This is a genomic window from Maribacter litoralis (assembly GCF_003075045.1).
Lineage (GTDB): Bacteria > Bacteroidota > Bacteroidia > Flavobacteriales > Flavobacteriaceae > Maribacter > Maribacter litoralis.
This window is the reverse complement of sequence record NZ_QCZD01000005.1, coordinates 1-115,343: the sequence shown is the minus strand read 5'-3', so window position 1 is coordinate 115,343 and position 115,343 is coordinate 1. Positions and strand designations below refer to the sequence as shown.

Sequence of the window (115,343 nt, the reverse complement as noted above, 5' to 3'; positions counted from 1 at the left end):
AGTAGGATTACTTTCAGGTATTTCGAGAACAGATTGGAGCTGGTCGCCCTTATTTTTCGACGCTGATAATGATGGATATAAAGACTTATTTATCACCAACGGATTTCCTAGAGATATTACCGATTTAGATTTTGGCGAATATAATTTTAACGTTCGTAGGTTTTTAAGTCCAAGTCAAATTCTTGATTCTATACCTGTAGTAAAAATTCCAAACTATTCTTTTGAAAATACTGCGAACGGTACATTTAAAAACTCAAGTAATAAATGGGGGTTAGATATTCCATCCTTTTCAAATGGGGCCGCCTATTGCGATTTTGATAATGATGGCGACCTAGACTACGTAGTAAACAATATTAATGACGAAGCATTTCTGTTTCAAAATAACACGAACAGTAATGAAAAAATAAAATCAAACTTTCTAAAGGTAAAATTAGAAGGTCCGGATAAAAATAGAAATGCAATCGGCTCTAAAATTGTTTTGAGAGACGCTGAAGGCAACTTTCAATTACATGAACAATATTTAACTAGAGGTTATATGTCTAGTGTAGATGATGTAATCCATTTTGGAATAAACAATAAAAATCAGATTAAATCCATTGAAGTTGTATGGCCCGATGGGAAATATCAAAAACTGGATAGCCCAAAAACCAATACCACTGTAAGCATTGATTATAAAAATGCAACCGAGATAGATAAGAACTCATTAGCTTTTCCAATAACAGAAAAGAAAAATTTGCCAATTTTAAAAGAAATTTCTAGTTCTATTGGTGTCAATTATATGCATGATGAGCTGGATATGGTCGATTTTAATGTTCAAAGAATTTTACCTAAAAAATTAACTCAAAACGGTCCTTGTACAATTACAGGCGACGTAAATGGTGATGGAATAGAAGATTTCATTATAGGCAGTTCTTCTGGAAAAGCTCCAGAGATTTTCATACAAAACAAGAATGGTGATTTCTCTAACAAACCATTATATACAGATGTTTACAATAAGACATTTGAAGAGGAAAGCATGGCGCTCTTCGACCTTGACAATGATGGTGATTTAGATTTATACTTAGTTTCTGGAAGTAATGAGTTTATGAAAGGACCAGAATTCTACACCGACCGTCTTTTCATAAATGATGGTAAAGGCAATTTTAAGATTAGTGAAAACAAAATGCCAAACATTCAAGCTAGTGGTTCGGTAGTTACCGTAGGAGATTTTAACAATGATGGTTATGATGATCTTTTTATTGGAGGTAGAACTCCGTTTGCTAAATTTCCAATTGCGGATAAAAGTTTTTTATTATTAAATGAAAATGGGATTTTAAAGGATGTTACAGATACCCTCGCACCTGATCTAAGAAATATAGGAATGCTTACCGATGCATTATGGCAAGATTTTGATAATGACGGTAGATTAGATTTAATAGTTGTTGGTGAATATATGCCCATTACCTTTCTTAAAAATAAAGAATCTGGATTTGAAATTTTAGACAAAACCGGAATAGATAGTTTATTTGGTTGGTGGCAGACTATAAAAGCAACCGATTTTGATAACGATGGTGATATAGATTATGTAGTAGGTAATTTAGGAGGTAACAATATTTATCAGCCAACAACAGAAAGACCGGTAAATATATTATATAAAGACTTTGACAATAACGGAACGGTTGACCCCGTGGCATTCGCCTATTTGAAAAAAAATTATAGCGATACTACTTATATCTCAGCTCCGGTAAACTTTGGAGGAGATTTATTCGGGCAAAGTCCATTATTTCGATCAAAATTTAATTTATATAAAGAATACGCAGCCACCACTCAAAGTACTTTGTTTACTCCTAAAGAACTTGAAGGAGCTAAAAAATTAACTGCAAATTTTGATAGAACCATTTATATTGAAAATACAGGTGAAGGAAAATTCAAGGTTCATCAATTACCCATAGAGGTACAATATTCCACAATTAACGATATTGAAATCATTGATTATAATGATGATGGTTATAGCGATATATTGTTAGTTGGCAATGATTTTGGAAATGAAGTTTTTGTAGGTAGATATGATGCTTTTAATGGCCTTCTTCTTAAAAATGACGGAAAAGGCAATTTTAAAACCATCCCTACTACAGAAAGTGGCTTTTTTATTCCAGGCGATGCAAAAAATATTACCGCTATTAAAAATAGTAATGGCGGGCAACCGTATTATGTAGTTACTCAAAATAGGGACTCAATCAGAGTTTTTCAGAAAAAATGAGAATATTAAATTAGTAACACCTTAAGATAAACCTGAAAATTAATTTTTTTCAAGAGTTTACAATTACCAATAATTAAGTTAAAACATTTAATTTCAATGGGGTTGATCAGTCCGTAATATTAATGGACTGATCAACCCCTCTTTTTATTCCGATTTATAACAATTCGCATTAAACATCTTACAAAAATCGAAGACGAATAACGATCTACAATCGACGAACGACACCTATCAAACTACAAATACATTCATGATAAATTTTTAGTAATTATATTGGTTATTTGATAAAATATTAACTAATATTATGATAATATTATATATATCTTAACTCAAATTAAGATTAGATAATAAATCAACAATTAATCAAACAACAACTAATTATGAATCAAAAACTAGATTTTAAATCAGTAAAATCCAAAAAAAGACACGCAGTCTTAAGAACCGGATTCTTATTGGTCTTAGTCTCTTTATGCTTTAATGGTATAAGAGCTAATGAAAAACCAATTGAATCAATGAGCAATGAACCAACATTGGTTCAAACTACTGTTACCGGAACAGTATTAGATGATCTCGGCACCCCGTTACCAGGAGCCAGTATTATTGAAAAGGGCACTACAAATGGAACCCAAACCGATTTCGATGGAAATTTCACAATTAATGTAGCTTCATCAGCAACCTTGGTCATTAGTTATGTAGGTTTTAAAACCGTAGAAATGGCAGCGAGCTCCTCGCCTATTTCTGTAACTTTAACTGAAGATGCAGCTGCTTTAGACGAGGTTGTAGTAACAGGTTATGGCTCACAATCAAAACGAGATGTTACAGGCTCAGTATCGACAGTAGATGTTGAAGAACTAAATGCCGTTCCTGCAACAACTTTTGCCCAGCAACTTCAAGGTAGAGCTGCTGGTATAGGTATTGTGAACGATGCTACGCCAGGTGGTGAGGCTACCGTAAGAATTAGAGGGTTTGGTACCATTGGTAACAATGACCCTTTATACGTTATTGATGGGGTACCATCTCGATCACAGGCAAATCTTAACCCCAACGACATTGAATCCCTACAGGTTCTTAAAGATGCATCTGCCGCTTCAATTTACGGTTCAAGAGCTGCAAATGGGGTTATCATTATCACCACCAAAAAAGGTAAAATGGGCAAACCGGTAATTACCTATGACACCTATTATGGTCTACAATCCGGTCTAGGAGAGGTAGAAGCTTTAAATGCGGCAGAATTAGGTGAATACCTTTATTTAGCCGATTTATATGCAGGAAAAGATCCAAGTCACGGTCAATATTCTTTTGGTCCAAATGGAGAAATAGGAATACCTGACTATGTATTTCCTAGTGGTGCCATGGAAGGTGACCCAGGAACCGATCCAGATTTGTATGCACTAGAAGAAGGAAATATAAATGCCATTGTACGTTCTGCAGATACAAACTGGTGGAAAGAAGTTACGAGGACCGCTCCAATTTTAAATCACCAAATTTCAGCATCCGGGGCAACTGAGAATGCAAGATATGCCTTTACACTAGGGTACTTTGCTCAAGATGCCATCACAAAGTTTGTGGGTTATAACAGAACATCTATCCGTGCAAACACTGAATTTAAGGCATTGAATAAAAAATTGACCATTGGAGAAAATCTTTCGGTAAATTTTGATAACAGAAAAGGTGGTTTTGGAAACGATGAAGAACAAAACGCCGTATCAGGTTCATACAAGCACCACCCTTTATTACCCATATATGATATCGCCGGAAATTTTGCCGGTAGTAGAGGTGCTAATTTAGGCAACAACTTTAATCCGTATGCAACTTTATATAGAGAACAAGATAACAGAACTTATCGTTTACGTGTATTTGGTAATGTATTTGCTTCCTATGACATTACCGAAGACCTTCAAGTAAAGTCTAGTTTTGGTGTAGACGCAACAGGAGAAAGAGGTAGATACTTAAGGAGACAAAATCCGGAATATGTAGAAGGTAATTTTATTAGTGGGTCTACTTCTACCAACAGTTATGAATACCAATGGCAATGGAATACGGTATTGACCTATGCCAAAACCTGGAACGAAGTTCACAATTTTGATGCATATATTGGGGTTGAAGGTATTGAGGCTTATGGTGAAGAGTTTGGCGCCAGCAGAAACGGTTATGCTTTTGAAACACTTGATATTCAGCGTTATTTGGATTTGGGGGATGCTACCACTGCTAGTAATTACGGCTTTGCATTTAGGGATTACACTTTATTCTCTGAATTTGGAAAACTAAATTATAACTATGACGGTAAATATTTAGCACAGTTTATTCTAAGAAACGATGCTTCATCTAGATTTCAATCCGCATCTAGAAGTGCTATTTTTCCAGCATTCAGTTTAGGTTGGAGAGTTTCTGACGAGGCGTTTATGGAGAATCTCGAAAATGTAGATGAATTAAAACTTAGATATGGTTGGGGTAAAACAGGTAACCAAGAAATTGGTGATTACAACTCATATACTACATACCGATCAAATATTTTTAACGCAGGTTACCCTATTGACGGGGCTACCGGTGCACCCACGCTTGGTTTTGATGTTCAGAGTTATGGTAACCCCGATGCTAAATGGGAAACAACCACATCAAACAACATAGGTATAGATTTATCAATGTTCGACCGTAGATTTAATGTAGGTTTAGATTTGTGGGACAGAATAACGACCGATATGTTGTTCAGAAGACAGATAACCTATACAGCAGGTGATGCACAAGCACCTTTCTTCAATGTTGGAGAAATGACCAACAAGGGTGTAGATCTTCAAATATCTTGGGATGATAAAAAAGGCGATTGGGGATATGGTGTAAGCTTTAACTTATCTGCCTACAAAAATGAAGTTGACAAATTAAGTGAAACCGATGACGGAACAGTATTGTTCGGAGATGCTTCTAGAGTACCTTCTTTGACCATAACCCAAGTAGGAGAACCCATATCTTCTTTCTATGGTTTTAAGACCGAAGGAATATTTCAATCTCAAGCAGAGGCAGATGCATGGCCAACCTATGGCAGCTACAATGCACCTGGTAAATTAAAAGTGACCGATGTAAACAATGACGGACAAATTGATGATGATGACAGAACAATCATTGGTAGTCCGCACCCAGATTTCACGTATGGGGTAAATATAGATGTTAGTTACAAAAACCTAGCCTTGAACATTTTCGGTAATGGCTCAGAAGGAAATGACATTTACAATTACGTAAGGTATTTTGCAGATTTCAACACCTTTCAAGGCAACAGATCAAAAAGAGCACTTTATGATGCTTGGCAACCTGCGAATCCTTCCGCACCTGTTAGTGAGTGGGTAGCGGCAAACCCTAATGCCACAGTTCCTATCATGGATGCAAACGATCAAATCAGTAGTAGACCTTCATCTTATTTCATTGAAGATGGTAGTTATTTTAGACTTAAGAATGTCCAGTTGACCTATTCATTCCCTTCTGATTTAATGGAAAAAATAGGAATATCAAGAGGACAAATATATGTACAAGGTCAAAATTTGGCTACTTGGACAAAGTATACAGGTCTAAATCCAGAGATTCAAGCGGGTAACAGAGATGATGCTACTTTAGGTTTTGATGGTGGTTATATGCCAGTTTCTCGCACCTATACCTTGGGTCTAAGGTTAACACTTAACTAAAAAATAAAATTGCTTATACAAGCTATCATTTAATGAAACATTTAAAATTTTAATGATGAAAAGAAAAAACATAATATTAATCGCATTTATCTGTATGGCCATCTTTACGGTTGGTTGTAGCGATGAATTTTTAACACGAACTCCAGAAGGTCAGTTTAGCACCAACAGCCTTGAAACCGAAGATGGTCTAGATGGTATATTATTAGGTGCATATGCCATGATAGATGGCGCTGGTCTTGATGGTACCAACGATTGGAATGTTACGGTAGAAAACTGGGCGTTTAACATTGCATCTGATGATGCATTAAAAGGTACCGATGCTGGTGATCAACCTGAACAATCATTTATAGAAGCATATGATTTTCAATCTTTCAATGGACATATCACAAACAGATGGCGATCATTGTTTAAAGGGGTTGCAAGAGCAAATAATGCTATTAATACAGCCAATAGTATTGAAGATATTTCAGATGAAAAGAGAACACAGGTAATTGCAGAAGCTCGATTTTTAAGAGGTATATTTCATATGGAAGCCCGTAAAATGTGGAGAATGCCTCCCTACATTAGCGAAGAAGATTACATTTTAGATGATGTAGAAAGTACAAAAGTGCCTAATGATCGTGAAATATGGCCTTTTATAGAAGCTGATTTTGAAGCTGCAGCTGCAAGTTTACCAACCACACAATCTCAAGTAGGTAGACCTACTAGTTGGGCTGCAAAAGCTTTCTTGGCAAAATCTAAGATGTATCAAGGATGGGATGAAAACGGAACCGCAAATACCGCAAAACTTGGTGAAGCCAAAACATTGCTAGATGAAATAGTGAACTCTGGCGTTTTTAGCCTAGCCGCTAAATTTGAAGATAACTTTTTGGTTGCCACTAGAAATAATCCTGAGTCAATCTTTGAAATTCAATATGCAGTAAGCAGTGCGGCAGACCAAGCTTCTAGTAGAGGAATGGGCCTTGCTCATCCATACACAGATCCATGGGGCTGTTGCGGATTTTATCAGGTATCTCAAAACTTGGTAAATGCATATAGAACTGAAAATGGTTTGCCATTAATTGAAAATTTCGATGCAGAAGATATCACAATAGATACCAATGATGATGGTACAAGTGCAGAAACGGCCACTTTAGACCCTAGAATAGACCATACTTTAGGTAGACCAGGTATACTATACAAAGGTTTTAAAATATATCAAACAGATTTTGTACGGGATCTATCATATGCCGGTCCTTTCTTTTCTAAAAAGCATGTAGCAGAGCCAGAAGGTTTTGGTGTTGGCGGCTGGGGCAATCTATCTGCCAACAACTACAGATATATGCGCTATGCCATGATCTTATTATGGTTGGCAGAAGCGGAAGTTGAAGTTGGTTCTTTAGAAAGAGCACGAGAGCTCGTAAATGAAATTAGAACAAGAGCCGCTAACCCAGACGGGTTCGTACCCCTTGCCACCCAAGGAACCGACAGAAATGACTTTAGCATTGTTGAAGGTGAAGCTGCAGCAAATTATGATATTGCAACTTACGACACACCTTGGACAGATAAGGCTGCCGCAAGAGATGCCGTTCGCTTTGAAACAAGACTAGAATTTGCGATGGAAGGTCACCGATATTGGGATTTGGTTCGTTGGGGTATTGCTGCCGAAACTTTAAACAATTACATAGCCAGCGAATCTCAACATAGAACATACTTGGTAGGAAAATCTTTTACGGAAGGAAAAAATGAGTACTTCCCTATACCAAGTCAGGCTATTGACAGATCAGCCGTAGATGGTCAACCAACACTGACTCAAGATCCAGCATATTAATTAAAATTATTGTTAATTGTTAGTTGCATAAAGAGTGGTCAAAAATCTATTTGACCACTCTTTATTATTTTGTAAATACAAGATTATTTATAAACTCCAATAAGGTGAGTTCTAATATAAACAGGTATTGCATCAGATTCGTCGTCAAGCTTCAACTGCATAACTTCAGACGGTACCAATGGCATATGACAAGAAATACAGTTTTGAGAATTGGCGTGTTTGTTTATTTCAGCAGTTGTATTTATATCTTCAATATTATGACATGACAAGCACTTTGCGTTAAAATTGTTGTGCTTACCCCGTTCATTTTCATGAGGGTTATGGCAAGTAATACAATCCATTTTAGAAGAATTTACAAAACACTCACTTTCACTTAAAAGACCCATTTGATTACCATGAACATCTAATTTTAAATTTCTATTATAATTCTGATAGTTCTTAGAGTATTCAGATAATGTATCTCCTGCTAAAAATGAAAAAGGATTTCCCTTTACCTGTTGTGCCTGTAAACCAGAATGACAAACCGCACAGGCATCTAATCGCTGTTGCCTTGTGAAATTACTATAACGATCTACGTAAGCACCCTTCAATTCGTTTGGATTTTCCCTATGATGCACAACATGTTTTTCTAACGGACCATGACATCTTTGACAATCTATGCCTAGCAACAACTTATTCCTATTATATGCATTGCTATTTGCAGCTTCATTTTTATTTTCGGCAAAGGTGACATGACATTTTAAACAATTATCATCTACAGGTCTACTGAAAGCATAATCAGGAAAGTTGGGACTGTTGACCCATGCATTTGTAGGTTCAAAGTATGACACTTGTATTTGACTAAGTCCGTTATTTTCCCAACTAAGGTAACTCTGTCCTTTAACCCCAGAACCAATTACGATATCCAATTTTGACTTCACTACTGCGGTATCTCCAAATTTGGATTTTGATAGTTGATAAAAATTATGATTATCTTCTATCATTTTTAAGCGAACTCCCTTCAGATTCAGCTCATTTGAGCCCTCTTCAAAAACACCTTTCACATGAACCTCATCGGCAATTGCCGAAGTATTAAAATGAGCGGTTTCTATGTGATTCTTGAATATGTCTGCATGACACTCTACACATGTATCTGCGGCAATATAGTTTTCACCATTGTAATGCGTTGCCACCACTTTAGGTTCTAAATATTCTGAAATTTCAATCGTATTCTTTAAATACCAAACACCCCAAACAGTTAACACCATAAAAATTAGCCCTATGACGTATTTGGTATATTTGTTATTCATCGCAGTGAATATATCTATTTTAATTCTTGATTCATAAACCAATCATAAAGGGCTTCGGTTTCATAGGCTTTTATCCACGCGCTATGACCTACGTTGGGGTATCTGGTAAATATAACCTCATATCCCATTTCCTTTAATTTTGCCACCATATTTTCAGATTCTGAGAATGGAACAGATTTATCTTTTTCTCCATGAAAGACCCATATGGGCATTTTTCTATTGATCCAAGATGCGTAGGGCAAGGGTGCCATACCACAAACTACTGCCATTGCGGCAAAGGTATTTGGATATTGAACGGCCATTTCCCATGCAGCTCCTCCTCCCCTGCTCAATCCTGTTATATAGATTCTTTTTTTATCTATTCTATTAGTATCCACAATAGAATCTAACAACTGCTTAACAGCCCTTGTGTTCCACCATTTTTTAGCGTTTGGGTTTTGAGGCGCCAATATTAAAAAAGGAAACTTCTTACCCTGAACAATTAATTTTGGAGGTCCATTTCTTTTCACTGTCACCAAACTATCGCCAGATTCGCCTCCGCCATGTAAGAACAGTAAAATTGGAAAATCCTTTTCCGGCTCGTCTTGGTAATCTTCAGGATAATATAAATAGTAAGAGAGGTTCTCTTTTACATTCGTTTCCATTTCTGAATCAATCAAAATAGGTTTAGATTGAGAAGCACAACTTTGAAAAATAACCAGTAAAATAATATATATAACAGACCTCATCATCAAAATCAATATTTTCTATCAAATGTACCCTAAAAACAAGTTGCTTTAAAGTTAAAATCTCAATAGGTCATTTTAGATTTAAAATATTAGACGAGAATACAGCCGAAGATTATTGGATTTAATAAAAAAAAGGAGACACAAAATTGTATCTCCTTTTCGGCAAATGTATATTTTCAAATACTACTTATCTATACAAGGTGAAATGACCAACATATTTAATATCATCACTATTGGCGTTAACAACATACCAGTAATCACCGGTAGGTACTTCTTTGCCTTCATAGGTTCCGTCCCAACCACTTACCTCATCTAGCTCTGCTACTACTCTACCATAGCGATCATAAATTTTAACCACTACACCATCAAAAAGCTCTCTGTTGTTCGGAGACCAAATGTCGTTAAGGTTATCACCATCGGGTGTAAAGAAGTTTGGAAATTCAAGCATTCCGGTGAATTCAAAAGGCACATTAAGTTCTAACTCACAACCTCTGGCATCTCTTACACGCACATTAACTATTCCGCTTTCATTGGTGGTAAATACGGTCTCTTCTCCAAAAGACTGCCCATTGAAGAAAAACTCATATTCACCATAGCCACCAGCAGCCGCAGCTTGCACTTCATTAGGTCCGGTTTTATCTACCACCAAACTTAAAGGCTCATAACCATCAATACTGAACTCCACACTATTGGTACAGCCATTTTCATGATAAATATATACGATGTGATCTCCAGCAGGTAAATCTCCCCAAACATACTGATCGGTAGCATTGGCCGTAATAGCATCTGTAGGATCTATAGGATCCAATGCAAACATTAATTGTGGCAATAAATTATCATTAGCCAACTGAACTGTAGCTGTACTTGTTGGGAATATACCATCACAACCATATTGAACCTGAGGTTCTGCCGTTAAATCTACCCCAATATCAATGGTAAACAATTCTGAAGCCGTACATAAGTTTACATCTTGTATATAGATTACATAAGATGCACCACCTTGTAGGTCTTCTATAATTTCACCATTGTAAAGAGCAAATGTTCCAGTACCACTCTCATCGACAGGATCGACCATTTCTATCTTATACTCAAAATAAGGAGTAGGATTTACCAGAACATCATCAAAAGGAGTACCGCCGATTATATCGAATACCACTGTACCATTATTGGCTCCAATACAAAGTTCGGGAGTGGTTTCAATATTTATGACCTCTATTTGATCAGGCTCTTCAACCGTTATAAAATCTTTCTCAAAACATCCATTATCATCTTTGATCAAAATTTCATAGGTACCTGCCGCCAATTCATCAAAAGTATAGGTACCTGGGTTCTCGAAATCGCTAAAGAATTCATTAAAGTTTGGCGCAATTGCAAACTGGATCAATCCTTCTCCACCAGCGCTAACAGATACGGTTATTGTACCATCTTCTTCACCATTACAAGTAACATTGGTAGGCACGGCATCGAATATAATCGGATCAGGTCTAATAATTTCGAACGGACCGGCAATATCCATACAAGTAGCTCCACTTGTTACGGCAATATAATATTCGGATCCTTCAGCAAGTCCTTCAAATGTTCCGTTATCTTGAGGACCTCTAACCATGGTCGCAGTAACGGCCGGGTTAAAAGCATCAACCGGATCACCTTCATATAAATAGAACAAATCTTCACCTACACCACCATTCACAAATGATTCTATTCTACCATCCAATTCAGAAGCACATGAAATGTCATCTGGCAAGTTCGGTAATAATGTTATCCCAGTAGCATCGGTCATTGTTATACCGTTTGATCTAATTGCCGGGCAAGCACCTGCAGCGTTCACCTTTCTTACATCAAATTGATAGGTAATTCCTTGAACACCCGTAATGGTTACAGAATTGCCGGTCATAGGTTGATACGTACCAATAGTTACGCCATTTTCAACCCTTAAATATTCATATGTAAACAACGGATCAGGATTCTCAACGGTCATTCTCATTTCACCACCCCCTCCACAGCCAGGTACTCTAGTCTGTACCAAAACCGGTTGTATAGGTGGTGGCGGATCTACGTAGTAAGCTTCGGTAACAAAAGAACACCCAAAACTAGATGAAACTTCTATGGCATACCAACCAGCACTAATATATCCTCCACTATCTCCAATAAAGGTTGGAGTATTCTGTAATCCACTTTCAGAAACGACAGCCGTATTATCATCACCACTTAAATACAATAATGTATAGTTATAACCAGCACCGGGGAAGCCTCCACTTGCCCCAGCGGTTGCGGTAAGCGCATCGCCAGATGTAACATCATAAGCCTCAAGAACAGCATTATTACCATTAGGACAATCTAAACTTTGTGGCTCTCTAATACCGGCAATAATTTGCGGTACTTCTTCCAATTCTATCTCAACTGTATCTGTACATCCTTCTACATCCCTAATTTCTATCTCATAGAAACCGAATGATAAGCCGGTAAATTCATTATTGTTTGAGAAAGCGGCAATTTCAGTGGTATAAGTAGCACCATTATCCGTACTCATCAACAATCTATACTCATAAGGTGTGGTATCCCAACCACCGGTTCCGGTAGCAACAATTTCTCCAGTATCATTGGTACAACTAACGTTTCCTATAGATTCTGCCGTTACTTGTAGCGGACCGTTAGGTGTTCTAATATTGGCAACATTACTGATACCTGCACAATACGGATTACCCACAGAAACTACATCAACTATTAAATTACCACCAGGTAAATTATCAATACGGGCTTCATCCCCATTAACATCAGGGAAATTATTGGTATCAAAAGTACCAGAAGCCAGTGGCGTTGTTCTCGCATCATCGGTAGCCTCATAAACAATGTAATCATAAACACCGCTATAATCACCAACCATAATGAACAATGCTCCATCATTGCCGGGTACCGCACAACTAACGGGTTTAGCTTCGCTAATTAAAACCGTTGGCGCAATAGGTGTATTTACGGTATGAACTGGCATTGGGTAAGTACAACCTACTGTATTGTCCACAATTTCGAATAAATAATCACCAACATCTGGTAAGTAAACATCAACATAATTATTACCAGCTGAATTTGTTACTGCAGGAACCGCTGTTACCGAAACTGTATTTACAGTAAAGTCTGTTGTACCCGTAACTTCTATACGTACACGTTCATCATCTCTACAATTTAAAATATCAATATCAATGATTGTGGGTATAACATCTGTAGGCGGATTGATAGTTGGCACATCAAAGGTAGCTTGGCAACCATTACCATCTATTGCATAAACCGTAATATTCTGAGCAGAACCATTATCTATAATTTCAAACGTATTACCAGTTTGATAGTTCTCGAACCCTGTAATACTATATTGATAACCTGAACCTATGGTACCTGCATCAACTACATTCACCGTAATAATAGTAGAACTATATCTATTAGCACCTGGCTCACAAGAAAAATCGGCTGCACTTGCCGTTATGCTAAAATCATCGGGGTTATCAATAGTTTGAACTGTAGACAACACTTCGCAACCACGTGCAGTTACCACTTGTACTTGGTAATCTCCAGCAGGCAATCCTGAAAAGGCTCCCGTATTATTTCTTGTAATCTCCGTTGTACCAGATGTAACATCATTTAGGATATAGGTTAATGGGGTATCTTGCGAAGTAAAAGGAACCATTGCATTTGCAGGACCAACTATTACTTCTATAAACCCATCGTTCTCATCTCTACAACTAATATCTATAGCCTCTTCTGAAATGATAACAGGTTGAGCCGCTTGATTGAGAATAATGTTAGACACTGTAGTTTCACAGAAACCAGTTCCATCATTAACAACTCGATCAGTTATAACAACTTGATAATTACCAGGTTCTAAACCTGTAAACACCGGATCGTTTGTCTGTAATACCGGACCAACGGCAGATGAATTATAATCTACACCTGTTAGTTCATAATCGAAATCTCCACTTCCTCCATTGGTAGTTATTGTAATTTCACCATCAGCATCATTACAAGTACTATCGGTAGTAAAGTCACCTGTTGCAGACAAGAAATCATATACCGTGGCAGTACCTTGACTTGTACATCCATTGGCATCAACTACATCTACTACATAATCACCTGGACTGCTTACCGTGTAAGTGTAAGTCCAATTTGTACCATCATCCGTAGGTAATTGTTCATCACCACCCAGAGTAAATCTCGGTGTATTCAAAGAATTTGGTACGGTAACGGTAATATCAAATGCCGTTGAGGTAGGATCACATTGATTAACAACGGTAAAAGTAGGAGCCGGTAAATCTGGATCTAAAGAAATAATGGTAGCAATATCAAAAGATGTACATCCGCTAGCATCTCTAACATATACGTCATAATCACCATCAGGAGCTGTAAACGTGGTATCTGTTGTCCAATCAGTACCAGTAGGCACATCACCATTGTTCATAAACGCGAATTCATATGGTCCGCCAGAACCACCTCTTCCTTGAACGGTAACTTGACCAAAGGCATTACAATTTGCAGGAACTTCCTGTAAAATATCAATATCCGGTAAATTCTGATCAATAGTCACGGATGCAGCATCTGTACAAGTATCAGTTAAATTTTCAACCAAAATTTGATAATCCCCAGGCAATTCCGCGTAGGTACCGTTATAAGGTAAACCTGTAGTTGTCAAAGCAGCTTCTAACTCTGTTTCCGATCCATCTTCGTTATTGATCAATACTATTCTTAACTGATCACCAATAGTATAACCAGTAATTTCATAGGCTATTTCACCATTTCTGTTGATATCACAGGCACCAGGTGTGGAGGAGGCCGTAACATCTAAAGAAGACGGACCCTCAACTGGTGGAATTTCTTGCTCATAGGTACAACCAGTACCCACATCCAATACTACAACAGTATATGCTACACCATATTGAATACCGTCCGTTGCATTGCTAAAAGTATGGTCATTGACCCCTGGTGTATTATTAAGATTATAAAATGATGGTTGATCCAACAATCTAATTTGATAAGGCCCTGAACCTCCACTAACATTAACAGCATAGGTGAAAGCAGTATCATCACAATCAACAGGTGCCGGTGGCGGAATTGGTGTAATTACCACTTCATTTGATGTAATCGTAACCGTATCTATATCTGTACAACCATTGGCATCAATCGTGATGATAGTATAATCTCCAGTTACCAATGAAGGATCTAAAATTTGAATCGGAAAAGTACTTTGATTTTCAACACGAGTAACTTCTACACCTGTATTATCTTCTACTATAAAATCAAAATTAGGCGTACCATCGGCAACTGCATCAATACTTATACCTCCACTAACTGGACCACTACCAGAACATACTGCCTGAACTTCTGAAACCGTAGTTGCTGGTGGCGCCGTGTTATCTAAAATAATATCAAAAGTATCGGCAACGGTTTCACAACCTCTAGCATCTCTTACCAAATAAGAATACGTTCCAACGGTCAAATTTGAAAATACGGTTTCCGACCCCCAACCATTTCCGTTAAAATTAACTTCATATGGTGGCACCCCACTTGTTGCATCGGGTGTTATGGTTACCGCCCCGTTATTGGTAGAGCTACAGCTCACTGGTCTAGTTGTTACGTATGCTGCGGCTATATTTTGAGGTGGATTCAATGTAATAGAAACTGACTCTGCTACACAGCCACTGCTTGTTGTATTATTATCGGTAATTCTAAAAACATAATCTCCAGGTACATTTGTGTTATAATCAAAAGTATCAGAAGTTAGTGGAATTGCAGTACCAAAAGTAGCACCACCATCAGAACTAACCTCATACTGTTTAGCACCTACACCAGCAGTATAACCGCCATTGACACTTACTCTAATAGTACCGTCTGCTCCACCACATGGTATTTCGGCCGTAATGCTGGTATTTACCCTTAATTGGGGCTCAATGGTTATAGGTAAGCTATCTGAGCAATCATTACCATCTACCACCTCTATGGTATAGTTACCAGGAGATAGGCCAGAGAAAGAAGCGCTCGCCTGTAAAGTACCACCATTAATTCTATATTGATGTGTACCGACTGCTGCAGTACCTGCAGTGGAGGTTACGGCAACCGTAGCTCCTACTCCGGCTACAAAACAAAAATCTGAAGACGGACCATCTAATGCAATAGTTGGCGCATCAATTGGGTTTAAGTCAAAGGTGAACGTATCTGTACAACCTTCAGCATCTTCTACAGATAATGTGTATGTTCCCGCTGCAGAAAGATTACTAAAGGTTCTTCCAGATTTGGGACCTATTTGTGGCCCTACAGGTGGAGTTAGGGTGTATCTATATGTTCCCCAACCACCGGTTGCATTTGCTCTTACACTTCCTAAATTACCATTGGCACAGCTCATAGCCGTAACCATACTTGTAGAAAGATCTAATACTGGAGCTTCTTCAATTTCAAAGGATGTAACATCTGTACAACCGGTATCAGCATCGGTAACTGTAATTGTATATGTTCCAGCACCCGATAATGGAAGTGCTACTTCGTTATTACTTTGTGGTCCTCCAGAGAATAATCCGCCATTAATATCATAGGTATAATTATTTGCAAAACCATCTACGATAAAAGATCCCGTACCGTCGGTAGCACCGTTACAAACTCTTAGGTCACCACCAGATTTTACTCGTACTCGAATAGAACTTATTTCAACCGGTCTAAAACCTTCGGTATACGAACATCCGTTAACATCGGTTATTTGAAAGATATACGCTTGTGAGGTCATTAAACCCGTAAACGTATCATTAGTACCATTGTCAACATACGCCGGACTAATTATTTCATATCTATTTATTGCAGCATTACTAGTAGGTGTTAACTGAACATCTGTAGTACCTGCGGCACAACTTGTATTACTTTGTGCAAAATCTAAATCTGTAGGTGGATCAACATCCAAAATATCAATAGCTGTCAATTCTAAACGACATCCGCCGGCATCACGAATAATTGGTGTGTATGTTCCCGCAGCCAAATCTGAGTACGATGATACAGTAGAAAAGTTTACCCCATCGATACTAAATTCATAACCACTACCCGAGCCTCCTGAAAATGGACCAACAAAATCAATTTGTCCGCCATCATTGCCAGAACTTGTACAAGTTACATCGGCAACCTTAGTAGCCGACCCCGTCAACGATCCTACAGTATCTACAGTTACCGACGGAAGATCTAAAGTACATTCAAACGCTCCTTGTTGGTATCTTACCTCTATATCATTATACGTTCCTGCTGCTACTGAAATCTGTGGAGTACTTACCCAAGAATCGGAAGCACTTTCCCTATATGATATATTATAACCTCTACCGTTATTAATGGTAAATTCTAGTTTTGCCCCACCATTGCTACATGTACCATCTATACCGGCAACTGTTACATCTGGAGGCAATAAATCTTCAACATCTGAAGATGCATTTATGATACAGCCATTACTATCTGTTATAACAAAATCATAAGTTCCAGCTGACGTTACGGTAAAGGTAGTAGTACCAGAATCAGTAGAAGCATCTCCAAAAGAAGGCTGTACCGGACCACCATTAACAGTAAATGTGTAAGGCGCAGAACCACCTGACGTATTTAAGGTAATATCTACACTAGAAATATCTGAACACCCAAAACTACTATTCACCTCGGTTGAAGCATCTAAAGCAGAAGCACCCGCACCAATGGTTAAAGGGTCTCCATTGACATCTACATTTTGTCTAGGCGGGTCAATTCCGTTTAACGGGTCACCCGTACATTGCTGTGTTTCTACCTGTACGGTATATGTTCCAAAACCTACAGCAGAAAAAGTGTAGGGATTGGTAGAAACAAATGCCGTAAACTCTTGGGCAACGCCACTAGAATTCAATAATGTATATTTATACGGACCGGGAACATTGGAAGCGGTAACGGTAATAGTACCGGTATCTCCACTACAGAGCGCATCTGTAAAAGTTGCCGAGATTTCAATTTCCTTTTCTTCAATAACAATTGGCTCGTACGGATATTCACACGTATTGGCTGTATTTCTTAATCTAGCCTTTACATTATATGTACCAGGTGCCAAATTAGAAAAAATTGCACCTTGCCAAGCCCCAAATCCGCTACCGCTATCAATAGCAAACTCATATGCACTTGAAAGATTTGTTATTTGTATTCTACCATCTACACCACATATATAATCTTGTTTTACATACGTTTGGGTAATGGTACTTTTCTTTACCTTAAAGTAATAAGGTTGTCCGTCTATTTCAACTCTATATTCAGCGCCTGAAGTAGCCGATACAGAACTGGCATCAAGATTAAAAGTTTGTCCGGTTCCAATTTCCGTATAACAAGTATCTGTAGTATTAGGACATTCAACATTTACATCTGCAGAACAAGAACCATCTAATACCTGCCATGAAACTGAGCTATAAGGACCACCGGTTAGACTTATAATACGATCGTCAAAATCACCACATAAATTATACCGAGCAATTGTAAATCCGTTATCATTACAAGTTACCGTATTGTCCGCACCTACTATTGGTGTAGAAAACATTGCAGGAGCTGCTAAGCTAGACTTACGTATAACTTTTTCCTTCTTTTCTAAAGTGGGTTGAATTTTGGTAGAAACCGAAACGGCTTTTTCGATTACATGAGCCACCTCTGCGTACAAAGTACTTACTTTGGAGTTGGCCAGAGCCGTAGTACCAATTACTGAAATAACAATCAGAAATAGTACATACAGCGTATACCGCTGTTGTTTTGGGAGCATAGGTTAAGTATCTTTTTTAAGAACAATTTCGATTTGGGATCTTTATAGTTCTTTGGTGTAATTTTTTACTTATATTTTATCTTTAGTTTATTCACGTGTTCATTAATATATTTCTAACGCCTTAATATGAAAAATAGTATTATTATCCCACTTTTATTCGTTGTAACGCTTAATTTTTCTTGCGCACAAAACCCTGAAAACAAAGTAACTACCCCAAAAGAAGTCTTTTTCACCACTGAGCTGTTCGTCGATGAGCTACAGATACCATGGGGCTTTACATTCCTTCCCGACAAAAGTTTATTAATCACCGAAAAAGAGGGAAAATTGATACATTTTGCAAATGGTAAAAAATCGATAATCGGTAATGTCCCTGAAGTTTATAATAGAGGCCAAGGCGGTCTGCTAGATATTGCCTTACACCCAAAGTATCAAGAAAACGGGTGGATATACCTTACCTACGCTTCTACAGAAGGAAAAGAAAAGGGAGGGCACACTGCAATTATGAGAGCAAAATTAAAGAACAACGCATTGACCGAAAATCAGGTTTTGTACAAAGCCTCGCCCAATACTACTAAGGGACAGCATTTTGGATCAAGAATTGCCTTTGACAAAAATGGTTATCTCTACTTTTCCATAGGTGAACGCGGTGATAGGGAAACAAACCCGCAAGACATTAAAAGGGATGGAGGCAAAATATATAGATTACACGATGACGGTCGCATACCTTCAGACAATCCGTTTGTTGACCAAAAAGGTGCAAAGACTGCCATTTACAGTTACGGACACAGAAATCCGCAAGGTTTAATCATGCACCCCGTAACTGGAGAGATTTGGGACAATGAACATGGTCCAAGAGGAGGGGATGAAATCAATATCATTAAAAAAGGTGCTAATTATGGATGGCCGTTGGTAACATACGGAATAAATTATGGCGGAACACCAATTACCGACAAAACAGAAATGGCAGGCATGGAGCAGCCAATTCATTATTGGGTACCCTCTATTGCTCCTAGCGGTATGGCATACGTATCTACAGATAAATATAAAAATTGGGAAGGTAGCCTTTTGGTAGGCTCCTTGGCTTTTCAGTACTTAGAGCGATTGGTCATGAACGGAAATAAAGTAACTGCACGTGAAAAATTAATGGACGGTCTGGGAAGAGTTAGAGCAGTACATGAAGGACCAGACGGATTAATATACGTAGCTGTTGAAGGCAAGGGAATTTATAAATTAGTTCCTAAAAATTAAAGCATAAAAAAGCCTGAATACAAATTATAGTATTCAGGCTTTCTATTATTATAACTACCAAACCTATTGCTTGCCGGCTTCTATTGCCAGCTTAACAGACCCATGTATTTTCAATAACTCGGCAGCCTCGGTATAGCCAATATCAAGACCTTCCATAATATATCGTGTACCACGATCTACAAGTTTATCATTGCTTAATTGCATATTCACCATCTTGTTCCCTTTCACCCTACCTATTTTAATCATAAGGGCAGTAGAAATCATATTCAATACTAATTTTTGAGAAGTACCACTTTTCATTCTGGTACTACCGGTCAAAAATTCCGGTCCTACATTAATTTCAATAGGAATATCGGCTATTCTAGCAATAGGAGCACCAGGATTATTGGTTATGGCCGCAGTTAAAATTCCGTTTTTCTTAGCATCTTCCAACCCACCGATTACATAAGGTGTACTTCCCGATGCAGCAATACCAACAACAACATCGGTACTGTTGATATCATGTTCTTTTAAATCTAACCATGCTTGTTGTGTAGCGTCTTCTGCATTTTCCACCGCTTTTCTAATAGCTGTATCTCCACCTGCAATTAAACCCACTACACGTTCGTGAGGCATGCCAAAGGTTGGCGGTATTTCAGAGGCGTCAAGAATACCCAAACGTCCACTGGTACCTGCCCCTATATAGAATAATCTACCACCGTTCTTAAAACGCTCTGCCAATGCATCTACAAGTTTTGTAACCTGCGGAATAGTTTGCTCTACAGCATATGCCACCTTCTTATCTTCCTCATTCATTTTTTGAAGAATAGTCTCGGTATTCATTAACTCAAGATCATTGTGGTTCGAAGGGGTTTCGGTTATTTTTTTATAATCCATTTAATTATATAATTTTTACATCGTGGTTTTTAAAAGCTTTGAGCAATAAATCGTTTGGGTTCAATTCGGTTATCATTGTATTAATAGAACTGATGTCACAGGTTTTATAACGGTGTTGAGAATTCAGTTTTTCAGAAATCGATAATAATACCGTTTTCTTTGAAGCCTTTATTATTGCCTTTTTAATTTGAACAATATCCCAATCAAACTCCGTCAGTCCAAAGGTCGCATCAACATAACCGGTTCCAATAAAACTATAATCGAACCGTATTTCTGAAATATGATGAATTGCATTTGCCCCTATCGCAATTTGTGCCTCTTTTGAAATTTGCCCTCCAATAGAAATCACATTAATATTGGCTTTATGGGAAAGTTCCATGGCAACGGGCAAACTTATGGTGAAACATGTAAGGTTCATGTTTTCGGGTATAATACGTGCCAGTTCCATACACGTTGTTCCTCCATCCAAAAAAATAACCGCACCATCTCGCAGCATTGAAATGGCCTTTGTCGCTATGGCAACTTTATCATCTAATTTATAGATATTGGTATTTCTTGCACTATTGGTCATGTAACCCATAGAAATAGCACCACCGTGCACCTTTCTAAGCTTATTTTCGGCATCAAGCTCTTTTACATCTCTTCTTATGGTATCTATTGACACATCTAATGCCTCGGCAATATCGGTAATGAGAATTCTATTATGCAGATCTACTTCGTTTAGAATGGTCTGCTGACGTTCCTCTTTTAACATGTAATGGCAATTTTTCTAATAAATATGGCAAAGATAGCGATTTTTATCACATGCCGTTTTGTGACGTTAATATAATGTAAACACATATTAAAGATTAATTAACAGCAAAAAACGGCATAATTTATTGCAAAAAACCGCAAGTAATCAAAATAACGCATATATTTGCATGATTTAAAAATCCAAAAACCTATCATAATCATATGAAAAACGCCGTAAAAGATTCCAAAATCGATATCAGTTACAAACCAATTGGTCAGTTTGAAGAAACCAGGTTCGAAAAAATACATAACGTAATCTTCCAAGATTCTAATGAGGCCTCTATTCAAGTTGCGCATGAAATAGCTGCACTGATCAAAAAGAGACAAGGGCAAAAAAGAAATTGTGTTTTGGGCTTAGCTACAGGTTCTTCGCCAATAAGGGTATATGAAGAGTTGGTACGTTTGCACAAAGAAGAAGGTCTAAGCTTTAAAAATGTGGTCACTTTTAACTTAGACGAATATCTCCCTATGGAGCCAAATAATATTCAAAGTTATTTCTACTTCATGCACGAGCATCTTTTTAATCATGTAGATATCCCAGAAAAGAATATACATATTCCAGATGGTACGGTAAGTAATGAGGAAACAACGGTCTACTGCTTAAGTTATGAGCAAAAAATAAAAGAACATGGCGGACTGGATTTTCAACTTTTAGGTATTGGTAGAACGGGTCATATCGGTTTTAATGAACCTGGATCTCACTTTAATTCTGGCACACGAGTAATTACCCTTGATCACATTACCCGTGTAGATGCGGCCCCATCTTTTTTAGGCATAGACAATGTACCTAGAAAAGCCATTACCATGGGAATTTCTACGGTAAGAAAAGCAAAACGAATAGTATTATTAGGATGGGGACAGAACAAAGCCAACATCATCAAAAAAACTATTGAAGGTGAAATTTCCTCTCATGTACCTGCAACCTATCTGCAGCAACATGACAATTGCACCTTTGTATTAGATACCGGTGCCGGAAGCGAGTTGACCAGAAACAAAACTCCTTGGTTGGTAGATGCCTGTGAATGGACAGAAGAATTGAAAGCAAAAGCAATTGTTTGGCTTTGTGAGACTACAGGAAAAACAATTTTAAGTTTGACCGACAAAGATTACAACGACAACGGCATGGCTGATCTTTTAGCGCTGAACGATGCTTATAACCTGAACATTGAAATGTTCAACAAACTACAGCATACCATTACCGGATGGCCTGGTGGTAAACCAAATGCCGATGACACTTATCGACCAGAACGTGCCAACCCGGCTAAAAAGAGAGTAATTATATTTAGCCCTCACCCAGATGATGACGTAATTTCTATGGGCGGAACTTTTGATAGACTGGTAGAACAAGGTCATGAAGTGCACATTGTTTATCAAACCTCTGGAAACATAGCGGTTTCAGATACCGATGCAAGAAAATATGCTGAAATAGCATTACATATAAATCCTTCTGACGAAGCCAATAAAATTATCAAATCGCTTTCTGAAAAGAACGAAACCCATATCGACTCGCCTGAAGTGCGAAATTTAAAGGGCAAAATAAGAAGAGGTGAATCTTATGCAGCAACCAGATACATGGGGTTACAAGATGAAAACGTTCACTTTTTAGATTTACCGTTCTACGAAACAGGTACTATAAAAAAGAAAAATTTATCTGATGAAGACATTACCATTGTTGCCAATATCATAAGTGAAATAAAACCTCATCAAATCTATGCAGCAGGCGATTTAGCAGACCCGCATGGCACACACAAAGTGTGTTTAGATGCTGTATTTGCAGCATGCGAAAAGCTAAAATCTAAAGATTTCATGAATGATTGTTGGTTATGGTTATATAGAGGCGCTTGGCATGAGTGGGACATCAATGAAATTGAAATGGCAGTACCCATGAGTCCGGGTCAAGTTTTGAAAAAGCGAAATGCCATTTTCTGTCATCAATCTCAAAAAGATGGTGTAATGTTTCAAGGCGATGATTCTAGAGAATTCTGGATGCGCGCCGAAGAAAGAAATCGTGATACCGCTAATAAATATAAAGCAATGGGCCTATCTTCATACGCAGCAATGGAAGCCTTTGTAAGACATAAATTCAACTAACAACTAAATTGAATTAAAAGACCTATTTTTAGTTTAAAATGGGTCTTTTTTAAATTTATGGTAAAACAACTATCACTACTTGCCTTACTACTTCTTTTAAGTTCTTGCGGAATTTTTAAATCTTATGAAAAATACCCCAAACGAGAGTTTAGAGGTGTTTGGATCGCTACGGTGGTCAATATAGATTGGCCAAAGAATGGAGCCGATTCTGCACAAAAACAAAAAGCAGACTACCTAAAGATTTTAGATTTCTACGAAAAGGAACATTACAATGCCGTTATATTACAAGTACGTGCAGCTGGTGATGCCTTTTACGAATCTGAATATGCTCCTTGGTCAAGATTTCTAACAGGTGAAGAAGGTACTCCACCTCAATGGAATACAGATGTTCTGAAATGGATGATTGCCGAAGCTCATGATCGTGGCTTGGAGTTTCATGCATGGCTAAACCCATATAGAGCAACTTTTGATGAGAATTTTGAGGTTTTATCAGAAACACATGATTATTGTACACACCCAGAGTGGATAGTGCATTATGGTAAGAAAAATTATTACAATCCCGGTCTGCCCGAAGTTCGCAACCACTTTCAAAATATAATAGAAGAGCTGGTCTCTAATTATGATGTAGACGCCATACATTTTGATGATTACTTTTACCCTTACAAGGTTACCGGTGAAGTCTTTAATGACTCGGTCGCCTACAAAAACTACGCACAGAGCAATCAATCAATAGATGACTGGAGACGAAGTAATATTGACTCGTTGGTAAAGCAATCTCACGAAACCATAAAATCGTTAAAACCATGGGTTCAATTTGGTATTAGTCCGTTCGGAGTTTGGAAAAACAATTCTACAGACCCAAAAGGTTCTGATACTAAAGCGGGGCAAACTACATATGAAGATTTATATGCCGACCCATTGTTATGGATGAAAAAAGGATGGATAGATTATTTAGCCCCACAAGTATATTGGAGTATGGATCTACCCGTTGCATCACATAGAAAAATTGTTGATTGGTGGTCAAAAAATAATTACAACACCAACCTATATGTTGGTAACGGTCCTTATAAAATTAGAAACAACAGCGATAAAGCGTGGGACGATTATAAAGAATTACCAACACAAATAGAGTTAGCACGTAACACGCCACAAATTCAAGGAAATGCTATGTTCAGTGCCAAATCTTTAATGACGGAAAATGATGATGTGGTAGATTATATTTATAAAAAATATTATAAAAAACCAGCATTAAACCCTGTTTCAACCTTAGCTAACAATCATATTGCAAAATCACCGAGATTAGTAAACTCATGTAAAACAGACTCTGAAGTCATTCTTGAATTCAATGATTTAAGTGCTATAAGATATGCCTTATGCTACTCATCTGGTATTAGGGTAAAAGAAGCGTATGACATTAAGAAATTACTGTCCAAAATATATGTAGACAACACCTCTAAAACAGTGCGCATTCCCCTTGACCAACTGAGAAAAAAATATAATGCAATTAGTTTTATAGATGTTTACGGTAAAGAGACCGCTCCAATAATTTTTAATTTAAAACAAATGAGCAAGTAATATGGTACAAAAAGACAAAGGAGCTTGGGCATGGGTACCTGTGCTTTATTTCACGCAAGGATTACCCTATGTATTGGTTGTTACGGTTTCTGTAATCATGTATAAAAAATTAGGGGTAAGTAATGAAGACATTGGCTTATACACCAGTATTTTGTATTTACCATGGGTTCTTAAACCATTATGGAGTCCGTTCGTTGATTTAAAAAGCACCAAACGCAAATGGTTTTTAAGCATGCAACTTTTAATAGCCATTGCACTTTTAGGGGTTGGTTTATCATTACCTACCAATATGTTCTTCGTGACTTCATTGGCATGTTTCTGGATGGCCGCATTTGCTTCCGCCACTAATGACATTGCATCCGATGGGTATTATATGATTGGCTTAACGGAAAAAAAACAATCGTTCTTTGTGGGTATGAGAAGTACCTTTTATCGCCTTGCTATGGTTACCGGCGAAGGCTTAATAGTCGTACTAGCAGGCTTCTTGGAAAATAAATATGGCGACAATACTAAAGCTTGGAGCATAACCATGTCGGCCGCTGCATTTTTAATGTTGGTCATGACCGTGGCAAACTTTTTTGTAACACCTAAATATGAATCGGAACATATAGAGGAGAAAGAAAAGCCCGCAGGGTTTTTAGAAGTATTTTCTTCTTTCTTTAAGAAACCGGGCATAGGTATTGCCTTAGCATTTATTTTAAGCTACCGTTTGGGCGAATCACAATTGGTCAAAATGGCATCACCTTTCTTATTGGATTCACCGGACAAAGGTGGATTAGGGTATTCAACCGAACAACTAGGTACCATATTCGGTACTGCAGGAGTTATCTTTCTTTCCATTGGAGGAATTTTAGGAGGCATTCTTATTTCACGTGACGGATTAAAAAAATGGATGTTACCGATGGTCCTTTCATTGAACCTTCCAAATATTCTTTATGCCGTATTGGCCATGACCAATACCACAAGTGTTTATGCGGTAACGGCTACGGTAATATTCGAAAAATTTGGTTACGGCTTCGGTTTTGCCGCCTTTTTAATGTACCTCATCTACATTGCCGAAGGTAAATCTAAAACATCGCATTATGCCATTGCTACAGGTTTTATGGCACTAGGCATGATGCTACCTGGTATGATTAGCGGTTACATGCAACAATGGTTGGGTTACGACGGATTTTTCGTTTGGGTAGTCATTGCTGCCCTACCGGCACTCTTACTTTTAAAATTTATTAAATACCCTGCAGATTTTGGAAAAAAAACAACAGTTCCCAATGAATAAAATAATACCTACAAACCAAGCAATACAGCAACTAACTTTAAAACAGAAAGTGGGGCAGTTATTTATGCCCGCTGCTTTTATAAACGATACCGAAGAAGAAATACAACAACTTGAAAAACTGATTGCCGAACACCATATTGGCGGTATCTGTTTTTTTCATTCTAGAGCCAGTGCAGCAACAAATTTTGAGGGCAAAAAGAAAATAGTAGTTAATGAAGATAGTTTTGGCACTTTAAAAAATCTCATCAACAGATATCAAAAAGCAGCAACCTACCCCCTATTAATTTCTATTGACGCAGAATGGGGATTGGCCATGCGCATTGAAAATACCCCGCAATACCCATATGCAATTACGTTAGGTGCCAATAAAAATAATACCGACCTAGTATTTGAAGTAGGTCAAAACATTGCCAAAGATTGTAAGGCCGCAGGAATACATTGGAATCTCTCTCCCGTTGTAGATGTCAACGTAAACCCTAACAACCCAGTAATTGGGTATAGATCGTTTGGTGATGACAAAGAACAAGTAATCTCATTGGCAAAAGCATTTGTAAAAGGAACCCAATCCGAAGGTGTACTTACAAGTATTAAACACTTTCCTGGGCATGGAGACACGGCTACAGATTCACATTTGGGTTTACCGATTATTGATAAGACCAAAGAAGATTTAATAGCCAATGAGCTCTACCCTTTTCAAAAATTAATAGACGAAGGTGTAGATTCGGTTATGGTAGGTCACTTATCCGTACCGGCATTGACCACTAATGCAGAATTACCGTCAAGCATAAATAAAGATATAATCACTGGCGTTTTAAGACACGAAATGGGGTTTGATGGAGTAGTAATTTCAGATGCATTAAACATGCATGCAGTATCTAAACATTATCCAACAAAGGGCGAATTGGAGTGGCTTGCTTTTAACGCAGGCAATGATGTATTATGCTTTGCCGAACATATTGAAGAAGGCATTGAGCATATTCTTAAAAATGCATCCGAAGCACAAATAAATAAAAGCATAGAACGTATTTGGAAGCTAAAAGAAAAAGCGATTATTCCCAAAAATATTCCCCAAGAACTAACCGACCCGAGTCCTTTAAATAAAAAAATAGCAAAACAGTCACTCACTTTGCATCACGGTTCTATTGAGAAAATTGAACAGTTTAGAGCAACCAATTTCTGTACCTTGACGATAAAAAGATTTGGTGCCGACCAAACGAACCAAGAAATTGTAGAAAATATTGCCGACATGCGCAAAGAGATAAAAAATGAAACCGAAATTCTATTACTGCTTACTCCCCCACAAATAAAACCGACGAACAACTTTGGATTCCTTCAAGAAGAAATTGATTTTGTTAATGAATTGATTGCCTCCAAAAAAGTGGTATTGTATCATTTTGGAAACCCATATGCTTTACAATTTTTTAAAACGGATAAAACAGTGGCTACAGTAATTGCATATCAAAATTTTAAAGAGTTTCAAGACATTGCCACAGCACATTTTATGGGTACATTAGAGGCAAAAGGAAAATTACCTGTAAAACTAAATTAGAGTCTTATGAACCATAGTGGATGGGCTAGAGTAATTGCATTAATATTTCCATACGTTATAATAGTTGGTCTATTTCAAGTTGGCGGTGCTTTCGTTGCCGGTATTCCATTTGGAGATAACGATTTTCAAGCAACCTCGCTTCAGGAATTAATAATGACATTTTTTTCGTTTCTAGGAACGCTTCTTTTAGTCTGGATTTTTATGAAATATATGGACAAGCAAAATTTTATGGACGTTGGGCTTCAGATAAAAAACAGAAAAAACGATATTATAATAGGCACTCTACTTGGGTTGGTCATAATGGGATTAGCCTTTATTAGTTTAAGGGCAGCCGAAGAAATTATCTATACTGATTTTAACTTTGATGTATTAGAATTAATCTATACCACACTATTGTTCGTATTTGTAGCCATTTTAGAAGAAGTTCTTTTTAGAGGGTACATTCTAAAGAATCTTATGCTATCTTTTAACAAGTATATAGCACTAATAATTTCTTCTGCTTTGTTCGCAATAGCTCATGGTGCAAATCCAAATATTAGCCTATTCAGTTTAACAGGCCTTTTTTTAGCAGGAATAGCACTTGGCGCCTCATATATCTACACAAAGAATTTATGGTACCCTATAGCCTTCCATTTTAGCTGGAATCTATTTCAATCGTTATTTGGCTTCAACGTAAGCGGTCAAGATATCTATAGCATCATAGAATTCACAGTGCCAGAAAACAATATGGTTAACGGAGGGCAATTTGGCTTTGAAGGCTCTATTTTTTCGCTAATTATAGAAATGATACTGGTAGCATTGATTATATATTATTATCAAGTAAAAAAACCTCAACCTATTAGAAATGAAAATATATAAAATCATTGGTCTCATGTCGGGTACTTCATTAGATGGGCTTGACTTAGCTTATTGCCATATTTGGCAAAAAAAAGAGGCATGGCAATTTGCAATCAAAGAAACAAAAAGCATCAAATATTCATCTGATATGATGAATACATTGAAAAACGCCATTGATTTATCTGCGGAAAAACTTCTTGAACTTCATAATACCTACGGCACTTGGCTTGGCGAACAAGTACTAAATTTTGTCAATGAAAATTCATTACAAGTCGATTATATTGCCAGTCACGGTCATACCACTCACCATAGACCAGAAATGGGACTTACCTTTCAAGTGGGTTCTGGTCAACATTTGGCAAATGCTTGCGGTATAAAGGTAATATGCGATTTTAGAACAAACGATCTGGCATTAGGGGGTCAAGGCGCCCCTTTAGTGCCTATTGGAGATCGAATATTTTTTAGCCAGTATGAATTTTGCTTGAATTTAGGCGGAATCAGTAATGTCTCTTTCGAAGTAAAAGATAAAAGAATAGCCTATGATATTGGTTTGGCAAATATGATTCTCAACTATATTACCAGAAAGGTAGATTTGGAGTATGACGAAGATGGAAATTTGGCACGAAAAGGGCACCTAAACCACACCATGCTAGAAAAATTAAATAGCTTAAAGTACTATTTACTACCACACCCAAAATCTATTGGTTATGAATGGTTTTTAGAAGAGGTTGTGCCCATAGTTGAAGAAACGGAAGACACCTTAGAAAACTTGCTTCACACAAGTGTACACCATATTTGTGATAAAGTGGCACAACAGATAGAGCTGAATTTCAAAAGCAAAAATCAACAATTGATGGTAACAGGCGGTGGCGCACTTAATTCTTTTTTGATTGAAACACTACAAGAGAAACTAGGTGAAACAACAAAGGTGGTGGTTCCCGAAAAAATTATAATAGAATTCAAAGAAGCATTGGTATTTGCTTTAATGGGGGTTTTAAGAATAGAGCAATTAACAAATGTACTTTCATCGGTAACCGGAGCAAAAAAAGATTCTTCGAGTGGAGTATTGTTCATACCGAATTAAACTTTTATGCCTAATTTACTCGATAATCGAGATTTAAATGACCAGAGGTACTCCTCTGTTATTATATAAGTTTTATACGAATAGGCCTTAATACGACGTAAGCCTATTCATTCATTAAAATAGAATAAAACATGTCTGAAAAACAAAAGAAAGCAACCGCTTACTGGAAAGAAAATGTACGTTACCTATTCATTTTATTGGCGATTTGGTTTATTGTTTCATTTGGAGCGGGCATTCTATTCAAAGAAGCATTGGATACTATTAAAATAGGCGGCTTCAAATTAGGATTCTGGTTTGCACAACAAGGGTCGATATACGTTTTCGTTATCCTGATCTTTGTATATGTAAGACTCATGAATAAGCTAGATAAGAAATACGGATACAACGATTAAACCAACCAACAAAAACCAACGAAATGAACGTACAAACCTGGACATATATTTTAGTAGGGCTCACATTTGCCCTGTATATCGGTATTGCAATATGGTCTAGAGCGGGATCTACAAAAGATTTCTACGTTGCCGGTGGCGGAGTTTCTCCTTTAGCAAACGGTATGGCGACCGCAGCGGACTGGATGTCGGCAGCTTCTTTTATTTCCATGGCCGGTATCATCTCTTTTGCTGGTTATGATGGTTCCGTTTATTTAATGGGATGGACAGGCGGGTATGTTCTATTGGCGTTATTACTGGCTCCATACCTACGAAAATTCGGAAAATTCACCGTACCGGATTTTATTGGCGACCGCTACTACTCGAAAACGGCTAGAATTGTCGCAGTGATTTGTGCATTGATTGTATCGTTCACGTATGTCGCAGGACAAATGCGCGGTGTTGGTGTAGTATTCTCAAGATTTCTTCAGGTAGATATCAATACCGGTGTAATCATAGGTATGATTATTGTGCTCTTCTATGCCGTTTTAGGCGGAATGAAAGGTATTACCTATACACAGGTAGCGCAATATTGTGTTTTAATCTTTGCCTTTATGGTTCCGGCAATTTTCATATCCATACAAATGACCGGAAACCCAATTCCGCAATTAGGTATGGGATCAACTTTAAACGATGGTTCGGGCACTTTTTTGTTGGATAAACTTGACGGGCTTTCAACCGAACTCGGCTTCAATGAATATACGGACGGTTCTAAATCGGTCACCGATATTTTTGCAATTACCTTGGCTTTAATGGTGGGTACCGCAGGCTTACCTCATGTAATTGTTCGCTTTTTCACCGTAAAAAAAGTAAAAGACGCCCGTAAATCTGCAGGATTGGCACTATTGCTCATTGCCATTTTATATACTACTGCCCCAGCGGTTTCGGTATTCGCCAAAACCAATTTAATTAATACGGTAAGCAATGAAGAATATTCTAGCATGCCTGTATGGTTTAAAAATTGGGAAGAAACCGGACTCCTATCCTTTGACGATAAAAATGAAGATGGAAAAATTCAATATGTGGCGGATACCTCAAAAAATGAATTGACCATTGACAATGATATCATGGTGTTGGCAAATCCTGAAATAGCAGATTTACCTGCTTGGGTAATTGCCTTGGTCGCCGCTGGCGGACTGGCAGCAGCATTATCCACTGCAGCCGGACTATTACTGGTAATTTCTGCTTCGGTATCTCATGATTTGGTCAAAAAAGTTTTTAAACCGAACATTTCCGATAAAGGAGAATTATGGGTAGCTAGGGGATCGGCAACCGTAGCTGTAATTATTGCAGGGTACTTTGGTATTAATCCGCCAGGTTTTGTTGCCGCAGTGGTTGCATTGGCATTTGGATTGGCGGCGGCATCGTTTTTTCCAGCAATTGTTCTAGGTATATTTTACAAAAAAATGAATAAAGAAGGTGCAATAAGCGGAATGGTAGTAGGTATTGTACTGATGTTATTTTATATGACAAAATTTAAATTTGGCTGGTTTGGCGGCGGAACCACTGCAGATTGGTGGTTTGGAATTTCGCCCGAAGGCTTTGGCAGTATTGCCATGATCGCTAACTTTATAGTAGCCATTATCGTATTACGATTTACCCCAGAACCACCATCGAACGTTCAAGAAATTGTAGAAAATATTAGAATACCAAGTGGAGCAGGTGAAGCCACAGGACATTAAAAAAAGTAATTCAACATTAAACAACAACCAAAGGCTTCAACAACCTTTGCATATTAATTAACGCATACCATGAGTAATTACCACATTAAACATCTTGAGGAGTATTATCAAGTTTATAGAAAATCGGTTCGTAATCCCGAAGCTTTTTGGGAAGAAATTGCCGAAGAACATTTCGTTTGGCGCAAACGCTGGGACAATGTATTGAGCTGGGATTTTAAAAAGCCTGAAATTAAATGGTTTGAAGGTGCCAAACTTAATATTACCGAAAATTGTTTAGACAGACATTTACCTACAAGAGGAGATAAAACTGCTATCATATTCGAACCTAACGACCCTAAAGAAGAAGCATTACATATTACCTACAGAGAGCTACACGAACGTGTTTGTCGTATGGCAAATGTCTTATTGGGCCACGGTGTAAAAAAAGGAGACCGTGTTTGTATTTACTTACCAATGATTCCTGAGCTATCAGTAGCACTTTTGGCTTGTGCGCGTATTGGAGCTATCCATTCCGTAGTTTTTGCCGGGTTTTCTTCACATGCATTAGCGACCCGTATCAATGATTCAGATTGTAAAATTGTAATCACTTCCGATGGTTCTTTTCGTGGTAGCAAATCCATAGACCTAAAAGGTATTGTCGACAAGGCATTAGAAGGTTGCCCCGGTGTGGCAAATGTTTTAGTGGCAAAGCGCACAAACGCCAAAATTGATATGCTAAAAGGAAGGGACAAGTGGTTACAACCTTTATTGGATGAAGCTTATGCCGATTGCGTAGCCGAGATCATGGATGCTGAAGATCCATTGTTCATACTTTACACTTCTGGTTCTACCGGAACGCCCAAAGGAATGGTACACACCACTGCCGGTTACATGGTCTACAGTGCCTATACTTTTAAGAACGTATTTCAATATACTGAAAATGATGTATACTGGTGTACTGCAGATATTGGTTGGATAACGGGTCACTCATACATAGTGTACGGTCCCCTGGCAAATGGCGCAACTACTTTAATGTTCGAAGGGGTTCCCTCCTATCCAGATTATGGCCGTTTTTGGGACGTTGTGGAAAAGCATAAAGTAAATCAGTTTTATACGGCACCAACCGCCATTAGAGCATTGGCAAAAGAAAATTTGGACTATGTTGAAAAGCACGACCTATCTAGCCTAAAGGTACTAGGCTCAGTAGGCGAACCTATAAATGAGGAAGCATGGCATTGGTACAATAATAACGTTGGTAAAAAGAACAGCCCTATAGTGGATACTTGGTGGCAAACAGAAACGGGCGGAATAATGATTACACCGATACCTTACGTTACCCCCACTACCCCAACCTACGCAACCTTACCATTTATAGGCATTCAACCTGCCCTTATGGATGAAAATGGACAAGAAATAAAAGGCAATCAAGTAGATGGTAGATTGTGTATTAAATTCCCATGGCCGTCAATTTCAAGAACTATTTGGGGCAATCATGACAGATACAGAGATACCTATTTTTCTGCTTATGAAAACATGTATTTTACAGGTGATGGTGCGTTGAGAGATGCCGTTGGTTATTACAGAATTACAGGTCGTGTAGATGATGTAATTATTGTATCTGGTCATAATTTAGGTACTGCACCAATAGAAGATTCCATTAACGAGCACCCTGCGGTAGCAGAATCTGCCATTGTAGGATTTCCACATGATGTAAAAGGTAACGCACTCTATGGTTATGTTATCTTAAAGGAAACCGGAGAAAGTAGAGATCGTGAAAATTTAAGAAAAGAAATAAACCAGCAAATTACAGAACATGTTGGTCCAATTGCCAAGTTAGATAAAATTCAGTTCGTATCGGGATTACCAAAAACACGTAGTGGTAAAATAATGCGAAGAATTCTACGAAAAATTGCCAGTAACGACACTAGTAATTTAGGCGATACCAGTACACTATTAAATCCGGAAGTTGTTCAAGAAATTATGGACAATGCACTATAATTGGCAATAACAACACATACTTTAATTGAACCAAGTTCGCCAAGCTCATTGAAAAAATGTGTTTGGCGAATTTTATTTTACACGTGAGGTAGTCAAAACAATGTCGGCATTTTCCCAACTTTGCTTTCTAAGTAACTCAACCTCTTTCACCATATCCTGATTGTTTAAGTTTTCGTAAGCCAGTTTTAGACCGTGTAGCGCCCATCCATTTTTTGGCAATCTATCTAAATCTTCTTTATACGTTTTTACAGCATCATCGTAAAGATCCGCTTCAATTTGAACAGCCCCAAGGTGATGCCTTACCGAAAAAAACCAATCCGGTGGTTCATTATAATTTAAACCATCTTCAATTTTAACCGCTTCTAGTAACAATGCAATACTTTGAGAATATTTAGATTCCTTAGCCAAAATCTCCGCTTTTAAAACATTTCTGGCTATTTGAACCAAAACATCTACCGAGTTAATATCCCAAATTGATATTTCCTTCAAACTATCATCCTTCGCAAAAACCTCTAAAGATTGTAATTCCTTTTTTGCATTTTCAATTTCATCCAATCTTAAAAAAGCCATTCCACGGGCATAGTTTAAAATAGCTGATGGATATTTTAAAGAAGGAACATCATTTTTCATTTTCAATATTTCATCCCACTTACCGAACTTCACGTTAATGTAAAACGGTATCGTATAAAAATGCTGAAGCGTTCCCCAACCTGGCTCTGTCATTAACGTGGTACTTGAATGCCTTGCTACTTTGTTAGATGCGTCCAACGCCATTTCACTATTACCTTCTAATGAGGCAGTGGCTGCCAAAAAATGATAATTATGAGGAAAATAAGCAATAGGATATGCACCTTGGGCGTTGCACGCAGCCACATAACTACTATCAACGGCTACTGCCCGAACATTTGCCAATGTGCCTTTATGATAATCTCCAGTTCTAATATAAATATGGGAAGGCATGTGAACAAGGTGCCCGGCACCGGGCACTAGACCTTCATCAAAAATTGCAGCACTATCTAGAGCATCTTCCGGATGTACGGAGGCTTCAAGCATATGAATTTTAAAGTGATGCGCACCAGGATGTTTTGGATCTATTTCCAAAGCGCTGTTGACTACCTGAATAATTTCATTTGTTCTTTCTCTAGGATTTCCATTTTCATCCCACAAATCAAACGGATACATATCCATTATTGACTCGGCATACAGCGCGGCAACATCAGCATCGTATGAATAATTATCATAAACTTCACGCAATGCATTTGAATATGCCAAATCAAGGTTGCCTCTATCCTCAACCGGAAACTGAACATACCTTTTCGACAGGGCATCAATGAGATCCTTTTCTTTTTGAGAAGCATTATTTTCTGCCAGTTCTTTTGCCTTTTGTACTGCATCGTACGCTCTTTGATAATTATCCGGTTCCATACCAGCATTATAATTAGGCCCTAAAACATAGGCAAATCCCCAATATGCCATTGCGCAATTAGGATCCAATTTTGTGGCATAATAAAAAGATCTTGCCGCCTCAGCATGGTTAAAACCGTATGCCAAGACCATACCTTGGTTTACATATTGTTGTGCTAGTCTATTATTGGTAGTTACGGGAAACTCCATCACATCTAACCCATCAATAAGAGGAGCAATATTATCAGATTGATACCATGCCATATCTGTTGTGATTGGAGCACAAGCTATAAAAGGTCTGTTTGAAATGTCGTGAGTATTCCCCCTATTCTTACATGCTACGAAAACAAAAAGTAGTACTATAGAATAAAGAAATGAATTTTTCATAGCTGTAAATATTAATATTTATCAAAATATAATATTCACAATATAAATTCATGATTCTGAAAATCAATTATTTAACGTACAAATTGCATTGAATAACGTATAAATAACAAAAACTCTAAAAATTTAAAACCTCAACAACAATTAGACGCTTTTACTAAAGATTACTTAGAGAAGGCATGATTATTTGCGAACAAGGGCCTGGTTTTAAAGGTCATGAATAAAACAACAGAGATTAAGCCGCATACCCCTAAACCAGCAAACAGTGCCCAAACGGAATCTTCAATAAAACTACCAACAAAAATGGAAATCGGAATGGACAAAATGGTTGATATAAAGCCTGTAATTGCAGCTCCAATACCAGCAATATGACCAATAGGTTCCATGGCAATCGACCTCATATTACCCCAAATAAATCCTAAGCATAAAAATTGAAGAGACAGAAAAATCAATAAAATGACAATACTTGGGTTTTGAGAATTAAAGAATAACAAACTATATGACAATGCAATTACCGTAAAAGCGACCAATGCCGTAAACGACAAATTTCGCATACCAAAACGAATTACTAGCGTACCGTTCATTAAAGTGGAAAACCCTACAGAAAGTGCCAACCCGGCAAACACATATGGAAAAGTATCCGTTAGTCCGTATAGTTCCTCAAATACATGTTGGGCAGAACTCAAATAAACTAAGAAAGAACCGGTAATCAATCCGGATATCATGGTACATGAAACCGTTTCCTTATACCTAAGTATTTCTTTTGTACCCTTAACGAATACCTGAAAAGAAAAAGGAACCTTGTATTCTGGTTTTAATGTTTCTTCCTGTCTTTTAAAGAACCAAATACCTACTATAAGTGCAAAGAACAATTGCATGTAAAATATACCCTGCCACCCGGTATAACCCATAACGGCTTTACCTATAGCAGGAGCCACAACAGGTACAAGAATAAAAAACGCGGTTACAAAAGACATAATTTTCGCCATATAATCTCCACGATAGGTATCACGAATAATAGAAATACTAATAGTTCTCGGCGCCGATAAACCGATACCCTGTAGTACACGCCCTATCAACATAATTTCAAGATTAGGCGCGAGCAGGCAAATAACACTTGCAATTAGAAATACAGTGAACCCCAAATAAACAATTGGCTTTCTACCAAGACTATCAGATAGCGGTCCAAAAAACAACTGACCAACACCTAATCCTAAAAAAATCATGGTAACCAGTAATTGGTTCTGGGTTGGATCTAAACTATTTATAGACACCCCAATATCTGCCATTGCCGGTAAAATGGCATCAATGGTAAGGGCAACTATCGACATTAAAGAAGCCATTAGGGCTACAAATTCAAAATTCGGCTTTACTTGTTCATTCTGCATTTTGCAAAAATACGGCTTAACAATTCAAGCAATGTTATTAAAAGTTGATTTTTAAGTTTAGGGCTTTTTGAAATTCAAATATGTATTTTTGCATTAAATTTAAATGTATGCTCGTTATAGGTATTGCTGGTGGAACCGGTTGTGGTAAAACCACGGTAGTAAATCAAATTATTAATGAATTACCCAATGAAGAAGTTGGTGTCATCTCACAAGATTCTTATTATAACGATTTATCACATTTATCACTAGAAGATAGACGCAAGACCAATTTTGACCACCCTAGCTCAATAGATTTCGCACTATTGGAACAACACTTAATTGCCTTAAAAAACGGAGAATCCATAGAACAACCGGTCTACTCTTTTTTAGAGTGTAACAGAACGGCAAAAACGGTACTTACCCACCCTACAAAAGTTATCATAGTAGAGGGTATCTTAATCATGACAAATTCTGCCATTCGTAAAATGTTCGATATTAAAATATTTGTACATGCTGATACCGATGAGCGGTTAATAAGAAGGCTTAAGCGAGATGTAAACGAACGTGGTTGGAATTTAGATGAGACCCTAGAAAAATATCAAGCGGTAATTAAACCAATGCACGAGCAGTTTATTGAACCTACCAAAGAATATGCAGATATTATAATACCCAATAATAAATACAATACAGTTGCCGTTGAAATTGTAAAGAGTATCATCAACGAAAAAATAATGCAATCCTAATGGCATTTAAAGATTTAAAACAAAAAAAATGGTTTAAGATCATGACCAATATGTATGTATTGGTCTTGACCGTTTTTGTTGTTTGGATGCTTTTTTTCGACACCAACTCCTTATTAATTCATTTAGAATTACGAAAGGAAATCAAAAAACTTGAGAAGACCCAAGAATTCTTGAAAGAAGAAATTGCAAAGGACAAAAAGATTATAGAAAAATTATCTGACGAAGATGAGTTGGAACGTTTTGCCAGAGAAGAGTATTATCTTAAGAAAAAGAACGAGGAAATTTATCTTATTGAATACGAGGACAGTTTAAAACTTAGGGATAAAAAATAATTTTTCATATCATTTTAATAAGTTTTCTACTTTTAAAATACTATACTTAACCCTAAGTCTTAACCGTTTCATAATTAAAAGTTTAACGCATTATTAATGAAAAGTGGGTGCTTATTCACTTAGTGTTAACAAAAAGCTTTCATTAGCCTCATAAATAATTGTATTTTTACGACCTAACTTACTTTGAACATGGGCAAGATTATTGCTATAGCCAATCAAAAAGGAGGTGTAGGCAAAACTACTACCTCAGTAAATTTAGCTGCCTCGCTAGGTGTATTGGAAAAAAAGGTATTATTAATAGACGCTGACCCCCAGGCGAACGCTACTTCTGGGCTTGGTATAGATGTCGATGGGGTTGAACTTGGTTCTTACCAACTTTTGGAACATACCAAAAGTGCACGTGAGACAATCATACCTACCACATCGCCAAATGTAGACCTTATTCCTGCACACATAGACCTTGTTGCCATTGAAATTGAACTGGTAGATAAGGATGAGCGCGAATACATGATGAAAAAGGCCATTCTAGACCTTAAGAACGATTACGATTATATTTTAATTGATTGTGCCCCGTCTTTAGGACTATTGACCTTGAATGCATTGACCGCGGCAGATTCTGTTATTATACCCATACAGTGCGAATATTTTGCACTAGAAGGATTGGGCAAACTGCTGAATACCATAAAGAGCGTGCAAAAATTGCATAATTCTGAATTGGATATAGAAGGTATGTTGTTGACCATGTACGACTCAAGATTACGATTATCTAACCAAGTGGTTGATGAAGTAAGAAAACATTTCGGAGATATGGTATTCGATACCGTAATTCAACGTAATGTTAGGTTAAGTGAAGCTCCTAGTTACGGAGAAAGTATTATTAAATATGATGCTGCCAGTAAAGGGGCAACAAATTATTTGAACATGGCTAATGAGATAGTCAAAAAAAATAAGCAGACGGTTTAAGTATGGCAAAAGCGACTAAAAAACAAGCTTTAGGTAGAGGACTTTCGGCTCTTTTAAAAGATCCGGAGAATGATATAAACACGGCATCTGATAAAAATGCGGATAAAGTTGTTGGTAATATAATTGAATTGGATTTAGATCATATAGAGGTTAATCCATTTCAACCACGTTCCAATTTCAATGACGAACATATTAAGGAATTAGCCACTTCTATTCGTGAACTAGGTGTAATACAACCTATTACGGTTAGAAAATTAGGTTTTAATGAATTTCAACTAGTTTCTGGTGAAAGAAGATTTCGTGCATCTAAATTATTAGGTTTAGAAACTATACCGGCATATATACGTATTGCCAATGACCAAGAGTCTTTAGAGATGGCTTTGGTAGAGAATATTCAAAGGCAAGATTTAGACCCTATAGAAATAGCGCTTTCATACCAACGTTTAATAGATGAAATAAATCTAACTCAAGAGAAATTGAGTGAGCGCGTAGGTAAAAAAAGATCTACGATTGCCAATTACTTGCGTTTATTAAAGCTTGATCCCATTATCCAAACAGGCATGCGTGATGGCTTTCTAAGTATGGGGCATGGTAGAGCTTTGGTCAATATTGACAAAAAAGAAGATCAAATTTCGATTTACGAAAAAATTATATTTGACAATCTTTCGGTTAGAGATACCGAAAGTGCAGTAAAAGCCTATCATTCTAAAGCAGAAGCTTCTGCCGAGGTTAAAAAGCCGGTTAAGAATGACCCTGCTGTATTTGTTAGAAAAGGAATAAAAGAATTAACGGATGCCTTATCCGTGAAAGTAGATATTAAATCTACCGACAATGCCAAAGGAAAAATAACCATACCATTTAAGTCTCAAGAGGAATTTGACCGTATCAAAAAATTGATAACAGGTGCGTAACTATCTTTCATTAATTAGTACACTTTTACTATTTATAAATTTCACCTTCTCACAAGAAGAGCAAGATGCTATACCTAAAACCGAAATAGACAGTGTACAGGCAGACCTTGCCGAAAAAGGAGTGGTCATTAAAGACTCGGTAGCCTTAAAAAAAGTGGAAAGAGAGTTCAAACCCCTAGCACCGAGTAAAGCTGCTTTTTATTCAGCAATCCTTCCTGGAATGGGGCAGATTTACAATAAACGTTATTGGAAAGTTCCCATTGTTTGGGGAGCCATTGGTGGTAGTGCTTATATGTACGCTTACAATAATGATTTATACAAAAGTTTTCGAACAGCTTTTAAACGAAGACAAGCAGGGTTTACGGATGATGAATATTACGACATTAACGGAGATAATGCGGAAGGCGCAGATCCTGATTTGGACACCGATGATTTAGAATACCAACAAGAACGTTATCAAAATGATCGTGATCTATGGCTCGTAGCTGCAATAGGTCTTTATGCATTGAATATAGTTGACGCCAATGTAGATGCACATTTAAAACAATTTAACATTGATGATGATCTAAGCATAGATTTTGAACCCTACTTAGATTTCAACCAAGTGACCAATAGCCCCAACTACGGCATGGCATTAATAATAAAATTTTAAGAATGAGAATTGCACTTTTCGGATACGGAAAAATGGGTCAGATGATAGAGCAAATAGCTTTAAATCGTGGTCATGAAATAGTAGCCAAAATTGATGAAAGTACAGAAGATATAAACTTTAGTACAATGGATGTTGCTATTGATTTTAGTATGCCCAGTGCTGCTTATGGCAATATAACCAAATGCATTAACAATAATGTACCTGTAATTTCTGGAACAACGGGGTGGTTAGATGATTACGAAAATGCAGTTAGCTTATGCAATGATAAAAAAGGAGCTTTTATTTATGCTTCAAATTTTAGTTTAGGCGTTAACATATTTTTTGAGCTGAATAGCTATTTAGCAAAAATGATGCAAAATTTGCCCGAGTACAAAGTTGAACTAGAAGAGATTCATCATACTCAAAAATTAGACGCACCAAGTGGTACGGCAATAACTTTAGCTGAAGGCGTTATATCGAATTCTAACTACAAAGCATGGAAACTAGACCACTCTTCTGATGAAACATTAAAAATAACATCTAAAAGAATTGGTAAAGTACCAGGTACACACACAGTGGCATATGACAGTATTGTTGATAGCATACAAATTAAACATACAGCCCATAATAGAGAAGGTTTTGCTTTAGGTGCCGTTACTGCTGCAGAGTGGATAATTGGAAAAACCGGCGTATTCTCTATGCGAGATGTGTTAAACCTTGGTTAAAAGCGTAACAAAAATTAATCTTAAAGACTGATTGATTATTGATATCATATGAACCGATATCAATATTCGTACTATATCAATAAAAAACAAAAAAGATGAACGGCACTCAATGGATTATATTTATCCTCATTGTACAAGTAATCCACTTTTTAGGAACTTGGAAGTTATACGTTAAAGCTGGTAGAAAAGCTTGGGAAGCAGCAATACCAGTATACAATGCCATCGTATTGATGCAAATCATCAACAGACCAAAATGGTGGGTAATATTATTATTCATACCTATTATCAATCTTTTAATGTTTCCTGTTATATGGGTAGAGACCATTAGAAGTTTTGGTAGAAACAGCAAGGCAGAAACTTGGATAGTTGTGCTTACTCTAGGTTTTTACATCTATTATGTAAATTATGCATTAGAAGTAACCTATATACAAGACAGATCGTTGCATCCTAAAACTGCAACGGGCGAATGGGTCAGTTCCATCTTATTCGCAGTGGTTGCCGCAACATTGGTTCATACCTACTTCATTCAGCCTTATGTAATACCTACAGGCTCATTAGAGCGTACACTTAGAGTGGGCGATTTTCTTTTTGTAAGCAAGTTTCACTATGGTGCAAGAACCCCAATGACCACGGTTGCAGCCCCTATGGTTCATGATACACTTCCTGTATTGGGTGTTCCTTCATATTTAAAAAAACCACAACTACCCTACTTTAGACTACCAGGGTTTACGAAAGTTGATAGAAATGATATAGTAGTTTTTAGCTGGCCGGCCGATACTGTTCGCGTATTCTTTAAAAAGGAAAAAGGTGTAGACAAGCCTATTGATAAAAAATCAAACTATGTAAAACGTTGCGTCGGAATACCGGGGGATTCGTTAGAAGTGCGTGATGGTTATGTATTCATAAACGGAAAACAGTTAGAATTACCTAAAAGTGCAAAACCACAGTTTGACTATACCATTTATAGCTCTAAAGGTGTATCATCGAGAGCCTTGGATAATTTAGGCATAACAGATTTTACAAGAAAATACCTTTCAAACCCTCTTAATCAAGAACAAGTAAACGGTATAAGAAATTATATTTTAGGATTCAACCAAAATGACAATGGTCAAATTGAGCTATTTACAAAAGCAAGTGGTATACCTGCCAATGTAATATCCAAATATAGATTATCATTAAAAGAAATCACCGACCGTCAGCGTACAGTACCTTTGACCGCTGAAATGGTCAGTTCACTTCGAAAAAGCCCTAATATCGATTCTGTGGTGCAACAAATAACGGAGAAAGGTAGACGCGGCATCAATTTATTTCCTCAAAGTCCGGATTACCCATGGAATTACAGCCAACTTGGACCTATTTATATCCCACAAAAAGGAGCTACTGTAGATTTGAATTTAAAAGTTCTTCCTCTTTACAAGAAAATAATACAAGAATACGAGAATAACGACATTTCGGTATCTGGAAATCAAATTAGCATTAATGGCAAACCGGCCACCAGTTATACGTTCAAACAAGATTATTTTTGGATGATGGGTGATAATAGAGATCATTCTGAAGACAGTAGGGCCTGGGGTTATGTACCCGAAAACCATATTGTTGGAACCCCTATTTTCATTTGGATGAGTTTTGACAACTTTACTGAAGGCATTACCAATTGGAGACCTAGATGGGATCGTATTTTTACTACTGTGAATGGAGATGGAGAACCACAGTCATACTTTAAGTATTTCTTGCTGTTATTAGTGGCATACTTAGTAGGAAATTGGTTCTGGAAACGAAAAAAGGGTACTAAATAAATCAGATGAAACTAATTCATCCTTCATATTTCCCTAATATATTTGCGTTCAGCTATATACTCCACGAGCCAGTTTGTTGGGAGGTACATGATAATTACCAAAAGCAGACCTTTAGAAATAGAACATATATATCCAATGACCGTGGTAAGCACATATTAAGTATTCCTATAATTCATGTGGGTAAGGAAAATGGCAGACAAAAATATAAAGATGTTTTAATAGACAATTCTTACCCTTGGCAAAGGCAACATTGGCGAACCCTACAAACAGCATACAGAACATCTCCTTTCTTTGAATTTTATGAAGATGAGATTAAACCTTTATATGATAAACCCTACGAGAAGCTTTTAGATTATAATTTAAAAACGATTGAAACCATTTTCGAGTGTTTGCAAATGGAAATGCCAAAAGATACCTCTACGGAGTTTGAAATTGAACCAAGCGAACATGAAGATTTCAGGTTTTTGATAAATGCTAAACTAAAGCACAAGCTCACTATTGAACCATATACACAAGTTTTTGGTGACCGCCACGGATTTATCCCTAATCTAAGCATATTAGACCTACTATTCAATTTAGGACCTAACACCATTGAATACTTAAAAAAGGACTTTATATCACAGGATAATGCTTAGGTTCATAGCTCATTATGGTATTCATTTCATAGTACCCATCATTATCGCCATCTATTTTTACAGGGAAAATAAATTTTGGGCGGCAATTATACTTTTGTCCGGTATAGTTACCGATTTAGACCATTTACTTGCAACACCAATGTTTGACGCAAATCGTTGTAGTATTAATTTTCATCCGTTACACTCGTATTGGGCAATAGCTATGTATACAATGATGTTTGCCTACAAGAAAACCAGAATAATAGGGCTCGCATTGCTAATACACATATTAGCGGATATCGTAGATTGTTTATTTATTGGTGGGGAATTTTAAAAGTTGCCATTATTGGTTCATGATCAGATATATCGATCTTGTAATTTTTATGTGATAACACCTCTATAGAAGGATCAGTTAATATCATATCAATTCTAAAAGGAAATTTCCAAAACTTAATTGTTTCACCATAACCACGACCAGCTTCTAGAAAAGTATCCTTTAGATTGCCTTTAATATTAAAGTATACTTTGGAAAATTGGGTGTTATTGAAATCACCTGCCACTATAACCTTATAAGGGCTATTATTTATAAATTCTCTTATAATTTCAGCTTGCTGTAGTTGTTTTTCAAAAGAATCTCGCAAACGAACAAATAAACGATCAGATCGCTCATATTTTAAATTATTTGGTCTAACCGCAAAAGATTGTAAGTGTAAGTTAAAAACTCTTACAGTATCGGTTTGAACTATCATATCAATAAATAATCCTCCATTATATGTATCTGGAAACACAAGTTTTTCACTATTGATAATTTTATATTTAGAATAAACTGCTAAGTTTACACTAATATTATCCTTCTGATTTTCAAAATTGTTCGCTACATAAGGATAATTTTTAAGCATATCATTTTTTAAATGATATGATTGAAATTCCTGAAAACAAATAATACTTGGGTCTTCGCTTTCAACAAACTCAACGATATCACCACTTGTACTTATTTCCCACTCATTGTAATTCTTTCCATGAAAACCTAACACATTATAACTTAACAAAGATATTGCTCCACCCTCTAAAGTGTTATTAAGTTTACTATTAAAACCTATAAATGAACCTAGAGTAAAATAACCAAAGACCAAAATCAATAACGAAAAAAACAAGTATACTTTTTTAGCCAATACCCAATACAATACGAAAAGCATATTGATGCAAACCAATGCAGGTACGGTTAAACTAATAAAAGCTAAACTTGCTATGGATGTGTATGGCACAATACATGCCAAAAACAAACAGAAAACTACAATCATGTTTAAGAACAACATGATTCTTTTAAAAAAAGACAACTTCTTCATTTTCAGTTCTCTTTACCCGCTTTAAACAAGAAGTCTTTCTCTGCTTTTGATAAACTTTCATAGCCAGACTTACTTATTTTATCCAAAATAGCATCTATCTTCTTTTGATGTGTTTTCTTATCATAGTCAGCAGCAGACGAAGTGCTATTAGACGTCCTTTTGTTCTTGTACACTGTTTTTAGCGGCGCTTTCTTCTCTTTTTTGAATAGATTGGCTATACTATCCATAAACCTTGAGAATCCGGATCCTATATCATTTCCTTTAGCCAATTGACTTGCATATAGATACCCTAAGAAAGCACCTCCTAAATGCGCCAGGTGTCCGCCAGAATTGCTAATAGGTAATTGCACTAAATCGCTTAACACTACTAGCGCACCAACTACCCAAAGCTTTACATTAAAAAAAATGACTCTAACTTCTTGATTGGGCAAATAAGTACATACAAAAATCAATACGGCACTAGCCCCAGCCGAAGCACCTATCAAATAAGCATTAGTATTAAAGAATGCCGGAAAAATATTATAGCCTAGAACAAAGAACAACCCTCCTAAAATTACACCTAAAATATAGACGTTAAGAAAGCGTTTTGCATCAAAAAGATTTAAAAAAATACGACCAACAAAATAGATCAACAACATATTCCAGAACAAATGACCAATGCCACCATGAAAAAAAGAATAGGTAACTATTGACCAGGGCTGAAAAGCGATACCAACAATATCATTAGGCAACTCGAACCACTGAACAATAACATTGCTTGACAACCCCAAAAGAAAAGGAACCAGCGCATTTACAATGAATACGACTACATTAATTGCAATTAACTTTTCGGCAATGTTTAGCCTGCTATACTGATATTTTAAATCGGGTTGAGCCATACTTTAGTTCCACCTATTATTATTAAACTGATTTTTTTTCCAATACCACATCATTAGAAATCCAAATAATGCCCCACCAACATGCGCAAAGTGAGCTATACCTTGTCCAAATAAACTATACCCCGTTACTCCGGAAAACAAATCTAATGCAATTAAAACCGGAATAAAAAACTTTGCTTTTATAGGTACAGGTAAAAAGATCAAAAACAATTCACTATTAGGAAAAGACATACCAAAGGCAACAAGTATACCGTAAATAGCCCCAGATGCCCCCACAACAGGCGTATTGAACGCACTTAAAAAATTATCTATAGTTGAACGCCCTGCAATATTGTACCAATCTGTACTGTATTGACCATTATTTATAATTTCAAGAATACTACTTTCTGCAATACCAGCATCCATTAAAGCACTCATTCCGGCATTGTAGTAATAGTAATTTACGCCAATATGTATCAATGCCGCACCCAAACCTGCCGAAATGTAAAAGAACAAGAATTTATTCCTTCCCCACATTTGTTCTAAAGGCGACCCAAATGCCCAAAGCGCATACATATTAAAAAGAATATGCATAAAACCACCATGCATAAACATATGGGTAATGATTTGCCAAAGCTGAAAATGCTCATTCTTTGGGAAGTAAAGAGAGAACAACTCATACATTTGTTCGCCATACAACTGTGTAGCAACAAAGAACAGAACGTTAATAATCAATAAGTGCTTTATAGTTTCTGTTATTCTTCCCATTTATATAAATTTTCGTTCAATATCATTCTCCGTAATGGTTACGTATACTTTTTTATTAAAGGGACTCAATGTAGTTTCCTTACATGCAAACAAATCATTTACCAACTTCACTTGCGAGAACTCATCTAAAGACTCTCCCGTTTTCACTGAAAGGGTTTTAGCCAAGGTCTTGGCCAACATATCACTTTGGGAAAAACTATCGCCAGGAACTTCTTGCTTAAAATCTGACATCAACTGCTCCATGATCATCTGAACCTCACTCTCCACAACCAAAACCGGAACACCTTTTATCTCCACTCCATCATCATTTAACTCTCCAAAAACAAAGCCAACCGTACAAAGGCTATCTTTTATTTCACTTAAAATATTCATTTCTCCGGGTGAAAAAGATAATGTTAGCGGAAATAGTAATTGCTGACTTACCGCCTCTTTTATGGTAATATTCTTTAAAAACTTCTCATAGAGCACACGTTGATGAGCCCTACTTTGGTTAATAACTACCATGCCTGATTTAATGGTTGTAATTATAAACTTTTTACGCAATTGAAAAGTAGTTGTTGATTGTTCAACGGTTTCTTTTTCATCATCAAAGATACTGCTATTGACCACCTCAGACTCAAACTCTAGGTGACTAACATTACTTTCAACCTTCGTTTCTAACCCTGCATACAAATTCTCCCAGCCTTCTACTTTAGGTTTTTTATAATTGCCTCCGCTTATATTTCCTTTTGACTGCTTTTCAGTTGTTTCAAAAGGGTTAAAAGAAGAATCTACAACAACCTGCGGAATACCAACTTGTTTGTTTTTATAGGAATACGGAGTATCTAAATTCTGATCTTGGTCAAAATCAAGTGCCGGTACAACATTAAACTGCCCTAAGCTATGTTTTACAGTAGATTTCAGCATTGCATATAAAGTATGCTCATCATCAAACTTAACTTCAGTTTTCGTGGGGTGAATATTTATATCGATCGTACCAGGGTCCACCTCAAGGTTTAAAAAATATCCGGGATGAGTACCCGGTCTAATTACACCTTCAAAAGCACCCAATATAGCATGATGCAAATACGGACTTTTAATAAACCTATTATTGGCAAAGAAAAACTGTTCTCCCCTACTCTTTTTCGCAAACTCTGGCTTAAGAATGTAACCTGAAATTTTCACTACCTGTGTTTCTTCTTCAACAGGAACTAATTTTTCATCGGTCTTTCTTCCAAAAATATGCACAATACGCTTTCTAAAATCATTGGCAGGCAATTGAAAAACGTCACTACCATTATTATAAAAACTGAATGCTACCTGAGGATGTGCTAATGAAATTCTGTGAAATTCATCGGTAATATGTCTATACTCTACTTGATCTGATTTTAAAAAATTTCTTCTTGCCGGAATATTAAAAAACAAATTTTTCACCAACATAGAAGTCCCCTTAGGGGCAACAACTACTTCTTGCGAAACAATTTTACTACCCTCTATCTTAATTTTTGTACCTATGTCATCATCTTCGGTTTTAGTCAACATTTCTACATGGGCAATTGCTGCAATAGACGCAAGGGCTTCACCTCTAAAGCCTTTGGTATTTAAATTAAAAAGGTCTTCCGCTTTTTGAATTTTTGAAGTAGCATGGCGTTCAAAGCTTAAACGTGCATCTGTACCGCTCATACCCTTACCATTATCAACTACTTGTATAAGTGTTTTACCACCATCTTTTATAATCAGTTGAATATCTGTAGCGCCGGCATCAATGGCATTTTCCATCAATTCTTTCACCACAGAAGATGGGCGTTGTACCACTTCCCCAGCAGCAATTTGGTTTGCTACATGGTCTGGTAATAATCTAATAATATCGGCCATTATGAAGAAAAGAAAATTGAGAGGTCAAAATCAATGATATAAAGAAAAATAAATACCAAAACCGTTATAATGACGACCATCCTCATCTTTAAGTTTCGATCACCTTTTCTTTTGGCATCTTCAATTGCGCTATTGATTTTTCTTTTTAAACCTCGAGATGTATTCAGTGTACTACGAAATTGGTCAAATTTTGGCTCTATTTTATAAGGATTCCCTTTTCCTTTATCATCATAAAACCTAGGGTTATATTCGAACCGCCTATTCTTACGCAACCTTGTAATTTTACTCAACATCCCCATAGCTTCAAAGTTACTTAAAATAGAAAAACAGGGCATAATAGGAATGCCAAAATTTGTTAACAGTCAATATGTTCGACCGCTAATTCAAAAAAAGTTCGAAATAATAAAAAAATAAGAATGACTCTAGTTACCTAAAACAGCCATTTTTATAGCAGCAATTGCAGCTTCAGTACCTTTGTTACCGTGCTTACCACCGCTACGATCAATGGCCTGTTGCATGTTATTATCTGTCAAGACACAAAAAATAACAGGTACATCAGTGGTAATATTCAAATCTTTAATGCCCTGTGCAGTAGCATCGCAAACAAAATCAAAATGTTTGGTTTCCCCTTGTATCACACTACCAATAGCTATTACGGCATCTACTTTTTGGGTCTGAATCATTTTCTTTGAACCAAAAGTAAGTTCAAAACTACCAGGCACGTTCCATCTTATGATATCAGAACTTTGAGCTCCACAATCAACAAGAGCTTCTATTGCTCCATTGTAAAGTCCTTCTGTAATTTCAGAATTCCATTCTGAAACAACAATCCCAAACCGAAGTCCGTTCGCGTTTGGGATTGTTGCCTTATCGTAAGCCGATAAATTTTTATTTTCTGTTGCCATTATTCAGCACTTTTCGCCATACCAATAAACGCATCTATTGAATTGGCATTTTCCGATTTAGGAAAATCATTTTTAATTCTTTGAAAAAATTCCAAAGCTTTATCCTTATCTCCCATCTCCAAAGCGGTAATACCTGCCTTGTACAGAAATTTAGGAGCTGTATATTCATTACCGCTATGCTTTACAGCGGCCTCATAATACCCTAAAGCATCAGAAGGCTGGTCTAACTGCATAAAAGCATCGCCCAAACCACCTTTAGCCAATGCTCCTAAAACGGCATCATCTGAACTAAAGTCTTCTAAATACGTAATAGCCTCTTGATATTTGTTCATATTCAAATAAGACATACCAGCACCGTAATTTGCAAGGTTGGCAGCTTTTGTTCCACTATACTCCTCAATAATATCTAAAAAGCCATATTTACCTTCTGCACCTTCTAATGCCAAAGTAAACAAAGAATCTTTTTGACTGGTTGCTACCAAAGCTTGATCAAAATACTGCTGCGGGTAATACATTTCGTTTGCCGCATTTGATTCCTTTGGCTTTTCAACAAACTGATTGTATGCCAAATATGCCAAAACACTGATAGCTATTACTCCAATGACTCCTAATATATAGTTCTGATTCTTAGAAACCCATTCTTCTGACCTTGAAGCTCCTTCATCTAAAGAACTAAAAACCTCAGCTGTTGTGCTTTCCTGTTCGTCAAATTCTTGCTGTTCAGCCTTTGTTTCAGGTTTATGTCCTCTTTTCTTATATGTTGCCATCTGTAAATTTATTGATCGCGCAAAAATAATGGTTTTATTGAAATCGCAAAGTGTATTTATTCGTTATTTTTGGATATTTTACGCTAGTTTACATCCTACCAAATCTAAAATCGGATATTTTTAATGCAGCTGAGACAATTATCACTGATCAATTATAAAAATTTTGAATCTAAAGAACTTGCTTTCGATGCTAAAATTAATTGTTTTGTTGGCGCAAACGGAATAGGAAAAACAAACATACTAGACGCCATTTACCATTTGTGTTTTGGCAAAAGTTATTTTAACCCCGTTTCATCTCAAAACATAAGGCATGGCTCTGACTTTTTCGTAATAGAAGGTGCTTTTGAAAAAGAAAATAGGGAAGAAAAAATTGTTTGCAGCCTTAAGAAGAACAATAAAAAAATTATAAAGCGAAACGGCAAAGCTTATGACCGCTTTGCTGATCACATAGGTCTCTTACCTTTAGTTATTATCTCTCCTGCAGATAGAGATCTAATTATTGAAGGAAGCGAAACACGAAGAAAGTTTATTGACGGGGTCATTTCACAATCAGACAAATCATATTTGCAAAACCTCATCAACTATAATAAGGTTGTCTCTCAAAGAAACGCCTTATTAAAGTATTTTGCCGCAAACAGAACTTTTAACAAAGACACTTTAGCTGTTTATGATGAGCAAATGCATACGTATGGTTCTGAAATTTTTAAAAAGAGGACAACGTTCTTAGAATCATTCATTCCTATATTTCAAGAACAATACAAAGCAATTACCGGAAATACCGAAAACGTATCACTTACTTATGAAAGTAAGCTAAAGAGCAATGATTTATTGACACTGCTGAGCAAAAGCCTTGATAAGGACCGTGCACTACAATACACCAGCGTTGGAGTTCATAAAGATGACCTTAGATTTGAGATAAGCGAATATCCCATTAAAAAATTCGGCAGCCAAGGACAACAAAAATCATTTTTGATCGCCCTGAAATTTGCACAGTTTCATTTCATGAAATCTCAAAGCGGCACAACGCCCATCTTAATTCTTGATGATATATTCGACAAACTAGATGAAAACAGGGTTTCGCACATCATTACCTTAGTAAACAATGAAAATTTCGGACAAATCTTCATTAGCGATACACATGCAGATCGCACCGAAAGCATTGTTAAAAAAATTCATCAATCCTATAAAATATTTAAATTGTAATGATGAAAAAGCTTACCCTTATTTTCACACTATTAATAATTTCATGTAATTCAAAAGTCGACCAAAAAAAATTACATCTACTAAATGGTTATTGGGAGATAAAAGAAGTTACCTTCGTAGACGGAGCAAAAAAAGAATACTCAATTAACAGTACGGTAGATTATATTCAATTAGACTCCTTAGAAGGATTTAGAAAAAAGGTAGACCCAAAATTTAATGGCACTTTTGAAACATCTAACGACGCCGAGCCTTTTAAAATTATAATTTCCAATGATTCTATTTTCATGAAATACAAAAATGATTCCAATATTTGGGAAGAGGCGCTAATATCATTAGAAGAAGAAAGTTTTTCGGTAAAAAACAACGACGGTGTCACCTATAAATATAATAGATTTGAACCTATAAACATAACCCCATAATGGCAAGTAGAGGAAACGACAATACTTCAATGAAAGAGGCACTTTCTGCATTTATTCAAAAGAACAAACTCGAAAAAGGAATAGATAAAGTAGATGCAAGAGCCGCTTGGGCTAAATTAATGGGTAACGGGGTAAATAATTACACTACAGAAATAGAATTAAAATTTGATACTTTATACGTTTCTCTAAGTTCATCTGTATTACGTGAAGAACTTAGCTTGGGCAAATCGAAAATAGTACGTATGCTCAATGAAGAAATTGGAAAAGAGGTAGTGAAGAAATTAGTTCTTAGATAACCCCTACAATAATAATGCAAAAACAAAAAAGCCAGTTCTTTCGAACCGGCTTTTTTAATATTATAAAATTTGTCTTAGTAAATTTCTCTTCCCGAAAAATGAAACGCACCTTCAATAGCTGCATTCTCATCACTATCAGAACCATGTACTGCATTTTCACCAATACTAGTCGCGAACATTTTGCGAATAGTACCTTCAGCTGCATCTGCAGGGTTGGTAGCACCAATTAAAGCCCTAAAATCTTCAACAGCATTTTCTTTCTCCAAAATTGCAGAAACAATAGGACCTCTAGTCATAAACTCAACCAACTCACCAAAGAAAGGACGCTCTCTATGTACACCATAAAATTCTTGTGCATCCCTTAAGCTCAACTGTGTATATTTCATCGCTACGATCTTAAAACCAGCAGCAGTAATTTTTTCTAAAATAGCCCCAATATGTCCATTTTCAACGGCATCTGGTTTAATCATTGTAAACGTTCTATTCGTACTCATATCTTAATTTTTGCGCAAAAATACGTTTTTCCACATATCTCACAACTATTCATACACTTGTTCTATTCTTTGCAACACTAATCCGTTATCTCCAACTATTTTAAAATCAACAGTTTTCGTATTAAAATGAAACTCTAGAATTCCGAAACTTTCTGTAAAAACAACCTCTCCTACCCTGTATTGATTAGGCTCACCTGAAAAGTCTCTATATGCATGTGTTAACCCACTACTTGTAAAATCGATTAAAGGATAATCCATCCCCTCTAAATTGGTTTTAGAAAACTCAGAAATATGACGATCACCAGATAACACTATTACACCTTCAGCTTTTGAGTCTGCAATCACTTTTGCCATTCTATCCACCTCGTGTGGAAAATTACCCCAAGCTTCAAAGCCGTGTTCTTTAGACAGGTACTGTACGCTACTTACTATAATATTAAATTCGGCAGTAGTAGTTTTCAATTCATTCTCTAACCAATTCCACTGCACATCACCCAAAATTGTGCCTTCACCATATTTATTAGGCTTCAATCTTTTATCTGTTTCCGTATCAACAGTTAACCGTGTTCTAAAATACCTAGTATCTAAAAGTATAATATTGATACTGTGTCCGTCAATTTCATATATTTTGGAATTATAGACACCCTGTCGATTTCGCAACGGACTATCATCTGGTACGTTCATAAAATTCAAGAATTCTTGCTGACTGGCATCCTTAGCCGAAAATTCCACTCCGCCATCATTCAATCCGTAATCATGATCATCCCAAGTACCAATAATGTCCGTACTTTTTAAAAGCTGATTGTATCCCGGTTGTTCTTTTTGCTCATTGTACATAGCACGTAGTGCTACCATATCATCGGTATCTGCATAAATATTATCACCTCCCCACACCCAAACATCTGGGTTTGCTTTTAAGATATCGTCCCATAAAAGATTAGGTAGATCAACCCTGTTACAAGATCCAAAAGCGAGTACAAAATCAGGCTCAGAAGCTATATTTTCTACTTGTATTTTACTGGATGAACAAGAAACCAAAAAGAGCGAACAGATAATAAAGTATATAATTTTCATGTGAGATAGTTAAGTCTGGGTAAAATTAAGGCATTCCGTTTAAAGCCTATATTATTAAATTGTATCTTTGCCGCCATGAATTTAGAGCACCTAAACGCCCTTAAAAAGCTACTTTCCTCAACAAAGAAAATAGCGATTATTCCACATAAAAATCCCGATGGAGATGCCATTGGATCGACATTGGCACTATGGCACTATCTGATCAATAATGGTCATACAGCAAGCATTGTAGCACCCAACGACTTCCCTAAGTTTTTAAAATGGATGCCCGGTGCAGACCGAATTTTGAATTTTGAAAAAGAAAATTCTCAATCAATAGCCTGTATTAACAATGCCGATATCATTTTTACTTTAGACTTCAACCATTTAGGTCGGGTAGGTCAAATGAGTGAGGTTCTTGAAGCCGCACAAGCCACTTTCGTTATGGTTGACCACCACCAAGAACCCGCTGACTATGCCAGTATCATGTATTCTGACGTAAGTATGAGTTCTACCTGTGAAATGGTTTATGTGCTTATTAACCAGCTGGGTGATGAAAACAGTATTACACCAGAAATGGCAAACTGCATCTATACAGGAATAATGACAGATACAGGTTCTTTTAAATTTGCAGCTACCACCAGTAATACACATAGGGTTGTTGCAGACCTTATGGACAAAGGTGCTGAAGGAACAGAGATTCATCATCGAATTTATGACACCAATTCGCCAAGCAGATTGCACTTATTAGGTTGTGCGTTGAAGAATATGGTGATTTTAGAAGAATATTCTACAGCCTATATTACATTGAGCCAAGAAGAATTAGATACATTTAATTACCAAAAAGGCGATACCGAAGGTTTTGTAAATTACGGACTTACTTTGGACGGAATTAAATTTGCTGTCATATTCATTGAAAACAAAGAAGAGGGAATTTTTAAAATATCATTTAGATCAGTAGGTGATTTTTCTGTGAATGATTTTGCAAGAAAACATTTTAATGGTGGCGGGCATACAAATGCCGCTGGTGGCAGAAGTGAAGATTCTATTACCGATACCATAGCAAAATTTACTGCGTTACTACCTTTGTACAAGAATCAATTACAATCATGAGAATACTAACAATTTTATTTTTAGCTATAATCATAAGCAGCTGTGATGGTCCTGAACCCAGAAAACCGGTACAAACCAAAAGTGGCAGCTTTTTTAAGGCATCCATAGAAAGAAGCCGAAAACTACTTGAAGCTGAAGAAAAAAAAATTCAGTCTATCATAAAATTAGATTCACTTAAACATTACGACCACAGCAAATCTGGCTCGTGGTACCATTATTTAACCGTAAATGAAGAAAGTGATTATACGCCCAAAACAGATGATTTGGTTGTTTTTACTTATGACATTCTCACTTTGGACAATGACACCATTTACTCTAAAGAAGATATTGGGGTCGTAAACTATAAGGTAGATAAGCAAGAGTTATTTTTGGGTTTACGCGAAGCCATTAAAATGCTAAAGGAAAATGAACGAGCTACGTTTTTGTTTCCTTCCTCCATTGCTTATGGATATCATGGTGATGAAAATAAAATAGGCACCAATGTACCTATTAAATCAACTATCACAATTTTACAAATAGAAAAACAACAAGAAAATACAGTAAATTAAAATGACCATTATGATTAAAAAAATGTACTTGCTTGCAGTTCTAGGTTTACTAATAACCAGCTGTAAAACTAGCAAAAGAGCAGATTTAGGCGACGGTTTGTTCGCCGATATCAAAACTTCTAAAGGTGACATCATTGTTCGCTTAGAGCAAGAAAAAACTCCTGTTACCGTTGCCAATTTTGTTTCTTTGGCAGAGGGTACAAATACTTTCGTTAGCGAGGAATATAAAGATAAAAAGTACTATGACGGCTTAACCTTTCACAGGGTTATGAAAGATTTTATGATTCAAGGTGGTGACCCTTTAGGACAAGGTACGGGCAACCCAGGGTATAAATTTATGGACGAGTTCAACGACTCTTTGGTACATGATAAAAAAGGAATTTTGTCTATGGCGAATTCCGGACCAACTACCAACGGTAGCCAATTCTTCATTACACATAAAGAGACACCATGGCTAAACAATAAACATACTGTTTTTGGTGAAGTAGTAGAAGGTTTAGATGTTGTTGATTCCATCGCCAACGTACCCGTTGGAGCCGGTAACAAACCTATAGAACCGGTTATTATGAATACAATAGAAATAATACGTAATGGTAAAGAGGCTCGTAAATTTGATGCTGTTCAGATCATGACCGATTATTTCGACGGTGAAGAAGAAAGGTTGGCTGCCATTGAAAAAGAAAAAGCAGAAAAATTGGCTGCTGTTCAAAAGATTAAAGATGAATTTGCTGCATCTCTAGATAAACAAAAGGCAAAAGCAACCGAACTACCATCTGGACTTAAAGTTTTGACATTAGAAAATGGTAATGGCGAGAAGCCAAAAGTAGGTCAAAAAGTAAATGTAATGTATGCGGGTTACTTAGAGAACGGTACCTTATTTGACAGTAACTATCAAGAGATTGCCGAGAAATACGGTGTTTTTGATTGGAATAGAGAGCAAGGTGGTGGTTACATGCCTGTACCAATGGACTATTCTCCAGATTCTCGTTTAATTGCAGGTTTCAGAGAAGGACTATTAACTATGAAAGTTGGTGACAAAGTTCGTTTGTTCATTCCGTCTCATTTAGGATACGGCGAACAAGGTGGTGGCCCAATACCTCCAAATGCAGACCTTATTTTTGACCTTGAGATTACAGGTATAAATGAATAATAGTAATTGACACTACAATTAAAAAAGGCCTTCAGTAGACACTGAAGGGCCTTTTTTAATACAGTTAAATATTTTAATTCGTATTCTTTAAAACTTCCAAAAGTAAACTCCAGAACTTTTGTACTGATGATATACTAACTCGTTCATCTGGTGAATGAGCCCCTAAAATAGTAGGACCAAAACTCACCATATCCATTTCAGGATAATTCTGTCCTAAAATACCACATTCCAGACCAGCATGACAAGCAACTACTCTTGGTTCTTCTTTAAACAAGTTGACATAAGTATCTTTTACAACGGTAAGTATCTCTGAATTAGGATTAGGGTTCCACCCAGGGTAATCTCCACTTAACTCTACATCAAAACCACTCAATTCAAAGGCTGACCGCAAAGAATTGGCCAAGTCCAATTTAGCTGAATCTACCGAAGAACGGGTCAAACAACCAATTCTGATTTTACCATTTTCAACCTTTACCTTTGCTATATTATTAGATGTTTCTACCAAGTCATCTATAGCCCCACTCATAGCATATACGCCATTTTGTGCCGCATAAATAGCTTTTACCATTTTTTCTTGAGCACCAAGACCCATTACTTTTTTTGCGGGCTTTATATCCTCAATCTCAATTTTCAGATTAGGCTCTTGTTCCTTTAGCTCTTTAATTATAGTTTTGGAAAGCTGCTTTACCTTGCTTACAAAACTATCTGCTTGCTTTCGCACAATATTCAACTTACAAACACTTTCCCTAGGTATGGCATTTCTTAAACTACCCCCATTTAAAAAGCTAACGCGAACATGGTGATCCAATCCTAGGTATAGTAATCTGTTCATAATTTTATTGGCATTTCCCCTCCCTCTATGAATATCCATACCACTATGGCCACCGGTTAAACCCTTAACGGTTATTTGAAATCCGGCATCGCCATGTGTACCTTCTTTTTCACTATACGTTCTAGTTGCGGTAACATCTATACCACCAGCACAACCAATATCTATTTCATCATCCTCTTCGGTATCCAAATTAAGAAGAATATCTCCTTTAAGCACACCTTCTTTTAAGGCAAAAGCTCCCGTCATACCAGTTTCCTCGTCAATAGTAAAGAGAGCTTCTAACGGTGGGTGTGGTATATAATTACTTTCTAACAACGACATTATAGCAGCTACACCCATACCATTATCAGCACCAAGTGTTGTACCTTTTGCCTTTACCCAATCACCATCAACGAACATTTCAATACCTTGTGTATTGAAATCAAATTCGGTTTCCGCATTTTTTTGATGAACCATATCTAAATGGCTCTGCAGGGTAATCATTTTATTACCCTCCATACCTTCGGTAGCCGGTTTTCTAATAATAACATTTCCAACTTCATCAGAAATAGTTTCCAATCCCAGTTTGTTTCCAAACTCTAACATAAACCCAATAACCCTTTCTTCTTTTTTAGAAGGTCTTGGAACTGCATTTAGCTTAGAAAAATTTTCCCAAACAGATGTGGGCTCTATTTTGTTAATATCCATTCTACAATTTTCATGGTTAGATTCCACAAAAGTACTCATAGAAAAAGGATTTCGCTATTTTTGGGTCAATGAAGATATCCTTTAAAACTGCTATTGCCTTAACCCTAATTCCTCAATTCATAATTGTGAAATGGCTGGCAACCCGTACAGATTTAGTTGAACAATATTATAGCATGGGTATTTATCCTATCATTTCTAACTTTTTCAGGCTTTTATTTGGATGGATTCCATTTTCCGTAGGTGACCTTTTATATTTTTCGTTATCAGTTCTTGCCTTATTATATATCGTAAGAAAAATAAAGCATATTTGGCGAAATAAACTCAAGTTTTTAGAAAACGTAGGTATGGTCTTAGCGGTAACCTACTTTACCTTTCATATTATGTGGGGCATGAACTACTATAGAGAGCCACTTGCGCATAAATTACAACTTACACCTAATAAGGAATATAAAGACCTTTTAAAATTTACAGAACGCCTGATCAAAAAAACGAACGAATCTCAATTACAAATTACAAAAGATTCTAGTTTGGCAGTGAAAATACCATACTCCCAAAAAGAGATTTTCAACAAAACGATTGATGGTTACAAACACCTTAAAACAATACACCCATTTCTTGCATATAACACCCCTAGCCTAAAAAAATCGCTATTTAGCACTGGGCTTACTTATATGGGTTATGCCGGGTATTTAAATCCATTTACCAATGAGGCCCAAGTAAATGATCTACTGCCCAACTTTAGATTTCCATTTGTAGCTGGCCATGAAGTGGGGCATCAAATTGGATATTCTGCTGAAAATGAGACAAACTTTATTGGCTACCTGGTAACATCTAGCAATAAAGACCCGTATTTTAAGTATGCTGCCTATGCCTACGCCCTTGGTTATTGCCTAAACGACGTTAGAAGAACCAATAAAGATGACTTTGAAAGAATCATGCAGAATTTAAACCATGGTGTTAAGATGAATTTTCAAGAAATGGCAATTTTCTGGAATTCTTATGAAAACCCAATGGAACCCGTTTTCAAATCTATATTCGACACTTTTTTAAAAGCCAACAATCAGACCGAAGGTATAAGAAGCTATAATGCCGTTGTACTCTTTTTAGTAGCCTATCATAAAAATCACCCTTTATAATATTTTAAGACTTCGTGATCTAATCGCCTCATTTCCATCCATACTTTAAAAAATTAAGAAAATAATAGCTATTCTCAATTTGCGTTTTTTCAACTGTTAAAGAAAAGTGAAATAAGCCCATTTTACTGTAGAATCCCAGTATTTTTAAAACACTAATTCAAACTAAACGTAATGAAAAAATTATTTTTTGCACTATGCCTGCTTGGGTATGGTACATTTTTAAATGCCCAGGATTATTTTCCTGAGAACGCAGGCGTAAAGGTCAATAACAATAATTATACTGCCTTTACCAACGCTAAAATCTATGTAACCCCTACACAGGTTATTGAAAATGGAACACTATTGATCCAACACGGTAAAGTAGTCAACGCTTCTAGTACAGTAAGCATACCTAAAAATGCCGTTGTTATTGATTTGCAAGGAAAATCAATCTACCCATCATTTATCGATGTATACTCAAAATTTGGAGTGGAACAAGCTAAAAAGAAACCGGGTCGCGGTAGATCTGCTCAATATGAACCTTCTAGAGAAGGCTATTATTGGAATGACCATATTATGCCAGAGAATAAGGCAATCGAGAAATTTACATATGACGATAAGGAAGCCAAAAAATTACGAGAGGCTGGTTTTGGCGTTGTTAATTCACACATACATGATGGTATTGCTAGAGGCACAGGTGTTCTTATCGCTTTAAATGGAGAAGGAACCAATGCGAACAGAATACTGGATGATCGCTCTGCCCAATATTTTTCTTTGAGCCGAAGTATTGCCAAAGGGCAATCTTACCCAAGTTCACTAATGGGAACTCTAGCACTATTACGACAAATGTATAGTGACGCAGATTGGTATGCCAAAGGGAATGCCACGACCACAGATCTTTCTTTAGAAGCATTGAACGACAATAAAAATCTAGTTCAGATTTTTGAGGCCAAAGACAAATCCCACGATCTACGAGTAGATAAAATTGGTGACGCCAATGGCATACAGTATACGATTTTAGGAGGCGGAAACGAATTTGAGCGAATAGAGGAAATAAAAGCTACGAATGCCAAATTTATTTTACCTATAAACTTCCCAGATGCTTATGATGTTTCGAACCCATACGCGGTGGACTATGTGTCTTTGCAAGATATGCGTTATTGGAACCAAGCACCATCTAACCCAAAAGTATTAGCTGATAATGGAATTCAATTTTCGCTTACAACGTATGATTTAAAATCTCCTTCGAATTTTAAACAGAAATTAATGAAAGCCATTGAGTACGGACTTTCATCTACCAAAGCACTAGAAGCTTTGACTACGGTACCTGCTGAAATATTAGGTAAATCAAATGAAATAGGTTCTTTAAAAGCAGGGCACCTTGCTAATTTTCTAATTACATCCGGTGATGTTTTTGATAAGTCTACAACCTTATATGAAAACTGGGTACAAGGAACCAAAAGTGTAATTAACTCTATGGATGTTAAAGATATTAGAGGAGATTACAAATTAATGGTACAAGGAAAAACCTACGACGTAGCCATCTCGGGAGAAGTTTCAAAACCTAAAATTGAGGTTAAGCAAGACACCGCTAAACTGAATTCTAAAATTAAATACGATGACAATTGGGTAACCATGTCTTTTGCAACAAAGAAAGACGATAAAACCTATAGAATGATAGGTGCCGTCACAGAATCCTCAGATAACTTATCCGGTCGTTTGGTTCTGCCCGATGGTACAGAATCGAAATTCACGGCAACGAAATCAAAATCATTTGCTGAAAAGGAATCAGAAAAAGAAAAAGCTACCGCTGCCAAAAATATAGTTCCTGTAAAATTCCCAAATGTTGGATATGGTTTTGCTACTAAACCAAAAGCTGAAAACACACTATTTAAAAATGCCACGGTTTGGACGAGTGAAGATGCTGGAGTTCTAGAAAATACAGATGTACTTGTCAAAAACGGTAAAATCGTTAAAATAGGAAAAGATTTAAATGCAGGTGGCGCCAAGGTGATCGATGCAACCGGCAAACATTTAACTGCAGGTATTATTGATGAACACAGTCATATTGCTGCCCTATCAGTAAATGAGTCCGGTCAAAACAGTTCGGCAGAAGTAAAAATGGAAGATGTTGTAGATCCAGAGCATATGGGTATCTATAGATCTCTTGCAGGTGGTGTTACTTCATTACAATTACTTCACGGTTCTGCTAACCCAATCGGCGGTAGGTCGGCTATTTTAAAATTAAAATGGGGAGAAGAAGCAGACGGCTTAATTTATGACAACTCTCCTAAGTTTATAAAATTCGCTCTTGGAGAAAATGTAAAGCAAAGTAACTGGGGCAGTTATTCCCGTTTTCCTCAAACACGAATGGGTGTTGAGCAGTTATATATGAATTATTTCCAAAGAGCTAAGGAATACGACACCAAAAAGAAAAATGGCGAACCATACCGTTACGATGAAGAAATGGAGGTTCTTGCTGAAATTCTAAACGGAGAGCGTTTTATTTCTTGCCATTCTTATGTACAGAGCGAAATAAATATGATGATGAAAGTTGCTGAGCACTTTGGTTTTAGGGTCAATACCTTCACCCACATTTTAGAAGGGTACAAAGTGGCAGATAAAATGGCTGAACATGGTGTAGGCGCTGGTACCTTTAGTGACTGGTGGGCCTATAAGTTTGAAGTAAACGATGCAATACCATACAACGCGGCAATTATGCAAAAACAAGGTGTTGTAACCGCTATTAATAGTGATGACCGTGAAATGATCAGAAGACTGAATCAAGAAGCGGCAAAAACAATTAAATATGGTGGTATGACAGAATTGGAGGCTTGGAAAATGGTTACCATCAACCCAGCTAAACTATTACACTTAGACGATCGTGTGGGTAGTATTAAAGTTGGAAAAGATGCTGATTTGGTATTGTGGTCCGGTAGTCCGTTATCCGTATATTCAAAAGCGGAAAAAACAATGATAGAAGGGGTTACCTATTTTGATTTGGAAACCGATAAGAAGAATCGTGACGCCATTAAAAAAGAACGTAATGACTTGGTAACAATGATGCTTAAAGAAAAGAGCAGCGGCAAAAAAACACAAAGCCCAAAGCAAAGTATAAAAAGAGATTTCACTTGCGAAAGCCTTTAATATAACCACAAGTATTCAAAAATATAAAACAGTAAAAATGAAAAGATTAATAACCTTGATTATAGCCCTTGGTTTGGCACTACCGGCCATAGCGCAACAAACACCGGGCGATAAACAGACCGAAGCTATTACTATTGAAGGGGCCACGGCTCATTTAGGTAATGGAGAAACAATAGAGAGTTCGCTTATTATGTTCGAAGACGGTAAAATTACTTTTGTTGGTGATTCTAAAATGAGAATCGCAAGAAAAGGTAAGATCATAGATGCTACCGGCAAACATGTATACCCAGGTTTCATTGCACCGGCAAAGACTTTAGGTTTAGTAGAAATTGATGCCGTAAGAGCTTCTAAAGATGAAGATGAAATAGGAGATTTTATCCCTCATGTAAGAAGTTTAATTGCATACAATGCAGAATCCAAAGTTGTAGAGAGCATGAGACCCAATGGTGTGTTAATTGGGCAAATTGCACCTTCTGGCGGATTAATTTCCGGTACTTCAAGTATCGTACAATTTGATGCCTGGAACTGGGAAGACGCCGCTATAAAAGTAGATGATGGTATTCACTTAAATTGGCCAAGTACTTTTAAACAAGGTCGCTGGTGGGCCGGTGAGGACCCTGGTTACCATCCAAACAAAGACTATGCTGAGCAAATAGATGCAATTGCTTCTTTTCTAAAAAATGCCCAAGCTTATGGCAAATCGACGCCAAAAGAGGTTAACCCAGCCTTTGCTGCCATGAAAGGTATTTTTGACGGAAGCCAGAAACTTTACGTTCATGCCGATGATGAAAAGCAAATTATAGATGCCGTAAATACCTTAAAATCCAATGGTTCTAAAGAAATTGTATTGATAGGTGGTTATCATGCTTACAAAATTCCAGATTTTTTAAAGAGCAATAATATTCCTGTTTTGGTACAGTTTACCCACAACCTTCCCGTTTTTGATGATGATGATTATGACTTACCATATAAGTTACCAAAGTTATTGGTAGATGCCGGATTGTTAGTAGGCATTCAAAATTCTGAAGCAGCAAACTTTCAGACAAGAAATTTACCTTTTTACGCGGGACAAGCTGCGCAAATGGGATTGGATAAAGAAAAAGCAGTTCAATTGATTACAGGAAATACTGCCAAAATATTGGGTATAGATGATCAATATGGAACTTTGGAGAACGGAAAAAGTGCCACTCTGTTCATTTCTGAAGGTGATGCTCTAGACATGGCCGGAAACCGATTAACCCATGTTTTCATTGACGGACGTACAGTTTCTTTAGAAACACACCAAACAGAACTTTGGAAACGCTACATGGGCAAGTACGAAGGAAAATAGCACATATAATTTGTGGCAATTAAAAAGAGGCTGTCTTACAGAAAGACAGCCTCTTTTATTTTACAAAAAAAATGCTATTTCTTGGCGAGCAAATACCCTAAATATGCCATCGGCAAATAAGCTACTATAATATCTAAAGCAGTGAACCACATTGGCCCACCAAGCATGGCAATATTAACCGTGCCTCCAATTAGAAAAAATAATCCTATCAACAAAGCCATAAGCATTTTTCTAGTTGCCGCTATTTTAGCAGCTATAAATGCACCCACCAAGGTACCTAAGGCATGAGCCAAAAAAGGAAAAATAAAATGCTTGGGCTTAAATAAATGAATGGTTGATTTTAAACCTTCCATAGTAGTAATATCTCCACCTTCCGGTGGCGGAATAATAGAACCGCTGATCATAACAATTCCCATATTCACCATACTACCAACAATAACTCCGGCTACGACAGCCAAAATGTTTTTTAATACTGGATTCATATCAAAAGATTTAATTGGTTACTACCTGGTTTTTATAAAACGTACCACCTCTCCTACTTCATAAGCCTTCTCTTTCGGCTCCAAACAAATAAAGCCGTCGGCTTTAGCCAAACTGGTTAAATCGCCCGATCCATTTTCAACCACCGGTGTTCCCCAAACAGCGCCTTCTTTAAACTCCGTTTTTACATGAACAAACCTGGTCAAAGGTGGCATTATTCGCATGGGCACACTTAGCTTAATATACAAATTATCTAATTGAATGCCCCATGAGGTATGCAACCATGGTAAAAAGTAAAGATGATAATTGGCAAATGTGGACACAGGATTACCAGGAAATGAAAAAATAACGGTATTCAATTTTGCATGAACGCCAAACCAAAAGGGTTTACCAGGTCTTTGTGCTACTCTATGAAACACCTTTTCAACACCAAGGGATTCCATAACATCTGGAATAAAATCGAACTTACCCTTAGATACCCCACCACTCAATAATAGAACATCATTTTCAACTAAAGCTTTCTCCAGTTTTGTCCTAATAATTTCTTTATCGTCTAAAAGATGTAATGAGCAGGAAGTTATCGTACTGTTCAATAATGCCGCTTCAATGGTCAACATATTTGATTTTCTAATCTGATGTGGTTCTGGCAACTGGTCAACCTCAACCAATTCATTTCCCGTAGCTATGGTACAAATCTTTGGGTTTACTTTCACGTTGACTACAGATTTGCCCACGGAGGCCAAAACCCCTATCTCAGCCGGAGTTATTTTTATTCCTTTTGAAAGAATAACCGCTCCAGTTTTTTCATCACTTCCCTTATAGTGTATATTTTGACCTTTTGTTACTTTCTCATTAATGGTGACCTTATTATCTGCTATTGTAATATGTTCGTACATTACCACAGTATCACAATTTTGAGGAACTACCGCACCCGTCATAACCTCTAAACAATTGCCAGTATCAATTAACGACTGTTGTGTTACACCAGCTGCAGCTTCACCTTCTATAATGAATGCATGTTCAGTTTCCAACAAACTTGAAAATTGAATTGCAATACCATCTTTAGTTGCACGATCAAAAGGAGGAAAATCACGATCGGCAAGAATATCTTCAGCTAAAATTCTATTTAAGCTGTCCATAAGTTGAACCTCTTCTTCTCCAAAATTTAAGCGATGCTTTAAAACTTTCTGATAGGCTTCCTTAAATGTAATCATAGATTAAAGGTAATTTTTTTAAATGGATTCTCTTGAGTATAAGGCAAGACTAAAACCAGCCCAATCCATTAACCAATAACACTCTTATACCTACTACGAAAACAAGCAGTGCAGTAACTCTTTTAATTCCATATGCAGATAACCTTTTTAGACTGATTCTAATACCTAATTGACCACCAAGCAAAACGGCGAAAACCAAGCACATAGTTTCTTTCCATGGTAAGGAAAGAGAATTACTAGTAAGCAAACCGAATAGACCTGAAACAGAATTAACCAATATGAAGAAACTGGCTAAGGCTGCAATTTTAATTGCTTTGTTCCATCTTAAATGGTTTAGAATAGGTGCTAAAAAAATACCTCCTCCAATACCTACTAATCCGGATAAGAACCCAATTACGGCTCCCAAAATATAACTCATATAATTAGGGTAGTCTTTTACTTCTTTCTTTGCAGTGTTCATCTCAAATGTTTGCATGGCCAAAAACAAGGCTGAAAGAATAAGCGAACATCCAAGAATTATAAAAAACACGCTTTCTTTTAGTCGAAAGGTGGCTCCTAAATATGCTAAGGGAATACTAGCCAAAACAAATGGTAGAAAGTCTTTTAACTTGGCGTGACCATTTTTAAAATATAAGTAAGTACTACCCGATACAACTACCAAATTACATACTAAGGCAATAGACCTTATTGCAAAAAAACTGGTCAAAAAAAGGGTTAACAGTGCCAAATAGCTAGAACCACCACCAAAACCGACCGAAGAATACAAGGTGGCTATAATAAAGAACCCAACACATAAAAGCATTAGTTGCTCAATAGGTATCAACATAATTTTTCATCTGGTTCATACCTCCAACAACATTTACAAAATCTTTACCTGGGTGTAATTCTTGCAACTTGACAATCGCCTTTTTACTTCGCACACCAGTTTGGCAAATGACATACACCGTTTCCTCTAAATTAACCTCAGCGACCCTATCAGTTAATGAGCCCAATGGTATATGCTTGGCTTCTTTTAAATGTTGCCTTTGAAACTCTTTATCCGTTCGTACATCTATAAGTTCAATAGAGTTACTTGAAAGTAATTTTTGAAGTTCACCGGACTCAATTGATTTTAGCGGAAGTTCACAATCAAACTCATAACTAGTAGCAAGTGATTTAATCTCATTATTACCAGCCTGTAATTTAAATTTCATTCGTTGCATACGCTGGCTAAGCGTATCAAAAAGTAATAAGACTCCTGATAACACCTCTCCTATTCCAGCAATAACCTTTACCACTTCTAAAGCTTGAAGGTTACCTATGATACCTGGCAAAATACCTAGCACACCATTTTCATTACAATTAGGTACTGCATCTGCCGTCGGCATAGTTGGGAACAGACAACGGTATGTTGGTCCGCCTTTGTAATTAAAAACACTTACTTGACCTTCAAAAGCATGTAGCGCCCCATACACAAATGGCTTGTCAGCTATTACACAAGCATCATTAATCAAATACCTAGTCGGAAAATTATCTGTAGCATCTACAACTATATCATAATCTTTAATAATATCAAGTGCGTTGGCGGTTGTTAAATAAGACTTGTAAATCTCAATATTGGTTGTAGAATTCTGAGCTGACAACTGTTTCTTTATCGCCTCAACTTTGGGAGTGCCTACCATAGTCTCAGTAAATAAAACTTGACGATGAAGATTAGATAACGAAACTACATCAGCATCAACAATACCAAGGGTACCAACACCCATAGCGTTTAAATACGTTAATACAGGAATTCCTAGTCCGCCAGCACCAACCACCAAAACCTTGGCTTTATTTAGCTTCTGCTGCCCTTCAATTCCAAATTCCGTTAAGGTAATTTGTCTTTGGTAACGATCTTGGTTCATGATGCAATTTTTTGCAATGCTTCTTCGTATTCCACTTTAGAGTTTGCATTTAACAATACCTCTTTCTGCTGAGGGAACACCAAATGAACTTCTGCGTTTATCAAGAATTTTCTTGGGCAAGAACCGTTTCCGGCTTCCAAGTATGCTACAGATTGTTTTAATGCTTCTGGTTCCCAAATTGCACAAAGAGGCTCTGGTAAAGGGTCTTCTTCATTTGCAAAGGCGCTTGCCAATTTCTCTGGGTTTCTGGCAGCAATTAGTTCTTTTAAAGCCTTTTTATCTATCAATGGCAAATCGCAAGCTAATACCAACCACGCTACATTCGGGTATGCTTTGTGTGCAGAAAGCAACCCATTATACGGACCGCGAAATTCATTATTATCAACAATCGTATTAAATGAATTTGATATTTCATTCTCTTGATCTTTGCGAATACTTAGAAACGCATCGTCACAAACCTCATTCAGCAAATGATATAAATGTTCACGCTGTGGAAGGTCGTGATATTTTATCAATCCTTTATCCTCACCCATTCTAGTACTTTTTCCACCGGAAAGCACTAAACCATATAATTTATCTTTGGAAATCATTCTTCCCTCCCGTTTTTTGTTCTAATTGAATTGCACTTATTACAATATCTTGTGAAAGTGCCTTACACATATCGTAAATAGTCAACGCAGCAATGGACACTCCCGTTAAAGCTTCCATTTCAACACCAGTTTTCTCCGTACATTTTACGGTACATGTAATTTGAAATGCATCCGTTACAGGTTCTATTTCCACATTAATTTTGGACAAATTAATTTGATGGCACAAAGGAATTAATTCTGATGTTTTCTTTACACCTTGTATACCGGCAATAACCGCTGTTTGTACAATACTCCCCTTTTTGCCCACAAAATCTTGATCGGATAATGATTTAAAAACTGCTGTCGGAAATTTTATTAGTCCGCTTGCAATTGCGGTACGTACCGAAGCTAATTTTTGGGAAACATCGACCATTGTAGCATTCCCGGATTCATCTATGTGCGATAATTTTTTTTGCATTACCCTCCTATTGAAGTCATTGAATTACTAAATACGTCTTTATATTTTTCTTGTGCCTCAAAACCGGTTTTAGCACGACTGCCGACAGCCTTTAAAATTTCTTTTTTGATATTTTCTTCCACATCATCGGCTCTCATTATGTCCCTTAAATTCGCACTTGCTTTAGCATATAAACAAGTGATAACATCACCGGTTGCAGAAATTCGCAGACGATTGCAACTGCCACAAAAAGTTCTACTAAAAGAAGGTATTACCCCAAAAGTCCCTTTATAACCAGGAATCTTATAATTTATGGACGTTGATGTCTTTGGAGATTCTAATTTATAGTACTCAGGATGGGCATTTCTAATTTGTTCCAGAATCGCTTTAAAATCCCATTTAATAGTTTGAAACTCTTTAGACCCTCCGTTAAAAGGCATTTCTTCTAAAAAGCGAACCGAAACATTGTAATGCTTGGTCAATTCTAACATGGGTAGAATATCAACAGTGTTCTGACCATCTAAGACTATGAAATTAATACGCACATTAAACCCTTCGGTAATTAAGCGAATCATATTATTATACACCACATCATATTGATCACGACGGGTTATACGCTCGAAGGTCTCACGATTTATGGCATCCATACTTACATTAATATTCTTAATGCCCAATTCCTTTAATTCATCAATATACGGACCAATTAATGTTGCGTTCGTAGTAACAGAAATATCATGTAAACCTTCTAATTTTGATAAGCTACGCAACAAAACCATTAAATCTTTACGTACAAAAGGCTCACCACCTGTAATACGTATTTTATCTATGCCTTGAGAAACAACAATTTCGCTTAGTTTGACCAGCTCGTCTATAGTAAACAACTTGTCGTTTTTCGCAAAGTTAATTCCCTCCTCTGGCATACAATAATTGCAACGCAGGTTGCAACGATCTGTCACCGCCAATCTTAGGTAATTAATTGCTCTATTATGGTTGTCTACTAACATACTTTTAAAAATACAAGTTCAAACTCAAAAATCAAGTTCAGGTTCAAATACAAACTCAATTTCCTCTATTATCTTTATTCTATTCTCCAGCTCCTCTTTTCTATTTTCTCTCCTCTAACTTCTGTTTTCCAAAAATCACGGATGCGCCGATACCCATATCGTTTTATTCTTGAACTTCTCTTTTTTCCAAATAGGAACGGTTTCTTTTAAAGTATCGATAAGATATCTACAAGCTTCAAAACAAGCATCCCTATGTGCAGAAGACGCCCCAACTACAACAACCGGTTCTTCAACACCTTTCTCTCCAACGGCATGTCTCATTACAACCTTGTTCAATGCCCATTTTTCAATCGCGCTGTCAGCAATCTTTTCCATTTCCTTTAAGGCCATTTCTTTATACGTTTCAAACTCTAAAGCAATTACTTCTTCGTTGTTTGTAAACTCACGAACGGCACCAACAAAAACACAGATTCCTCCACTTTTGGGATCACTTAATTCCGTATAAACCTTTGCAGTATCTATAGTATCAACTATTTCTATAACTTTCTTCATTAGCCTCCGCTTACAGGTGGTATAATCGCAATTTCCTCATTACCTGTCAAGGCTAAAGTATCATCGGCATACTCACTATTTACGGCAACCGCCAATGAATTCAGCTTTGAAAATTCGGGGTAAGTGTCAATCAATTTTTTCTTTAACGAACCAACATTCGCTGGTTTTAATTCCTCATTAAAATTAATTGCTGAACTGCCCACTATATCTTTGGTAATACCAAAAAAAAGTACATTCATAACCGTCTAAAATTAGATAAATTCCAAGTTAGGCATAAAAAATAAGGTGCCATAAAAATGGCACCTATTTTAAAAAAATTATATGATTTTGAGAAAAGATTTATTTCACACTTACCGCATTCTCAGCTGCGGAATAAAACCCTGTAGGTTTAGCTTCAGTAGATAAATTAGCATTTTCAAAATTCACTGTTTTAGCTGATTCTTTAACTTCACCTTCTTCAACATTATGCCATGTAATCGCTTTTGGCAGCAAGACATCCTCAACCTTGGTCCAGTCTGCATAATTGATCCAACTTACCTTGTTAGAAGGTTCTCCGCTAAAGTAAGTCATGGTGTAACCTAACCATTTCATTTGATGTGTATCTGCATCATAATGTATAAAATATTCATCTGTGGATGATGCCCCAACACCGTCATTGTAAGAAATTTTATAACCAGGGTATGAAACACCGTCATAGACCAATGCCTCCGCTTCTTCATATTTTATTCCGTCATCAGACAATACGAATGGCATAGCATAGAAGTAAAACATTAAGTTATGGTAAAACTTAGGTTTTCCTTCGTAGTTCCCTGTATTATCCAATAGCCACACCTCACCACCATCATAACCTATAGTATAATCAGGTGTAGAAATTTTATCAAATCGCTTATGAAGATCAATAGTTTGAATTTCATTATAACCTTCCTTTGGCATTTCAAAATTCAAGGTTTTATAGCTTTTCCATGCATTTAATCCGCCATGAGCTTCAAATACCTTGTTTAATTCTGATGGGTACCGATCTACATTCACCATTTCCACTGCCTCTTCAACGGGTTCTGCAGGCATTTCTTTTTTAGGAGCCTGCTTACATGAAAATACGGCCATTGTTAAGACTAAAAGGTAAAGTTTGTTCATCATTTTTATTCAGTTTTTATGGTTTTAAAAATCCTTAGTCGAGAAAATATGACGGACTTACCAAATTGAACTATTTTTGTACTACATGCAGTCAACCAAACATATTAGCAGTGCTCAAAATCCTTTAATCAAAAAGGTTTTACTCTTAAAGGAAAAATCTAGAGAACGCAAAAAAACCGGTCTTTTTATTTTAGAGGGATTGCGCGAATTGCAGATTGCAAGCAACGCATTGTATGATATAGATATGATATTATACTGTGAAGATATACTTGAAAACACCCAAATTCTGCAATCTTTTAATTTTGATCAATTAATATCAGTAAGTGTCGACGTATATAGAAAATTGGCTTACCGAGATACTACCGAAGGTATTATAGCTATAGCCAAAAGTAAAGACCACCAATTATCATCTTTAGCGTTCGACACTGAAAATCCTTTAATATTAATTGCCGAAGCTCCCGAAAAACCAGGCAACATAGGTGCATTACTTAGAACGGCAGATGCGGCAAATCTTGATGCGGTTTTGATAGCCAACCCAAAAACAGATCTTTACAATCCCAATATTATACGATCAAGTGTAGGGTGTGTGTTCTCTAGAAATGTAAAAATGGGTACCACTACCGAGATAATTTCCTATCTAAAAAAAGAAGGCATTCAGGTTTTTTGTGCTGCCCTCTCGGCTTCTAAAGATTATACAACAGTAAGTTTTAAAGAACCTACTGCCATAGTCGTTGGTACAGAACACTCTGGGCTGAGTAATGAATGGCTACAAAATAGCACTCAGAACATCATTATACCCATGGAAGGTGAAATAGATTCGATGAATGTTTCGGTATCTGCCGCAATACTTATCTTTGAAGCAAAACGACAACGCAAATTAAACTAGAAGTTCACATACTTTTTCTACTAATGCATTCGTTTTCAAATACGCTATATGGACAAAACAATTGTATTTTATTGTATTCTATTTATTCTGATCGGGGAATTCATACTTGCCACAGTAATGAATTATTTGAACGCCAAGCGTTTTAAAGATCCCATTCCGGCAGAAGTAGCCGATGTATTTAATGCAGAAGAATATAAAAAATCACAAGCCTATAAACTTACTAATTACAAGTTCGGTATTTTTACTTCGGTATTCTCTTTATTATTAATTCTTGCATTTTTGCTTTTTGGCGGATTTGCCTGGGTAGATCATGTTGCCCAAAACCAGAGTGACAATACCATAATACAAGCATTAATTTTCTTTGGCATTATAATGATCGGTAGTGATATACTCAATCTCCCGTTCTCTTATTATCAGACCTTCGTTATTGAAGAAAAATTCGGGTTCAACAAAACAACAAAAACTACCTTTTTTATCGACAAGCTAAAACAATGGCTAATGACCATTATAGTGGGTGGATTAATACTTTCTTTGGTAATATGGTTTTTTCAATGGGCAGGCACCAATTTTTGGCTTTATACTTGGGCAGTGGTAACTGTTTTCATCTTATTCATGAATTTATTTTACAGCAAGCTTATTGTACCCTTATTCAATAAACAACAACCATTGGAAGCTGGTAGTTTAAAGAGTAAAATTGAAAGTTATGCCGCAGAGGTAGGTTTTGACCTCAAAAATATTTTTGTAATCAATGGCTCTAAACGCTCTACCAAGGCAAATGCATACTTTTCTGGTTTTGGAAAAGAAAAACGCGTTACGCTTTATGACACCTTGATCAATGATTTAGAAGAAGAGGAAATAGTGGCCGTTTTAGCACATGAAATAGGACATTATAAACGAAAACATATCATTTATAATTTGGCAGCATCCGTCCTTTTGACCGGGGTAATGCTATTGATATTATCACTCTTTATAAATAACCCGGAAGTTTCTTTAGCAATAGGTGTTGACAGACCAAGTTTTCATGCCGCATTAATAGGGTTTGGAATATTATATAGTCCGATTTCCGAAATCACTGGGTTATTAATGAATCATTTTTCAAGAAAATTTGAATACGAGGCAGATGACTATGCCAAACATACCTATGCAGCCTTACCATTGGTCGCATCTTTAAAAAAGCTATCAAAAAACAGTCTTAGCAACTTAACGCCGCATCCTGCTTACGTATTTATGCATTATTCACATCCACCGTTAATCGATCGCATACGTAATTTAAAGGCATAATTTTTGTTGTGCATCATATAAGATTATCTTATTTTTAATCTAGTATGACACAGGCAGCGATAGAAGAGGAAAACAAGCTTATAGCTCAAGAGTATAAGGAGTTACTTCGAATTAGTTATCAAACTCTAACTGATGATGATAAAAAACTAATACGAAGCGCTTTTGAGGTGGCAGTTGATGCGCATAAAACCCAACGAAGAAAATCTGGAGAAGCTTATATATTTCACCCTATAGCGGTGGCAAAAATTGTAGCCTCAGAAATAGGTCTTGATGCGGTTTCCATTGCCTCTGCCCTGCTACATGATGTTGTAGAAGATACCGAATACACCTTAGACGATATTGACCGTATGTTCGGTGAAACGGTAGCGCGCATTGTAGACGGACTCACAAAAATATCACATTTAAAAAAAGACATGAACATCTCCCAGCAAGCGGAGAATTTCAGAAAAATGCTCTTGACTTTAAATGATGATGTACGAGTTATTATCATAAAGATTGCCGACCGTTACCACAACATGCTCACTATGGATTCTATGCCAGAGCACAAGCAGGTAAAAATAGCTTCGGAAACACTTTACATTTATGCCCCACTTGCCCATAGAATAGGGCTTTACAATATTAAGACGGAGTTAGAAGATCTAAGCTTAAAATATACAGAACCAGAAGTTTACAACTCTATTAAAGATAAAATAGAGGATAGCAAAGAAGATCAGCAAGCATACATAGATGCTTTTTCTGGCACTATAGATAATTCACTTAAAAAAGAAGGACTCAATTACATCATAAAAGGGAGGATGAAATCTATCTTCTCTATGCGTAAAAAGATGATTGCGCAAAATGTAACATTTGAGGAAATCTATGACAAATTTGCTATTAGAATTATTTATAAATCCGATTTACAAAATGAGAAGTTTCTCGCTTGGAAAATTTATTCCATAGTAACGGATCACTTTACCCCCAACCCTGTTAGATTAAGAGATTGGATATCCTCGCCTAAATCCACCGGATACGAAGCTTTACACATCACCGTTATGGGACCAAAAGGTAAATGGGTAGAGGTTCAAATTAGAAGTGAAAGAATGCACGAAATTGCCGAAAAGGGTTATGCAGCGCATTTTAAATACAAGCACGGAGATCAAAAAGAACAAGGTATAGAGGTTTGGTTAAACAAACTTCAAGAAGCGCTTGAGAACGCAAATACAAATGCCGTAGATTTTGTTGAGGAATTTAAACTCAACCTATATTCAAAAGAAATATTCGTATTTACCCCTAAAGGAGAGTTAAAGTCATTACCAAAAGGAGCTACACCGTTAGATTTCTCATTCAACATTCATACAGAAGTTGGTATGCGCACCCGGGGAGCCAAGGTAAATGGTAAATTGGTTCCTTTAAACACCACACTTTCAAGTGGAGATCAAGTAGAGATCATAACATCTGACCAAGCAAAACCCAATCAAAACTGGTTAGATTACGCAACAACAGCTAGAGCACGTGCTAAAATTAAATCTGTTCTTAGAGAAGAGAAAAAAGCTGTTGCAGAAGATGGTAAAGAGATTTTACGTAGAAAACTAAAATCACAAAAAATTTCGCTCAACGAAGACTCCATCAACAAAATGGTGACCTTCTTTAAGCTAAAAACCAGTTTAGATTTATTTTACCGTGTAGGTATTGGCTCCATTGACAATGCCATGATCAAAGACTTTGCTTCCTCCTATAGCAATGCATTCATTAGTTTCTTTAAGAATAGAATGCGTAAAACACCAGCACCAGAGGATATCAACAAAGATGAGATTACCTCTAAATATGACATGTTGGTCTTTGGTAAAGAGGAAGAAAAGTTGGAGTACAAACTATCACAATGTTGTAATCCTATACCCGGTGATGATGTATTTGGTTTTGTAAGTGTATCTGAAGGTATAAAGGTTCACAAAAAAAATTGCCCCAATGCCATTTCATTACAATCTAATTATGCGTATAGAATTATAAGTGCTAAGTGGATAGATTCTTCTCAACAAGAATACCAAGCGGATATTGTAATGACAGGTATTGATAATTTAGGTCTTGTAAGTGATATTACCGAAGTTATTTCTGATATTATGCACGTTAATATGCGTAATTTAAATTTCAGTACCGATGGCGGCACCTTTAAAGGAAAGATTACCGTAGTGGTCAAAAATAAAGCAGTATTGAAAAAGTTGACCGATAATCTTATGAACATCAACGGTATTGATAAAGTTACTCGTATTTAGAAAAAGGAAATTAAAATTTAACTGTACCTTTGTGCATTAATGCAGTAAATATGTCTTCTGATAAAAATCAAGAAATTGTAAAAAACGTCTTCACTACCTTTTTAGAGGACAAAGGACATAGAAAAACACCCGAACGCTACGCTATTCTACAAGAAATTTACGAAAGTGACGAGCATTTTGATATAGAGTCTCTCTACATTAAAATGAAGAATAAAAACTATCGTGTTAGTAGGGCAACTCTCTATAACACCATTGAACTTCTATTGGATTGCAAATTGGTTCGTAAGCATCAATTTGGTAAAAACCAGGCGCAATATGAAAAATCATATTTTGATCGCCAACACGATCATGTGATTTTAACCGACACTGGTGAAGTAATGGAGTTTTGTGATCCTAGAATACAGTCTATCAAAAAAACAATTGAAGAAGTTTTTGATATTAAGATAAATACACATTCCCTATATTTTTACGGGACCAAAAATACTCCTGCTAAAGATGCAGGCAAAAAAGAAACAAAATAGAACTAACCAAGTATATAATATTTAGATGGCAGTAGATTTATTGTTAGGCCTGCAATGGGGTGACGAAGGAAAAGGTAAAATTGTTGACGTTTTAACCGAAAATTATGACATTATTGCTCGCTTTCAAGGCGGACCAAATGCCGGTCATACTTTAGAATTTGATGGAATTAAGCATGTTTTACACACCATTCCTTCAGGAATTTTTCATAAAAATGCGGTAAACGTAGTAGGTAACGGGGTGGTTATAGACCCAGTTATTTTCAAGAAAGAATTAGATGCATTGAAGAAATTCAAATTAGATGTAAAATCTAAGTTGTTCATTTCTAGAAAAGCGCATTTAATCTTACCTACCCACCGTTTACTTGATGCAGCCTCCGAAGCATCAAAAGGAAAGGCAAAAATAGGATCTACCTTAAAAGGTATTGGCCCTACTTACATGGACAAGACCGGAAGAAACGGTATGCGTGTGGGTGATTTAGAACTAAGTGATTGGAAAGAAAAATACCGTAGCCTAGCCAATAAGCACGAAGCTATGATCAATTTCTACGATGTAGATATTCAATATGACTTGGCAGAACTTGAAGCAGATTTTTTCAAAGCTGTTGAAGAACTTAAGACATTAACGTTCATTGATAGTGAAGAATATTTATATCAAGCACAAAAAGCGGGTAAAAAAATATTGGCAGAAGGTGCTCAAGGTTCATTATTGGATATTGATTTTGGCACATACCCATTTGTAACCTCATCGAATACAACCGCCGCCGGCGCTTGTACAGGTTTAGGTGTTGCCCCTAATCAAATCGGAGAGGTAAAAGGTATTTTCAAAGCATATACCACAAGAGTTGGTAGCGGTCCTTTTCCAACAGAGCTTTTTGACGAAGATGGCGAAACTATGGGTCGTGTAGGTAATGAGTTTGGAGCCACTACTGGAAGACCAAGACGTTGTGGTTGGTTAGATTTGGTAGCTTTGAAATATGCGGTTCGCGTAAACGGAGTTACTGAACTGATGATGATGAAAGGCGATGTTCTTAGCGGATTTGAAAAACTAAAAGTTTGTACTGCTTACAACTATAAAGGAGAACAAATAGAGCATTTCCCTTATAATATTGAAGCTGAAAATGTTACTCCCGTTTACTCGGAAATGGATGGTTGGAAAGAAGATTTGACTAAAATGACTTCTGCCGATCAATTACCAAAAGCATTAAATGCATATATAGAATTTTTAGAGAAGGAATTAGAAGTGCCGATTAAAATTGTTTCTGTTGGTCCAGATAGAACACAGACAATCTTAAGATAGACATTAAGCGACCAGAATAGGTTGTTCAACTTTCAAGAATGGCGATATAGGGAAATACCTTTATCGCCATTCTTTTTTTTTGTATTTTCAAGCTTGTGCAAAATTTACATTTTACACATCAACAACAACTTAACGACAACTCAACAAATGAAAAAAACCACCTACTCAACCTTGTTTTTTTTTCTTGTATTGGCGACAGCTTGCAAAACAGAAAAAAAAGACAAAGCTGATGAACAAACCGTTACCCAACAAGAAACCGAAAGCGAATGGATAACCCTTTTTGATGGTACAACTACAAAAGGCTGGCGCGCTTATAATGGCAAAGAACTACCGCCAGGTTGGATCGTAAAAGACGGAGAACTACAATTTGACACAGAATTAGGTAAGGAGCAAGATTACACCGGCGGCACAGATATTATTTATGGCGCAGAGGAGTTCGATAATTTTGAACTCTATGTAGAGTGGAAATTACCAAAAGGAGGCAATAGCGGCATTTTCTATCATTTAAAAGAAGGATACGATAGTCCACCAGAAGTTGCGCCAGAATACCAATTGATAGATGATGAAAACTATGCCAGCATCCACAATCTTACCGATTACAATTTAAGTTTAGGGTATACGGACAAACCCGAAGAGCTAAAACCTTTACAACAAACTGCATCAGACTATGCCATGCATGCTGCAGATCCAGAGGGCAAAATATTGCATCCGGTGGGCGAATGGAACACTACTAGAATCATCTTCACTCCAGAACAGGTAGAACATTGGCTAAACGGAAAAAAAGTAGTTTCCTTTGTGCCATGGGATGAAGCTTGGTACGAAAAAAAGAATTCCGATAAATGGAAGAACAGTGAAGATTATGGCAAGTATAAAACTGGCTATATCGGTTTTCAAGATCACTCTAGCCCTATCTGGTTCAGAAACATTAAAATAAAAAAACTTTAACCACCACACCAATGAATAAAAGAGACTTTTTAAAAAACGCTGCGGCATTGTCCACATTTGTATTATTACCATCTGGACTTTGGTCTTGCAAGAAAGAAGCGAAAAAATTAACCAGATTAAGAACTGCTCATATTGGTGTTGGCAACATGGGTGCCGAAGATTTAAAAGCGATTTCATCACATAGCAAAGTAGATGTTACCGCCCTTTGTGATGTTGATGCCAACAATTTGGCAGCAGCAAAAGAATTGCATCCAAATGCAAAAACATATACCGACTACAGAGTTATGTTAAAAGAAATGGGCGATGATATCGATGCTGTAGTGGTTTCTACACCAGATCACACCCATGCACCCGCTTCAATGATGGCCATGGAGATGGACAAACCGGTATATTGCCAAAAACCATTGACCCATTATGTATCTGAAGCAAGGGCCATGAACAAACTTGCAGCGGAAAAAGGACTAGTTACTCAAATGGGTATACAGGTACATTCATTTTATGATTATAAGTTAGCTACCTTATTAATACAATCGGGTATAATTGGCAAAGTACATACCGTACGTGCCTGGTCTCCTAAAGACTGGGGATATGACGGACCGGAGCCTTCAGGTTCCGACCCTGTTCCAGAATCATTAGATTGGAATCTATGGTTAGGCACCTCAGCAAAAAGACCGTATAAAGAAGGTTTTTACCACCCAGGAAATTGGCGAAAATTGGTAGATTATGGCTGTGGAACATTAGGTGATATGGGAGTTCATATTTTTGATACACCGTATAATGCTTTGGCGTTACAAGTTCCTAAAACCATTAAAAATGAATGTAGGGAACCAAACGGCTTTGGTTTTCCACAAAACAATGTAGTTACCTATGAATTTCCACAAACGGAATATACTACAGAAACATTAAAGTGGGTTTGGTATGACGGACCCGGTGCACCAAAAGACCATGAAGATTTAATTTTACCAGGGTCAGATAAAGTAGCCTCAACAGAAGACAACTCTAAAGACAGCATGGAAGATAAAATGTCACTGGAGACTAAAACTGCAGACGAAGGAACATTACCAGACCAAGGTGCTATGTTCATTGGTGAAAAAGGGAGATTGCTACTACCACATTTTATGCAGCTGCCTAAAAAAATAGTAGATGGCAAATATGTTGACATTTCAGCAGAAATAGAAGCAGTGGAAAAAGCGAACAACATGGGCAAACCTATTCGAGATTATGAATCTGAAGGTCCAAAGCACTACCATCAATTTGTAGATGCGTGCTTGGGCACAGATGAAACCACCGCTCCTTTTTCATATGCATCTAGACTTACAGAAACCATTTTGTTAGGTGTTATAGCCGGCAGGTTTCCAAACCAAGTGTTACACTGGGATAGTGAAAATGCCAAATTTGCCGAAGAAGAAGCCAATGCTTTTTTAGAAGGTGATTATAGAAATTTCTAATTTCCAATTAAATATCACAAAAACCACTTTCGAGTGGTTTTTTTATATCTATTTTTAAAAGAACAGACCACAAACAACAAAATCAAAAATGTCAAAAAGCTTCACCATTGCTTTTAGATTCGCCCTCCTATCTATTGGCATTCTAATAGCGCAAAGCTGCTCAGATAGCAAAGAGCCAATAATTCAAATAAAGCCTCATAATTCGATTGTACTGATCGGAAACAATCTAGGGTCTAGAATGATGAATTATGGTAGTTTGGAAACAGAATTACATCTACGGTATCCAAAAGACTCCCTCTTTATACGAAATATGTCCGATGCCGGTGACACTCCCGGTTTTCGACCACATTCTGGCCGAGTATCTCCATGGGCTTTCCCGGGAGCAGAAAAATTTCAAACAGAACTTGCCCAAAATTCTGGTAGTGAAGGAGAATTTGAAACTCCAGATGAATGGTTAACTCGACTTAACGCCGATATAATTTTAGCTTTTTTCGGTTATAACGAATCATTTGAAGGTGCTGAGGGCTTAGAAAATTATAAGGAAGAACTAGATGCATTTATAAAGCACTCGGTTAAACAAAAATACAACGGCACCTCTACCCCACAACTAGTTCTTATTTCTCCCATTGCCTTTGAAGATTTATCCGATCATATAGATGTACCTAATGGAATTTCGGAAAACCAAAACCTGAAATTATATACCGATGCAATGAGCGAAGTTGCTGCCGCAAACAACATACCTTTTATTAATGTTTATAATCCGTCGAAAAAATGGTTTAAAAATACCGATGAAGACTACACCATAGACGGTTCGCAAATGAACAAATTAGGATATGACACTTTTGCTAAATTTTTAGCCGATGAGCTTACGGGAAACAAACCTATAGAGCATGAAAACAAAAGAATTGCAATTAACGAAGCTGTACAAGAAAAAAATTTCTATTGGCACAACGATTATAAAATACCAAATGGTGTTCATGTATTTGGCAGAAGGCATGCTCCCTATGGTCCAGATAATTATCCGTATGAAATTAAAAAAACTAGGGAGCTAACGGCTATTAGAGATTCTGCCATATGGGCAACTGCACAGGGTATAGAATATGATATAGATTCTGCCGATGCGCTAACAAGCAAGCTACCACCTGTAGCTACCAATTATAATTTAGTAGAAGGCCATGGAGACTTAAAGTACAAATATGGTAAAGAAGCCTTAAAAACCTTAACCGTACCAAAAGGGTATAAAGTAGAATTGTTTGCCTCTGAAAAGGAATTCACCAATTTAGCCAACCCAGCGCAAATATCTTTTGACAATAAAGGGAGGTTATGGGTGGCCACATTACCCTCGTACCCGCATTACAAACCTGGTGACGCCAAACCAAATGATAAAATCATTATTCTGGAGGATACCGATAATGACGGTAAGGCAGATAAGGAAACCGTTTTTGCCGATAATCTACATTTACCAATTGGATTTGAGTTTGCTCCTGAAGGGGTGTATGTAAGTCAAGGTACTACCCTAAAATTATTTTCAGATACAGATGGTGATGACAAAGCCGATAAAATTGAAACTGTTTTAAGTGGTTTTGACGATCACGATACGCATCATGCCATTTCAGCTTTTTGTGCAGACCCTTCCGGTGCGTTTTATATGTCTGAAGGTTTATTTCTTCATACTAACGTCGAAACTTCATATGGAACCGTTCGTGCTACCAATGGTGGATTTTACAGATATAATCCGCAACGTAAACATTTAGAGCGCACCCTTCAAGTTTCCATTCCTAATCCTTGGGGTATTGCGGTCGATGATTGGGGGCAAGATTTCTTTTTACATACTTCTGGACCCAAGGTCAATTGGATGATGCCAAGTTCCTTAAAGCCCATCTACGGAATTTCATCGCCGTTAACCGAAGAATTAATTGAAGAAGCGCACCGGGTTAGACCAACATCCGGTTTAGAGTTTATTTCAAGCAGCCACTTCCCCAGCGAGGTTCAAGGTGATATGCTGTTGGCAAACTCCATTGGTTTTCTCGGTTTAAAACAACATCAAATGTTGGAAAAAGGAACAGGTTACACCACTAAACATCGCCAAGACTTAATTACTAGTACCGACCCAAATTTTAGACCTGTTGAACTTGAATTTGCACCAGACGGTTCTCTTTATCTTGTGGATTGGCACAACGTATTAATCGGTCATATGCAACATAATGCCCGTGATCCTTTACGCGATCACGCACATGGCAGAATTTACAGAATTACATACCCATCAAGGCCTTTGGTAGAACCTGCACAAATAGACGGCGCATCAATAGCTCAATTATTTGAGAATTTGAAGCTGCCAGAGTACAGAACCCGCTATAGAACAAGAAGGGAATTAAGAGGCAGAAACACCGAAGAAGTTTTAGATTATTTAAACATTTGGATCACCGGTCTAGATGAAAACGACCCCAATTATGAACATCATAAATTAGAAGGTCTATGGGTTTCTTGGGGAATGAACAAGGTAGACAAACCATTATTAGAAACATTGTTAACATCTAAAGACCATAGAGTTCGTGCTGCTGCCGTAAGAGTTGTACGGTATATGGGGCACCAACTGAACAACGCACAAGAATTACTGAAAAATGCGGCAAGCGACAAGCATGGCAGGGTAAGATTGGAAGCTATTACCGCGGCATCATGGTTACCACAAGCAAAAGGGCTGGAAATTTTAAATGTTGCCAGAAATCACCCATTGGACGAATGGATGCTTGATGCATTTAATTTTGCAGAAACAAGATTAACGGGTAACTTTCTAGAGGAAGCAAAAGAAGAAATTTTAGCATCACACTTAAAGGGAGCTGATTTAGAAGTTTTTACCAAAGGAAAAAAGATTTATGAAACCGAAGGTTACTGTGTAACTTGTCACCAAGAAAGTGGTACAGGTTTACAAAAAGCAGGATACCCAACTTTAGTAGGTCAAGAATGGGTTTTAGGTGATGAAGAACGATTGATAAAGTTAGCCTTACACGGGCTTTACGGACCTATGAATATAATGGGCAACCATTATGAAGGTCAAGTACCCATGATGGCTTTTAAGGGGTTGTTAAAAGATGATGAAATTGCTGCCGTACTTACTTATGTTAGAAATTCATTTGGTAATAAAGCATCGGTCATTGACCCAAACAAAGTAAAAGAAGTGCGGGAGGCGACCAAAGATCGTAACAGTTTTTATACGGCAGATGAATTACTAAAAGAACATCCGATGAAATAATCAACTTAAAAAAAACAACTATGAAAATTAGATATCTATCTATTTTATTTCTAATCATACTTACGGCTTGTGGTGAAAAGACAAATGAAAAGAAAGTGCCAGTCTCTGAAGAACAGAAAGTTCCGCATATCGTTTTTGTCACAGGTGAAGAAGAATATAGATCAGAAGAATCTTTTCCCATGTTAGCGAAATTGGCAAAAAGAGAATTAGGGGCAAAAGTATCCATTGCCTACTCCATTGATAGTTTGGGCTATATAGACCCAAATAGATCTGACCACATCTCTGGCTTAGAAGCATTGGAAAGTGCAGATTTAATGGTCGTATTCATGCGTTTTAGAAATTTACCTAAAAAAGAACGCGATTATATTACCAATTACGTAGAATCGGGAAAACCAATTGTAGGTTTTAGAACGACCACCCATGCATTTAAATATGATAATGATTCCACACTTGCTGCATTTAATGAAGAATGGCCTGCAAAAGTTTTTGGTCAGCAATGGATTACCCACCATGGTCACTTTGATGACGGTAAGTATCCTGTTACAACTATTAGCATTAAAGACGGTAAAGAAGAAAACCCTATTTTAAATGGTTTTTCTGAATTTGAAGCATATTCGTGGTTATATCATGTAGATGGTGGCGATTGGCAACTACAGGGCGATAGCGAACCTATTTTAATGGGACATTCCACTAAATCTCAACACGAAATAAATGGTAAGCTAGACCAATTCTCTTTAGACAATCCTGTAGCTTGGACAAAAAGTTACACAGGAACATCGGGCAAGACCGGAAGAGTATTCTTTACCACCTTAGGGCATCCTTACGATTTTAAACTTCCTGTTATGCGAAAGATTGCCATGAATGGTATTTATTGGGCATTGGGCAAAGAAGACCGTATTCCGGAAGAAGGTGTAAACGTTACTCTAGAAACTCCTTTTTCACCCAACAACTCAGGTTTTGGGCAAAAATTTAAAAAGAAACAAGAACCAATAACTAATTTCTAAGCATGGCATTAACTCGAAAAAATTTCATCAAAACAAGTGGACTAGGTGTATTGGCATTAGGTACATCGTCTTTCACGTCAGTTCAAAACATTACCAACGATGCAGATTTGAATGACCATAAGCTTAATATTGGCTTAGCTTCATATACTTTAAGAAAATATAGTTTAGATGAATTAATTGATATTACAGAGCGCTTAGGTTTAAAAGATGTAGCTTTTAAAAGTTTTCATTTACCATATGAGGCAGACAAAAAAGAGCTCACCTATATTCATGAAAAAGTTACCGCTAGAGGTCTTAACCTATATGGTGGCGGCGTCATTTACATGAAGTCAGAACAAGATGTTGAAACCTATTTTACCTACGCACATAATGCAGGTTTACCTATGATTATTGGCGCACCAGAACATAATTTATTGCCTTTGGTAGAGCAAAAGGTAAAAGAGACAAATGTAAAACTAGCTATACATAATCACGGTCCGGAAGACAAAATCTTTCCTTCACCAAAAAGTGTTTACGACAATATAAAAGGATTAGATGATAGAATTGGTCTATGTATAGATGTAGGCCACACCTTTAGATTAGGTCTAGATCCAGCAGCAGAACTTATAAAATACCAAGACAAATTATTTGATGTACATATTAAGGATATCGACGCTCCGGTAGCTGACGGAGAAAAAACGGTATTGGGTCATGGTAAAATTGACATACCATCCATTTTAAGTGCCCTAAAGAAAATAAAATATGCCGGCATAGTTGCTATTGAGTATGAAAAAGATGCTAATCATGCTATTTATGGTCTTTCTGAATCTGTTGGGTATATAAGGGGCGTATTAAAAATATTATCATAGCTAAAAAACGTTTTGTACTATCTTACTTCAAAAGAATATTTTAAATTAAAGACACTTTTAAGCAACCAAAATGTCAAAAGTATCTTAACCTTGGCAAGGCTCCTTTAAAATATCCTATTTTTGAAAAAATTTTTAGGTTGAAAAAGATTTATTTAGTTGTTCTTTTGTTCTTTGCATGTTCTCTTTTCGGTTTTGCCCAACAAGACAATAATGAAGAAGAACCCAAGCAAATCAATATTGTCTACGGTGCCAACTTCACAAAAAACGAAGCTGAATACCCAGGTGCCTCTATCTTTAGTAAAGATACCCGCCAAGTGCAATTTGAACATCAAGGTGCAGATTTATGGTGCGATGTTGCCATTTATTATCAATTAGAAAATCGATTAGAAGCAATTGGTAATGTCATTTTAAAACAGGGCGATTCTATAGAAATGACCAGTAAAAAAATCAACTATTTAGGTGACGTAAAACTGGCAAAGGCTTGGGGCAATGTTGTTCTTACCAATTCTGACATGACCTTAAGAACCGACACACTACGTTTAGATCGTGTAAAACAAGAAGCATTTTATCAAGATAATGGTACCGTAGTAGATTCTGCCAACACACTTACCAGCAAGATTGGCAAGTATTTTATGGAACTTAAAAAGTATCAGTTTTTAGATAGCGTACATATTGATAATCCTAAATACACGGTAGATTCTGAACAACTAGATTATTATCAAACATCTAAAAATGCCTACATGTACGGTCCGTCAACCATAAACGGAGAAACGTATAAAATTTATTGTGAAAGAGGATTTTATGATACCAAGGTAGAAACCGGTTACGGCATTAAAAATACACGCATAGATTATAATAATCGAATTATCGAAGGTGACAGTGTGTATTTCAATAAAGCACAAGAATTTGCTTCGGCCACCAATAACATTACTGTTACCGATACAATTAACAAAGGTATTATCAGAGCCCATTACGCCGAAGTATTTAAAGCCAAAGATTCTGTCTTTGCAACTAGAAGAGCTGTTTCTATCTCTGTTCAAGAAAGAGATTCGCTCTATGTTCATGGAGATACGTTAATGGTCACCGGTAAACCCGAAGAGCGAATTCTAAGAGCATTTAGAAATGCCAAATTCTACAAAACAGATTTAAGCGGTAAATGCGACAGTATACATTCAGAACAAAAAACAGGTATTACCCAATTAATTAAAAACCCTATTATTTGGAACGGTGCCAATCAAATGACCGGTGATAGCATTCACTTAAAATCGAATTTGGAAACCGAAAAACTAGACTCGTTAAAAGTTCTAAAAAACGCCTTCATTATTTCTTTGGACAGTGTTAGTATGACCGGGTACAACCAAGCAAAGGGAATAAACCTGTTTGGTAAATTCATAGATAACGAGCTAAAACTGATAGACTTGGTTAAAAATACAGAGGTTATTTATTATATGTATAATGATGACGATGAACTTATTGGTATAGATAAAACGGTTTGTAGTAAGATCCGTATTACCATGGTTGATAATGATATTGAAGACCTTACGTTTTATACCGACCCAGATGGCGATATATTTCCTGAAAAAGACCTGCCGGAAAATAGCAGAAGATTAAAGGGCTTTGTTTGGCGGGGCGATGAGCGCATACTTACAAAAGAGGATATTTTTGATGAGGATGATAACAATTTAGAACTTGTAGTCATTAATGGTATAGATAACCCAATAGATATAGATGCCGAAGAGCAACAACGTAGCCAAAACGAATCTGACCCTATCAATAATATTTCTACCAATAATAAAGCTACAGACCCTAAGAAATCCATAACACCAAAAAAGGAGAATTAGAAGTTTAGATGAACAAAGACTTTCTAAAATACCAGGCACAAACTTCCCCTTACCCTTTAGGTATGGAAGTATCTCATGCCAAAGGCAGTTATATTTATGATACCGATGGCAACCAACATTTAGATTTTGTTGCAGGTGTTTCGGCGTGTACCCTTGGTCATTGTCACCCGCAAGTTATTGACGCTATAAAAAATCAGGCAGAAAAATACATGCACGTAATGGTATATGGTGAATACGCGCAATCACCAGCAACCGAGTATGCAAAATTACTTGCCGATCAGCTACCCACTTCGTTAGAGGTCACCTACTTGGTCAATTCTGGCACCGAAGCTATTGAAGGGGCATTGAAGTTAGCAAGAAGATATACAGGAAGATCAGAAATTATTGCCGCAAAATCTGCCTATCACGGTAATACCATGGGCAGTTTAAGTTTAATGGATTTTGAAGAGCGCAAGAGTGTTTTTCGACCATTATTACCAGATGTTTACCATATAAAATTCAATAACGAGGATGATTTAGAAAAAATTACGACTAAAACTGCCTGTGTAATACTGGAAACCATACAAGGTGGCGCCGGATTCATTCTTCCAAAAAATGGTTATTTAAAAAAAGTAAAAGAAAGGTGTTCAGAAGTTGGAGCGTTATTTATATTAGATGAAATTCAACCTGGTTTTGGCAGAACTGGTAAGCTTTTCGCCTTTGAACATTACAATTGTATACCAGACATATTGGTAATCGGCAAAGGTATGGCGTCGGGTTTGCCTGTAGGTGCTTTTACAGCAAGCAAAGATATAATGCATACGCTCAGTGAAAACCCAAAAATGGGGCATATTACCACATTTGGCGGCAACCCGGTTATTGCCGCTTCAAGTTTGGCAACATTAAATGTATTGCTTAATTCTTCGTTGATTGCCGACACTTTAAAAAAGGAACAACTGTTTAAGAATCTTTTGAAACATACCAAAATAAAGGAGGTTAGAGGTAAAGGGCTCATGTTGGCACTTATAATGGATTCGCCGGAAACGGCAAATGAATTGGTGCTAAGGGCAAAAGATAAACACCTTATATTATTTTGGTTGTTATTCGAAAATAGAGCCGTTCGTATATCACCTCCAATAACCATATCCGAATTAGAAATAAAAGAAGGTTGCGCTATTATTTTAGCCCTTCTTAACTCCATGTAAATCAATGTTGTTAACTAATTTGTTAATAATATAGATTGGCACAACGCCTGAAACACCTTACAAACACTTACTTTTAATATATCTTGTAAAACTAAATAGTGCCTATGGCGTTAGAATCTAACGAGAGACCGGATAAGCCAATTACAAAATTTGAATCGATGTTGAAGACAGATGATGTCTACTTCTTTGATGCCGAAGATTTTGAAGATATTGTACACCACTACCTAAATCATGGTAAAATTTCCTTGGCAAAAAAAGGAATTAAAATTGGTCTACAACAACATCCAGGTTCAATTGAACTTAAATTGTTACAGGTAGAGGTTATGGTTTTTGAAAACCAAATGGAAAAAGCCGAAGCCCTTTTAGATGAATTACAACTTTTAGACAATCATAACGAGGAAATCTACATTCAACGGGCAAACATCCTATCTAAACTTGATAATCACGAAGGCGCAATAGAGCTTTTGCAAAAAGCGCTAAGTATAACCAATAATAGTTTTGATGTTTATAGTCTTTTGGGCATGGAGTATTTGTTCATGGACAACTTCGATAGTGCCAAAGAGAGTTTTATGAAATGTGTTGAGTTCGATGAACAAGATTACTCATCACTATACAACGTAGTATATTGTTTTGAATTTTTAAAAGACTACGAAGGTGCCATTGTTTATTTAAATGGATATTTAGAGAAAAACCCGTATTGCGAGGTGGCATGGCATCAATTGGGCAAACAGTACTATTATAAAGAAATGTATACCGAAGCTTTAACAGCTTTTGATTTTGCCATTATCTCAGACGATTCATTTATAGGGGCTTATTTTGAAAAAGGTAAAGTTCTTGAAAAATTAGGTCGTTACAAGGAAGCTATTGAAAACTACGAAACTACCATATCTATTGAGGATCCTACTTCACATGCATTTTTAAGAATAGGTAAATGCTATGAAAAACTAAAGGATACCGATATGGCAAAATACTATTTCTACCAGACCGTACATGAAGATCCTTTACTGGATAAAGGTTGGTTGGCCATTACAAATCTTTATTATAATAAAAGGGATTTTGAAAAAGCGGTGTTCTACATTAATAAAGCTTTGAATATCGACGGAGAGAACCCACAGTATTGGAAAAAATGTGCAAAAATCCACATGGCTCTTGAGAACTATGATCAAGCCGACTTTGCTTTTAAACAAGCTGTAGATTTAGGCAACTACGAACTCGATACCTGGCTAAAATGGGCAGAAGTAGTAAAGGTCAATGGTGAAACAGATGCTGCTGTTCAGATTCTTGCACAAGGAAGAGAGTTTTATCCTGAAAGCTTAAAATTGTTATATAGGTCTGTAGGTTATCTACTATTGGCAAATGACGCGATTAATGCTCGCATAATGTTGATGGATGCGTTAAAAATTGATAAAGAGCAAAAAAAATTGCACCTATTCACAGAAAATTTTCCTCAGTATGGTCAATCTGAATGGACTCAGGAAATTGTAAAAAAATACAATAAAACCAAGTAGAAAAGGTTCTACACCATATGGAAAATAGAAAACCTAAAGATTACACTATCATTTCTTTAAAAGGCATGGCAATGGGAATTGCTGAACTGGTACCCGGAGTATCGGGTGGCACAATTGCCTTTGTTACAGGAATTTACGAAGAATTTATCACCTCTATCAATAACGTCAATCTAAAAACTTTAAAAGTTTTAAAAGAAGATGGCTTTAAAATGTTCTGGAAAAAACTGAACGGTAATTTTCTGCTTGCACTGGTAATTGGTATGATGATCAGCATCTTCTCATTATCGAAAATTATTGCTTGGCTTTTAGATGAGCATCCCATACCAACATGGTCTTTCTTTTTTGGTTTGGTATTGGCAAGTGTAATATTCATTGCAAAATCAATCAAAAAATGGCATTTACTAGCCATAATTCTCTTTATTATAGGTACGGTTAGTGCTTTCTATATTACGACCCTACCTCCATCGGCAAGCTCTGGCAGTTTACTTTTTATCTTTTTATCTGGTGCTATTGCTATCTGTGCAATGGTATTACCAGGTATTTCCGGTTCATTTATATTAGTGTTATTAGGATCTTACAAAACAGTATTAGAGGCAGTAAATGAAAAAGATTTCGGAATCATTATAACATTTGCATGTGGTGCCACTTTTGGTATATTAAGTTTTGCCAGAATCTTAAAATGGATGTTCACCAATTATAAGGATGCCACATTAGCTGTTTTAACAGGATTCATCTTGGGGTCATTGAACAAAATATGGCCTTGGAAGAACATCATAGAAATCATTCAGATCGGAAAAAAAGAAATTATAATTGATGAAAATATTTCACCATTTGCTTTTCAAGGTGATAATCAATTAACTTTTGCCATTGTAGCCGCTATCATAGGTTTTTCCCTTATTTTTATATTGGAAAAATCCGCTTCAAAGAAGTAATGCGAAAACCTACATGAACACACCCCGTACCTTTACCGATAAATTTTTCTTGGTGGTTAAAGGACTTTGTATGGGAGCCGCCAATAAAGTACCCGGAGTATCAGGTGGAATTGTAGCATTTGTAGGCGGTTTTTACGAAGAATTTATTTATTCTCTTCAAAAGGTAAATGCTAAAGCGTTTAAGCTTCTGATCAATGGTAGGTTTAAAAGTTTCTATCGCTATATCAATGGTTCATTTTTAACACTTCTTATTTTTGGAATGCTAGTTAGTTATTTCAGCATTTCAAAAGTTTTGGACTATTTTTTAGTGAAAAGTGAACTCTACGTTTGGGCCACATTCTTTGGCATGATACTAGGATCCATCTATTATATAGGCAAAGATTTTGATTACTGGAAAAAGAAAACATTTACCGCAGCCCTCATTGGTTTGGGCATTGGTGTGGCTATCAGCTTTCTTAGTCCCGCAAAAGAAAATGACAATCTATTATTTATCTTTTTATGTGGCATGATCAGTGTATCTGGCATGACCCTACCTGGTTTATCGGGTTCATTCATTTTAATACTATTAGGTAATTATGTGTTACTGCTAGTAGACTCGGTCAATGCGCTGTACGATACATTTTCAGAATTATTGGTTGGCGATTTTAGTTTTACAAATAACACAGAGCGCTTACATACATTAAAAATATTAGCCGTTTTTACCTTAGGATCAGCAACAGGTCTTGTTACCTTGTCGCACTTGTTGACCTTTGTTCTAAAGCATTACAAACATGTTACCACTGCAACTATACTCGGTTTTATTACCGGTTCACTAGGCGTGGTATGGCCATGGAAAAAAACTATTTACAAAACAGACTTAGATGGAAATCTGGTTTTAGATTCCAATGGAAAACAGATTATAATGAATTATGAACGTTTTCTACCAGATTTGACCGTTGTAGAAAATTGGATGGCAATTTTCTATATAATAATAGGTATTAGTATTTTGCTAGTTTTAGATTGGTATGGAAAGAACAGAAGAACAGAAAGCTAATTATGGCTTAATAGGAAAAAATATATCCTATTCATTTTCAAGAGGATATTTTAAAAAGAAATTTGAGGCAATGGAACTTAAAAACCATATCTATCAAAATTTTGATCTTTCCTCTATTTCAGAATTTCCAACCATTTTTAAGAATACCAAAAATGTGAAAGGGTTAAACGTTACTATTCCATATAAAGAAGAGGTAATGGAATTCTTGAACGACATTGATGATGCCGCTAAGAAAATAGGTGCCGTAAACACTATAAAAATTGGCGAAGATGGCTTAAAAGGTTTTAATACCGATGCATACGGTTTTAAAAAATCTCTTGAACCTAATTTAAAAAAACATCATCAAAAAGGACTAATACTAGGTACTGGCGGGGCATCAAAAGCAATAGCGTATGTGCTAGAAGAGTTGGGCATTACCTACACATTTGTTTCAAGAAGTGGAAAAAACAACGGTTATACCTATAAAGGTTTAACCAATGACATTATTAAAGAGCACACACTTATCGTTAATTGTTCACCCGTTGGAACATTCCCCGATATTGAACAAAAACCAGATATTCCTTATCAAGAGATCAATGAAGAACATTTGCTATTCGATCTTATATATAACCCTGAGGAAACCGCCTTTTTAAAGGCTGGAAAAGAAAATGGAGCGACTATATGTAATGGCTACAAAATGCTAGAATACCAAGCAGAAAAGTCTTGGGAAATCTGGAACCAAAAGTAATCTACTCCTTCGCCTTGTCTTTAATAAGGTGCCATTAATTGAATTTTCCTATACTATTGGGTTTTGCAATAGATTTAAAAAGAGTAAGCAATTCTTTGCCAGTACTAGGGTTGTTACTATCTTGTAAGCATATAACATAGGATTATGTCTGAGGATAAACAACAAAAATTACAAGAGAATTCAACTGAAGAAAACACTACCGCACAAGCTACGGAAAGTAAGGTAGAAGAAACAGTTGAAGACAGTACAAATTCAACAGAGCAACCTGAAGAAAACGCTTCTGAAGAAAATGAATCTACGGCAGATACTGATGTCATGAACGAAATTGACGATTCTAATGCCGAAGATGCAGAAGATACCGATACTGAAAAAAGACATGAAATTCCTATGCCAGACTACCATGAAATGAACATGGAGAATTTAGTTGGAGAATTACAGCGCTTGGTAAAGAATGAAAAAGTTCAGGCAATAAGAAAGCACGTAGACAATATCAAAGATGAATTCAATCAGAAATTTGATGAATTTATTGAAGAGAAAAAAGAAGAATTTATTTCTAACGGCGGTAACGAAATTGATTTTAGATATAATTCAGTAGACAAGCGACAGTTCAATGAAGTATATGCAGAATATAGAGAAAAGCGCAATCAATATTATAAGAGCCTAGAAAAAAGCCACAAAGAAAACCTAGCGTATCGATTAGATCTTATTGAGCAATTGAAGGGCTTGGTAAATGTTGAAGAAGATATAAACACAACCTATAATAATTTTAAGGATATACAGGCGAAATGGCGCCATGCCGGTCCTATTCCACGTGCAGATTACAACAATGTTTGGAAAACTTACCACCATCATATTGAAATTTTCTACGATTTTCTAAATATCAATAGAGATTTAAGAGATTTAGATTTTAAGCATAATCTTGAAGAAAAAAGTAAGATTGTAGCCAGAGCCGAAGAGCTTGCTAAAGAACCGGATTTAAATAGGGCGTTTAGAGAATTACAAGTACTACATAAAATCTGGAAAGAAGATTTAGGTCCCGTAGGTAAAGAACATAGAGAAGAAATTTGGGATCGTTTTAGTGCCGCAACAAAAATTATACATGAAAGGCGTCAAGATTACTTTAAGAACCTAGACAAGATTAAAGAAGATAACTTAGAGCGTAAGCATGCTATTATAAATGAAATTAATACACTTACGGAGAACGTTTCTGACAACCACGGTAAGCTACAACAACAGATAAAAAAATTAGAAGAGCTAAGGGAAGCGTTTTTTACAGCCGGTCAAGTACCCCAAAAAGTAAATTCAAAAACTTGGAATAGCTTTAAGGCTGCGGTTAGAGAATTCAATCAGCATAAAAATGCATTTTACAAAAATCTAAAAAAGGAGCAACAAGAAAATTTAGATAAGAAAAGAGCATTGTTGGAAATAGCAGTTTCGCTAAAGGATAGTGAAGATTGGGATACTACTACTTCAGAAATGAAACGTATTCAAGGGCAATGGAAAAAAATTGGCCACGTACCCAGAAAATACTCGGATAAATTATGGAAAGAGTTTAAAACTGCCTGCAATCATTACTTTGACAGATTAAATGCCCTTAAAAATGATGCTTTTAAAGAAGAAGAGGCAAATCTTAAGCTGAAAGAGGAATGTATGAACCGTCTTAAATCTTTTGAGTTAAGTGGCGACAAAACGAAAGATTTAGAAACGATTAAAAAGTTTTCCGAAGAATGGAAAAACTATGGCAGGGTTCCTTTTAAAAAGAAAAGTATTAATCAAAAATTCGACAAAATTATTGATGCCCTTTATCAGAAGTGTGGCGTAAGTAAGCAAGAGTCTGAACTACTGAAATATGGAAACAAAATTCAACAGCTTACCAATAATGACAATCAAGAACGTGCCATACAAAATGAGCGTGCGTTTATTAGAAAGAAAATAGACGAAAGTAAAGATGAAATCAGGCAGCTTGAAAATAATTTGCAGTTTTTCTCAAATGCCTCTGAAAGCAATCCATTAGTACAAGATGTCATAAAAAGAGTAAATCAGCATAAAGAGTCTTTGGCTGCGTGGAAGGCAAAACTTAAAAAACTAAATATTTTAAAGAATAATTTACTCAAGGAAGACGATGAAGGCGAGTCTACAGAAGAGCCACAATCTGAGGTGTAAACATTCCAATTTTTATAAAGGGTATAATAATTAAGCTGCTTAATCGTTATATGTAAGAAAAAACCTACTTATTAAATTTAGGTACAATGTTATACCCAAAATATGGTAAAACCAGAAATACCAAAAAACGAACAACAACGACTAGAAGTTTTAAATAGTTTCAACGTATTAGATACATTAGAAGAAAAAGAATACGATGCCATAACCCGTATTGCAGCAGATATTTGCAACACCCCAATGGCACTAGTTTCCTTAGTTGATAAAGATAGACAGTGGTTTAAATCTCACCATGGTATAGATGCAACTGAAACACCACGAGAGCTTGCATTTTGTGCCCACGCCATAAATACCCCAGACTCTTTATTAATAGTTAACGACGCGAATAAAGACGAAAGGTTTTTTGACAACCCCTTAGTAACGGGCGGACCTGCTGTGCAATTCTATGCCGGAGCGCCACTGAACACCAAAGAAGGAACTTCTATTGGTACGCTATGTGTTATTGATACAAAACCCAGGCAAAAATTTACTGAAAAGCAGCAAGCTTGCTTAAAAGACCTTGCCGATCAAGTTATAGCACAACTAGAACTTCGTAAACAGAATATGCAACAAAAACTGATCAACGAAGAATTAAGGATAAAGAATGATCAGTTAAAACACCTATCATACCGTCTTGCTCATGATATGAAAACCCCATTATTAGGAGTTAATTCTATGGTTAGCTTTATCAAAGATGATTACAGTGATTTTATAAAGGATACAGAAATTCCTGTTTATCTAAAAATTATAGATAATAGAGTTGAATATATGGAAGCTCTTATCAATGGTATTATTAATTATAACTCCATTACCAATGCAGAAATCGTTGGTGAGGAATTTAATATTTCAAATGAACTAAAACAGGTACTTCACAAACATGCCGATATTAGCAATGTTGAATTACAATTGATGAATTGTGACATAAGCATATATCAATCATTAAACAGCTTCGACCAAATATTTAGGGATTTGATCTCTAACAGTTTAAAATTTGTGAACTCCCCTACCATTAAAATAAAGATAACCTTCACTGAAGACCAAGACTTTTATTTCTTTACCTATGAAGACAACGGATCTGGCATACCTGAAAAATACTGGGAAAAAGTTTTCGGATTATTTGAAAAACTTGGAATCGATGATGTCGAAAACACGGGCATTGGATTAACAACGATAAAAACCCTCATAGAGAAATTAGGAGGCAAAATCACCATAGGCAAACGCCCAAATAACGAAGAAGGTGTGTTTTTTAATTTTTCACTTGCGAAGCTTCCCTCATAACCAAACAATACGATTTGTATTGACCTATCAGAACTTATTTAAAAGTACCCATAAAAAAAGCCTCTATAAATAGAGGCTTTTAACATTATAATAGATATTACATTTACTTAGCAACATTTACGGCTCTTGTTTCACGAATAACCGTCACTTTTACCTGACCAGGATAGGTCATATCGGTTTGTATTTTTTGCGAAATCTCGAAAGACAATTGCGCAGCTCTATCATCATTTACTTTTTCGCTTTCAACGATTACACGAAGCTCTCTACCTGCTTGTATCGCATAAGCTTTTTGTACACCACTAAAACCAAATGCAATCTCCTCAAGGTCTTTTAAACGTTGAATATAAGAATCCAACACCTGTCTTCTTGCACCAGGTCGTGCACCGCTAATAGCATCACAAACTTGTACAATTGGTGCAATAAGCGTTTTCATTTCAATTTCGTCATGATGGGCACCTATGGCATTACATACTTCAGGTTTTTCCCCAAACTTTTCTGCCCATTGCATACCTAAGATGGCGTGTGGCGTTTCCACTTCATTTTCTGTATTAGGTACTTTTCCTATATCATGTAATAAACCTGCACGTTTAGCTATTTTAGGATTCAATCCTAGTTCAGATGCCATTACACCACAAAGCTTGGCAACTTCCCTAGAGTGCTGTAATAAGTTTTGACCATAAGAAGATCTATACTTCATTCTACCAACGGCACGAATTAGCTCTGGGTGAAGTCCATGAATACCTAAATCTATAACGGTACGCTTACCTATCTCTACAATTTCGGTTTCAATTTGCTTTTCGGTCTTTTTAACGATTTCCTCAATTCTAGCTGGGTGAATTCTACCATCTGTCACCAACTTATGAAGCGAAAGCCTTGCAACCTCTCTCCTTACCGAATCGAAGCAAGAAAGAATAATTGCTTCTGGTGTATCATCAACAATAATTTCTACTCCAGTAGCAGCTTCTAGCGCTCTAATATTTCTACCTTCTCTACCAATAATACGCCCTTTTACATCATCTGATTCTATGTTGAATACCGACACACAGTTTTCTACAGCTTCTTCGGTACCTATTCTCTGAATAGTATTGATAATGATTTTACGGGCTTCTTGCTGTGCCGTAAGTTTAGACTCTTCAACCGTAGATTGTATAAATGCCATAGCATCTGTTCTAGCAGTCTCCTTTAGACTTTCTACTAGTTGATTTTTTGCTTCATCTGCAGATAGACCGGAAATTACTTCTAGCTGCTGAATTTGGCTCTTGTGCATTTTATCCAACTCTTCATGACGCTTGTCAAAAAGTTGTCTCTTTTGCTCTACTTCTTTTAATTTGTTGTCTAGCTGAGCATTCATGTTCTTGTTTTTAGCAAGCTCACTACTAACTTGAGATTCTTTGTCTCTAGTTCTCTTTTCAGCATCGTTTATTTTCTTATCCTTATTATTTATAACCTTTTCATGCTCGGCCTTTAATTCTAAGAACTTTTCTTTTGCTTGTAATATTTTTTCTTTTTTGACACTCTCGCCTTCGGCTTTAGCATCTTTTAAAATGCGTTCAGCATCTTTTTTAGCATTAATTATGGTTTTAGAGGCCTTCCCTTTTTCCAAAAATTTTGCAATCGCAAAACCTACTGCCAGCCCAACTATTGCGGCTATAACTATCATTGTACTATCCATAGTGTAATATATTAATAAAAAAAAAGCCCACATTGGAGAAGTTTTGATCAAACTCCGGTAAACAGGTTTAGGGCTAACAGACTGATCAAGGATCCCTATACAAGTAGGGCTTGCTTTTACAATCTAAACTCACCCTTTTTAAAAAAAATAAATGTTGAGTTTGTCAAAAGGTATTACCAATGTGGGCAGTAACTTAATGTATTTATAAGAACGTTTTTATTTAAAAGCCAATTTAGAATTCACCAAGTCCTCAAGCGCTTTTAAACGTTCTTCAGCTTCTTTGGTACCCTCTACTTGCTCTATGCCATTCTGTTCAATTTTAGACGCAAATTGTAAGGCACACATGGCCAATACATCTTGTTTGTCCCTAACTGCATAATTCTGCTCAAATTTTTTTGCCAACTGTTCTATGTTTTTAGCCGCTTTACGCAAGCCTTCTTCTTGAGAGGGGTCAATCGTTAATGGATATACCCTATCAGCAATAGAAAGTTTTATTTTGAGCTTATCTGACATATTATTATAAACATTATTCCGATAACTGGGCTATACAATGGTCCAACTCTCGTATTAATGTATTTATTTTAAGCTTAGCTTCTGTTTTATTGGTATTACTGCCAAGCATTGAATTTGCAAGTTTAAGCGAGTTGTATTTTTCTTCCCATTCAGAAACCGTTTTACTGGTGTTCTCTTGTGAAGATTTTATATCACGCAATTCTTTTTCCAATTCAATATTAGCATTGTTCAAAACCTCAAGTTTATGCAACAGCTTGCTAATTTTATTTTCTAAAGAATCAACGATTTTAATTAATTCGCTCATACATTACCGTCAATGCGATTTACACAAAGTTAACATACATATTATGACTTAGCAATAGTTTTGTGAAATATTCGTAGTTCATGAAATCTCAAATCTATTTTGTTTACGCAAAGCCCTTTAGCTTTAAATAAATTTTAGCGCATTCTTCTTCATAGAATTGTCTATGATTATTTATTTTCGCAGTATTGCTATCTACCTATGAGAAATATAACCCTAAGTCTATTATTACTGTTTTGCTTTTCGCTTTTTGCACAAAAAGAATATCCTAAAGGAGTATTTGCTCCACCAATGGATATACCTATTATTTTGGCAGGTACTTTTGGTGAATTGCGATCAAATCATTTTCACTCTGGCATAGATATTAAAACACAACAGAGAGAAGGTATACCGATCAATTCAATTGGGGATGGCACAATAACAAGAATTAAGGTTTCTCTATGGGGCTATGGCAAAGTGCTATATATAGCTCACCCAAATGGTTATACTTCTGTTTATGGGCATCTGCAAAAATTCTCCCCATCAATTGAAGAATACATTAAGAAAATACAATACAACAAAAAGTCGTTTGAGGTAGAAGTTTTCCCCGATTATGGCGAACTAAAAGTGTCAAAAGGAGAACTCATTGCATATAGTGGAAACACAGGTGGTTCCGCTGGTCCACATTTACATTTTGAAATACGAAGTAGTATTTCTGAAAAACCTACCAATCCTCTATTATACGGAATGGATGTAGCCGATGCCACTAACCCCATTCTAGAAAAATTGTTTGTATATCCGCTAACCGACAAATCTCACGTTAACGGTAACTACAGTAGAACCCAGGTTAATTTTAAGAAACAGAGCGATGGTACATTTTTAGCCGACAATGTAACCGCACTAGGCGACATCGGTATTGGTTTTGTTGGTTTTGACAGACTAGATATGGCAGCAAATAAAAATGGTGTCTATAGTGTTGAACTCAGCGTAAATGGTAAAACCTATTCCCTTTACGATTTTGAATCTTTTTCTTTTGGGGAAACCAGATATATTAATACGTTGATAGATTACGACTACTACGGCAGAAATAGACAACGTATTCAAAAAAGTTTTAAATCTCCGGGCAACAACCTAAGTATTTATAAAGAGCTTTATAACAATGGTGAGATCCAGGTAAACGAAGGTCTTAGCTACAACGCAAAACTTTTAATCAAAGATTTTGCTGGCAATGATCTAGAAATGAATATACCAATTACTGGCAAAAAGAATTTATTAGGCAACAAGAAGGAAAACTTTACAACAGAAAATTACATAACTGCAAAAAGACCTAATAACTTTGACTTAGGCGGTGCCAAGGTTTATTTTCCGACAAATACTTTTTACGAAGATTTCTACATCGATCTAAAAAAAGGGAAAGACACTGTTATGATACATACCAACACCGTGCCCGCACATAGAAATTTCACGATAACTTTTGATGTATCGAAATACACAAAAGAAGAACAAAAACAATTGTTCATTGCCCGTTTAGATTCTAAACTAAGACCAAGCCATGCAAATACCTATAAACGAGGAAATGAATTTACAACACGAACACGTTACTTAGGCACTTATACTTTGGCTCGAGATACCGTTGCCCCCACAATTAGAACCAAAAATTTTAAAGAAAAGCAGTGGTTGAACAACTATAAATATTTGAGTGTACAAATTGCCGATGATCTTAGTGGTATTGATACTTATTCCGCTACTTTAAACGGAGAATGGATTTTAATGGAATACGAACCAAAACGCAATACACTTACCTATAATTTTGACGATAAGATTGCAGACCAAACGCAATGGGTGCTTAAAGTTACCGTTACAGATAATGTAGGGAATGAAAATACCTTGACGACCTCGTTTTATAGAAAATAAATTATTTGATACTTAGCAATGTTCCAAGCCTTATAATACTGCTGTGCAGCACCATTGGTTTTGCTCAGAACGCTACTATTTCGGGTATTGTATTTGATGAGGATAACAAGCCATTGCCCAATGTTAATATCACTACTCAAAATTTAGGCACAATTTCGAATGCCAATGGATTTTATATTCTTGAGGTTATAGCTGATAAAGAAAATACCATATCTTTTTCTCACGTAGCCTATAAAGACGTTGTCATAGAAAAATTAATTCTAACGACTAACGAAACCTTTGAATTCAATCCGGTGCTAAAAAGCGATGTCACCCAAATAGATGGTGTTACCGTAACTGCAACAGGAGAAAGATCAATTAACAATATACTGAACATTACTCCAGAGAAAATAAGAAAGATTCCTGGTGCAAATTCTGGAGTAGAAACCATATTAAAATTATTACCAGGCGTATCTTCAAACAATGAATTAAGTACACAATACGCAGTGCGCGGCGGAAACTTTGATGAAAACTTAGTCTATGTTAATGAAATTGAAGTCTATAGACCATTTTTGATTCGATCGGCACAGCAAGAAGGCTTAAGTTTTGTAAATAGTGATCTTGTTCAAAATGTCAAATTTTCTGCAGGTGGTTTTCAAGCTAAGTACGGAGATAAAATGTCTTCTGTTCTAGATATAAAGTACAAAACTCCTACACTTTTTTCGTTACGTGCAGATTTAAGTTTTTTAGGTGCTAGTGCAAGTTTAGAAACAATATCAAAAAACAAAAAATTCAGTTCTGTATCAGGTGTAAGGTATAGAAACAATTCTTTATTGGTAAATAGTCAACAAACACAGAGCAATTTTAATCCGTCATTTACAGATGTTCAAAGCTATTTAACCTACCACATTTCACCTAAATTCCATATTAATTTTTTAGGGAATATAGCTATCAACGACTATAAAAACGAACCAATCAACAGGCAAACGAATTTTGGCACCATAGATAATCCTCAGGCATTAGTAGTTTATTACGAAGGGCAAGAAATCAATCGATACAATACTGCTCTTGGGGCTTTAAAAGGTAGCTATCGATTAAACGAAAACACCACATTAAAACTTATTTCATCTATATACCATACCACAGAAGAAGAATATTCAGATGTTATTGCGGCGTATGAATTAGGTGATATCGACAGTAACTTAAATAGTGACACTGCAGGTCAGGTTCTAACATCTAGGGGCGTAGGTTCGCAATTTAATAGAACAAGAAACGATTTAGATGCATTAATATTCAACCTAGAACACAAAGGCACACATACCAAAAACAACGAATTAATAGAATGGGGCATAAAATATACACATGAAGATATAAGAGATCAATTAAGAGAGTCTGAGTTTATCGATTCTGCCGGATATTCCATTAGACCACCGCAATCGGAGTTCATGAACAATCAACCTTCAGAGGCATTCGATGCACCCCTAGTTGCTTATAGCGGACTTAATGCATTAAATTTCGTGAAAACAAATAGATTCTCGGCCTATGTGCAACTAGGCACCCACAAAACTTGGAACAATACTGATATTTATTACAACGCTGGTTTACGTTCTCACCATTGGACAGTAAGTGGCACCGGTGTCGAAAAAGTTTCTCAAACAGTAATTAGCCCTAGGGTTCAATTTGCTATAAAGCCAAATTGGAAAAAAGACATGCTGTTCAAAATAGCTACAGGAATATACCACCAGCCGCCCTTTTATAGAGAATTAAGAGATAGTACAGGAACCATACAACCCAATGTTAAAGCACAAAAAGCATTTCATTTGGTGGCAAGTAATGAATATAGTTTTCAATTATGGGACCGACCTTTTACACTTATTAGCGAGGCATATTATAAAAAACTGAACAATGTAAACCCGTACACACTAGAAGATGTTCGAATTAGATATGCAGCAACTAATGATACCGAAGCCTATGTGTATGGCTTCGATGTAAGAATTAACGGTGCCTTTGTTCCGGGTACGGAGTCTTGGGTAAGCATTGGCTACTTGAAAACGGAAGAAAATAGAAACAATAGAGGTTATATCGCTAGACCAACAGATCAACGTTTAAAATTTGGAATTCTCTTTCAAGATTATATACCCACAATTCCCGATTTAAAAATGTACTTAAATTTGGTGTACCAAACCGGTGTACCCGGCGGATCCCCAAGTTATGCCGATCCATATATTTTTCAGAATAGATTAAGAGATTATAAACGTGCAGATTTAGGAATTTCCTATATTTTTGCAAATAGTAACAAACAATATTCAAGTACACATTGGCTTCATAGTTTTAAAGAATTGAGTTTAGGTTTTGAAATTTTTAATCTCTTCAATAATCAAAATTCAATTACCAATACTTGGGTAAGGGATGCGGACAGTAAAAACGAATACGCCGTACCAAACTACCTTACCTCTAGAGTATTAAATTTAAGATTGGGAATTCGCCTATAAAAAATAAAAATGAAAAGACTACTTTTCTTAATAGCCCTAATTACTTCTATTACTACAGTCGCCCAAAAAAATATTTACGAAAGTCCAAATTTTGATCGTTTGAGCGAAGATCATAAGGTTTTGGCAATTATGCCTTTTCTTACCAATTTAGACCTTAATGAGAAAATTTCTAAATCGGAACAAAAGAGATTAGAAGAAAATGAGGGTCATGCGGTACAGAATGCTCTAGAAACCTATTTTTCTGAACGAAGTAAAAAGAAAAAATTACCGGTTACTTTTCAAAATATTGAAAACACAGCGGCCATATTAGCGAAAAAAAATATCAGTTATGAAAATATTGATGTGTATACCACCAAAGAACTAAGCGAAATATTAGGCGTAGATGGTATTATAAGCGGAACCTTAGATCTTAATATTTTATTATCAAACGGTATACCTACAGAATTTAGTTTTACCGATTACTTCTCTGGCGGCGCCAATTATGGCAGAATAGGTATTAAAATTAGTGATGGAGATACCGGAAAACTTCTTTGGAAATATGAAAAAGAAATTAACAAGAAGACAGGTAAGAACACTACAGATCTAATTGACCGTATGATGAAATTAGCTATTAGAAAATTTCCATACGAAAGAGAACGTAAACGCGATAGAAACAAAAATTAATTACGCTTCAATTATCTCTTTTAAAACATTGACCGTATAATCAATATCTTCTTTGGTATTGTATGTAGAAAATGAGAACCGCACAGATGGTTTCTTCATATCCTCATCAGTAAGAATTTGTGTAAGCACGTGCGAACCCATATCACTACCAGACTGGCAAGCACTACCTTTAGAACAGGCTATACCTTTCATATCTAAATTAAATAACAATAACATTGCCTTTTCTTCTTCAATTGGTAAGCATACATTCACTAATGTATATGTACTTTTATCTAAATCGCTAGAGTGTCCGTTAAATTTTGCATCTGGTATTACGGACTTCACTTGATCAATGAAATAAGATTTTAGCCCTTCAACATACTGTTTTTCCTCATCTAAATTGTCGTAAGCATGTTTAAACGCTTCTTCCAACCCTACTATGTTATGAAAAGATTCGGTCCCTGCCCTAAGTCCTCTTTCTTGTGAACCGCCTGAAATCATGGAGTTTAAACCAGAATTTTTACGTATAAATGCGAAACCAACCCCTTTTGGTCCATGAAACTTATGCGCAGCTGCAGCTAAGAAATCAATTGGAAAAGCTTTTACATCCCAATGGTAATGACCTAAAGACTGTACTGTATCTGAATGCACCAAGGCATCATACTTTTTACTTAAAAGTGTAATTTCCTTTAAGTCTATTTTATTTCCAATCTCATTATTTACATGCATTAAACTCACCAGTTTTTTAGAATCATCTTTCTGTAATAACGATTCTAAATGTGCTAAATCCGGATTACCATACGCATCTAAATCTACATACCATAACTGTATTAAGCCTTTTTGTTCCAACTCTTCCACCGTATGTAAAACCGCATGATGTTCAATTCTAGTGGTAATAATGGTTTTTACTCCTAAATCACGTACTGCACACCTCAAGATCATATTATCCGCTTCGGTACCACCAGAAGTAAATATAATTTCAGATGGTTGGGCATTCATATATTTAGCAATAGTTTTACGCGCACTTTCTATAGCTGTTTTAGCTGTTCTACCAAAACTATGCGTAGAAGAAGGGTTGCCGTAAACAGCCAATGCCTCTTGCATTTTAGCTATAACATTTGGGTGTACTTGAGTAGTTGCTGCGTTATCTAAATATACATGTTTCATATATGCGTACTCTTGAATAAATAAAGGGCAAAAATAGTTAATTAACCCATAAATGACCGTAATGCAACAGACAGATTTCCAAATTTTAAATTAAATTTGATCTATGAAAAAATATCTTTTACTTGGAAGCTTATTTTTGTTGTTTGCTTGCGATGACGGCGATTTACAAATAGAAACCGTAGATTTTGATAGTATTGACGAAATAGAGTTTTGCGATGAAATTACGGCCAATGTAGAAAATGTTGTTTTCAAGATAAATGATGATGAAGCCTTAATATTAACGTTATCAAGCTCTTTAATTCAAAATGCAGTAACCACTACAGATAGAGAAAGCACCGTACCTAGTGGCTCACAGGTTACTTATAGAATTTTTTCCGAGACCGTAACCAGCAGTTATTTCTGTGATTCACCACCACCGGTAACACCTACCGTCTCTGAAGAAATTGAAGCTGAAAGCGGTAGCATATTGGTAACTACCACAACCGAAAACGACACGTTGTTTACACATACCATTCAACTAAGCGGTATATCGTTCTTAAATGAAAATGGCAGTAGAATTACAGATTTACAGATCAATGAGTTTGGTTCTATTACAACTTCTATAGAATAACTTAATAATTCTGAAAGATATATACCTCGGTAGCACCTAACCCGTATTTTTGATAGTCGGCATCATAGAACTTTACATTGTCATATTTTCTAAAAAGGTATCCGAGCTCTTCTTTTAACACTCCCTCACCTACCCCATGAATAAACACTACTTTTTGTATGCGTTTATTAATGGCAAAGTTCAATTGTCGTTTGGCGGTATCTAATTGCAAATTCAGCATATCAAATTTCCCCATCGATTTCGGGTTCTTAACAAGTTGGTTAATATGTAGATCAACTTCCATTTTAGGAGCGGTGCGTTCTTTGGCCTTTACTGCGGGTACTTTTCTACGTTTTGGAATTTCCTTTTCTTTTTTAATTTTAGCTATATCATAATTAGACACACGAATGTCATCTGATATCAATACCAGTTCTTGAGCATTAAAAGACAACGGAAAACCATCATCACTTACAATAGTGATTGTACTACCATTAATAGATTCTACAACACCTTTAATGACATCATCAATCGTTTCTACGGTATCACCAATCTTAAATTGAGGCATGTTTTTGTTTTGTATGCACAAAAATAATGGTAATTTTCCGACTATTAATTTATTTACAGATGCGCCTTAAGGCATTAATTCTTTTTTTGGCATTAGAAAACTTTATGCTTCCCTGCTTTACTAAACAGTTGCTTGGGGTAGATTGCCCTGGGTGCGGATTGCAACGTTCGTTGTTATTTTTAATTAAGGGAGAATTTATTTCTGCTTTTTTAATGTATCCGGCTATATATCCTATGCTAGCCTTATTTGCCTTTTTGGGCATCAATAAATTTTATCCGATTAAACATTCAAATACTATTACGATTATACTTATGGTGAGTACCGTAGGTTTTATATTGACCAATTACATATTAAAATTTATTTAACTAAACCTTTAAATTATGGAACAACAAAAATTACCCAATGTAACATTAGCACTAATTCTTGCTATAATAGGATTTGTCTGCTGCTGTATAGGCGGTTTACCTGGTATTATTCTAGGTGGTATTGCATTTTTCTTAGTATCAAAAGATGAAAAATTGTATAAAGAAAACCCAGAAAATTACTCAAACTATAGTACTTTAAAAACTACTAAAACGGTTTCAATTATCGTGTTGGTAATCGGTATTTTATATTTAGCATATTCTATCTACGGAATTATGAGTATTGGTGGATGGGAAGCATATATGGAGCAAGTTAGAACAATGTCTGAACAATATTCACAATAATTAAATGAACAACTCAGAATATCAACTAATACCAGGTTCTAGCAATGCATTGACATTTGGCATATTATCTATTGTATTAACCATTTTCTGTTGTGGTCCTTTTGGGGCTATATTCAGTTTTTTGGGCTTAAGCAATGCTAATAAAGCCAAAAGATTTTATGAAGAAAATCCTGGTAATTACCGAGGTTTCGAAAATATTAGCACAGGAAAAATTCTATCGTATATAGGTTTGGCACTAGCGTTAATTTATTTAGTTCTCGGTATCATTTATTTCGGATTGATTATCGCATTTTTTGCTAATGGCGAGTTTCAATAAGAATAAAAAAATCAAAAAAATCCCCGATGTAGATCGGGGATTTTTTATTTCTAGTTTTTAAACTCTTTCAGTGTTTTAATAATAATAGCAACACAATCTAAAAGTTGTTCTTTAGTCATTACCAACGGTGGTGCAAACCTTATAATATTACCGTGAGTTGGTTTCGCAAGCAGACCATTTTCCTTTAGAGCCATACAAATATCCCATGCGGTTGAACTTTCTTCACTATCATTAATAAGTATAGCATTTAAAAGACCTTTACCACGAACACTGTTCACCAAATTAGTTGTAGATATAAATTTATTAAGCTCTGATCTAAAGAGTTCGCCCAACTCAACTGCATTATTTGCAAGCTCTTCATTTTTCACTACTTCAAGAGCTGCCATGCCCACGGCTGCAGCAATAGGGTTTCCTCCAAATGTACTTCCATGATTTCCTGGGCGAATAACTCCCATGATATTGTCATTTGCCAAAACTGCAGAAACAGGATATGCTCCACCAGACAAGGCTTTGCCTAAAATTAGAATATCCGGTTTAATTTCGGGAGTACCGCTACAATGCTTATCTGAACAAGAACAATTGCCACAGGTTGCCAATAAACGACCCGTTCTTGCTATACCTGTCTGTACTTCATCGGCAATGAACAAAACATTATACTTTTCACATAATGCTTTTGCACCACTTAAATATCCTTCAGAAGGCACATAAACCCCTGCTTCACCTTGTATAGGTTCTACTAGAAAGCCTGCTATATTATCATTAGATTTTAAAACTTCTTCCAAAGCTTCTAAATTATCATACTCTATTTTAATGAACCCGTCTGTATACGGTCCAAAATTTTTACGAGCTACCGGATCATTAGAAAATGATATAATAGTAGTGGTACGACCATGAAAATTGTTTTCACAAACAATAATCTCAGCATTGTTCTCTGCAATACCTTTTTCTTCGTAAGCCCATTTTCTACAAATTTTTAAAGCCGTTTCAACAGCTTCAGCACCTGTATTCATAGGCAACAGCTTATCGAAATGAAAAGTTTCAGTAGCATATTTTTCATACTTACCCAACATATCATTGTAAAAAGCCCTTGAGGTCAACGTTAAGGTTTTTGCCTGATCCGTCATTGCATTTACAATTTTTGGGTGGCAGTGACCTTGGTTTACCGCAGAATAAGCAGATAAAAAATCATAATACTTTTTTCCTTCAACGTCCCATACATAAACACCTTCTCCCCTGCTCAATACAACAGGTAATGGGTGATAATTGTGTGCTCCGTGTTTATCTTCTAATGCAATTGCATATTTAGAAGATGTGATGTTTTCTAAAATTGACATGATAAAAAATTACTTTAAATAAAACTTTAGCAATTCCTTCTATACCTTTTTCCTTTCAGATCCCGATAAAGCCATCGGGACGAAAATTCAGCGTGGGAGAGAAATCATCCTGTAGAATTACAAACTTAATAAATAATTTTTTTGAATCACCATAAAACCTTTAAGAAGCTATGAACTACGATATAATGTGACCTCTAACAAAAAATTGTGTCTTAACCAATACAACCAATTAATTATAAAAAGAACACTATGAACTATTTAGAGAACATTATGACCAGCCTTTCCAACTCAGTTGGCGATTTTTTACCAACTACTATTGGCGCTATACTAATACTTATTATTGGCTGGTTTATTGCTGGATTTTTAAAAAGGCTGATTACCAAATTAATCAAAAAAACGAATGTAGACAGCAAACTTGGAACGGGCAAAGTTGTACTATCATCCTTTATTGGAAAACTAGTATACTTTTTTATCATGATTTTTGTTTTCATGCTTGCGCTAGAAAAGCTGGGAATGAGAAGTGTTCTAGATCCGGTCAAAAATTTACTTAATGGGTTTACAAATTACATACCTAATATTGTAGGTGCAGGCTTAGTAGGTTATATTGGTTATATGTTAGCAACCATAGTTTCTGAACTTGTTGGGCTTTCTGGTGAAACCATACAAAGCTTTGTTCCTAAATTAAAATTACCCGAGAATTTAAATTTAGTGAACATACTTAAAAAAGTCGTTTTTATTTTCATATTCATTCCATTATTGATCACTGCTCTTAATATTTTAAATATGGATGCCATTTCTGTTCCGGCAACACATATGTTAGAACAGTTTTTCAATGCCATCCCTAAAATTATTGTTGCAGTACTAATTCTACTAATATTTGTAATTGGAGGTAAATTTGTTGCTGGCTTAATAACCGATTTATTAGAGAGTTTAAATTTAGATGGCATAGTTAACAAAATGAACTTAAGCAGTATTTCGTCTAAAACCAATCTTGCAAAATTAATTGGTAACGTGGTTTATTTTTTCATTGTTCTTTTTGGGATTATTACCGCACTGGAAAAATTAGAATTTGAAAAACTGACAAATGTATTGGACACCCTAGTTGGGGTTTCAGGAAATATTCTATTTGGACTTGTTATACTGATCATAGGTAATTGGATTGCTTCAACGGCTCACAAAACAATGGCCAAAGATGAAAATAATCTTTTTGTAGCCTCGATAGTAAGAATGTGCATTTTAGCTATTTTCTTAGCGATGGGTCTTAAAACCATGGGTATTGGTGATGACATAATAAACATGGCTTTTGGTATTACATTAGGCACCATTGCAGTCACCATTGCATTATCTTTTGGCTTAGGCGGAAGAGAAGCTGCAGGTAAACAAATGGAGAGAATTTTAAATAAATTCAACAAAAAGAAATAGTAGCTTTTTCTACCAAATAAAATTTAAAAGTCAGGAAATCTTGCAAAACGATATTCCTGACTTTTATACTTATGAAAACCCAAACCTGTGCATTACTATAAAGAACTTCCTTTTTAACTAAATATAACAAGTCAACAGTACTTATTAGTTATAATAAATGCAACGGGATGCTTACTTTTGCCACATGCGAAAAAAGAAAAAGCGACTGGTTTTTGAAAATGTTTTGGTGACCGATGCAGCTGCAAAAGGTAAAACTATTGGTAAAGCCCCAGATGGTAGGGTTATTTTCTTGAACAACACTGTACCTGGTGATGTGGTAGATGTACAAACCACTAAAAAGCGAAAAGCATATTTCGAGGGCACAGCAATTAATTTTCACTCCCTTTCAGATAAAAGGGTAGATCCAGTTTGTCAACATTTTAATGTCTGTGGAGGTTGCAAATGGCAAGATATGGGCTACGAGCATCAACTATTCTACAAACAAAAAGAAGTAGAGAACAATCTTAAAAGAATCGGCCATTTAGATTTACCGGAAATGACGCCGATTTTAGGTTCTGAGAAACAGTATTTCTACAGAAATAAGATGGAATTTTCATTTTCCGATAGTCGTTGGCTTACCCTAGATGAAATTCAATCTGACAAGCAAATCGATGATAAAAATGCTTTAGGTTTTCACATACCAGGTATGTGGGATAAAATATTGGACATTAAAAAATGTCATCTTCAAAAAGACCCTTCAAACGCCATTCGATTAGAAACAAAAAGATTTGCTATTGAAAACGGATTAACGTTTTTCAACCCAAGAAACCAATATGGTATGTTACGCACATTAATGCTAAGAACATCATCTATTGGCGAGATAATGGTATTGGTGCAATTTTTTGAAAATGACAAGGAGAAAAGAGAGCTTTTATTGAACCATTTAACAACTACGTTCCCTGAGATAACATCTTTGTTATATGTAATAAACCCGAAGCAGAACGATACTATATATGATCAAGAAATCATCTGTTTTTCTGGAAGAGATCATATTTTTGAGGAAATGGAAGGGCTTAAATTTAAGATCAATGCAAAGTCGTTTTATCAAACCAACTCCGAGCAGGCTTATGAGCTTTACAAAATCACCAGAAATTTTGCCAATTTAAAAGGTGATGAATTGGTTTATGACCTTTACACAGGCACGGGAACCATAGCACAATTCGTATCAAAAAAAGCAAAGAAGGTTGTTGGTATTGAATCTGTTCCTGAAGCTATTTTAGATGCAAAAGCCAATGCAGAAAGAAATGCAATTGAAAACGTAGACTTTTTTGTTGGAGACATGAAAAATGTTTTTAACGAACAGTTTATAGCTCAAAACGGTGTTCCCGATGTTATAATTACCGACCCACCACGTGATGGAATGCATAAAGATGTTGTTCAACAAATATTGAACATTGCGCCTAAAAAAGTAGTGTATGTTAGCTGTAATAGTGCTACCCAAGCTAGAGATTTAGAATTGATGAAAGAAATGTACAACATTATTAAGGTTCAACCTGTAGATATGTTTCCGCAAACACATCACGTAGAAAATGTTGTACTTTTAGAAAAGAAAATTTAGGATGAGAAGATTATATTTCGGGATATTACTTTTCTGGGCAATTATTTGGGCATCTTCATGTGAAAAGGATGACATTTGTGTTGAAGGTGATACTCCCCTTTTGGTCATAGAGTTTTATGACGCTACAGACACATCGACTTTAAAAGAAGTTACAACTTTAAGAGTTGTGGGCGTCGGGCAATCTGTTACAGTAGGTACATTTACAGATCGCTCAAGTTTAAGCTCCATTACAATACCCTTAAAAACCGACGAGGATAGTGCTAGTTTCATTATGATCAATGAATCTGCTTCAGACGATAATGGTTCAGAAACAGGTAATTTAGATACTATCAATTTTTCATATTCTAGAATTGAAGATTTTCTATCACGTGGTTGCGGTTTCATCGTTAATTATGATGAGCTTGAAGCAAATGTTACCGCAGATACAGATAATTGGATTCAAGATATAGAAATTACGCAGTCTTTAGTCACCAACTCAGATTCTACACATGTCAAGATCTTTCATTAATCTATTATTAGTTCTAAGTACGTTTTTGGCGCTGGGCCAGAGCAAGCCTATAGATTTACACCCAAAAGATTCGGTAGAATACAAGCAATCTTACGGACTAAGAGCAGGTATAGATATAAGCAGAATTATTACGAGCTCATTAGATGACAATTATAAAGGTTTAGAATTTGTAGCCGATTATAGACTAACCCAAAATCTATACTTGGCAGCTGAACTAGGTAGCGAAGAAAAAACGCGGCAAGAAGATCTTTATAATTTTACTACCAATGGCAGTTATATTAAAATTGGTATTGATAAGAACAACTATTTTAACTGGTATGGAGAACGAAATATGATCTATATGGGTGGTAGAATAGCGTATAGTTCTTTTGACAATACGCTCAATAATTATCAATATTTTGATACCAATAGATATTGGAATCCAGATGATTTTGCTACAGGATCTACCGAAGCTGAGGAATTTTCAGGTCTTTCCGCCACTTGGATAGAAGGTGTTTTTGGCACAAAAGTAGAATTGCTTTCTAATATATATGTTGGTGCAAGTATTCGTTTAGGTCTTATTCTAAGTCAGAAAGAAGATGAACGGTTTCCTAATCTTTGGGTTCCCGGTTTCAATAAGGTAACTTGGGACAGTAATTTTGGAGTGGGTTATAATTTTAGCATCTCATACTTTATTCCTTTCTACAAAAAGAAGAACAAAGCAAAGAAAAAAACTGAAAATTCAACAGAGCCCCAAGGACCACCTCCAAGACCGAATGAAGGTTTATAAAATTTTAAATCCTTTTATAAAAATCCACTTCATAACTATTTTTTTAACAGCTTCAATTTTGACTACTGTAAACTTAGGCGCTAAAAATGATGCCGAAATTGCCGCAATTACAGATAAATAAATTGAACTTATTGTTAAAGTCATATGTAGTACGACACGGAATACTATGAATAATAGTGCAAAGGCTAAAAAATTATAAACTAATACCTTGTGTTTCAATTTCATTTCTCAGTTCTATTTTGATATTTGGCTTTTTTACTACCTTCATACATTTCATACTTCAGCAACCGTGATTCCAAATGACTGTTGAAAACTTTAATCTTTCTTGAAGGTCGTAAACCTACAAATTTCAAAGCTGGTAAATTACTGGTTACAAACCAAGCATTAGTTCCCGGATAACCTTGTTTTAAGGTGTCACCAATGGCACTATAAAAGTTTTCCATCTCTATATCCAAACGTTCGCCATAAGGCGGATTAAAACACATGTGCAATGTTCCTTCTGTTTGTTTAGAGGTTTTAAAGAAATCTTTTCTTTCGACAGTTATATATTCATCAAGATTTGCATTCTCAATATTGTCTTGAGCTTTTCTTACTGCAGAAGGGGCTTTGTCATACCCAATGATCTTATGGTGAAACTCTCTAGTTTTCTTTAAACTGGAGTCTACGATTTTCTCATATAGCTCCGCATCGAAATCCGTCCATTTCTCAAAAGCAAAACCCTTTCTATTAATATTGGCAGGTATATTACAAGCAATCATTGCTGCCTCTGTCAACATAGTACCACTACCACACATAGGGTCCATAAAATCACATTGACCGTCCCAGCCACTCAACAAAAGCAAACCAGAAGCAAGCACTTCATTAATTGGGGCGATATTGGTTGCGGTACGATATCCCCTTTTGTGCAATGAATACCCAGAACTATCTAAAGACACATTACAGTCATTATTATGAATATGAATGTTGATACGTAAATCTGGATCTTTAACATCCACATCTGGTCTAGTTCCATCCGTATCCCTAAACTTATCTACTATGGCGTCTTTTGTCTTTTGAGACACATATAAAGAATGTGTGAACTTTTCTGAATTTACGGTAGCATCTATGGCAAAAGTTTCACTAACAGATAGGTATTCGGTCCAATCCATCGCATATATTTTTCTATACAGATCTTTTTCATCCCTAACGCGAAACGAATGAATTGGCTTTATAATCTTAATAGCGGTACGTAAACAAAGGTTCGCTTTGTACATAAATCCATTGTCCCCTTCGAAAGAAACATTTCTTACTCCTTCTACTACATTACTAGCTCCAAGATTTCTAAGTTCTTTTGACAAAAGCTCTTCAAAACCGAATAAGGTCTTAGCGACCATTTTAAAATTATTACCCATATTCATCTTTTCACGAACCACAAAAATACGCTAATTTTGACGCCAGTTTAAAATATGACCCAATTCCTTTTGAAAAGCTTAATTAGCATTTATATGATTTATATTTTACCAATTTTGGGAGTGCTGATTAGTTTTCTTTTTGTGGTGGTTACAAAACCTCAAAAGAATGAATCCTTTAAACTTTTATTGGCATTCAGCGGTGCTTTTCTTTTAGCCTTGACCATCTTTGAAATGCTACCCGAAGTCTATTCAACCATAGCGCCAAAAACAATCGGTGTATTTATTATGTTGGGTATTCTATTTCAAATATTTTTAGAATTCTTTTCAAAAGGAGCTGAGCATGGTCATGTACATATATCAACAGATAGTCAAAATTTTCCATGGTTGCTTTTTATTAGTCTTTGTATACACTCACTTTTAGAAGGCTTGCCCATTGATGCAAATGACACTATTATTTATGGCATATTAATACACAAAATACCCATCGCAATTATACTTAGTATTTTTCTATTGGCATCTAATATTAAACCACTATATGCCGGTCTGTTCATGTTATTATTTTCACTAATGACACCCTTAGGCACCTATTTAGCACATACAATAGAATTATTTACCACTTATGGAATTTATTTAAATGCATTAGTAATAGGCGTATTCTTACATATTTCAACTGTAATATTATTTGAAAGTTCTGAAGGGCATAAATTTAATTTAAGAAAATTATTAGTGATTTTACTAGGTATAACAATAGCATATTATCTATAATGTTCAGTAAAGAAGAATCACGAAAATTACGAGAAGAATTTTGGATAGCATTTGGTAAATCATTTCCGTACAAATGGACATTGTACAAAACTGAAGTAAAAGGATTATCCTTTAAATTCCATTTTGATGTAAAGATGGCAATGGTCTCAATTGATGTAGATTCAGATTTTGAACAAAGAATCAAAGTATGGGATAAATTAATAGCACTAAAATCAATTTTAATAGACGATTTTCTTCCAGAAGCCAACTTTGAAGATTTCTATATTCTTAAAAACCAAAAAGAAATTTCAAGAATATATGTAGAATTGAATAATGTTTCTATTCATAATAAAAATACATGGAGGCAAACAATGGAGTTTTTGAACAATAATATGCTTCAAATAGAAAAATTCTACCTAGAGTATAAAGATTTTATTGAATCATAAGAGGGCAAAACCAAATCATTTATCAAATAACATCTATATAAATAAAAAACCAATGACTAATAGCTCCACCTAATACAAAAAGATGCCAAATAAAGTGATTGTAAGGTATTCTTCTCACAGCATAGAATAGAATGCCTATAGTGTAGAACAACCCACCTAACATAAGTAATTGAATTCCTAATTCTGAAGTATTATCCACTAAATTTTGAAAATCTAATACTATTAACCATCCCATTGCCAAGTACAATAGTAGTGATACCATTTCAAATTTACCGATGAAAAACAATTTCAATATAGTTCCAATAGCTGCAATTCCCCAAACTATAAAGAAAATCAGCCAACCATTACCATTAACAAGTGTTATTAGTGCAACGGGTGTATAAGTACCAGCTATTAAATAATAAATATTTATATGGTCAAGAATTCGAGTTCTCATTTTCCATACCTTATCATCAACGGCATGATATACTGTTGACATCATCAACATACTTATTAAGGAAATACTATAGATAATGATAGCAAAGGTTGCATATGCAGATTTATACGTATTAGCTGAGAGTAATATAAATAGACCTACAATAGCCAGTACTGCCCCAACACCGTGGGAAATTGCGTTAAACCTTTCCTCTTTATCCAATAATTTTAGAAGTGGCATATGAATCTATAATTAGTCCTTTAGTATTTCTAAAGAAGTAGTGTATAATTATATTAAAATTATTAAAAGATAGATCAAGTATTAGAATATATTCCATAAAAAAAGCCCCTTACATTGCTGTAAGGGGCTTTCGAAAAAGGCGGCTACCTACTCTCCCACTTGGTATAGCAGTACCATCGGCGCAAACGGTCTTAACTTCCCTGTTCGGAATGGTAAGGGGTGGGCCCCGTCGCCATGGCCACCT

At 36.2% G+C, this 115,343-nt stretch carries 98 protein-coding genes, 1 rRNA gene and 1 other RNA gene (1 of these 100 running past the window's edge); 62 read left to right on the top strand and 38 right to left on the bottom strand.

Translation table 11 applies throughout. The features are described 5' to 3' along the window. From DCS95_RS17405 to DCS95_RS17395, 3 genes are all read left to right on the top strand, one after another. Window positions 1–2,239, top strand: the 3' portion of a protein-coding gene (locus DCS95_RS17405) for a VCBS repeat-containing protein (protein WP_116772071.1). Its footprint begins 1,094 nt before the window's first position; the window shows 2,239 of its 3,333 coding nt (coding positions 1,095–3,333); its start codon lies beyond the left edge, outside the window; its stop codon occupies window positions 2,237–2,239. Between the two features lie 377 nt (window positions 2,240–2,616). Further along, complete coding sequence (locus DCS95_RS17400) at window positions 2,617–5,907, top strand: SusC/RagA family TonB-linked outer membrane protein (protein WP_244178485.1); 3,291 nt, start codon at window positions 2,617–2,619, stop codon at window positions 5,905–5,907. A gap of 52 nt (window positions 5,908–5,959) precedes the next feature. Beyond that, window positions 5,960–7,717 (top strand): RagB/SusD family nutrient uptake outer membrane protein, encoded by a 1,758-nt coding sequence (locus tag DCS95_RS17395; RefSeq protein WP_116772070.1) that lies wholly within the window; start codon window positions 5,960–5,962, stop codon window positions 7,715–7,717. A gap of 83 nt (window positions 7,718–7,800) precedes the next feature. Here the strand turns inward: DCS95_RS17395 and DCS95_RS17390 are convergent, their stop codons facing one another. The 3 genes from DCS95_RS17390 to DCS95_RS17380 all read right to left on the bottom strand — a co-directional run bounded on the left by DCS95_RS17390 (window position 7,801) and on the right by DCS95_RS17380 (window position 18,504). After that, window positions 7,801–9,006 carry a multiheme c-type cytochrome gene (locus DCS95_RS17390; RefSeq protein ID WP_164674227.1) on the bottom strand — a complete coding sequence of 402 codons (1,206 nt, stop codon included), beginning with the start codon at window positions 9,004–9,006 and terminating at the stop codon, window positions 7,801–7,803. Window positions 9,007–9,020: 14 nt separating this feature from the next. Continuing rightward, complete coding sequence (locus tag DCS95_RS17385) at window positions 9,021–9,737, bottom strand: carboxylesterase family protein (RefSeq protein WP_116772068.1); 717 nt, start codon at window positions 9,735–9,737, stop codon at window positions 9,021–9,023. 184 nt (window positions 9,738–9,921) lie between these two features. Beyond that, a complete protein-coding gene (locus DCS95_RS17380; RefSeq protein ID WP_116772067.1) occupies window positions 9,922–18,504 on the bottom strand; it encodes a T9SS type B sorting domain-containing protein in 8,583 nt (2,860 codons plus the stop codon). Window positions 18,505–18,630: 126 nt separating this feature from the next. Between DCS95_RS17380 and DCS95_RS17375 the strand changes: the two genes are divergently transcribed. Beyond that, window positions 18,631–19,752 (top strand): PQQ-dependent sugar dehydrogenase, encoded by a 1,122-nt coding sequence (locus DCS95_RS17375; protein ID WP_116772066.1) that lies wholly within the window; start codon window positions 18,631–18,633, stop codon window positions 19,750–19,752. A gap of 63 nt (window positions 19,753–19,815) precedes the next feature. Here the strand turns inward: DCS95_RS17375 and murQ are convergent, their stop codons facing one another. Then, window positions 19,816–20,628 carry an N-acetylmuramic acid 6-phosphate etherase gene (gene murQ, locus DCS95_RS17370; protein ID WP_116772065.1) on the bottom strand — a complete coding sequence of 271 codons (813 nt, stop codon included), beginning with the start codon at window positions 20,626–20,628 and terminating at the stop codon, window positions 19,816–19,818. Between the two features lie 4 nt (window positions 20,629–20,632). Beyond that, on the bottom strand, window positions 20,633–21,382 hold the full coding sequence (locus tag DCS95_RS17365) for a DeoR/GlpR family DNA-binding transcription regulator (RefSeq protein ID WP_116772064.1): 750 nt from the start codon (window positions 21,380–21,382) through the stop codon (window positions 20,633–20,635). A 200-nt stretch (window positions 21,383–21,582) separates the two neighbouring features. On the opposite strand from DCS95_RS17365, the gene nagB reads away from it, so the two are divergent. From nagB to acs, 9 genes are all read left to right on the top strand, one after another. Next, window positions 21,583–23,511 carry a glucosamine-6-phosphate deaminase gene (gene nagB, locus DCS95_RS17360; protein ID WP_116772063.1) on the top strand — a complete coding sequence of 643 codons (1,929 nt, stop codon included), beginning with the start codon at window positions 21,583–21,585 and terminating at the stop codon, window positions 23,509–23,511. Window positions 23,512–23,568: 57 nt separating this feature from the next. Beyond that, the gene (locus DCS95_RS17355) at window positions 23,569–25,086 is read left to right on the top strand and encodes a glycoside hydrolase family 10-like protein (RefSeq protein ID WP_116772062.1); all 1,518 of its coding nucleotides are present in this window, start codon (window positions 23,569–23,571) and stop codon (window positions 25,084–25,086) included. A gap of 1 nt (window position 25,087) precedes the next feature. Beyond that, window positions 25,088–26,362, top strand: coding sequence for an MFS transporter (locus DCS95_RS17350; RefSeq protein WP_116772061.1), 1,275 nt, complete (start codon window positions 25,088–25,090; stop codon window positions 26,360–26,362). Beyond that, a complete protein-coding gene (locus tag DCS95_RS17345; protein WP_116772060.1) occupies window positions 26,355–27,911 on the top strand; it encodes a glycoside hydrolase family 3 protein in 1,557 nt (518 codons plus the stop codon). The genes DCS95_RS17350 and DCS95_RS17345 overlap by 8 nt, the downstream gene beginning before the upstream one ends. Before the next feature lie 6 nt (window positions 27,912–27,917). Next, window positions 27,918–28,769: a CPBP family intramembrane glutamic endopeptidase gene (locus DCS95_RS17340; RefSeq protein WP_116772059.1), complete on the top strand. Its 852-nt coding sequence runs from the start codon at window positions 27,918–27,920 to the stop codon at window positions 28,767–28,769. After that, window positions 28,756–29,832, top strand: coding sequence for an anhydro-N-acetylmuramic acid kinase (locus tag DCS95_RS17335; protein ID WP_116772058.1), 1,077 nt, complete (start codon window positions 28,756–28,758; stop codon window positions 29,830–29,832). Before DCS95_RS17340 ends, DCS95_RS17335 begins: the two co-directional genes overlap by 14 nt. Window positions 29,833–29,963: 131 nt before the next feature. After that, complete coding sequence (locus DCS95_RS17330) at window positions 29,964–30,224, top strand: DUF4212 domain-containing protein (protein WP_116772057.1); 261 nt, start codon at window positions 29,964–29,966, stop codon at window positions 30,222–30,224. 23 nt (window positions 30,225–30,247) lie between these two features. Beyond that, window positions 30,248–31,942: a sodium:solute symporter family protein gene (locus DCS95_RS17325; RefSeq protein ID WP_116772056.1), complete on the top strand. Its 1,695-nt coding sequence runs from the start codon at window positions 30,248–30,250 to the stop codon at window positions 31,940–31,942. 69 nt (window positions 31,943–32,011) lie between these two features. Further along, entirely contained in the window at window positions 32,012–33,919 is a 1,908-nt protein-coding gene (gene acs, locus DCS95_RS17320) for an acetate--CoA ligase (protein WP_116772055.1), read from the top strand. Between the two features lie 72 nt (window positions 33,920–33,991). Here the strand turns inward: acs and DCS95_RS17315 are convergent, their stop codons facing one another. Together DCS95_RS17315 and DCS95_RS17310 are read right to left on the bottom strand one after the other, a co-directional pair. Beyond that, entirely contained in the window at window positions 33,992–35,710 is a 1,719-nt protein-coding gene (locus DCS95_RS17315) for a tetratricopeptide repeat protein (protein ID WP_116772054.1), read from the bottom strand. A 161-nt stretch (window positions 35,711–35,871) separates the two neighbouring features. Next, entirely contained in the window at window positions 35,872–37,095 is a 1,224-nt protein-coding gene (locus tag DCS95_RS17310; protein ID WP_116772053.1) for a multidrug effflux MFS transporter, read from the bottom strand. Window positions 37,096–37,202: 107 nt separating this feature from the next. Here DCS95_RS17310 and udk point away from each other — a divergent pair, with 107 nt between their 5' ends. From udk to DCS95_RS17265, 9 genes are all read left to right on the top strand, one after another. Beyond that, on the top strand, window positions 37,203–37,817 hold the full coding sequence (gene udk / locus DCS95_RS17305) for a uridine kinase (RefSeq protein ID WP_116772052.1): 615 nt from the start codon (window positions 37,203–37,205) through the stop codon (window positions 37,815–37,817). Further along, window positions 37,817–38,149, top strand: coding sequence for an FtsB family cell division protein (locus DCS95_RS17300; RefSeq protein WP_116772051.1), 333 nt, complete (start codon window positions 37,817–37,819; stop codon window positions 38,147–38,149). Before udk ends, DCS95_RS17300 begins: the two co-directional genes overlap by 1 nt. A 189-nt stretch (window positions 38,150–38,338) precedes the next feature. Further along, a complete protein-coding gene (locus DCS95_RS17295; RefSeq protein ID WP_116772050.1) occupies window positions 38,339–39,112 on the top strand; it encodes a ParA family protein in 774 nt (257 codons plus the stop codon). 2 nt (window positions 39,113–39,114) lie between these two features. Next, window positions 39,115–40,023 carry a ParB/RepB/Spo0J family partition protein gene (locus DCS95_RS17290; RefSeq protein ID WP_116772049.1) on the top strand — a complete coding sequence of 303 codons (909 nt, stop codon included), beginning with the start codon at window positions 39,115–39,117 and terminating at the stop codon, window positions 40,021–40,023. After that, window positions 40,016–40,675, top strand: coding sequence for a DUF5683 domain-containing protein (locus tag DCS95_RS17285; protein ID WP_244178484.1), 660 nt, complete (start codon window positions 40,016–40,018; stop codon window positions 40,673–40,675). Before DCS95_RS17290 ends, DCS95_RS17285 begins: the two co-directional genes overlap by 8 nt. A 2-nt stretch (window positions 40,676–40,677) precedes the next feature. Then, a complete protein-coding gene (dapB, locus tag DCS95_RS17280) occupies window positions 40,678–41,379 on the top strand; it encodes a 4-hydroxy-tetrahydrodipicolinate reductase (protein ID WP_116772048.1) in 702 nt (233 codons plus the stop codon). A gap of 95 nt (window positions 41,380–41,474) precedes the next feature. Continuing rightward, the gene (gene lepB / locus DCS95_RS17275) at window positions 41,475–43,175 is read left to right on the top strand and encodes a signal peptidase I (RefSeq protein WP_116772047.1); all 1,701 of its coding nucleotides are present in this window, start codon (window positions 41,475–41,477) and stop codon (window positions 43,173–43,175) included. A 5-nt stretch (window positions 43,176–43,180) separates the two neighbouring features. Further along, a complete protein-coding gene (locus tag DCS95_RS17270; RefSeq protein ID WP_116772046.1) occupies window positions 43,181–43,810 on the top strand; it encodes a WbqC family protein in 630 nt (209 codons plus the stop codon). Then, complete coding sequence (locus DCS95_RS17265; protein ID WP_116772045.1) at window positions 43,803–44,123, top strand: DUF6122 family protein; 321 nt, start codon at window positions 43,803–43,805, stop codon at window positions 44,121–44,123. Before DCS95_RS17270 ends, DCS95_RS17265 begins: the two co-directional genes overlap by 8 nt. Here the strand turns inward: DCS95_RS17265 and DCS95_RS17260 are convergent. The 7 genes from DCS95_RS17260 to DCS95_RS17230 form a co-directional block, all read right to left on the bottom strand. Next, entirely contained in the window at window positions 44,104–45,135 is a 1,032-nt protein-coding gene (locus DCS95_RS17260) for an endonuclease/exonuclease/phosphatase family protein (RefSeq protein ID WP_116772044.1), read from the bottom strand. The genes DCS95_RS17265 and DCS95_RS17260 overlap by 20 nt on opposite strands. A gap of 2 nt (window positions 45,136–45,137) precedes the next feature. Continuing rightward, the gene (locus DCS95_RS17255; protein WP_116772043.1) at window positions 45,138–46,013 is read right to left on the bottom strand and encodes a rhomboid family intramembrane serine protease; all 876 of its coding nucleotides are present in this window, start codon (window positions 46,011–46,013) and stop codon (window positions 45,138–45,140) included. 3 nt (window positions 46,014–46,016) lie between these two features. After that, window positions 46,017–46,760, bottom strand: coding sequence for a rhomboid family intramembrane serine protease (locus DCS95_RS17250; RefSeq protein WP_116772042.1), 744 nt, complete (start codon window positions 46,758–46,760; stop codon window positions 46,017–46,019). After that, complete coding sequence (gene mutL / locus DCS95_RS17245) at window positions 46,761–48,614, bottom strand: DNA mismatch repair endonuclease MutL (protein ID WP_116772041.1); 1,854 nt, start codon at window positions 48,612–48,614, stop codon at window positions 46,761–46,763. Beyond that, the gene (locus tag DCS95_RS17240; RefSeq protein ID WP_244178483.1) at window positions 48,614–48,949 is read right to left on the bottom strand and encodes a riboflavin synthase subunit beta; all 336 of its coding nucleotides are present in this window, start codon (window positions 48,947–48,949) and stop codon (window positions 48,614–48,616) included. The genes mutL and DCS95_RS17240 overlap by 1 nt, the downstream gene beginning before the upstream one ends. Window positions 48,950–49,036: 87 nt before the next feature. Further along, the gene (gene ribH, locus DCS95_RS17235; protein WP_116772040.1) at window positions 49,037–49,519 is read right to left on the bottom strand and encodes a 6,7-dimethyl-8-ribityllumazine synthase; all 483 of its coding nucleotides are present in this window, start codon (window positions 49,517–49,519) and stop codon (window positions 49,037–49,039) included. After that, window positions 49,519–50,286: a tetratricopeptide repeat protein gene (locus tag DCS95_RS17230; protein ID WP_116772039.1), complete on the bottom strand. Its 768-nt coding sequence runs from the start codon at window positions 50,284–50,286 to the stop codon at window positions 49,519–49,521. Before DCS95_RS17230 ends, ribH begins: the two co-directional genes overlap by 1 nt. Before the next feature lie 123 nt (window positions 50,287–50,409). Here DCS95_RS17230 and recF point away from each other — a divergent pair, with 123 nt between their 5' ends. Genes recF through DCS95_RS17215 form a run of 3 tightly spaced genes read left to right on the top strand, consistent with a single transcriptional unit; the run spans window position 50,410 to window position 52,204 of the window. Then, a complete protein-coding gene (recF, locus tag DCS95_RS17225; RefSeq protein WP_116772038.1) occupies window positions 50,410–51,489 on the top strand; it encodes a DNA replication/repair protein RecF in 1,080 nt (359 codons plus the stop codon). Further along, on the top strand, window positions 51,489–51,908 hold the full coding sequence (locus DCS95_RS17220) for a lipocalin family protein (RefSeq protein ID WP_116772037.1): 420 nt from the start codon (window positions 51,489–51,491) through the stop codon (window positions 51,906–51,908). The genes recF and DCS95_RS17220 overlap by 1 nt, the downstream gene beginning before the upstream one ends. Then, complete coding sequence (locus DCS95_RS17215; RefSeq protein ID WP_116772036.1) at window positions 51,908–52,204, top strand: DciA family protein; 297 nt, start codon at window positions 51,908–51,910, stop codon at window positions 52,202–52,204. The genes DCS95_RS17220 and DCS95_RS17215 overlap by 1 nt, the downstream gene beginning before the upstream one ends. A 74-nt stretch (window positions 52,205–52,278) precedes the next feature. Here DCS95_RS17215 and DCS95_RS17210 read toward each other — a convergent pair whose 3' ends face one another. After that, window positions 52,279–52,698, bottom strand: a complete 420-nt coding sequence (locus tag DCS95_RS17210; RefSeq protein WP_116772035.1) for a nucleoside-diphosphate kinase — start codon at window positions 52,696–52,698, stop codon at window positions 52,279–52,281. 45 nt (window positions 52,699–52,743) lie between these two features. After that, window positions 52,744–53,772, bottom strand: coding sequence for an alkaline phosphatase D family protein (locus DCS95_RS17205; protein WP_116772034.1), 1,029 nt, complete (start codon window positions 53,770–53,772; stop codon window positions 52,744–52,746). A 75-nt stretch (window positions 53,773–53,847) separates the two neighbouring features. Between DCS95_RS17205 and DCS95_RS17200 the strand changes: the two genes are divergently transcribed. Genes DCS95_RS17200 through DCS95_RS17190 form a run of 3 tightly spaced genes read left to right on the top strand, consistent with a single transcriptional unit; the run spans window position 53,848 to window position 56,562 of the window. Beyond that, window positions 53,848–54,864 carry a DHH family phosphoesterase gene (locus tag DCS95_RS17200; protein WP_116772033.1) on the top strand — a complete coding sequence of 339 codons (1,017 nt, stop codon included), beginning with the start codon at window positions 53,848–53,850 and terminating at the stop codon, window positions 54,862–54,864. Further along, window positions 54,861–55,412 (top strand): gliding motility-associated peptidyl-prolyl isomerase GldI, encoded by a 552-nt coding sequence (gene gldI / locus DCS95_RS17195; protein WP_116772032.1) that lies wholly within the window; start codon window positions 54,861–54,863, stop codon window positions 55,410–55,412. The genes DCS95_RS17200 and gldI overlap by 4 nt, the downstream gene beginning before the upstream one ends. Before the next feature lie 13 nt (window positions 55,413–55,425). Further along, a complete protein-coding gene (locus DCS95_RS17190; RefSeq protein ID WP_201304160.1) occupies window positions 55,426–56,562 on the top strand; it encodes a peptidylprolyl isomerase in 1,137 nt (378 codons plus the stop codon). Window positions 56,563–56,635: 73 nt separating this feature from the next. Here the strand turns inward: DCS95_RS17190 and DCS95_RS17185 are convergent, their stop codons facing one another. Next, window positions 56,636–58,120, bottom strand: coding sequence for an aminoacyl-histidine dipeptidase (locus tag DCS95_RS17185; protein ID WP_244178482.1), 1,485 nt, complete (start codon window positions 58,118–58,120; stop codon window positions 56,636–56,638). A 29-nt stretch (window positions 58,121–58,149) separates the two neighbouring features. Between DCS95_RS17185 and DCS95_RS17180 the strand changes: the two genes are divergently transcribed. The 3 genes from DCS95_RS17180 to DCS95_RS17170 all read left to right on the top strand — a co-directional run bounded on the left by DCS95_RS17180 (window position 58,150) and on the right by DCS95_RS17170 (window position 63,673). Next, window positions 58,150–59,217, top strand: a complete 1,068-nt coding sequence (locus tag DCS95_RS17180; protein ID WP_116772030.1) for a DUF3810 domain-containing protein — start codon at window positions 58,150–58,152, stop codon at window positions 59,215–59,217. Window positions 59,218–59,388: 171 nt separating this feature from the next. Further along, window positions 59,389–62,343, top strand: coding sequence for an amidohydrolase family protein (locus tag DCS95_RS17175; RefSeq protein WP_116772029.1), 2,955 nt, complete (start codon window positions 59,389–59,391; stop codon window positions 62,341–62,343). Between the two features lie 37 nt (window positions 62,344–62,380). Continuing rightward, a complete protein-coding gene (locus tag DCS95_RS17170) occupies window positions 62,381–63,673 on the top strand; it encodes an amidohydrolase family protein (RefSeq protein WP_116772028.1) in 1,293 nt (430 codons plus the stop codon). Window positions 63,674–63,747: 74 nt separating this feature from the next. On the opposite strand, the gene DCS95_RS17165 is transcribed toward DCS95_RS17170, so the two are convergent. From DCS95_RS17165 to DCS95_RS17120, 10 genes are all read right to left on the bottom strand, one after another. After that, window positions 63,748–64,155 carry a hypothetical protein gene (locus DCS95_RS17165; RefSeq protein WP_116772027.1) on the bottom strand — a complete coding sequence of 136 codons (408 nt, stop codon included), beginning with the start codon at window positions 64,153–64,155 and terminating at the stop codon, window positions 63,748–63,750. 21 nt (window positions 64,156–64,176) lie between these two features. Next, window positions 64,177–65,367 carry a molybdopterin molybdotransferase MoeA gene (locus tag DCS95_RS17160; RefSeq protein WP_116772026.1) on the bottom strand — a complete coding sequence of 397 codons (1,191 nt, stop codon included), beginning with the start codon at window positions 65,365–65,367 and terminating at the stop codon, window positions 64,177–64,179. 49 nt (window positions 65,368–65,416) lie between these two features. Next, the gene (locus tag DCS95_RS17155; RefSeq protein ID WP_116772025.1) at window positions 65,417–66,193 is read right to left on the bottom strand and encodes a sulfite exporter TauE/SafE family protein; all 777 of its coding nucleotides are present in this window, start codon (window positions 66,191–66,193) and stop codon (window positions 65,417–65,419) included. Continuing rightward, window positions 66,177–67,250 carry a HesA/MoeB/ThiF family protein gene (gene moeB, locus DCS95_RS17150; RefSeq protein WP_116772024.1) on the bottom strand — a complete coding sequence of 358 codons (1,074 nt, stop codon included), beginning with the start codon at window positions 67,248–67,250 and terminating at the stop codon, window positions 66,177–66,179. The genes DCS95_RS17155 and moeB overlap by 17 nt, the downstream gene beginning before the upstream one ends. Then, window positions 67,247–67,840, bottom strand: a complete 594-nt coding sequence (locus DCS95_RS17145; RefSeq protein ID WP_116772023.1) for an NTP transferase domain-containing protein — start codon at window positions 67,838–67,840, stop codon at window positions 67,247–67,249. The genes moeB and DCS95_RS17145 overlap by 4 nt, the downstream gene beginning before the upstream one ends. Then, window positions 67,824–68,297, bottom strand: a complete 474-nt coding sequence (gene moaC, locus DCS95_RS17140; RefSeq protein ID WP_116772022.1) for a cyclic pyranopterin monophosphate synthase MoaC — start codon at window positions 68,295–68,297, stop codon at window positions 67,824–67,826. The genes DCS95_RS17145 and moaC overlap by 17 nt, the downstream gene beginning before the upstream one ends. Then, complete coding sequence (gene moaA, locus DCS95_RS17135; protein ID WP_116772021.1) at window positions 68,297–69,280, bottom strand: GTP 3',8-cyclase MoaA; 984 nt, start codon at window positions 69,278–69,280, stop codon at window positions 68,297–68,299. The genes moaC and moaA overlap by 1 nt, the downstream gene beginning before the upstream one ends. Window positions 69,281–69,415: 135 nt before the next feature. Further along, a complete protein-coding gene (locus DCS95_RS17130; protein ID WP_116772020.1) occupies window positions 69,416–69,832 on the bottom strand; it encodes a molybdenum cofactor biosynthesis protein MoaE in 417 nt (138 codons plus the stop codon). Then, window positions 69,832–70,071, bottom strand: coding sequence for a MoaD/ThiS family protein (locus DCS95_RS17125; protein ID WP_116772019.1), 240 nt, complete (start codon window positions 70,069–70,071; stop codon window positions 69,832–69,834). The genes DCS95_RS17130 and DCS95_RS17125 overlap by 1 nt, the downstream gene beginning before the upstream one ends. A 100-nt stretch (window positions 70,072–70,171) precedes the next feature. Continuing rightward, window positions 70,172–70,969, bottom strand: coding sequence for a hypothetical protein (locus tag DCS95_RS17120; protein WP_244178481.1), 798 nt, complete (start codon window positions 70,967–70,969; stop codon window positions 70,172–70,174). 82 nt (window positions 70,970–71,051) lie between these two features. Between DCS95_RS17120 and DCS95_RS17115 the strand changes: the two genes are divergently transcribed. From DCS95_RS17115 to DCS95_RS17030, 18 genes are all read left to right on the top strand, one after another. Further along, window positions 71,052–71,852 carry a TrmH family RNA methyltransferase gene (locus DCS95_RS17115; RefSeq protein WP_116772018.1) on the top strand — a complete coding sequence of 267 codons (801 nt, stop codon included), beginning with the start codon at window positions 71,052–71,054 and terminating at the stop codon, window positions 71,850–71,852. Between the two features lie 48 nt (window positions 71,853–71,900). Continuing rightward, window positions 71,901–73,133 (top strand): M48 family metallopeptidase, encoded by a 1,233-nt coding sequence (locus DCS95_RS17110; RefSeq protein WP_116772017.1) that lies wholly within the window; start codon window positions 71,901–71,903, stop codon window positions 73,131–73,133. Window positions 73,134–73,177: 44 nt separating this feature from the next. Next, complete coding sequence (locus DCS95_RS17105) at window positions 73,178–75,382, top strand: RelA/SpoT family protein (protein ID WP_116772016.1); 2,205 nt, start codon at window positions 73,178–73,180, stop codon at window positions 75,380–75,382. 50 nt (window positions 75,383–75,432) lie between these two features. After that, window positions 75,433–75,903 carry a Fur family transcriptional regulator gene (locus DCS95_RS17100; RefSeq protein ID WP_116772015.1) on the top strand — a complete coding sequence of 157 codons (471 nt, stop codon included), beginning with the start codon at window positions 75,433–75,435 and terminating at the stop codon, window positions 75,901–75,903. A 25-nt stretch (window positions 75,904–75,928) separates the two neighbouring features. Further along, window positions 75,929–77,200, top strand: a complete 1,272-nt coding sequence (locus DCS95_RS17095) for an adenylosuccinate synthase (RefSeq protein ID WP_116772014.1) — start codon at window positions 75,929–75,931, stop codon at window positions 77,198–77,200. A gap of 147 nt (window positions 77,201–77,347) precedes the next feature. Then, entirely contained in the window at window positions 77,348–78,145 is a 798-nt protein-coding gene (locus DCS95_RS17090) for a 3-keto-disaccharide hydrolase (RefSeq protein WP_116772013.1), read from the top strand. Window positions 78,146–78,291: 146 nt separating this feature from the next. Beyond that, the gene (locus tag DCS95_RS17085; RefSeq protein ID WP_425269168.1) at window positions 78,292–79,593 is read left to right on the top strand and encodes a Gfo/Idh/MocA family protein; all 1,302 of its coding nucleotides are present in this window, start codon (window positions 78,292–78,294) and stop codon (window positions 79,591–79,593) included. Between the two features lie 88 nt (window positions 79,594–79,681). Continuing rightward, window positions 79,682–82,843: a PVC-type heme-binding CxxCH protein gene (locus DCS95_RS17080; protein ID WP_116772011.1), complete on the top strand. Its 3,162-nt coding sequence runs from the start codon at window positions 79,682–79,684 to the stop codon at window positions 82,841–82,843. 20 nt (window positions 82,844–82,863) lie between these two features. Then, a complete protein-coding gene (locus tag DCS95_RS17075; RefSeq protein ID WP_116772010.1) occupies window positions 82,864–83,847 on the top strand; it encodes a ThuA domain-containing protein in 984 nt (327 codons plus the stop codon). Window positions 83,848–83,849: 2 nt separating this feature from the next. Further along, window positions 83,850–84,695: a sugar phosphate isomerase/epimerase family protein gene (locus DCS95_RS17070; RefSeq protein WP_116772009.1), complete on the top strand. Its 846-nt coding sequence runs from the start codon at window positions 83,850–83,852 to the stop codon at window positions 84,693–84,695. A 137-nt stretch (window positions 84,696–84,832) separates the two neighbouring features. Further along, window positions 84,833–86,536 (top strand): OstA-like protein, encoded by a 1,704-nt coding sequence (locus DCS95_RS17065; RefSeq protein ID WP_425269167.1) that lies wholly within the window; start codon window positions 84,833–84,835, stop codon window positions 86,534–86,536. A gap of 8 nt (window positions 86,537–86,544) precedes the next feature. Continuing rightward, complete coding sequence (locus DCS95_RS17060) at window positions 86,545–87,720, top strand: aspartate aminotransferase family protein (protein ID WP_116772008.1); 1,176 nt, start codon at window positions 86,545–86,547, stop codon at window positions 87,718–87,720. Window positions 87,721–87,824: 104 nt separating this feature from the next. Next, window positions 87,825–89,228, top strand: a complete 1,404-nt coding sequence (locus tag DCS95_RS17055) for a tetratricopeptide repeat protein (RefSeq protein ID WP_116772007.1) — start codon at window positions 87,825–87,827, stop codon at window positions 89,226–89,228. Between the two features lie 17 nt (window positions 89,229–89,245). Continuing rightward, window positions 89,246–90,160 carry a DUF368 domain-containing protein gene (locus DCS95_RS17050; protein WP_116772006.1) on the top strand — a complete coding sequence of 305 codons (915 nt, stop codon included), beginning with the start codon at window positions 89,246–89,248 and terminating at the stop codon, window positions 90,158–90,160. 13 nt (window positions 90,161–90,173) lie between these two features. Beyond that, window positions 90,174–91,193, top strand: a complete 1,020-nt coding sequence (locus DCS95_RS17045; protein ID WP_116772005.1) for a DUF368 domain-containing protein — start codon at window positions 90,174–90,176, stop codon at window positions 91,191–91,193. After that, on the top strand, window positions 91,165–91,920 hold the full coding sequence (locus tag DCS95_RS17040) for a shikimate dehydrogenase family protein (protein ID WP_116772004.1): 756 nt from the start codon (window positions 91,165–91,167) through the stop codon (window positions 91,918–91,920). The genes DCS95_RS17045 and DCS95_RS17040 overlap by 29 nt, the downstream gene beginning before the upstream one ends. Window positions 91,921–92,064: 144 nt before the next feature. Beyond that, window positions 92,065–94,083, top strand: coding sequence for a DUF349 domain-containing protein (locus tag DCS95_RS17035; protein WP_116772003.1), 2,019 nt, complete (start codon window positions 92,065–92,067; stop codon window positions 94,081–94,083). 102 nt (window positions 94,084–94,185) lie between these two features. Then, a complete protein-coding gene (locus DCS95_RS17030) occupies window positions 94,186–95,397 on the top strand; it encodes a sensor histidine kinase (protein ID WP_116772002.1) in 1,212 nt (403 codons plus the stop codon). Between the two features lie 103 nt (window positions 95,398–95,500). On the opposite strand, the gene rny is transcribed toward DCS95_RS17030, so the two are convergent. From rny to DCS95_RS17010, 4 genes are all read right to left on the bottom strand, one after another. Continuing rightward, window positions 95,501–97,069: a ribonuclease Y gene (rny, locus tag DCS95_RS17025; protein WP_116772001.1), complete on the bottom strand. Its 1,569-nt coding sequence runs from the start codon at window positions 97,067–97,069 to the stop codon at window positions 95,501–95,503. A gap of 49 nt (window positions 97,070–97,118) precedes the next feature. Continuing rightward, a non-coding RNA gene (gene ssrS, locus DCS95_RS17020) (6S RNA) lies at window positions 97,119–97,229 on the bottom strand. 56 nt (window positions 97,230–97,285) lie between these two features. Continuing rightward, window positions 97,286–97,582, bottom strand: coding sequence for a cell division protein ZapA (locus DCS95_RS17015; RefSeq protein WP_058103369.1), 297 nt, complete (start codon window positions 97,580–97,582; stop codon window positions 97,286–97,288). A gap of 13 nt (window positions 97,583–97,595) precedes the next feature. After that, entirely contained in the window at window positions 97,596–97,886 is a 291-nt protein-coding gene (locus DCS95_RS17010) for a hypothetical protein (protein ID WP_116772000.1), read from the bottom strand. A 198-nt stretch (window positions 97,887–98,084) separates the two neighbouring features. Between DCS95_RS17010 and DCS95_RS17005 the strand changes: the two genes are divergently transcribed. The 3 genes from DCS95_RS17005 to DCS95_RS16995 are packed head-to-tail and all read left to right on the top strand — an operon-like array spanning window position 98,085 to window position 102,910. After that, complete coding sequence (locus DCS95_RS17005; RefSeq protein WP_116771999.1) at window positions 98,085–99,776, top strand: M23 family metallopeptidase; 1,692 nt, start codon at window positions 98,085–98,087, stop codon at window positions 99,774–99,776. 5 nt (window positions 99,777–99,781) lie between these two features. Beyond that, on the top strand, window positions 99,782–102,247 hold the full coding sequence (locus tag DCS95_RS17000) for a TonB-dependent receptor (RefSeq protein ID WP_164674226.1): 2,466 nt from the start codon (window positions 99,782–99,784) through the stop codon (window positions 102,245–102,247). Between the two features lie 9 nt (window positions 102,248–102,256). Then, window positions 102,257–102,910, top strand: a complete 654-nt coding sequence (locus DCS95_RS16995) for a hypothetical protein (RefSeq protein ID WP_116771998.1) — start codon at window positions 102,257–102,259, stop codon at window positions 102,908–102,910. Here DCS95_RS16995 and DCS95_RS16990 read toward each other — a convergent pair whose 3' ends face one another. Beyond that, complete coding sequence (locus DCS95_RS16990; RefSeq protein ID WP_116771997.1) at window positions 102,911–104,056, bottom strand: cysteine desulfurase family protein; 1,146 nt, start codon at window positions 104,054–104,056, stop codon at window positions 102,911–102,913. 103 nt (window positions 104,057–104,159) lie between these two features. Between DCS95_RS16990 and DCS95_RS16985 the strand changes: the two genes are divergently transcribed. Further along, window positions 104,160–104,666, top strand: a complete 507-nt coding sequence (locus tag DCS95_RS16985) for a hypothetical protein (RefSeq protein WP_116771996.1) — start codon at window positions 104,160–104,162, stop codon at window positions 104,664–104,666. A 1-nt stretch (window position 104,667) separates the two neighbouring features. On the opposite strand, the gene DCS95_RS16980 is transcribed toward DCS95_RS16985, so the two are convergent. Then, complete coding sequence (locus DCS95_RS16980) at window positions 104,668–105,210, bottom strand: Smr/MutS family protein (RefSeq protein WP_116771995.1); 543 nt, start codon at window positions 105,208–105,210, stop codon at window positions 104,668–104,670. A gap of 59 nt (window positions 105,211–105,269) precedes the next feature. Here DCS95_RS16980 and DCS95_RS16975 point away from each other — a divergent pair, with 59 nt between their 5' ends. From DCS95_RS16975 to DCS95_RS16965, 3 genes are read left to right on the top strand one after another with little or no spacing between them, the layout of a single operon-like run. Next, complete coding sequence (locus DCS95_RS16975) at window positions 105,270–105,575, top strand: DUF2752 domain-containing protein (protein WP_116771994.1); 306 nt, start codon at window positions 105,270–105,272, stop codon at window positions 105,573–105,575. Between the two features lie 15 nt (window positions 105,576–105,590). Beyond that, window positions 105,591–105,917, top strand: a complete 327-nt coding sequence (locus DCS95_RS16970) for a CCC motif membrane protein (RefSeq protein WP_116771993.1) — start codon at window positions 105,591–105,593, stop codon at window positions 105,915–105,917. A gap of 4 nt (window positions 105,918–105,921) precedes the next feature. Beyond that, the gene (locus DCS95_RS16965; protein ID WP_116771992.1) at window positions 105,922–106,233 is read left to right on the top strand and encodes a CCC motif membrane protein; all 312 of its coding nucleotides are present in this window, start codon (window positions 105,922–105,924) and stop codon (window positions 106,231–106,233) included. Between the two features lie 50 nt (window positions 106,234–106,283). On the opposite strand, the gene rocD is transcribed toward DCS95_RS16965, so the two are convergent. Continuing rightward, window positions 106,284–107,567, bottom strand: coding sequence for an ornithine--oxo-acid transaminase (gene rocD, locus DCS95_RS16960; RefSeq protein WP_116771991.1), 1,284 nt, complete (start codon window positions 107,565–107,567; stop codon window positions 106,284–106,286). A gap of 249 nt (window positions 107,568–107,816) precedes the next feature. On the opposite strand from rocD, the gene DCS95_RS16955 reads away from it, so the two are divergent. The 4 genes from DCS95_RS16955 to DCS95_RS16940 all read left to right on the top strand — a co-directional run bounded on the left by DCS95_RS16955 (window position 107,817) and on the right by DCS95_RS16940 (window position 111,863). Continuing rightward, on the top strand, window positions 107,817–108,989 hold the full coding sequence (locus DCS95_RS16955; RefSeq protein ID WP_116771990.1) for a mechanosensitive ion channel: 1,173 nt from the start codon (window positions 107,817–107,819) through the stop codon (window positions 108,987–108,989). A 184-nt stretch (window positions 108,990–109,173) separates the two neighbouring features. Beyond that, on the top strand, window positions 109,174–110,586 hold the full coding sequence (rlmD, locus tag DCS95_RS16950) for a 23S rRNA (uracil(1939)-C(5))-methyltransferase RlmD (protein ID WP_116771989.1): 1,413 nt from the start codon (window positions 109,174–109,176) through the stop codon (window positions 110,584–110,586). 1 nt (window position 110,587) lies between these two features. After that, window positions 110,588–111,094 carry a DUF6452 family protein gene (locus DCS95_RS16945; protein ID WP_116771988.1) on the top strand — a complete coding sequence of 169 codons (507 nt, stop codon included), beginning with the start codon at window positions 110,588–110,590 and terminating at the stop codon, window positions 111,092–111,094. Further along, on the top strand, window positions 111,075–111,863 hold the full coding sequence (locus DCS95_RS16940; protein ID WP_116771987.1) for a DUF6048 family protein: 789 nt from the start codon (window positions 111,075–111,077) through the stop codon (window positions 111,861–111,863). The genes DCS95_RS16945 and DCS95_RS16940 overlap by 20 nt, the downstream gene beginning before the upstream one ends. Here the strand turns inward: DCS95_RS16940 and DCS95_RS16935 are convergent. Continuing rightward, complete coding sequence (locus DCS95_RS16935) at window positions 111,858–112,088, bottom strand: hypothetical protein (RefSeq protein WP_116771986.1); 231 nt, start codon at window positions 112,086–112,088, stop codon at window positions 111,858–111,860. The two genes, DCS95_RS16940 and DCS95_RS16935, sit on opposite strands and share 6 nt — an antisense overlap. Further along, the gene (locus DCS95_RS16930; protein WP_116772148.1) at window positions 112,085–113,254 is read right to left on the bottom strand and encodes a THUMP domain-containing class I SAM-dependent RNA methyltransferase; all 1,170 of its coding nucleotides are present in this window, start codon (window positions 113,252–113,254) and stop codon (window positions 112,085–112,087) included. The genes DCS95_RS16935 and DCS95_RS16930 overlap by 4 nt, the downstream gene beginning before the upstream one ends. 93 nt (window positions 113,255–113,347) lie before the next feature. Between DCS95_RS16930 and DCS95_RS16925 the strand changes: the two genes are divergently transcribed. Together DCS95_RS16925 and DCS95_RS16920 are read left to right on the top strand one after the other, a co-directional pair. Further along, window positions 113,348–114,019, top strand: a complete 672-nt coding sequence (locus DCS95_RS16925; protein ID WP_116771985.1) for a ZIP family metal transporter — start codon at window positions 113,348–113,350, stop codon at window positions 114,017–114,019. Then, complete coding sequence (locus DCS95_RS16920; RefSeq protein ID WP_116771984.1) at window positions 114,019–114,444, top strand: DUF4268 domain-containing protein; 426 nt, start codon at window positions 114,019–114,021, stop codon at window positions 114,442–114,444. Before DCS95_RS16925 ends, DCS95_RS16920 begins: the two co-directional genes overlap by 1 nt. A 22-nt stretch (window positions 114,445–114,466) precedes the next feature. Here the strand turns inward: DCS95_RS16920 and trhA are convergent, their stop codons facing one another. Both trhA and rrf read right to left on the bottom strand, forming a co-directional pair. After that, window positions 114,467–115,099, bottom strand: a complete 633-nt coding sequence (gene trhA / locus DCS95_RS16915; RefSeq protein WP_116771983.1) for a PAQR family membrane homeostasis protein TrhA — start codon at window positions 115,097–115,099, stop codon at window positions 114,467–114,469. Between the two features lie 134 nt (window positions 115,100–115,233). Continuing rightward, window positions 115,234–115,343 (bottom strand): 5S ribosomal RNA (gene rrf / locus DCS95_RS16910).

Coding starts and splice junctions, on each gene's coding strand:
- DCS95_RS17400 (WP_244178485.1), top strand. CDS start 2,617: ATGAATCAAAAACTAGATTTTAAATCAGTAAAATCCAAAAAAAGACAC.
- DCS95_RS17395 (WP_116772070.1), top strand. CDS start 5,960: ATGATGAAAAGAAAAAACATAATATTAATCGCATTTATCTGTATGGCC.
- DCS95_RS17390 (WP_164674227.1), bottom strand. CDS start 9,006: ATGAATAACAAATATACCAAATACGTCATAGGGCTAATTTTTATGGTG.
- DCS95_RS17385 (WP_116772068.1), bottom strand. CDS start 9,737: ATGATGAGGTCTGTTATATATATTATTTTACTGGTTATTTTTCAAAGT.
- DCS95_RS17380 (WP_116772067.1), bottom strand. CDS start 18,504: ATGCTCCCAAAACAACAGCGGTATACGCTGTATGTACTATTTCTGATT.
- DCS95_RS17375 (WP_116772066.1), top strand. CDS start 18,631: ATGAAAAATAGTATTATTATCCCACTTTTATTCGTTGTAACGCTTAAT.
- murQ (WP_116772065.1), bottom strand. CDS start 20,628: ATGGATTATAAAAAAATAACCGAAACCCCTTCGAACCACAATGATCTT.
- DCS95_RS17365 (WP_116772064.1), bottom strand. CDS start 21,382: ATGTTAAAAGAGGAACGTCAGCAGACCATTCTAAACGAAGTAGATCTG.
- nagB (WP_116772063.1), top strand. CDS start 21,583: ATGAAAAACGCCGTAAAAGATTCCAAAATCGATATCAGTTACAAACCA.
- DCS95_RS17355 (WP_116772062.1), top strand. CDS start 23,569: ATGGTAAAACAACTATCACTACTTGCCTTACTACTTCTTTTAAGTTCT.
- DCS95_RS17350 (WP_116772061.1), top strand. CDS start 25,088: ATGGTACAAAAAGACAAAGGAGCTTGGGCATGGGTACCTGTGCTTTAT.
- DCS95_RS17345 (WP_116772060.1), top strand. CDS start 26,355: ATGAATAAAATAATACCTACAAACCAAGCAATACAGCAACTAACTTTA.
- DCS95_RS17340 (WP_116772059.1), top strand. CDS start 27,918: ATGAACCATAGTGGATGGGCTAGAGTAATTGCATTAATATTTCCATAC.
- DCS95_RS17335 (WP_116772058.1), top strand. CDS start 28,756: ATGAAAATATATAAAATCATTGGTCTCATGTCGGGTACTTCATTAGAT.
- DCS95_RS17330 (WP_116772057.1), top strand. CDS start 29,964: ATGTCTGAAAAACAAAAGAAAGCAACCGCTTACTGGAAAGAAAATGTA.
- DCS95_RS17325 (WP_116772056.1), top strand. CDS start 30,248: ATGAACGTACAAACCTGGACATATATTTTAGTAGGGCTCACATTTGCC.
- acs (WP_116772055.1), top strand. CDS start 32,012: ATGAGTAATTACCACATTAAACATCTTGAGGAGTATTATCAAGTTTAT.
- DCS95_RS17315 (WP_116772054.1), bottom strand. CDS start 35,710: ATGAAAAATTCATTTCTTTATTCTATAGTACTACTTTTTGTTTTCGTA.
- DCS95_RS17310 (WP_116772053.1), bottom strand. CDS start 37,095: ATGCAGAATGAACAAGTAAAGCCGAATTTTGAATTTGTAGCCCTAATG.
- udk (WP_116772052.1), top strand. CDS start 37,203: ATGCTCGTTATAGGTATTGCTGGTGGAACCGGTTGTGGTAAAACCACG.
- DCS95_RS17300 (WP_116772051.1), top strand. CDS start 37,817: ATGGCATTTAAAGATTTAAAACAAAAAAAATGGTTTAAGATCATGACC.
- DCS95_RS17295 (WP_116772050.1), top strand. CDS start 38,339: ATGGGCAAGATTATTGCTATAGCCAATCAAAAAGGAGGTGTAGGCAAA.
- DCS95_RS17290 (WP_116772049.1), top strand. CDS start 39,115: ATGGCAAAAGCGACTAAAAAACAAGCTTTAGGTAGAGGACTTTCGGCT.
- dapB (WP_116772048.1), top strand. CDS start 40,678: ATGAGAATTGCACTTTTCGGATACGGAAAAATGGGTCAGATGATAGAG.
- lepB (WP_116772047.1), top strand. CDS start 41,475: ATGAACGGCACTCAATGGATTATATTTATCCTCATTGTACAAGTAATC.
- DCS95_RS17270 (WP_116772046.1), top strand. CDS start 43,181: ATGAAACTAATTCATCCTTCATATTTCCCTAATATATTTGCGTTCAGC.
- DCS95_RS17265 (WP_116772045.1), top strand. CDS start 43,803: ATGCTTAGGTTCATAGCTCATTATGGTATTCATTTCATAGTACCCATC.
- DCS95_RS17260 (WP_116772044.1), bottom strand. CDS start 45,135: ATGAAGAAGTTGTCTTTTTTTAAAAGAATCATGTTGTTCTTAAACATG.
- DCS95_RS17255 (WP_116772043.1), bottom strand. CDS start 46,013: ATGGCTCAACCCGATTTAAAATATCAGTATAGCAGGCTAAACATTGCC.
- DCS95_RS17250 (WP_116772042.1), bottom strand. CDS start 46,760: ATGGGAAGAATAACAGAAACTATAAAGCACTTATTGATTATTAACGTT.
- mutL (WP_116772041.1), bottom strand. CDS start 48,614: ATGGCCGATATTATTAGATTATTACCAGACCATGTAGCAAACCAAATT.
- DCS95_RS17240 (WP_244178483.1), bottom strand. CDS start 48,949: ATGCCCTGTTTTTCTATTTTAAGTAACTTTGAAGCTATGGGGATGTTG.
- ribH (WP_116772040.1), bottom strand. CDS start 49,519: ATGGCAACAGAAAATAAAAATTTATCGGCTTACGATAAGGCAACAATC.
- DCS95_RS17230 (WP_116772039.1), bottom strand. CDS start 50,286: ATGGCAACATATAAGAAAAGAGGACATAAACCTGAAACAAAGGCTGAA.
- recF (WP_116772038.1), top strand. CDS start 50,410: ATGCAGCTGAGACAATTATCACTGATCAATTATAAAAATTTTGAATCT.
- DCS95_RS17220 (WP_116772037.1), top strand. CDS start 51,489: ATGATGAAAAAGCTTACCCTTATTTTCACACTATTAATAATTTCATGT.
- DCS95_RS17215 (WP_116772036.1), top strand. CDS start 51,908: ATGGCAAGTAGAGGAAACGACAATACTTCAATGAAAGAGGCACTTTCT.
- DCS95_RS17210 (WP_116772035.1), bottom strand. CDS start 52,698: ATGAGTACGAATAGAACGTTTACAATGATTAAACCAGATGCCGTTGAA.
- DCS95_RS17205 (WP_116772034.1), bottom strand. CDS start 53,772: ATGAAAATTATATACTTTATTATCTGTTCGCTCTTTTTGGTTTCTTGT.
- DCS95_RS17200 (WP_116772033.1), top strand. CDS start 53,848: ATGAATTTAGAGCACCTAAACGCCCTTAAAAAGCTACTTTCCTCAACA.
- gldI (WP_116772032.1), top strand. CDS start 54,861: ATGAGAATACTAACAATTTTATTTTTAGCTATAATCATAAGCAGCTGT.
- DCS95_RS17185 (WP_244178482.1), bottom strand. CDS start 58,120: ATGAGTACTTTTGTGGAATCTAACCATGAAAATTGTAGAATGGATATT.
- DCS95_RS17180 (WP_116772030.1), top strand. CDS start 58,150: ATGAAGATATCCTTTAAAACTGCTATTGCCTTAACCCTAATTCCTCAA.
- DCS95_RS17175 (WP_116772029.1), top strand. CDS start 59,389: ATGAAAAAATTATTTTTTGCACTATGCCTGCTTGGGTATGGTACATTT.
- DCS95_RS17170 (WP_116772028.1), top strand. CDS start 62,381: ATGAAAAGATTAATAACCTTGATTATAGCCCTTGGTTTGGCACTACCG.
- DCS95_RS17165 (WP_116772027.1), bottom strand. CDS start 64,155: ATGAATCCAGTATTAAAAAACATTTTGGCTGTCGTAGCCGGAGTTATT.
- DCS95_RS17160 (WP_116772026.1), bottom strand. CDS start 65,367: ATGATTACATTTAAGGAAGCCTATCAGAAAGTTTTAAAGCATCGCTTA.
- DCS95_RS17155 (WP_116772025.1), bottom strand. CDS start 66,193: ATGTTGATACCTATTGAGCAACTAATGCTTTTATGTGTTGGGTTCTTT.
- moeB (WP_116772024.1), bottom strand. CDS start 67,250: ATGAACCAAGATCGTTACCAAAGACAAATTACCTTAACGGAATTTGGA.
- DCS95_RS17145 (WP_116772023.1), bottom strand. CDS start 67,840: ATGATTTCCAAAGATAAATTATATGGTTTAGTGCTTTCCGGTGGAAAA.
- moaC (WP_116772022.1), bottom strand. CDS start 68,297: ATGCAAAAAAAATTATCGCACATAGATGAATCCGGGAATGCTACAATG.
- moaA (WP_116772021.1), bottom strand. CDS start 69,280: ATGTTAGTAGACAACCATAATAGAGCAATTAATTACCTAAGATTGGCG.
- DCS95_RS17130 (WP_116772020.1), bottom strand. CDS start 69,832: ATGAAGAAAGTTATAGAAATAGTTGATACTATAGATACTGCAAAGGTT.
- DCS95_RS17125 (WP_116772019.1), bottom strand. CDS start 70,071: ATGAATGTACTTTTTTTTGGTATTACCAAAGATATAGTGGGCAGTTCA.
- DCS95_RS17120 (WP_244178481.1), bottom strand. CDS start 70,969: ATGATGAACAAACTTTACCTTTTAGTCTTAACAATGGCCGTATTTTCA.
- DCS95_RS17115 (WP_116772018.1), top strand. CDS start 71,052: ATGCAGTCAACCAAACATATTAGCAGTGCTCAAAATCCTTTAATCAAA.
- DCS95_RS17110 (WP_116772017.1), top strand. CDS start 71,901: ATGGACAAAACAATTGTATTTTATTGTATTCTATTTATTCTGATCGGG.
- DCS95_RS17105 (WP_116772016.1), top strand. CDS start 73,178: ATGACACAGGCAGCGATAGAAGAGGAAAACAAGCTTATAGCTCAAGAG.
- DCS95_RS17100 (WP_116772015.1), top strand. CDS start 75,433: ATGTCTTCTGATAAAAATCAAGAAATTGTAAAAAACGTCTTCACTACC.
- DCS95_RS17095 (WP_116772014.1), top strand. CDS start 75,929: ATGGCAGTAGATTTATTGTTAGGCCTGCAATGGGGTGACGAAGGAAAA.
- DCS95_RS17090 (WP_116772013.1), top strand. CDS start 77,348: ATGAAAAAAACCACCTACTCAACCTTGTTTTTTTTTCTTGTATTGGCG.
- DCS95_RS17085 (WP_425269168.1), top strand. CDS start 78,292: ATGGGTGCCGAAGATTTAAAAGCGATTTCATCACATAGCAAAGTAGAT.
- DCS95_RS17080 (WP_116772011.1), top strand. CDS start 79,682: ATGTCAAAAAGCTTCACCATTGCTTTTAGATTCGCCCTCCTATCTATT.
- DCS95_RS17075 (WP_116772010.1), top strand. CDS start 82,864: ATGAAAATTAGATATCTATCTATTTTATTTCTAATCATACTTACGGCT.
- DCS95_RS17070 (WP_116772009.1), top strand. CDS start 83,850: ATGGCATTAACTCGAAAAAATTTCATCAAAACAAGTGGACTAGGTGTA.
- DCS95_RS17060 (WP_116772008.1), top strand. CDS start 86,545: ATGAACAAAGACTTTCTAAAATACCAGGCACAAACTTCCCCTTACCCT.
- DCS95_RS17055 (WP_116772007.1), top strand. CDS start 87,825: ATGGCGTTAGAATCTAACGAGAGACCGGATAAGCCAATTACAAAATTT.
- DCS95_RS17050 (WP_116772006.1), top strand. CDS start 89,246: ATGGAAAATAGAAAACCTAAAGATTACACTATCATTTCTTTAAAAGGC.
- DCS95_RS17045 (WP_116772005.1), top strand. CDS start 90,174: ATGAACACACCCCGTACCTTTACCGATAAATTTTTCTTGGTGGTTAAA.
- DCS95_RS17040 (WP_116772004.1), top strand. CDS start 91,165: ATGGAAAGAACAGAAGAACAGAAAGCTAATTATGGCTTAATAGGAAAA.
- DCS95_RS17035 (WP_116772003.1), top strand. CDS start 92,065: ATGTCTGAGGATAAACAACAAAAATTACAAGAGAATTCAACTGAAGAA.
- DCS95_RS17030 (WP_116772002.1), top strand. CDS start 94,186: ATGGTAAAACCAGAAATACCAAAAAACGAACAACAACGACTAGAAGTT.
- rny (WP_116772001.1), bottom strand. CDS start 97,069: ATGGATAGTACAATGATAGTTATAGCCGCAATAGTTGGGCTGGCAGTA.
- DCS95_RS17015 (WP_058103369.1), bottom strand. CDS start 97,582: ATGTCAGATAAGCTCAAAATAAAACTTTCTATTGCTGATAGGGTATAT.
- DCS95_RS17010 (WP_116772000.1), bottom strand. CDS start 97,886: ATGAGCGAATTAATTAAAATCGTTGATTCTTTAGAAAATAAAATTAGC.
- DCS95_RS17005 (WP_116771999.1), top strand. CDS start 98,085: ATGAGAAATATAACCCTAAGTCTATTATTACTGTTTTGCTTTTCGCTT.
- DCS95_RS16995 (WP_116771998.1), top strand. CDS start 102,257: ATGAAAAGACTACTTTTCTTAATAGCCCTAATTACTTCTATTACTACA.
- DCS95_RS16990 (WP_116771997.1), bottom strand. CDS start 104,056: ATGAAACATGTATATTTAGATAACGCAGCAACTACTCAAGTACACCCA.
- DCS95_RS16985 (WP_116771996.1), top strand. CDS start 104,160: ATGAAAAAATATCTTTTACTTGGAAGCTTATTTTTGTTGTTTGCTTGC.
- DCS95_RS16980 (WP_116771995.1), bottom strand. CDS start 105,210: ATGCCTCAATTTAAGATTGGTGATACCGTAGAAACGATTGATGATGTC.
- DCS95_RS16975 (WP_116771994.1), top strand. CDS start 105,270: ATGCGCCTTAAGGCATTAATTCTTTTTTTGGCATTAGAAAACTTTATG.
- DCS95_RS16970 (WP_116771993.1), top strand. CDS start 105,591: ATGGAACAACAAAAATTACCCAATGTAACATTAGCACTAATTCTTGCT.
- DCS95_RS16965 (WP_116771992.1), top strand. CDS start 105,922: ATGAACAACTCAGAATATCAACTAATACCAGGTTCTAGCAATGCATTG.
- rocD (WP_116771991.1), bottom strand. CDS start 107,567: ATGTCAATTTTAGAAAACATCACATCTTCTAAATATGCAATTGCATTA.
- DCS95_RS16955 (WP_116771990.1), top strand. CDS start 107,817: ATGAACTATTTAGAGAACATTATGACCAGCCTTTCCAACTCAGTTGGC.
- rlmD (WP_116771989.1), top strand. CDS start 109,174: ATGCGAAAAAAGAAAAAGCGACTGGTTTTTGAAAATGTTTTGGTGACC.
- DCS95_RS16945 (WP_116771988.1), top strand. CDS start 110,588: ATGAGAAGATTATATTTCGGGATATTACTTTTCTGGGCAATTATTTGG.
- DCS95_RS16940 (WP_116771987.1), top strand. CDS start 111,075: ATGTCAAGATCTTTCATTAATCTATTATTAGTTCTAAGTACGTTTTTG.
- DCS95_RS16935 (WP_116771986.1), bottom strand. CDS start 112,088: ATGAAATTGAAACACAAGGTATTAGTTTATAATTTTTTAGCCTTTGCA.
- DCS95_RS16930 (WP_116772148.1), bottom strand. CDS start 113,254: ATGGGTAATAATTTTAAAATGGTCGCTAAGACCTTATTCGGTTTTGAA.
- DCS95_RS16925 (WP_116771985.1), top strand. CDS start 113,348: ATGATTTATATTTTACCAATTTTGGGAGTGCTGATTAGTTTTCTTTTT.
- DCS95_RS16920 (WP_116771984.1), top strand. CDS start 114,019: ATGTTCAGTAAAGAAGAATCACGAAAATTACGAGAAGAATTTTGGATA.
- trhA (WP_116771983.1), bottom strand. CDS start 115,099: ATGCCACTTCTAAAATTATTGGATAAAGAGGAAAGGTTTAACGCAATT.